Consider the following 85,014-nt stretch of genomic DNA (forward strand, 5'->3'; position numbering starts at 1 on the left):
ACCGTAATTTTAAACATTTTTATCTAGAATATATTTGGAAATATCACCACAACGATTTTCCCACCTTGCTCAGCTATCCTCGTTTTGTCAGTATGGCCCCTTCCGTTTTGGCGCCACTATGCAGCTATCTGACTCAATTAAAAGGGAAACCAACAGGCATTGCTTTTATTGATTCCACCCGTTTGAGTGTCTGCCATAACATTCGCATTCCTCGACATAAGGTCTTTGCCGGGATAGCAAAGCGCGGAAAAAATTCAATGGGAGGGTTTTACGGTTTCAAATTACACCTGGTTGTCAATCACCAGGGTGAAATTCTGGCGCTTAAAGTCACTGCCGGTAATGTAGATGATCGGGAACCTGTTCGCGAATTAACAACAGCATTAACGGGCTCGCTTTACGGCGATAAAGGTTATCTCAGTCAGGAACAGGCAGACGATTTAGGCAAAACCGGTGTCACTTTCGTCACCCAAAAGCGCCGAAATATGAAAGCACGCTTGCTGGCTGAGTGGGATAAAATAATGTTATCAAGGCGTTTTATCATCGAAACGATTAATGGGCAATTAAAAACCCTTTCTCAAATAGAGCATTCTCGCCACCGAAGTATAAAAGGATTTATGTTGACCGTTTTAGGCGGTTTGATTGCTTATTGTCTTAAATGGAAGAAGCCATCACTGAAAGTTTTCTATTCGGAAGACGATTTTTCAGTGACGGCTTAAACAGAATTCGGGTTATTTAGTACGCATCCTCTGTTTCGTGATACTCGATAATCTGACTTTGCCACTATTGCTGTGCTCTTTAAGAACCAACCTTAGATAACTGGCAAAATGGCGACCATTCTTAAATCCTGTACTGTCGCCTCATGCTAACAGCAGGCTAAAGCCCTAGCAGTCCTACACTTAGAGTGTCTGTAGTCGGCACATATTCTCCTGTTGAAAACTCAGATGCTCAAAGCGTTTATCCAGCTCTTTCAAATGCAGCCGTTGCTTTTTGTGCTCAAACAAAAGTTCCTGAAATCGCTAACGGCTCAATGCAGCCAATTTATTTTCGGCATTTTCTAGATGTTCGGGTAAACATTGTTCTATCTTATGATTGTTTCTTGTTATGGCAATACCATATTCTAACCTCAAGCTGCATATCTAATTGATCAGTGTAGTTCTATTTTTCACTCAACGCTGGTAAACCCGATGTAGGTATTAAATATCCTGCTGTTCCAGTGTCTTTTCTAGCACATAACGCATACATGGGAGACTATCCGTCACCACAATGGCAACAGTGTCATTTTTATTATTCTTGCTACTCATCCTAAATTGCGCCACATACTGGAGACTGATTTGTTTCACTCACCTTATGACCTAATCGTTTGAATTGACGGACCCAGTAGTTTGCACTGCCATAAGTTTTTTTCTGTTGGTTAATAGTATTCGTATGGATATATGGATAGAAGAGTATTAAAGTAATTCTTTAGTTTCATAGATGGTGTTAATATAAAGAATAACTTTCATAATCCTTTATATTTTACCTGATATTTTGTTACAGTATTAAATAGTTATACTTTAATAAATAATAACATGAAATTAATTAATTTTTTGATTAAATATTTTTTCTTGACATTTTGTTAACATTATCTATTCTTAATATAGATATTATAGTTATATAAATTGAGTTAAAGATAATTAAATTATTATGAATTATCCTTGATAACTATAAATTATATGTGAGTGATAATGATGCCTATAAATAAACATAATAGCGCTCGAATTTTTAAAGAAATACTTAATAACCATAAAGTTGATTTGATTCTAGAAGCACATAATGGACTTTCTGCTCGTGTGGTGGAAGAAGCTAGCTTTGTTGCTATTTGGGCGTCAAGTTTATCTATTTCTTCTGCTTTAGGATTAAGAGATTGTAATGAGGCGTCTTGGAGTCAAGTTATTGGTATAGCAGAAAATATGTATGATTCAGTATCTATTCCCATCCTTTTTGATGGAGACTCCGGTTATGGAAATTACAATAATGTACAGCATATTGTCAAACGCCTTTCCCATTATGGAATTGCTGGGATCTCACTAGAGGACAAGCTTTTTCCGAAAATGAATTCTTTCATTTCTGGGGAGCATACATTGACACCAATTCAAGAGTTTATTGGGAAAATTAAGGCGGCACATGATGTAAAGAAAAATGAAGATTTTGTAGTAATCGCACGTACTGAGGCATTAATTGCTGGTTTAGATATTGATATTGCTTTGGAAAGAGCAGAAGCTTACTGTCAAGCTGGTGCCGATGCAATATTCATTCACTCAAAAAAATCAGATGGAAAAGATATTTTGGAATTTGCTAAGCGATGGAATCATCGTTGTCCACTAGTTGTCGCACCTACAACATATACTAGTCTACCTCTGTCTGTATTAGAAGATGTGGGAATATCAATTTATATTTGTGCTAATCATCTGATGCGAGCAGCTCTAGCGCATATGAGAAATGTGGCCTATCAGATTAAGATAGATAATAGTATTAATAAAATTAACTGCGTAATTTCACCACTTTCAGATGTATTTAAACTGTTGAACTACGACGAACTCAAAACTGCCGAAAGTAAATACTCATCATGAGATATTCATGTATGATTGTTGATTTTATTATAAATGCACTCTATGCGTCGAACAGGATTATGATAGAGGGTGGAGTAAATCTCTATTATCATTCAATATGGTGTGGTACCCAAGCAATAAATGATAAGAGGTCTGAGGCACTGATTATTGCAGCTTTGTTACATGATTTTGGTCACTACTTGATTGATGTCGACGAAAGTAATTATCAGAGAGATCGAATGCATGCTGAAATTTCAGCGTCGTGGCTCAATAGATGGTTTCCTGATGATGTTTGTAGACCAATAGCTTTGCATACTGAAGCAAAACGCTATTTATGCCGAATAGATGAACAATATTATCAACGATTGCCAAAAGGATCTCAACTAAGTCTGAGAAATCAAGGACTAGCAATGAATGAAAATGAAGCGTATCTTTTTAAGTGTGATAGGTATTTTGTAGATAGTTTGATTATACGTCATTACGACGACGAGCCTTATCGTGAACAAACTCTTTTTGATTTGCAATATTTCAGAGAAATATTAATAACGATTCTGAGGTGATAATGGACACATTACATATCGACACTCATGTGCATTTGTTGGTGAGTAAAAAACAAATAGAACCAGATTGGCGTAATATCAGCCATATGCTGCATATTGCATGTATAAGTGGGCTAGATGCTATTTGTGTAACAGAACATATTGAGGCGGTTGGTTATGCTCGTCTCATGCGTGAGATTTTTGTAGAAAATAAACTGAACGGTGAATTGTATGATGGATGTGTAGTTACACCAGGAGGTTTAACGTTGTACCCTGGTGCAGAAATTCAACTAAGGAATGGTACAAATATTGGAGTTCATACTGATCTGGATACATTATTTCTTTTAGATCACAGAGCTGGGGCTTACTCATTAGCAGAACTTCATCGGGAACTGACATTGCGTGGTACTTGGTTTATTTTAGTGGCACATCATATTTTTTGGCCAGGAAAGACTTATCCCGATCATGCTGAACTGGCGAGTTATGTCAGAGCAATAGAAGTGCCAGCCAAAGATTTAAAGAATGTTAATAAATATATTGAACTTGCCGAACGTTATAATCTTGCGACTACTGGTGGCTCAGATGCACATACCTTTATCCAAATTGGAGCTTGTTATGGTGTATTAAGTCAGAGTATACAGGCTTCTCACCCACTTTTAATTTCATTAGACCAACCGCAGAAAAATCATGTTTATAGTGAATTTAGTAAAAGGTTGGTTGAAATGTCAAAACTGTATCGTGAGTCCTTGTTTAATTGAGAGGTAGTAAAATGATTGATTCAGAAATTTCTTTACCAAAAGCACATGTTCTCTCGTTACTGGCCGGTAGAAAAATGACTGAGAGAGATCTGGAAAATAATGCAACGATAAAAGATGATTGTGTTATCTTTCCAAGCTTTTCACAGCTTCAAGTTATAGCAGATCGTATGGCTGTCCCAATTGGATATTTCTTCTCTTATCAGAAAGGGAATGATTTGGATGATGGAGTAAAAATTTCTCGCCGTGATGAGACATATAAGCGTGATGAATATCGTGATGGCTCTCACTATTATACTTATCATCATTTGGTCACCACTCGGGCTGATCCGGGTTTAATGGCTTTGCGCTTAGATTTGCATAGTGATGAATCTCAACCTTTGAAATTGAATGAAGGACATGGTTCAAAAGAAGTGGTGTATGTTACGAAAGGAAAAGTTCGGGTACAGTGGTTGGATGGGAATAACTCACTGAGAGAAGATGTTATGAATGAAGGAGATTCAATATTTATCTTACCAAATGTATCTCATAGTTTCTCTAATTATGAGAAGGATATTAAATCAGAAATTATTGCCATAAATTACCGATGATAAAGATTGATTTTAGATGTTTCACTCAGAAGATTTTTTTTATTTAAATTATATTTCTATAATTGAAATTGGTGGTATGAATTGCCACCAATAATAATCGACCTTGGAAGATGTATTAATAAAATTATGGAAAAATAGTATTTTTATTTATTATTGGAAATTTATTCTACATGAGGATTCTCAATAATATTGTATGTAATTATGTAAATTAAAATTTCATTTCTCGTCGTTTTTATAATTTATTATATAAACGCATATTCTTATGTATTTATAGATATGATGGCTAAAATAGAAAAATGATTTTTATTCTTTTATAAAAACAGGTTGTGAAAATTAACAATTTAGTGGTGTAAATTAAATTTTAGATAGGATTAATTATGATAAGGATAAATAAAACATTTTATCGTTATTAAAATTATAAAGAGTTATTAATATGAATAATATTGGTTTTATTGGATTGGGGCGGTTGGGAAAGGCAATCTGCTCTAAGCTGTTAAAAGAAAATGTTGAATTATATATACACAACAGAAATTCTAATAAAGCTACTGAACTTATACAGCATGGAGCTATATGGTGTGAAAATATTTCAGAGCTGGCTAGAAATTGCCGTGTGATTTTTATCTGTACAGCAGGAGAAACAGCCATTGAAAAATATCTTATGAATGAAGTAACCGGGCTGATAGCTTTTCTAGAAAAAGGTAGTATTATTATTGATTTAAGTACAATTTCACCTGCTAAGGCAATCCAGATTCATAATAAGTTAAGTTGTCATTCATTAAGCTATATTGAATGTCCGGTGTCTGGTGGTAGTGAAGGGGCATTAAATGGTTCATTGTCAGCTATTGTAGCAGGAGATGAGGTAGTTTGGGATATGATCCAACCTTTACTATATTACTTCTGTAAAGAGATTACCTATACGAATAAGTTGGGTGAAGCTCAGCAGCTTAAAATCTTAAACAATATAGCAGAAAGTATAAATTTAGCTGGGGCTTTGGAGGTTATTAAGCTGGGTTTATTGCAGGAAATTGATATTGGGCTTATGCAAAAGGTATTCACAAGTTGTCGAGGATGTTCGGCTTATATGAATGTTGCCCTGAAATATATCATTTCGGGAGAGAAAACTAGTGATGTTAGCTTGGCAATACGTTGTAAAGATTTGCATTTGGCTGAGTCACTTTATCAGAATTTCAATGCGTTTCAGATGATCGATAAAGTGAAATCTTTATTTTTATATACGAAGGAAATCTACGGTGAAGAAAGTGATCAATGTGATTATTTTTCTTTAATTTCAAAAAAACTAAGTGAGATAATTTAATATGGCTTTCTGTGATGACATTATTCTTGAAGATACTACTTTACGAGATGGTGAACAGGCACCTAGTATGGCATTCAATCGTGAGACAAAATTAAAAATTCTGGATGCTTTAATTTATTGTGGTGTTAAATGGATTGAGGCTGGAATTAACGCTATGGGTGGAAGTGAATCTAGTACACTCAGGGAAATGCTTGAGCGTGTACAAGGTCAGGATATTCATCTTATTGCTTGGAATAGGGGAATAAAGCAGGATATTTCTGATTCACTGGATCTTGGTTTTACTCATGTTCATATTGGCTTGCCTACCTCCGAGATTCACTTAGTTAACAGTATTAAAAAAAGTAAATCATGGTTGATCAAACAGGCTTGTGATCTTGTTGATTATGCTAAACAGCGAGGAGCATTTGTATCTATTAGTGCTGAGGATGTAGGGCGGTCTGATCTGAATTTTGTTGTTGATTATGCAGGTGAAGTTTATGAGGCTGGGGCTAATAGATTAAGATTATCCGACACAGTCGGTTTACTGACTCCGCAACAATATTATAACGTTGTAAATACAATATCTTCTGCTATACCAATTGATACTCAATGTCATACTCATAATGATTTTGGTTATGCAGTAAGCAATACTATTGAAGGATTACGTGCAGGTGCACGTTATTTCCATACTACAGTTAATGGCATTGGTGAAAGAGCTGGTATGCCTGATATGGCTCAAACAGTGCTTTCACTGAAATTACATTATAATATTGATATAGGGATTAAAACTGAAGCATTAAAAGGTCTCTGTGAGTGTGTATCGAAAGCAACCAAAATACCTCTTTATCCTTGGCAGCCTATTGTTGGTGATAACGTTTTTTCACATGAATCTGGGATTCATGCTAATGGAACACTAAAAAATAGTGCTTCTTTTGAGCCGTTTTCTCCCGATCTTGTTGCAGGTATTCGAAAAATTATAGTGGGCAAGCACTCAGGTAAAGCATCAATTAAATATGCCCTTGAGAAACTGGATATTAGTTATAAAGAGCATGAATTAGCTCCTTTACTTGCGATGGTACGGGAAGTAGCAATAATTAAATCTTCAGGTCTATCCTTTCAGGATGTTGCGGATCTCCATTCTATACTACGTAAAATATGAGCCATGAAAAATCATCTATTTGTTTTCAATCAAGGTGCAATTTCCGCATTATTGAATAGCTACAAGAAGTCTCTGGACGATATACCATTTCTTAATCTTACTCTTAAAGGCAAAATATTTTTCAATGATTTCAATAGTGTCAAGGCTTTTGCAAGTTCCATTAGTTTGCCAGTGCAAGATATTTTGTCTTTGCTGGATAATTATCCTTATGATCTGGAATCTGGAGTAAAAATTAGTCGTGAAGGAACTCAATTTGAGAGAATAAAAACAAGTGAGGCTGGTGATCTTTATCATTACCGTCACGTAATGAAAACGCTTGCTGACCCTGAGTTAATGGTGCTTAAAACTACCCCACTTTGCAATGATTTGTATAAGATGAAATTGAATACTGGTCATAAGGTCAAAGAAGTTGTTTATGTTCTTCAAGGAGAAGTTGGTGTTTTATGGCTGAATAAGCAAAGAGAACTCCGTAGGGATAGCCTTAAGCAAGGGGATTCCATTTACATTGACTCTTGGGTTCCTCATGCTTTCTACTCAATAGTTAAGGATTCCCATATACTTGCCATTGATTATTTTTAATTTATCGGGCTGGTTTATCCAGCTCGTATGAGTTATCTCCAGTATTATGGACATCCTTTATCGTTATAGTTAATCTCAGTTTTGTTTAAGGATAGCTATTTCAAAATTACATAAATTTAAGCTCGGTTTTTTCGGCTGAAAAGTGCAGGCAATTAATCCTGACATGACTTCCAGTAGAATACAATGTCTTAAGTGTTCTATCTGAGAAATATTTTTCAACTGAAACGGTCTCTATCACAAAATGCTTTCTTAACATCAGTTTATTCCATAGTGATAAAGCGTTGGCTTTCATATTCTTGCGTACATTTGTCACCAATGTTATTCCTTCCTCTGTTAGCTCTTCACACAGTGCTTGTGAAAGATAACCTTTCTCCATATACATACCCATTTAACCCTTTCACTAACTGTTTGACCGGTTGGCAATTATCTGTATTAACCGGGGTCAACTTGACCGCTAAAAGCTCCCCACAATCATTAATAAGCAGGTGAAGTTTAAAGCCATAAAACCAGCCTGTACTGCTTTTTCCTCGACGTGAGAAATGCACACAGGGGGATGAGTGCTCTTTTTTTTCAGTGTGAACATTCGGGTATAACTGACTAATTTAGGGAATTCTTTATGAAAATAAAGTGTCACATGCTCAAAATAAAAGGATTTAAAATCTCGATAATGACTTATGTGAAATAAGATAAGGATCATCATCATTTCACCGAGAGAGAGAAGACGGACGATTACGTAGACGTAATCCACGTTCTTAACTTATTGGCTGCTATTCAGCTGCCGAAATGAGTATTGCTTTACCAAATGATTTGTGACGAATGATAACCGGCTCACCGCTAACCGAAGTTTTGTGAATATCGGACAGTTTTGCCCTAGCATCTGTGAAGTTGATAATTTTCATAGCATCCCCTGTACAGTTGAAATGTACATACTATAGAACAAAAAAATAAACTGGATGTACTCAACGAACGGGAAATTCAATAGCATACTCAAGAACAATCTATTCTATTGCTTCATCAATACCTTAAGTATGCTATTTACTTTTATACCCTTCATCTTTCAAGCTGCTGCTTTGTTGGCTGCTTTCACTTACCCCAGTCACATAGTTATCTATGCTTCTGGGGATGCGTTCACTTGCCACCGCGCTGCAATTTGAAATCTATTGGGTATATTAGGGGCTGTTTACCTTTCGGGTACATAATTTATTCAGCCCACATAGGCAACCAGAATGATAAAACCCAGAGCCAGTATACTGGCGTAATTACGTTCCAACTTATCGTATCTTGTTGCTATTGCGCGAAAATGTTTAATTCTGGCAAACACATTCTCCATCAAGTGGTGGTAACGATATAAACATGTATCAACATGCTTATCGGCTTTTCGACGGTTTTTCTTGTAGGGAATGACCGGTGTTGTGCCTTGTTGTCTCATGATAAGCCTGAAGGCTTCGCTATCGTAACCTTTATCCGCAATCACAAAATCCGATGGCGGTGACTGAGACACCAGACTTTCAGCATGAACGATGTCGTGTGTTTGACCACCGGAAAGCTCAAAATGCACAGGTAAACCGTAACTGTCCACGGCCAAATGGATCTTGGTTGACCATCCACCCCGACTTTTTCCTATCGGTTCATTTTCTTTAGAAGCCGCGCCTGCACTGTGTTGATGAGCCTGCACAATACTCCCATCAATGAACAGCCACTCTGTATCAGAATATTCAGATAACAATTTAAATATTAAATTAAAAATATCTTTCTTTGCCCATTCATTAAAACGTCGAAAGACGGTATTCCATTTCCCAAATTCAGGCGGTAAATCCCGCCAGGGACAACCGGTTCTCATGCGGTAAAGGCTCCCTTCAAAGGTCAGGTGATATTCTTCTTTGTGATAAATAAGCCCATTATGTTGCATGAATACAGCTAGCGTATGCCATAGGGGTTTTGATAACCTGATTCTCGGCATGATTGGTTTTTGGCGAAAGCAATTATACCCAATCATCATGCTGTTCAATAAGCTCTCTCAAAACGTCAACAGCCCCTAGTCTTCCCATTTAATATTCAGGGGTTAAATATGGACGACGATACGTTTTCCATCAGGAAGTCGAACATCAAGGTTTAACTCTCCACCTAACGCTGCGACATAGCGTTTCAATGTTGAGAGTTTAGGGTCATTACTAGGCTGTTCCATTTTCGCAATAGTAGGCTGTTTGACACCAAGCGCTGCTGCTAGCTCAGTTTGTGAAACATTAAGAGCCTCGCGGATCTGGCAAAGTCCTATTTCCCGTTTCATTTCATCAACTTTTTTAGCAATTCTGCGGCGGCTTTCAGGACTGCATTTTTCAAGCAATTCATTAAGTGTGGCCATATTCATCTCTCCAGTTCTGTGAGATGCTTCTTAAACTCAGCATCAGCAAGTTTGATCATATCTTTATAGAACCGTTTTTCATGTAGTCCGGTTTTATCACCAGCGCAAAGAACAATAGCATTTCGACAGGGGTCAAAAGCGAAGAATGCCCGTACAGGATTTCTGGTATGCTGGATACGCAACTCTTTCATGTTAGGAAATTCAGAGCTATGCAGCGTATTAGCGTAAGGTCTGCCTAATTGCGGACCATACTCTCTCAGAATTTCCAGAGCGGCCAGAATGTCATCCTGTAACTCCTCATTCTGTTCGTTATACCAAGCATCAAACACCTCTGTCGCTATGACTTCCCACATATTCATTTCTCATAGCTTATAAACTATAAAATCAGCATATAGCCTACTAGCTATGATTGAAAACCCTTCCTCGAATTTAATAGTAAAACCCTCATTGAGCCTACTTCGTGTCGTTTAAACGCTGCGCGTGCTGTAGAGAAGACAATATTTTTTGGGCTGCGGTGAGTACATGATCAATTTCGTCTGTCAGTTCCAACAATTCAGGTTCTATATCCATTAATTGAACGCCTTGTTGTAATTGTTGTTCAATTAATTGGCAGAGGGCTTTAAGTTGTGGCACACCACTATAACAGCAGCTACCGTGTAGTTTATGGATCTGCTGCTGATAATTTTCCACTGCTTCCCCTGACAAAACTTTTTCTGTGATTGTTTTAATTGTTGGTAGTAAATCTACCAACATTTGCAGCATATCTATAGCTAACTGTTCTTTTCCAATGGCCTGTTGTAATGCTAATGACCAGTTAATATGTTGTGATTTTGGTATTTTGACATAGCGATTTAATACCGATCTCAGGCTATCTTCGTCAAGAGGTTTAGTCAGGAAATCTTCAAATGGAGATTGATCTGTATCGCTCTTTGGTCGGCAGGTATAAGCTGTAACCGCAATGATCGGTGTACTGCGGTGTTGTCGTAGCTGGTGGATGCGGTCGGAAGTACAGATGCCATCCATACCTGGCATATGAATATCCATCAGAATGATATCAAAATGGTGAGAGGTTGCTGACTGCAAAGCTTCTTCTCCACTGCTACATAGCACGGTTTTTTCCACGATTTCTTCCAGTAATGAACCTATGAGTTTGAGGTTAGCTGGATTGTCGTCAACGGCCATAACTGTCATTGGTAAACGTGGGGGATGAGTAAGCGCTTTTTGTGGTACAACTGAGTCGGTTAGAATGAAATCATCTTTTCCTAGCCATAAATCAAAACGGAAAACAGAACCTTTTTTCGGCTCACTGGTAAAACTGATATTTCCGCCCATTTCTTGGATCAGTTTCCGTGTAATGACTAGACCGAGGCCGGTGCCGCCATAACGGCGGGAAATGCTGGCATTTGCTTGATGGAAAGCCTGAAATAGATGAGGTTGCTGTTCAGGGCTGATACCAATACCGGTATCGCTGACCGTAATCTCTAAATTAATTTTGTGGTGCTTCTGTTGTAGCAAGTTGATCTTTATCTCCACAGAACCCTGTTCAGTGAATTTAATTGCGTTACCGATGATATTGGTGAATATTTGCTGGAGGCGCGTAGGATCGCCTACGACCAGATTCGGTATTTGGGGATCAACATGGTGAGTTAGCTGAATATTCTTACTTTTGGCACTCAGTGTCAGTAACACCATGACCTCATCAATTGTATCCTGTAAAAGGAATGGAACGTTTTCCAATACCAATTTATCCGCTTCAAGCCGTGAAAAATCCAATATATCATTAATAATATTCAGTAAATGATTTGCGGAACGCTCGATAATATACAGGTATTCAGTTTGCTGTATTGTTAAAGGTGTTTTCAGTGTTTGGCGGGTAAAGCCAATTACGCCATTAAGTGGTGTGCGTAATTCATGAGACATATTTGCCAGAAATTCCGTTTTTATTCTGGCCGCTTCTTGAGCGCGTTTTTTCGCTATCGCCAGTTCAACGTTCTGAATTTCGAATTGCTCCATTGTTTCCCGCAGATCCGACGTTGCTTGATCAATATCGTTTTTCATCTCTTCTTTATAGCTGGAAAGCGATTTGGCCATCGCATTAATGCCATTTTTCAGCGTGTCTAATTCACCAAAATATTTCCCGTTGACACGGCTATTCAATTGTCCTTGGCGAATTCTATCGACAGTACTGACCATATCGCTGATAGGCTTTGTGATCTTACGAACCAAATGGTAGGCGAACAGGGATGCCCAACCAAGGCAAATGAGTAATAGCAATATAAAGATAATGATCTCTTTATATTGTTGTAAGTGAGCTGACCGTAAATCAAGATCAATGGCGATGTAACCAATCGGACGTAAAGATGGGATGTCAGAATGTTGCTGATTCTGAGACAAGTGGTGTTCTGAAATAATGGGTATGCGTAAGATAATACTGTTTTTAACCTCCATTTTTGTCAGGGTGGTTGGCAGAGGCATATTTGGCGAGATCTGTAGTTGAGCTGAATTGTATTTATAGTTTGATATATCAAATAGTTCATTATCGTCATTAAAAATGGCAATCGCCCGAACTATCTCAGAATTTCTGCGATGAAGCCGGGTTATCAATGAATTGACACGTTCACGGTTATGCAGGTTTATGCCAATTTCACTGGCAATAGAAAGGGGTTCGATAATACTGATCCCAGATCGAACAATCTGGTTTTTCAGTTCACGATGGTGATAACAGAGGAATGAGATACTGAAAAACATGCCAACCAGTAAAATTGGCACTAGGATCAGGCTCATCATGCGGATGCGTAAGCTATATTTGGTCATAATCGTCCATTATGGGAAAATAGGAACTTAATAATTCATAGTCCGTAAGAATCATGGTGCAATTTTATTCCCCCAATCGCCGAACAGTAAATCGACATATCATCACAGTCACTGCTGATAATCTGGATGCCCACGGGCAGGGCGTAGCTCGCCATCAGGGTAAAACTATTTTTGTCGCCGGATTATTGCCCGGTGAACAAGCACAGGTACAACTAACGGAAGAGAAGCGTCAGTTTGCAAAAGCAAAGTTGGTTAAGCGTCTATCTGATAGTCCATATCGTGTAAATCCTCGTTGCCCGCATTTTGGAGTATGTGGCGGTTGTCAGCAACAACATGTTGCATCTGATTTACAACGTGAGAGTAAAGCCAGCGTCCTCGAACATCTGATTAGACGGGAAACCGGTGTAACGGTTTCTGCCAAGCCGGTGATTCTTGGTCCCGAATATGGTTATCGGCGCCGGGCAAGGCTTGGTTTACATTATCAAGTAAAACAGCGCCAACTGGTGATGGGATTTCGTCAAAATCAATCCAATGAATTAGTTGCTATAAAAGAGTGCCCTGTTTTGCGGCCTGAATTGGAACAGTTATTGCAGCCATTATCTCAGTGTCTGAATAACTTGAAAGCAGTGAAACGGTTAGGGCATGTGGAATTGGTGCTAGCAGATAATGGTCCATTGATAGTGTTGCGCCATCTTGATCCCTTGAAACGGGAAGATAAAGAGAAGCTATGCACGTTTTCTGTGCAACATAACGTTGCTGTTTACTTGGCGGCGGATGAAACCTCACTTGAACCACTGAATGAACCGCCGGAACCTTGGTATCAGGTTGGTGGCTTAAAATTGGTTTTTAGTCCAAGAGATTTTATTCAGGTTAACGATCAGGTGAATCAACAAATGGTTGCTCAGGCGATAGAGTGGCTTGATTTACAATCGAATGACCGGGTGCTCGATCTGTTCTGTGGAATGGGGAATTTTACCTTACCTATTGGTCGCGTAGTGCAATCTGTGGTCGGAGTTGAAGGGGTTGCCACGCTGGTGGCTAATGGGCAATATAATGCCAGATTAAATAATTTGGATAACATATCTTTCTGCCATGAGAACCTGGAAGCTGACATACATCATCAACCCTGGGCGAAACTGGGGTTTAACAAGGTTTTATTAGATCCGGCGCGTGCTGGTGCGGCAGGCGTCATGTCACACATTGTTGAGTTAGCCCCGGAAAAAGTGGTCTACGTCTCTTGTAATCCAACAACATTGGCGAGAGACAGTAAGATTCTGCTTGAGGCTGGCTATCGAATTATCAGTGTGCGGATGCTGGATATGTTTCCGCATACAGGTCATCTGGAGTCAATGGCGCTATTTAGTCGTTAGATTGTGGTTGGGTAGAAGCTATGAAGTAGTCGGGAGAGATTATGGTTGCGGTAAGAAGTGCTCATTTAACCCCTGCGGGAGAGTTTGCAGTAAACAGGTGGATCGCTAGTTTAAATGTAGCGAATCTTCAATTGGGTGAAAAATTAGCCGAAACCTGGCGTTATTGTCATGAAAAAGCGCAAAATCATCCTGATGCAGAACTTCTGTTATGGCGTGGCGTAGAGATGGTTGAGATCCTCTCCACGTTAAGTATGGATAGTGACAGTATGCGTGCCGCGCTACTGTTCCCGTTGGTGGATGCGAAATTACTCGACGATCAAACCGTCACCGAGGCATTTGGTAGTGTAATTACCAATCTGGTGAAAGGCGTTATGGAAATGGATGCTATTCGCCAGTTAAAAGCCACTCATCACGATTCAATCTGCTCTGTACAGGTTGATAATGTCCGCCGGATGCTACTGGCAATGGTGGAAGATTTTCGTTGTGTCATTATCAAATTGGCAGAGCGGATTGCCCATTTGCGGGAAGTTAAAGAGGCGACTGAAGATGAGCGCGTACTGGCTGCGAAAGAGTGTTCCAATATTTATGCGCCGCTCGCTAACCGACTAGGCATTGGTCAACTGAAATGGGAACTTGAGGATTATTGCTTCCGTTATCTCCATCCTGATGAATATAAAAAAATTGCGAAATTACTGCATGAGCGCCGCATTGATCGTGAGCAGTATATTGATCACTTTGTCAATACATTACGTAAGCATATGCTCAAGGAGGGCGTCGTTACTGAAATATACGGGCGGCCTAAACATATCTACAGCATCTGGCGCAAAATGCAGAAAAAATCACTGGCATTTGATGAGCTGTTTGATGTTCGGGCTGTGCGGATTGTGGTTGAACGTTTGCAGGATTGTTACGCGGCACTGGGGATAGTACATACTCACTATCGTCATTTGCCGGATGAATTTGATGATTACGTGGCTAACCCGAAGCCGAATGGCTATCAATCCATTCATACCGTCGTGCTTGGGCCGAGTGGTAAGACATTGGAAATTCAGATCCGTACCCGTCAGATGCATGAAGATGCAGAATTGGGCATAGCCGCCCACTGGAAATATAAAGAGGGGGCAGTGGCGGGCAGTCGTGCTGGATATGAAGGACGCATTGCATGGCTGCGTAAACTGATCGCATGGCAGGAAGAGATGGCTGATTCTGGTGAGATGCTGGATGAAGTTCGCAGCCAAGTGTTTGATGATCGGGTATATGTATTTACACCGAAAGGTGATGTTATTGATCTACCTACCGGTTCTACGCCGCTGGATTTTGCCTACCATATTCACAGTGATGTGGGGCATCGTTGTATTGGGGCGAAAATCAGTGGCCGCATTGTGCCATTCAGCTACCAATTGCAAATGGGCGATCAGATTGAAATCATCACACAGAAACACCCGAATCCAAGTCGTGATTGGTTAAATCCAAACTTGGGCTATGTCACTACAAGCCGCGGTCGGGCGAAAATCCATAACTGGTTCCGCAAACAGGATCGGGATAAAAACATTATCGCTGGTCGTCAGATGCTGGATAACGAACTGGAACACTTGGATATCAGCCTAAAAGAGGCGGAAAAGTTACTCATTGCGCGTTATAACGTCCATACACTTGATGAAGTACTGGCGGGAATTGGGGTTGGTGATATCCGTATTAACCAGTTGGTCAATTTCTTACAAAGTAAACTCAAAAAAACCACCGCAGAGGATGCAGATCGGGAAGCGCTTCGCAATTTAGAGAGTAAATCACATCCACAGCGTAGTTCTACTAAAGACGATGGGCGGATTGTGGTAGAAGGTGTGGGTAATTTAATGCATCACATTGCTCGTTGCTGCCAACCAATTCCTGGCGATGAGATTGTCGGCTTTATTACGCGTGGCCGAGGGATCTCTATCCACTGGGTTGATTGTGAACAGTTGGCGGAGTTGCAGGCAAGTGCGCCTGAAAGGGTGGTGGATGCGGTTTGGGGTGAAAGCTATTCCAGCGGTTACTCACTGATTGTGCGTGTGGTTGCGAATGATCGCAGTGGATTACTGCGAGATATCACCACGATTCTGGCGAATGAAAAGGTGAATGTACTTGGGGTGAGTAGCCGCAGTGATGTCAAACAGCAGATTGCTACCATCGATATGAATATTGAGATTTATAACCTGCAAGTACTGGGGCGGATTTTGGCGAAAACCAATCAGTTGCCGGATGTTATTGAAGCCAAACGTCTTCATGGCAACTGACTGTAGCCAACAAAGAGGCAACTTGAAAGATGACGGGTATAAAACGGTTATTAGAGATTATGGCGCAATTGCGCCATCCTCAACAGGGATGTCCTTGGGACAAACAACAGACATTCAAAACCATCGCACCTTATACATTGGAAGAGACTTATGAAGTCATTGATGCCATTGAACGGGGCGATTTTTCTGATCTAAAAGAAGAATTGGGCGATCTGTTATTTCAGGTGGTGTTTTATGCTGAAATGGGCAAAGAGCAACAGTTGTTTGATTTTGATGATATCTGTCATGCGATTAGCGATAAGCTGGAGCGCCGCCATCCACATATTTTCGGTCAGCAGCAGGATATCAACAGTGATGTAGCTATCAATGGTTGGGAAAAACATAAGGCGCAGGAAAGAGCGCAAAAAGATCTACATTCGGTCCTTGATGACATTCCGGCAAGTCTGCCGGCATTGATGAAAGCGTATAAAATACAGAAGCGCTGTGCAGCGGTTGGTTTTGACTGGGATACTTTGGGTCCAGTGCTGGACAAAGTTTACGAAGAGATCGACGAAGTGATGGATGAGGCTCATCAGGCGGTTGTTGATGAACAGCACCTGGAAGAGGAGATTGGCGATTTATTGTTTGCCGTTGTGAACTTATCCCGCCATCTCGGATACAAACCGGAAATTGCATTGCAAAAAGCATGCAATAAGTTTGAGAACCGATTTAGAGAAGTAGAAAAGCTGATCCTGAACCAAGGCCACACCTTGGAAGCGGCGACATTGGAAGAAATGGAACAAATGTGGCAACAGGTTAAGAAGCAGTAACCGGAAAGAATGGCCGGGAAGCTGAAATTTTCCTTCCAGAATGCTAATTGAGAGCAGAGCGAACTTTTGGTATTAAGGAGGGAAAGGGATGGCAAACAGCCCAAGAGGGCTGTTATCAACGCGAGAAAAGCGGAAACAGAAAGCGGCGCTAATTCACGAAAAGATATCAAAGGAATGATGAAGAATAGAAAATTATCTCGTTGCCGTTAAACCTCAGTAATTAATGGCAGTAATCCCAGATTTACCAACTGAATTTCAACATCATTGGCTTTATCAATATCGTCCTGATTTTCGCCGTCAAAAATGCCTTTTTTGGTGATGATTAATGTCCCCAATTGCTCTTTATCATTGGCAATAGGCAAGATTTCATCTGCCATTGGTAACAATGAGGGGTCTATAACGAAGGGTAAATAAATCATCCAACCTGCACTTAACCTGTCGGGAAATACCTGATTTCGTTTCAAGGTATAGCCGTTAGTTTCCACCATAATGTAGGGGGAATTACGGCTGAAAACCAAAAAGGTAATAAAATCAATCAACCGTGAAAACTGAAACTCCTTTTCGTCAATATTAAGATCTATTGTTATTTCAGTTTGTCCTAACCTGTCACTACGATAGTTCTCATAGAATAGGGAACAGGCAAGCTCATCATCTTCACCATCCCAAATACTTTTTCCTATAAAAGGAAAATTTTTTTTGTAATTTTTTTCAAACACTTGAAACGCTTTTTCTGTCGGGAGGTTCTCTTCAAAAACAAGGTGTTCTAATGCTTCTTTACGAGTATGACCAGTCAAATACCAAGTCTTATGACGGCTAAAAAAGTGATCGATTTGTTGAGTAATTCGATATAAATCAGCTAATACTATTTGTGGAGTCAAGGGTTCTTGCCGGTCAAAATATAGCTTTATTTCTGGTGATAAAATAGCCATGTATTACCTCAGATTATCTAAATAAGGGAGTATGAAATTCCTACCTGATAAGGGTAGCGACTAAACCTCAGTAATTAATGGTAGTAATCCCAGATTTAACAACTGAATTTCAACATCATTGGCTTTATCAATATCGTCCTGATTTTCGCCGTCAAAAATGCCTTTTTTGGTGATGATTAATGTCCCCAATTGCTCTTTATCATTGGCAATAGGCAAGATTTCATCTGCCATTGGTAACAATGAGGGGTCTATAACGAAGGGTAAATAAATCATCCAACCTGCACTTAACCTGTCGGGAAATACCTGATTTCGTTTCAAGGTATAGCCGTTAGTTTCCACCATAATGTAGGGGGAATTACGGCTGAAAACCAAAAAGGTAATAAAATCAATCAACCGTGAAAATTGAAACTCCTTTTCGTCAATATTGAGATCCATTCTTACCTTAATTTGCCCTAACCTGTCTCTACGATAGTTTTCATAAAATAGGGAACAGGCAAGATCATCATCTTCGCCATCCCAGATTTTTTTTCCTATAAAAGGGAAATCTTCTTTGTAACTTTTTTCAAACAATCGAAACGCTTTTTCCGTCGGGTGGTTCTCTTCAAAAACACGGTGTTCCAATGCTTCTTTATGAGTATGACCTGTTAAATACCAAGTTTTATGACGCCCGAAGAATAGGTCAATCCGCTGTGTTATTTTATATAAATCAGCAAGTACTGCTTGGGGAGTCAAGGGTTCTTGCCGGTCAAAATATAGCTTTATTTCTGGTGATAAAATAGTCATATGTTGTCTCGCATTATCTGAGTAAGGGGGTGTGAAATACTTTAATATTGAAATATTCAGCAAATTCCTGTGAGTAGTAAGCGGCGCTTACAGGCTCCATAAAATGCCAGTGAGAACGTGGAATATCACTCAATGAGGCGCACACGTCTTGTTGTCGCCTACCTTGCTTTTTCATGGATTCATCACCTGTCCACCATATCACTGGCTTTCCCTTCCTAAAAAACTGATCATACTTAGCTTTGGATTCTAGAAACAGGCACCATTCTGGGCGCCAGCCATCAAAACTCACGCCTAAGCATTCCCAAACTTGTATAAGTTTGGCGTCAGGTTTGTAAATGGTTTTAGCTATTTGGAGTTGATAATCAAGGGTAATCTGCGAATATGGACTGGTACTCTCCCAGCTAGAACTTACTTTCTCAGTCGCTGGACACACCTTGCATTCTTCCCTTGCTGTACTGATTTCATCTGTTTGGGCTAGCGATTCCTCTTTTTCATCCTCTTTTGTCATCTCCTCAACACCGAGGCCAACCCCAACGCCGACTAATATGCCCGCAAGGGCTGATGCCGCATATTCGGCAGCAGTCAGGGCTACCGGAACTAACAGAGGTAAAGGCATGTTAATTTCTCCTTTTCAATAAGTTATCTGTTATCCTCAGAATATCTTTGTATTGTTGTTCCGGGTTTTCTCCTGTTTCAAGGGCATTTTTGATTTCTGGCGCATCATGGAAATTAAGATTGAAGGCGGTTAAATAAAGGTATGATTTAATAAGCTTTTTATTTCTAAATCCTAGGTCGTCGATTAGATATCGATATGCCTCTCTCAGTCGCTTATGCAAATTTTTCTCATCCTCATGCACAACCAAGTCGGCATGTTTTGACAAAATGCATTGCTTGATTTTTTCAATATAAACATTGTCCCCTGCATCAATAATTTTATCGAATTGTTCCTGAGTCAGTATAATCATGGTATCGCTCCTTAACTCATAAGCTACTATTACCTATATTGGGCCTTTTATCTGAGTGCAATTTAGCTGAAATGATTGTATTGCGAACAATCATACTGTTTTTTAATCAATTAAGGCAATAAATTCATTCGAAATTGAGAAGAGGCAATAACGATTGGCTTCATGAAAAATGAAGTTTGTGTCTGTACACATGTCTACATTGAAAATGCTGTGGAGGGGAAAAATACCTTATTTTCGTGCAGATTATTTGTAGCGAATTTAAGGTTCGGGTATACTGCTTTCCCGTCCTGTTATATCCATCATCTTTTAAACCTAAACTTTCAGGTTCAGCATGAAAACTAATTATATTTTTGTGACCGGCGGGGTCGTATCCTCTCTGGGTAAAGGCATTGCCGCAGCCTCTTTGGCGGCTATACTCGAAGCCCGCGGACTCAATGTCACTATTATGAAACTGGACCCGTACATCAATGTCGATCCAGGTACGATGAGCCCAATTCAACACGGGGAGGTTTTCGTTACCGAAGACGGTGCTGAAACTGATCTCGATTTAGGTCATTATGAGCGTTTCATCCGTACTAAAATGACTCGCCGCAATAACTTTACGACGGGGCGGGTTTATTCCGAAGTGCTGCGCAAAGAGCGCCGTGGCGACTATTTGGGGGCGACCGTTCAAGTTATTCCTCACATCACCAATGAAATTAAAGATCGCATCATCAGCGGTGGTGAAGGTCATGATGTGGTGTTGGTGGAAGTTGGCGGTACTGTCGGTGATATCGAATCGTTGCCATTCCTTGAAGCTATTCGTCAAATGGCAGTAGAAGTTGGTCGTGAACACACGTTATATCTGCACCTGACGCTGGTGCCTTATCTGGCAGCGGCTGGCGAAGTCAAAACTAAACCGACTCAACATTCGGTAAAAGAACTGCTTTCTATCGGTATTCAACCAGATATTCTGATTTGTCGTTCAGATCGCGTCATCCCTGCTAATGAACGTGCAAAAATTGCTCTTTTCTGTAATGTGCCGGAAAAAGCGGTTATCTCCCTAAAAGACGTTGATTCCATTTATAAAATCCCAGGGCTATTGAAATCTCAAGGCTTAGATGATTATATTTGTAAACGATTCAGCCTTGATTGCCCGGAAGCAAACTTGTCCGAATGGGAACAGGTCATTTACGAAGAAGCTAATCCTTCCGGTGAAATCACGATTGGGATGGTGGGTAAATACGTTGAATTGCCTGATGCGTACAAATCCGTGATTGAGGCATTGAAGCACGGTGGATTGAAAAATCGTCTGACGGTGAATATCAAGCTGATTGATTCCCAAGATGTTGAAACTCGTGGCGTTGAATTATTGAAGGGACTGGATGCGATTCTGGTTCCTGGTGGTTTCGGTGGTCGTGGTGTGGAAGGCAAAATCACGACAGCCCGTTATGCTCGTGAGAATAAAATCCCTTATCTGGGGATCTGTCTCGGCATGCAGGTAGCATTGATTGAGTTTTCTCGTCATGTTGCGGGCTTGGAAAAAGCCAGCTCAACAGAATTTGAACCTGATTGCCGGTTCCCGGTTGTTGGGCTGATCACCGAATGGCGTGATGAAGACGGTAATTTAGAAGTGCGTAGCGAAGAGAGTGATCTTGGTGGAACGATGCGTGTAGGTGGTCAGCCATGCCACCTGACAAAAGATAGCTTGGTGCGCGCCTTGTATGGGACGGATACGATTGTTGAGCGTCATCGTCATCGCTATGAAGTGAATAATTTACTGTTGAAACGTATTGAAAATGCTGGTCTGCGGGTAGCGGGTCGTTCAGTAGACCATAAATTAGTAGAAATTATTGAGATCCCAGACCATCCTTGGTTCGTGGCTTGTCAGTTCCACCCAGAATTTACTTCCACTCCTCGTGATGGTCATCCATTGTTTACTGGTTTTGTTAAAGCTGCCGGTAAATATCAGAAAGGCCAGCTCAAATAAGATGTGCAGTGAGTGACGGTATGAACTATTCCGTCACTTACCTGAAATGTAACTTGTACTGAGGAAAACCTAATGTCCAAAATCGTTAAAGTGATCGGTCGTGAAATCATTGACTCCCGTGGTAATCCAACCGTAGAGGCAGAAGTGCATCTGGAAGGGGGATTTGTGGGTTTAGCGGCTGCGCCCTCTGGCGCATCTACCGGTTCTCGCGAAGCGTTGGAACTGCGTGACGGTGACAAATCCCGTTTTATGGGTAAAGGTGTATTGAAAGCTGTTGATGCAGTAAATGGCCCGATTGCACAGGCAGTTATCGGTCAGGATGCTAAAGATCAGGCTAACATCGACAAAATCATGATCGACCTGGATGGTACTGAAAATAAATCCCAATTCGGTGCTAACGCGATTCTGGCGGTTTCTCTGGCTAACGCTAAAGCAGCAGCAGCAGCGAAAGGCATGCCGTTGTACGAGCACATTGCTGAATTGAATGGCACTCCGGGTAAATTCTCTATGCCGTTGCCGATGATGAACATCATCAATGGTGGTGAGCATGCGGATAACAACGTTGATATTCAGGAGTTTATGATTCAGCCGGTTGGTGCAAAAACGCTGAAAGAGGCGGTTCGTATTGGCTCTGAAGTTTTCCATAGCTTGGCTAAGGTTCTGAAAGCGAAAGGCATGAGCACTGCGGTTGGTGACGAAGGGGGCTATGCGCCTAACTTGGAATCTAACGCGGCTGCACTGGCTGCTATCAAAGAAGCGATAGAACAAGCCGGTTATGTTTTGGGCAAAGATGTCACTTTGGCTATGGATTGTGCCGCTTCTGAATTCTACAACTCAGAAACGGGTAACTACGAGCTGAAAGGCGAAGGTAAAACTTTCACCTCTCAAGAGTTCACTCACTACCTGGAAGATTTGACCAGAAAGTACCCGATTGTTTCTATCGAAGATGGATTGAATGAATCTGACTGGGAAGGCTTTGCTTACCAGACAAAAGTATTGGGCGAGAAAATCCAATTGGTTGGCGACGACCTGTTTGTTACCAATACTAAGATCCTGAAAGAAGGTATTGAGAAAGGCATTGCTAACTCCATTCTGATTAAATTCAACCAGATTGGTTCTCTGACGGAAACACTGGCCGCGATTAAAATGGCAAAAGACGCAGGTTACACGGCGGTAATCTCTCATCGTTCTGGTGAAACTGAAGATGCGACTATTGCTGATCTGGCCGTAGGTACTGCCGCAGGGCAAATCAAAACCGGTTCTATGAGCCGTTCTGATCGCGTTGCTAAATATAACCAGTTGATCCGGATTGAAGAAGCTTTGGGTAACCGCGCTCCTTTTTATGGCCTGAAAGAAGTAAAAGGTCAGGCTTAATAGGTAATTAAGTATTAATATTAAATCGGAGGGGTAAAACCCTCCTTAATGCCTTAATAAATATATTTGTTAAGGCATTATAGATTATTGATAATTTTTCATAAGGGTAATAACCCGATAATTTCTATAACGTCAATTATCTCAGCCGAATCTCCCTCCTCCTTTGCACTGAGAAGATTTACCTTGATATAACGGATTTTAGTTAGCTGTCTCAACAACAGTTCGGACATATCCATACTTGGCGACTGGATTTTGTATTAGTGTGACAGATATTACCCGGTAAATTGAGAGCGGGATGATGTCCGATAGCTGAGACTCAGAGCTACGGCTGCAAGGTCAAAAAGAAAAAATGTTTAAACAAAGACGAAGATCTATTTTTTAATAAAAAAGACACGTTAACCTTTACCCAGTACCCAGCTTTTTTATGGCAATTATACCTTTGCCTAATATCAGACATACTTATTTCATAACCGGGCTTGCAAGAGAAAAAGGTATTTAGTGTATGTGAAATGATAAAGATCGACTTATTTTCTATGCGTTATATCAACCACTCTTTAAGAACGCCCCCGATCCAAAAATTAATGGATTCTGGAGGTCCATTCTTATACGTACGATCCATTTTGGAAAAGGATATTGATGAAAATGAATCAGCGAGAAACTAACGTAAGCATACTAGCAGGGAATTCTCGAGTTTATCTTAATAAGGATAGCGAGATAGTTGTTGAGGCTCAGTTGAAAGCCTTTGAGGCTGCTTTGATGTTTGCCAAGCGAAGCCAAGATGAATGTGGTCAATTACCGAGGATATCCGTGGCATTCGATCATCATGGGATATTCCGCCTCCAGTTCCTGATAGAGAACCTCACCAATTCTCAAAAACGGAACCCCCGTTTGAGTCATCTCCACGCCTCGATCAGGAATATCTTCTCGCCCGTAACAGAAAAATATCAGATTCCGCTCAGCGAAATACGTGTTATTCACGAAGATTCAGCCAGGCAGCACCTTGTCCACATCTTAGACTCTGGAGAAATACCCGAAATCATCACACGGAGGATGGTGTCCAAAAACCTCGCTGACGGCAAACCGCTGACATCAGATGCTTCTTACGAAGAGCCGACTCAGAAACTCACCTGTGCGGCAATTACGAAGGAATATTTTGAGAAAGCCGCAGGTGATCACAAAGGTTCAGACGCTATTCTGGAGGTGTTCTTTGAGGATTGCGCTTGGTCGAGAGCTTTGGCATATGTGCGTGGGCTACAACTCAGCCATATGCTCGGTGTTTCAACTGCCATTCGTCTTAATCTGGTTAATGAAGAAGGGGAGGTGAGTAAAGGCGATGTAGTTACTGCCTAGCAGATAATAGTCAAGATAATAAAAAAATAATTTCATCTTTGTTTGTTAAGGGGGAAAATTATGTACAACTTAACTCGGCCGATATATTTGGATAACAATGCTACAACGCCATTAGATCCCGATGTGCTTCAAACTATGATGCCCTATTTTACCTGCGCTTATGGAAATGCTGCCAGTAATAACCATGTATTTGGGTGGAAAGCGATGGAAGCTGTTGATAATGCAAGAAAAGTGATATCAACATCGATAAATGCGATGAGTCATTCCGATATTATATTCACGTCTGGCTCCACCGAGTCGAACAATCTTGCAATCATGGGCCTTCAACATCGGGGCAAAAAAGGGCATGTCATCACATCGACAATTGAGCATAAGGCGGTTCTTGATTGTTGTAGTAAGCTCGAATCAATGGGAACCGAGGTAACCTATTTACCGCCGCAAAGCGACGGCATCGTATCCCCAGACTTAATATCTCGAGCAATAAGAGATGATACCTATCTCGTTTCGATTATGGCCGCTAACAACGAGATTGGTTCAATACAAAAAATTGAAGAGATAGGCGCGATCTGTAAAGAACGTGATATTCCTTTTCATACAGATGCCACGCAAGCGCTCGGCAAAATAAAATTTGATGTACAACGCATGAATATAAGCCTTGCCTCATTTTCAGCGCACAAAATATATGGACCAAAGGGGATCGGCGCACTTTATATTGATTCACGCAATAAGAATATAACACTCGCTCCTCTTATTGTTGGAGGGGGACATGAGCGAGGCTTACGCTCTGGAACTCTTAACGTCCCGGGGATAGTAGGCTTCGGGCGTGCCGTCGAACTGTCTGTTAAAAACTTGCCTGATGAGTCGATGAGGTTACGTTATTTACGGGATTTGCTTCGATTGTATATTATCGAGAATGTAGCTGATGTTCGGATAAACGGCCATCTTACCGAATGCCTTCCCGGTCTGTTAAATGTCTCCTTTAACGGTTTGGATGCTGACTCGCTTTTGCTGGAGCTTTCCGAGGTTGCGTTGTCTTCTGGGTCTGCATGCACATCCGCTAACAGAGCTCCATCACATGTACTGAAGGCAATAGGGCTCAGTGATGCTCAGGCTCAAGCCAGTGTGCGCTTCGGACTGGGCAGATTTAATAATGAGGACGAGATACGGTATGTTTGTCTCCGTCTACAAAAAGCGGTGAATAAACTGAGGTCGATGGCGCCAAAGCCATTCGGCGTCTTGTAATAATTAAGATGGAGTTTGACTCATGCGAACAATGTCGGCACTTTTTCTCCTGTTCGGAACCCTATTCACTGCGGGGGGATATGGCGCCACCTTTCTTATTTCCGCGTATTTTCGGTCACAAGGGGGGAGTGACATTGATACTGGGACGACCCTTAGCGTGGCCTTGGTCGGTACCCTGATTGGCGTTCCTTTGGTGGGATGGTTTGCCGGGCAACTGGAAGCGTCACGCCTTGCAGCCCTCGCGGCATTGGCGATGTCTTGTGGTTATCTTCTTTTAGGCGGTTTCAGTGGTGAACTGAGTTACATCCCGCGTATCGCGGCGTTCTTGATTGGACTCGGTTGGGGAATGTTCTATATCAGTGGGCCTATGGCATTGTCGGAACGTGTCACTGACGCTGACAGGGGGCACTGGTTTACTCGTTTCAGCGCGTTTCAAATGGCTGGGATTTGCGGCAGTCCCATCCTCCTCGCCGCCGCGGTTGAACAAGCAGGAGTGCCCATCCGCATAACATTTCTCTTTGTTGGTGTTATTGGCATCTTCGCCTCACTACTTCTGGCGACCTTTGGGATCAAGGAACCGCATGGTCAACGGGAGTTATCACTGAGACCTTGGGTGAAAAAAATAACCAAGATTGCTGCCAGTAGTGCGATCCGTCCCATTGTGATGGTGGGCTTGGGGGGCTGCGTATTCTCTGGAATGATGTCGTTTCAGAGTTCGCTGGTCGAAGGGACTCGAGCAAATGCAAGTACATTCTTTGCTGTACATGCAGCGACCGTGGTTGTAGCGCGGCTTTTGTTGGCCCGCCATTTATCGACGATGCCCCGTATCCCGTTAGTCACCGCGCTGATGTTATTCTTAATCATGGGTATTCTGGCCCTGTTAGGCATACCCGTTAATCCTATGTTCCAGATTGCGGCGGCCATGTTAACGGGGATAGGGTATGGATTGGTGTATCCCGTTATTCAAACATGGGCAGTAAACGACTCTGCGCTTGAGAATCGTCATGCTGCCCTCACTTGGTTTGTTGTCGCCTATTTTGTGGGGATATTTGGATTTCCAGCGATAGGCGGATGGATATTAGTTGGCGCCGGTAAGACCTTGTTTATTCTAACTCTAGCTGCAATAGCATCTCTTGAACTTGTGGTGGCGTTGTTGGGAGGGCGGTGGTTTTATCGTATTAAGGACCGGCTAACGGCACAGAATGAAGCACGTTAACGGTCATTCAGCCAGTCGATAATTATCGACTGGCTGATTTGCTGTTGCGTAAGCAATTTTTCGATGGCTATTAAAGTATTTAATTGGCGTCATTCCTCATAATTGAAGCGCTTTTTTAGGACATTCGCTAATGTATTTAATGCGGCTTCCAACATTTCCCAAAACAACTAAACTTTTTAAATATTCTAGTATCCAGAAAAGAACATTGCTTAACAATTAAAGCTCATTTATGACTCTTTAATCGTTAGGCATGACATGTTCCTATTCGGAGAATATTTGGCTGTACTTATTGTCTATTAAGATAGGCAATTAGCCGGGTTTAACATCTTAGAGTGCCTATTTTTTAATATTCCGCACCAGTGCGGACTCAGGGAAAAAGTTGTAACAATATAAAAATATTAATTTGAAGAGAGTATGAATATAGCACCTTGAATAACTAAGCTGAAAGGAGAGGAAGGAATGATTGTAAAAAACGACTGGCACCCGGCTGATATTATTGCAGGGCTTAAAAAACGGGGAACGTCGTTATCTGCTATTTCAAGAGGCGCGGGGCTTGCATCATCCACTTTATCAAATGCTTTGCACCGTCCGTGGCCTAAGGGTGAGCAGCTCATTGCTACTGCTTTAGAATGTGAGCCTTTCGAAATATGGCCAAGTAGATATTCTAAATAAATTAAAATAAACTTCTCGAAAAAAATTGATGAGAAGAGATTAAATGCCTGAAGCTTTTTTTGTGTCTTGTGAAAAGCTTCAGGTATGATCATAGGATTAAAATAGCGTTATTAATGTCACTCCTTGATGTTTGTCATAATTAATTTTTTTGTATCAATTATTTAATCTTTTGTACTATGCTGACACTTCTCTCTCTATTTCTGTTGATTTCACAGATCGCCAGATAGGAGTAGTATTCAAAAATCGGGTAAACCAAAACTTTTTGGGAGGCGAATAGGGTTCTGCCAGGCAGAACCTTAATGGAATAGTGACAATAACGGTATGGCTCATCATTATGACAGAGTTATATAGGGATTAGGATTAATAAATCGGGTCGGGGCGTAGTTATAATACCCCTTACTCTTGCAATATTCTTTTAACTGGCTTAATGAATTTATCCCTATTTTCTGATAAATGATATGTAGCCTGCTTTGTACCGTTCTATATGTGATACCTAATTTTTTAGCTATATCTTTAGCACTGAATGATTGCAACGCAAAAAATACTATATCGAACTCTCTGTCGGTAAATAAATCAGTTGGTTTGCCAAAAGTTAATGACTCTGGATGAATGTTGTTTTCAAAATGATACATGGAATAAATTTCAAGTTTTCTACCGTGTCCTACAACCCCAATACATTTTCCATCCTTCATTAGAGGAGTAACATTGACCAGAAATGGTTGGATTATTTTTTCTCTCCCACCATAAGTTAAAGTGTTTAATACCGGAATGGTTTTTTGACTAATCCTTACATTTTTTTCATTAGCTTGTATAATATCTTCAAACTCAGCCCACGGTGCGGGACATTCACCATCAAGCCTCCCTTCTATATTAAAACCCTTAGGAAGTCCGCTGTAATAAATCATAATATCATTTGCATAGACGAATCGAGATTCGTTGTCTTTTATAGCCCAAAAATCGTTGCTATTTTCCATGTATGATACGAAAGCATCAAAGTTTTCTGAATGAATATCCAGATCTTTATTTACAGAGAAATTCATACTTTTATCTTTCATAATTTCACCTATCATAATTGAACAGTAAAACTGTGATATCTTTCATGTGAAGTATCTCACAAAACCGCCCTTCACGCTGTTAAGCGGGTTTTGGTCGGATCATTAAGGTTCTGTTAGACAGAACCCTAATTGCATAGTGACGACAGCAATGTTGTGCATTATTATACCAGAGGTATATAGGGATTAAGGTTAATAAATCGGGTAGGCGCGTAATTATCGTACCCCTTACCCCGGCAATATTCTTTTAACTGGCTTAATGAATTTATCCCTATTTTCTGATAAATGATATGTAGCCTGCTTTGTACTGTTCTATATGTGATACCTAATTTTCTCGCTATATCTTTAGCACTTAATGATTGCAACGCAAAAAATACTATATCGAACTCTCTATCTGTAAAAATCTCAGTTGGGTTGCCAAATGATAATGATTCAGGAGGTTTATTAGTTTCCATATGATACATTGAAAAAACTTCTAGCTTTCTAGCTCTGCCTACTACGCCAATCGACTCTCCGTTTTTCATTAAAGGCGTGACATCCGCCATAAATGGTTGAATAATTTTATCCCTGCCACCATACATAAATGTAATTAAAGTAGGAATGACTTTTTTTTCCTCCATTACTCTACGATCATTAGATTGAATGATATCAGCAACCTCAGACCAATAAACCGGACACTCACTATCCAGTTTACCTTCAACATTAAACCCTTTGGGTAGTCCGCTATGATGAAGTCCATAATCATTCATATAGATAAATCTCGATTCTTTATCTTTTATATACCAGAACTCATTACAATTCTCCATATATGATATGAAGGCATCAAAACTTTTTGAATGAATATCCAGATCTTTATTTATAGAGAAACTCATGCTTTTATCTTTCATAATTTCACCTATCATAGTTGAACTGTAATAACCTCCATGTGAAGCTCATCATTATGCCAGAGTTATATAGGGATTAGGGTTAATAAATCGGGTAGGCGCATAATTATCGTACCCCTTACCCCTGCAATATTCTCTTAGCTGGCTTAATGAATTTATTCCTATTTTTTGGTAAATAAATTGTAACTTGCTTTGTACCGTTCTATATGAAATACCTAATTTTCTCGCTATATCTTTAGCGTTTAGCGATTGCAAAGCAAAAAATACTATATCGAACTCTCTATCTGTAAAAATCTCAGTTGGGTTGCCAAATGATAATGATTCAGGATACCTGTTGTTTTCAAAATGATACATGGAATAAATTTGAAGTTTTTTACCGTGCCCCACAACCCCAATACATTCTCCATCCTTCATTAGTGGTGTAACATTGACCAAAAATGGTTGGATTATTTTTTCTCTCCCGCCGTAAGTGAAAGTGTTTAGTACCGGAACGGTCTTTTGACTCGTCATTACATTGCCATCATTAGCATGTACAATATCTTCAAGTTCAGACCACGGAGCTGGACACTCACTAACAAGCCTCCCTTCGATATTAAAACCCTTAGGAAGACCGCTGTAATAAATCATAATATCATTGGCATAGACGAATCGATGTTGGTTGTCTTTTATAGCCCAAAAATCGTTGCTGCTTTCCATATATGATATGAAAGCATCAAAGCTTTTTGAATGAACATCCAGATCTTTATTTACAGAGAAACTCATCGTGTTGTCTTTCATAGTCTCACCTATCATGATTGAACTGTAAAACTGTGATAACCTCCATGTGAGGTATCTCACAAAACTGCTTTTCGCGTTGTTAAGCGAGTTTTAGTTGGAGCATAGGGTTCTGTTAGACAGAACCCTAATGGCATAGTGACGACAGCAATGTTGTGCATTGTTATGCCAGAGGTATATAGGGATTAGGGTTAATAAATCGGGTAGGCGCATAATTATCGTACCCCTTACCCCGGCAATATTCTTTTAACTGGTTTAATGAATTTATCCCTATTTTTTGGTAAATAAGTTGTAACCTGCTTTGTACTGTTCTATATGTGATACCTAATTTTTTAGCTATGTCTTTAGCGCTTAATGATTGTAAAGCAAAAAATACTATATCGAATTCTCTGTCAGTAAATAAATCAGTTGGTGTGCCAAGAGTTAATGAGTCAGGATGTCTGTTGTTTTCAAAGTGGTACATGGAATAAATTTGAAGTTTTTTACCGTGCAACACAATCCCAATGCATTTTCCATCCTTCATTAGCGGTGTAACATTGACCAAAAATGGTTGGATTATTTTTTCTTTCCCACCGTAAGTGAAGGTGTTTAGTACCGGAACGGTCTTTTGATTCGTCATTACATTGTTATCGTTAGCTTGTATAATATCTTCAAGCTCAGACCACGGAGCTGGACACTCACCAACAAGCCTTCCTTCTATGCTAAAACCCTTAGGGAGACCGCTATAATAAATCATAATATCATTGGCATAGACGAATCGATGTTCGTTGTCTTTTATAGCCCAAAAATCGTTGCTATTTTCCATATATGATACGAAAGCATCAAAGTTTTCTGAATGAATATCCAGATCTTTATTTACAGAGAAATTCATGCTTTTATCTTTCATAATTTCACCTATCATAATTGAACAGTAAAACTGTGATATCTTTCATGTGAAGTATCTCACAAAACCGCCCTTCACGCTGTTAAGCGGGTTTTGGTCGGATCATTAAGGTTCTGTTAGACAGAACCCTAATTGCATAGTGACGACAGCAATGTTGTGCATTATTATGCCAGAGGTATATAGGGATTAAGGTTAATAAATCGGGTAGGAGCATAGTTATTATATCCCTTACCCCGGCAATATTCTTTTAACTGGCTTAATGAATTTATCCCTATTTTCTGGTAAATGACATGTAGCTTGCTCTGTACAGTTCTATATGTGATACCTAATTTTCTAGCTATGTCTTTGGCGCTTAGCGATTGCAACGCAAAAAATACTATATCGAACTCTCTGTCGGTAAATAAATCAGTTGGTGTGCCAAAAGTTAATGACTCTGGATGAATGTTGTTTTCAAAATGATACATAGAATAAATCTCAAGTTTTTTACCGTGCCCCACAACCCCAATGCATTTTCCATCCTTCATTAGCGGTGTAATGTCAACTAGAAACGGTTGGATTATTTTTTCTTTCCCGCCATAAGTGAAGGTATTTAATACCGGAATGGTTTTTTGACTTGTCCTTACGTTTTTATCATTAGCTTGTATAATATCCTCAAACTCAGACCACGGTGCTGGACACTCACCATCAAGCCTCCCTTCTATATTAAAACCCTTAGGAAGACCGCTGTAATAAATCATAGTATCATTGGCATAGACGAATCGAGATTCGTTGTCTTTTATAACCCAAAAATCATTGCTATTTTCCATATATGATATGAAAGCGTCAAAACTTTTTGAATGAACATCCAGATCTTTATTTACAGAGAAACTCATCGTGTTATCTTTCATAATTTCACCCATTATGATTGAACTGTAAAACCGCGATAACCTCCATGTTAGGTATCCCACAAAACTGCTTTTCGCGTTGTTAAGCGAGTTTTGGTTGGAGCATAAGGTTCTGTTAGGCAGAACCTTAATGGCATAGTGACGACAGAAATGTTGTGCATTGTTATGCCAGAGGTATATAGGGATTAGGGTTAATAAATCGGGTAGGAGCATAATTATCGTACCCCTTACCCCGGCAATATTCTTTTAACTGGCTTAATGAGTTTATCCCTATTTTCTGATAAATGATATGCAGCCTGCTTTGTACCGTTCTATATGTGATACCTAATTTTTTAGCTATATCTTTAGCGCTTAGCGATTGCAAAGCAAAAAATACTATATCGAACTCTCTGTCGGTAAATAAATCAGTTGGTTTGCCAAAAGTTAATGAATCAGGATGTCTGTTGTTCTCAAAGTGGTACATGGAATAAATTTCAAGTTTTCTACCGTGTCCCACAACTCCAATGCATTTTCCATCCTTCATTAGCGGTGTAAGCTCGGCTAAAAATGGCTGGATCATTTTCTCTCTCCCGCCATAGATGAAAGTGTTTAGTACTGGAATGGTCTTTTGACTCATCATTACGTTTCTATCATTGGCTTGTATAATATCTGCAAACTCAGCCCACGGTGCTGGACATTCACTATCAAGTCTGCCTTCTATGTTAAAACCTTTAGGAAGGTCGCTGTAATAAAGAGCAACATCATTCGCATAGACGAATCGAGATTCGTTGTCTTTTATAATCCAAAGATCATTGCTGTTCTCCATGTATGATATGAAAGCATCAAAGCTTTTTGAATGAACATCCAGATCTTTATTTACAGAGAAACTCATCGTGTTATCTTTCATAATTTCATCCATCATGATTAAACTGTAAAGATTTCCATATAAAGCTATCACTTTTACGACATAATGGATAATTATATTTATGAGTTTTGGGGCACCTATTTGGTGCGGATGATTCTACAAAGGGTGAATATCTTCAATATGCTAATATTTTATATTGTGTAAAATTTTCCTTGTTGATTATATTATTTATGAAATATTTCAATATGAAATACGCTGGATGGAGTGTGAGAGAATTTATGCCGTAAGACCTGACTCGTTCAGGTTAGATCATGTGAACTATCGTTTCTCGTACTATCTGAAAGCAAATGACTATATAAACTTTCATTGATTCAAGTAATAAAACTTTCTCTTCATAAAGTTCTCAGTGAAAGATGAGAAAAAATTGGTTTGTCGGTAGTTCGGGAAGGAGAGAATTCATCTATTTTTTATGTCCGAAAACTTACATAAAACGTAGCGCTTTTCTATACCTATAAAGATGTAATAATTTGATATAACAACGAAAATTTGTATAAAATACCGTCTGTTATGATTTAATTGGCTAGTTCTCGCGCTTTAGATCCCAAAATTCAAAAAACAGCATTTGCTTCTTGGAGAAGACTCCTTATATTCACACGCCTTGTATTTTTTAACAATTGTAGCAATGGTGGATCAGATATCACCGGCGCTAATGGAGTCACCATGGATGTTTCTGAATCTTTAACCGCAGCTATAAGGCCAAATTTTTCGAATAAAAAAGGCTTAATTATTCTGGTTGCTGATGTTGTATTACTATTTATTCTACTTAATGCATTACCGTTTGGTGAAAAGGCTAATGCGGGTTTAGCCCTAATGGTATTTGTTGGTGTGTTGTGGCTTACCGAAGCTATCCACGTCACTATTACTGCGTTATGTATTCCAATACTGGCAGTTGGTATGGGATTGATGAATACGGGAGATGCGCTGAAATCTTTTGCTAACCCCATCATCTTTCTGTTTTTTGGTGGTTTTGCTCTGGCAACTGCACTTCACATCCAAGGATTGGACAGACTGATTGCTAACCGTCTGCTGATGATTGCCCGTGGACGTTTGTCTGTAGCGGTGGTGTTGTTGTTTGGTGTGACGGCTGGCCTTTCCATGTGGATAAGTAACACTGCGACTGCCGCGATGATGTTGCCATTAGTCTTGGGTATTTTGTCCAATTTGGATGTGCGTTCTGAGCGTCATACGTTTGTATTTGTGCTGCTGGGGGTGGCTTATAGTGCAAGTATCGGTGGCTTAGGTACTTTGGTGGGAAGCCCGCCAAACGCGATTGCAGCGGCTCAACTGGGTATTGATTTCTTCAATTGGATGAAATTTGGTATTCCTCTGGTTGTTATTTTGATGCCAATGATGATGGGTGTTATGTATCTGATGCTGCGCCCGAATTTGAATCATAAATTCGACATGAAGCTGGAAAAACAGGATTGGACTGGCAAACGTCTGATGACCATGCTGATCTTTCTGTTAACCGTATTTTGCTGGATCTTTAGCACGGTTATCAGTTCTGCCTTAGGGGGCGTGAAAGATCTGGATACCATTATTGCTATCAGTGCTGCTGTTCTGATTGGTATAACGGGGGTGGCGAGTTGGTCTCAGATTCAAAATAATACCGAGTGGGGTGTGTTGATACTGTTTGGCGGTGGTTTGACTTTAAGCGCTATTTTGAAAAACTCAGGCGCTAGTGAAATCATGGCTAATGGTATGGCCGCTACTTTTGGCGCAAGCCACTGGTTTGTGATTATTGTTGCGGTTGCTGCGTTTATTATCTTCCTGACTGAATTTACCAGTAATACAGCTAGCGCAGCTTTGCTGGTACCAATATTCGCAACCGTTGCGGAAGCATTGGGGATGCCAATAATGACGTTGACACTCATTATCGGTTTCGGGGCATCCTGTGCCTTTATGTTGCCGGTTGCTACACCACCTAATGCAATTGTTTTCAGCTCCGGTCATATTAAACAGACTGAAATGGTCAGAGTAGGTATGGTTCTGAATATTGCCAGCATCGCGATCATCTCTCTATTTGCTTGGTTATTCTGGCTGTAACTGAAAATTTACTCATGTCCCTCTGGACACAATAATTATTCAATATCTCCATCGAATATACGATGGGGATATTGTGCCGATGATCCTATCATGCATTCCTACTGATTTTGAGTAGCCTAAAGTCTTACGATTTAGTCGCTTCAATCTAAGGTGAGGTCTGCTGATAAAATAGGTATTTCACGTCAACTTTGATCATCAAGAATTCTCTAATAAATGACAGAATTTTATATGATGATCACCGCATTGAATATATGATCGAAAAAATAATAACAGTAAATTCAAATGATTACGTCAAATAAACCTATTGGAAAGCATATCAAGCTTGATACAATTTTTATCACAAAAATCAACAAATAATTTACTATTTTTCAATGAGTTATATTTTTAGTTGTGATGGAATTCACAAATATATTAACTATTATATAGCTGAAATAATAAAAACTGTTAATATTACAAAGCTGGATTAAATTTTAACCCGGTATATTTGTTAAAAAAAATCCTATAGGAGGATAAGATGAGTGTGATAACAGAACAAGTATTTAGACTGCTAACTAATAATGAAACATTAAATTATGATAATGGTTGATGGGTTCATCTCATAATTTTATTTTGGTACAAATCGCGAATATATAGAGTATCATTTTCCCTAAAAATATTAGGGGCACTTTTATCGTCAGATTATGCAATTTATGTAGGCAGATTATTTGATGTAAAAAAGACAATAGTATATTTAGTTTGTAGCAGGATTAGAACCTTTAAATGATTTAGTACAAGGTATGGAATTTTTTTCAAAAAATGGCATAGTTCCAGCAGTAGCAGTATTTCATCCCGATCATGGTTCTGAATATCAAAATCACCCTAGACCTATTTTTGAAGATATTTATAAAACATATGCTGAGATGCATAAGTTATATCAAAAATATGGATTTAAACCATTTATTATCGGTAGTGGTAGAAATTCACTTGATACTGAAGCGTACTATGGGGAAAAAAGAAATGATTAAGCGTGGTTTATTTATAGCTTTTGAAGGAAATGATGGTGCAGGTAAATCAACAATTTCACGGGAAGTTTATGATATTTTATCTTTAGATTATAAGAATATTGTTTTTTTAGATAAGAATTATCCTTTATTACCATCTGGCTATAGTATGTATCACATGGGAAAAATACGAGATGTGCTTTGGGATTATGACATTTCAGCTCCATTGGGTGAACTGGGTGACCGGCATTGGATTCTATTGATAGCATCATGGTTTGCTGTTTTGGATAGTTTAATTATTCAACCTTATTTATTGCAAGGTAAAATTATTATATGTGATAGTTGGTATTATAAATATTTAGCAAGGTTCTTACTTAAATCCACGGAATTAGCAGAATTAAGTGATTCGGTTCTATCTATAAATACAAAGCCGGACATGGTTATATATCTTGATGTTCCTCCAGGCATTGCTGAAAAAAGGAAAAAAATATTAAAGCCTAGTGAGTCTGGAAAATTAGAGATAAATGAAAAATATGATTTTATAGAGTATCAAAAACACGTTCTTAATCAATACCAGACATTTTATGATGACACTTGGAAGATTATTGATACTGACACCTTAACTAAAGATGCAGTCATTAAATTAACCGTGGATATTATTCAAGGGGAAATACTAAGAAAGATGTAATTACTGTAAGCACTATATTTATTAAGTTTATTTTAGTTGGAGAAAAATAATGGATAAAGAATTTCGCAAATTAATATTAGCCTCATCAGGAAATTCTTTCACCTTGTATCTGGAGATGATAATATCATTCACACTAATCACATATCATTGGAATGGTGGAGCGATATACTCATCTTTATATACAATTTCATATGCTGCATCATTACTATTTCTAACTCCCTATGTTTCGTCATTTGTAGATGAAAATATAAAACCAAAAAAATGTATTATTATCATTTCGTTACTTTGCGGTGTTATTACCACATTTCAATACAACATTGATGACGTTAATATATATATTCTTTATTCTTTTATTAAAAACATCCTTCGTTTATTTCTAGGACCTTCTAATTTTATAATATTAAAAAACATATCAACCAACCAATTTGAAAGAAGATTTAGTTATTGGCAGGTTTTATTTCAAATATACAAAATGGCGGCTCCGTTATTTTTAGGTTTTATTCTTATCTATTACTCAATAAAACAGACTCTTATTTTAATATCAATACTTTATTTTATTTCAGCAGTCTTATATATTTTTGTTTCAGAACCATTGATTAATGCTAACCGTAAGAAAAACAAGATATCACTCATTAATTACTTCAATATAATGAAAGATAATAAAATATTGTTTCCATTTATTGTTATTTCTACTTTAACTTGTTTTGGCTATCTATCAGATAGCTTAATAGCTCTTAGCTTTATGGAACAGGGACTAAATGGAAGCCATTATAGTTTTGCCGTGTGCCTTTCAGGTGTTTCAGGTGTTTTAATTGGTTTAGTATTTGGAAAGTATAAGATTAACATATCTTTAAATATTATATTATTTTCATTCTTTTTGTGGGGAATGGGGTATCTTTTAATAGGAGTAACAAATCAATTTAACGATTTATCTCCTGATAAAATCAATTTATTTTTTATATTTTTAGCAATGACAATAATAGGAGTAGGATCGTCTATGAATAATATTATTGTTACCATTTATATGCAGAAATTTGCAACTAATGATAACTCGGCTAAAATATTTGGCTTAACGTCAATTTCTGTTGGTCTTTCCATGTTTATTGGCCCTTTGATAGGTTCCACAATATCCTATTTTTTTTCCATAAGCATCGTTTTTTTTACAACATTTATCGGTATTTTTTTAACCATAATTGTGGTTATTTTAATAAATCGTAAATCCACGTCATGATACGGTTTTATCCTTTTACAATTGTGGTAACCCAGTAAATAAAAACACAATTTTAGAAAATTTAATTCCGGCAATAGCAATTATTATTAAATTCTTTCGAGTAAATGTAGGTTCTCAAACTCCATTGACCTCTTCTTTTTCGGCAAGATTGTTTTTATGGCAGTCACACGGTATTGCAGATTGAATACCATTATTCGATCGAGATGCATTTGGTTAAGTTTGTATTTTGCAAGAATGGCTATACAGTAAAAATGTATATCTAAAGGGGGTAATATCATGCAAGTAGCAAAATGGGGTAATAGTCTTGCTATAAGTCTGCCAGCTAGCTTAGTTGAAATTCTGGCATTGCGTGAAGGTGATGATATTGAGATTGTCGTGGATGATCCGCGTACCTTCGCGGTATGTGAGAAGCCTAGATCTGAGGTGTTGCTGGAGCGTCTTCGGATATTCCGCGGTAAGTTGCCGGCAGCTAAGTTTTGCGGTTTCATCGACAGCAGTGTGGTGCTGTACCTGCTGTCGCAGATTTGGCTAAGGCCGATGGTGCTGAGGCGTCATTACACCAAATTTATCATTCAGAAAATATCTACAAAGCGTCATTATCGTCATCGTATGTCCGATTCATTTCTTGAATAGTAAATTCTTTGACGGATTGAATTTTGAGTGGGCCGTTGGGACCATATTTGTAGATATTTCCAGCCAGATTGCTGACTAAAAATATAACATATGACATTCTATCGCGTTGCCGATTGCGTTCTGTACGAACAACGCCATGCACATTGGCTCGAACATTTGGCATTAAATTTTCTGTCAGCACTTCAAGCGAACTACCAAAGTTAATGATCAGGTATCCCGGAATAGGATCAATAGCCAAAAGCTCATCATTTATGTAAGCCAATAAGCCACGTTCAGTTGATCTTAGGACGGTTACCCATCCTGAATCCCGATGAAATTTAGAACCTCGGGTGGCTTTCTCTGATCGGAAATGGTTAAACGATAACATCTGGTTTTCTAACCCTTCGGAAATACCATTGGTGACGAGTTCCCAATCACGACGAGGAATACCAACATAAGCTAACACAGAACGTAGTATACATATGCCGACATGTGCCATATGGTGACCCAGTGTCGCGACCTCTGATGGCATAAGGTTCCAGTGTTTCCGTTCGAGGCGGAAATGTTCCCATTGATCATGTTCTCTATCGAAATAACCTTCGTAACCATTGGAAAAAGTGCATGATTTGAATCCCGTATAGGGTCGAAGGTCGCCTTCTGCGGCGGGTTCAAAGAAGTGGTGTGCAAATCGATCGCCGTGTTCAAAATCCATATATGGTGGTGCTTTCAGGAGGAAAAAACCATCCTGGAGTGCTCGGTCAAAACCATCGTTGTCAGTAAAAATGAGATTATCGCCCTCTAGATAGGAGCGCGCCATATCTGCTGATTTATATGTTTTTGAGACTTCGCTTTCCGATGGCATTGGTGGTAGTTTCACCGGAGTTCGCATTGTTGATGAGTTTTTCATAGTCGTAGTCCTTAGGTATAGTGATAGAGTTTTTATTTTCTTCGTGAATATCTTTGATTTTTTGATGAAATTTGCTAGCCATTCATAATGGTATACAATTTTCTATTCTTATTAGTTCGAAATAAAAGAAGTTTGGAAATTGAACCCGATAAGTTGTTTTCAACATAATGTATCTTCATCTTGTTTACTATTATAGTGTATTAATTCTTTTTTTCGTTATACTTATATATAAATAATTGTGTTTTATATATTTTTTATCAATTTATAAATATAATCATTTGTATTTTTACAGTTGTTATTAATTTTATTGTAATTATCTATGTTGGAAAAAGTATATGAGGTTAATCTGATGGTAACTTATAACAAAGAGTTTGTATAGCTTATGTTTGTATTTGAAATTATGTTTTTTCAGAGTAATTAAGTATTAAAATAATCTTTTTGTTGATGACAGATATATTTATTATTTTAGAACTTATTCTTATGGGAGTTTATTCCAGACAATGAATCCATATACCGGGTGAAATCCATTGGGTATATATCAATAAGTTTGACTACCGGCCATTTTGTCGCTTTTTTTATGTCGGCTTGCTTGGCCATAATTTCTCGTATTCTTTATCAAGCCTGTGATATATACGCTGAAAATCAGAGTATTATATAGGGGTACACTGTGTCAATTCATATGACTCTAGATGTAATGCTGGCAAAGAGGAAGGTTAAATCTAAAGATCTCGCATTATTAATAGGAATTACCGAACAGAATCTGTCTTTATTAAAGAAAGGAAAGATTAAGGGAATTAGATTTTCTACTTTAAATGCTATATGTCAATATTTGGAGTGTCAACCTGGAGATATACTGGAGTTTAAAGAAGATTAGTTGGTTAGTGTTAGTTAGTATTGTTAATTGTTATGTCAATTTAGTGAATAAGGAAAAGAGATGAAATTCCTATCATATGCTTTATTGCTTGGTTTGGCTTATATTCCGTTTTCTTTTGCAGAAACATCAGTAAATGATGTTAATAATGAAATTCATGCCAACGAAAAAGGTGCCTTGAGTAAATGTACGGATTTACTTCCCAAAGGGCATTCATACACAATTAGTGTTGTTGGAAAGTCAGATAAGAAAACGGCGAATGTAGATGGAAAATTTAAAGGAAGGTTTGATGTTTCCGATGAAACAAAAAAGCCTTTAGATAAGAAAAGAAGTGAAGAGGTAAAACCTTTTATTCAATGTGTAAAAGACACTGTACTGTGATTTAAGATTTGTTTAATAATAAAGTGCTTGGGGTATTATCAGAGTTTTTGCTGAGGCTTGTTGTTTGATCCTCAGGCACAGTTAATTTAAAATATTTTTCCCGTGATGTCTCCCTCTATTTTATGCCAGTAATAATGAGCATTAATCATGCCGAAAAAATGATATCTAATTGAAATAGTGATATCTCTGAAGTGGCTATTTTTAAGAAAAGTCATAAAGAGCCTATTGTGCTTAATAGGCTCTTGTTATTGTCATCCTTAAACCACCTCTTGGGGAGGTGGTGGTTATTTCAACAGTCAAATACCATCTGGAAAAAGTTTTAAGCTTCATCAGAAAATTCATTGATATAAAGCGTTAACTCAATTCCTGGTTTTATATCTGTTGTTTTTATGCCATCGTTCCAGTTCATTAAATCCTTAATGTTGATACCGTGACGTTTAGCAATACTGGCAATTGAATCGCCTTGGCGTACACGGTAAATAATGGCATTGTCACTATTTACCCTTAATATTTGTCCAATTTTCAATAATCTGGCAGTTCTCAGATTATTCATGCGCTGTAATTCACGGATGGAAATATTAAACCGCTTTGCAATAGCGGATAATGTATCGCCTGAACGAACTTTATATTGGCTTTGTTTACTCAATCGGCGGTTGTTTTTAGCAACTTCTTGACGAATATTGCTCAGAACTGTTTTATTTGCCAGCGAGTTTTTAAACTGGTCAACTTTTGCCTTTGGCAGCATGATGTAATGTGGACCGTTAGGTGATGTCATTCCTCGCTTATAGCCAGGGTTATAGGCTTTAATCGAAGTTAGAGACATCCCCGCCAATTCTGCGGCTTGAGACAGCGTGATTTGTTGACCGACATCAACTTGAGCAAGTGCTCGCTGGTTATTAGATTTTGGCAGCGTAATGCCATATTTATCGCTGTTACGGATGACATCACTGAGCGCCAGAACTTTAGGCACATAGAGCGTAGTCTCCCGTGGTAGTGATAATGACCAGAAATCGGTTGGCTTACCTTTTATCTGGTTTTCTTTTATTGCGCGCATAACACGGCCTTCTCCGCTGTTATAAGCAGCAATAGTCAATAACCAGTCACCATTGAACATTTTATTCAGGCGTTGTAACAGATTCAGGGCAGCCGTTGTTGATGCGGCAACATCTCGGCGTGCGTCGTACCATTTATCCTGAGTAAGACCGTAATTGCGCCCTGTATCCGGGACAATTTGCCACAGCCCGGCCGCCTTAGCGCGTGAGGTAGCATGCGGGTTAAAAGCACTCTCCACTATGGGTACCAGTACCAGTTCCATCGGCATATCGCGTTGCTTGATCTGCCTGACTATCCAGTACATATACGGTTCAGCCCGTAAAGTTACATCGTGGAGATAGCTCTTGTTTTTTAGGTAATAATTTCGTTGTTCACGAACCCTGTAATTATCAGGGATTTTCATCTTCAACTCATCACGGATGTATCCCCACAGCTCACGCTGAGCGCCAGAATCACCCTCTCCCCAGTAGGCAGCAAACTGATTGCTATCATCAGTTGCTGCTATCTTGCCTGTCTTTAGACTCGTTGAAGACGAATTCTGTACCCGTTGTCCGGCTGTCGTCGACCAATCAGGCCCGGATTGACAGCCAACCAGCAAGACAGATGCGAACAGAATCGCTTTTGTCTTCATAATTAATTTTTATGGTTGCTTAAAAGACGACCAATAATACTTATCTTGGCTTGATATAGCAACTCTCTAAATCAGAATTGATCTTTTTGTCTTCTTAGTTGACGGAAAACGGCGGAAAGCGGTTGAGAGTTGGGGGTAATTCCAATATTCCTTTGTAAATCAATGTCATCACATTTTAAGAAAATATTAATTTTTTTCTCGGTTTGTAATGTGGTTGGTACTGTTGGTTGATTGTTTTCCCTCATTTTGGTTACTTTTTGCTGATATTCGCTGATAGCATGATTGGGCAAAACAGCATGAGCAAATTTCATATTAGAAACGGTATATTCATGGGCGCAACAGATCAGTGTGTCATCGGGCAGTTCAGCTATTTTGCTTAGAGATGAGTACATCTGTTCAGCGGTTCCTTCAAATAGGCGCCCGCAACCACCAGAGAACAAAGTATCCCCACAAAAGAGGTAAGGTGCTTGATAAAAAGCAATATGCCCCAGAGTATGGCCTGGAACGTCGATGATCTGGAAAGAAAAATGACCGAAATGGATGCTATCGCCGCCACGTACTATCATCGTCGCACCTTTGCTCTGGGTTTCTTTTGGGCCGTATACTGGTAGCTTAGGGAATCGATCAATAATTCCAGGAACGCCGCCAACATGATCGTGATGATGATGGGTAAGTAAAATTGCATCGGGTATCCAGCCGCGGGATTTTAAGGTATCAAGAACGGGTTGTGATTCTGTCGGATCAACGATTACAACATGTCTATTTTCGTCACAAAGTAACCAAATGTAATTATCCGAAAGGGCAGGAATGCTGATAAGCTCCATTGTATACCTCTTATTAACAGCGGGTTATAAGGAAAAGAAGCCATGAAATCTGCACATACAATACAGAACATAAATCCCCCGGCTTCTTGGGCTGATTTACCTTGGGGGGAGTATTACCGTGCCGCTTTGGAGCGTCAATTACAACCCTGGTGGCCGAAAATATTTGGTTTCCATCTGTTGAAAGTCGGTAATTTGAGCGCTGAAATTGATAGCAAGGAGTGTCCGATTTTTAATCAAATTAATGTGGGTAAGGAAGGCAAGAATATGCATGTGATTACTGATCCTTACCATTTACCGTTTGAAGAAAAGTCCGTCGATGCTTGTTTGCTAAGTCATATGCTGGCTTACAGCGCTGATCCCCATCGCCTGTTACGGGAAGTTGACCGGGTGATGATTGATGATGGTTGGCTCATTATTAGTGGTTTTAATTCATTAAGTCTGCTTGGTTTGGGAAAATTAGTACCGGGATTATGGCGTCATCAACCCTATTGCAGCCGGATGTTTTCTCTGATGCGCCAACTTGATTGGTTGAGTTTGCTTAATTATGAAGTGGTGTACCGTGACAGTTTTCAAATATTGCCTTGGCGAAATGAAACGGGTTTTGTTAATCGGCACTTGTCTGTATTAGGTTGCGTCAGTCTGATTATTGCCCGCAAACGTACATTGCCACTAACACTAAATCAGATAAAAGTGACATTATTAAAACCTAAATTGGGCAGTGCCGTTGGCGTAACAAAATGTTACCGAAAGCGCAGTTAATCTCTATTTTCGAGATATCCAGCGTCGGTTTCTGTTGGTGAGTTTGCTGCGGTACGGGCCAATTCATCACAACGCTCATTTTCATCATGTCCGGCGTGGCCTTTGACCCATTGCCAATCAATGTCATGGCGGTTAATGGCTTGCTCAAGCCGTTGCCATAAATCGACATTACTGACAGGAGATTTATCTGCTTTACGCCAGCCGCGTTTTTTCCAGTTATGAATCCATTGTGTAATGCCTTGACGTACATACTGACTGTCGGTGGTCAAGACAATTTTGCAAGGGCGAGTTAGTGTTTCCAGGCCAATAATTGCCGCCATGAGTTCCATTCTGTTGTTTGTTGTACGATAAAAACCTTCGCTAAGGGTTTTTTCATGTTGTTGATAACGTAATAACACACCGTAACCACCAGGTCCCGGATTGCCGAGACAAGATCCATCGGTGAAAATTTCTACCTGCTTGCTCATATCTGGTAGACTCTTCTTATTCAATTCAAAACTCTAAGTCTGACATAAAAAGGCATTATGAGCACGGCAATTACACGACAAGTTGTTCTTGATACCGAAACTACCGGTATGAATAAATTAGGTGTTCACTATGAAGGGCACGAAATTATTGAAATTGGCGCTGTGGAGGTTATTAACCGTCGTTTAACTGGACGCAATTTTCATGTCTATATTCAGCCGGGTAGGTTGGTCGATCCTGAGGCATTTGAAGTGCATGGGATCAGTGATGAATTTTTGCAAGATAAACCGCTGTTTGCTGATATTGCAGATGAGTTTATTGAATTTATTCGCGGCGCTGAATTGATCATCCATAACGCTCCCTTCGATATCGGCTTTATCGATTACGAGTTTGGTAAGCTGAATCGCGATATTCCGCCAACTACGGATTTTTGCAAGGTTACTGATAGCTTACAACTTGCAAGAGCGTTATTTCCGGGGAAAAGAAATAACCTTGATGCGTTATGTGATCGTTATGATATAGACAACTCTAAACGAACCTTACACGGAGCGTTACTCGATGCCGAGATATTGTCTGATGTCTATTTGATAATGACAGGCGGTCAGACTTCTCTTGCTTTTTCAATGGAAGGGGAAATTGCTGGCGGTGCGAATGTTTCTGAAATACAGCGTATTACCCGGCCTCAAACGGCATTAAAAGTTGTTTATGCAACGGATGAAGAACTCGCCGCTCACGAATCCAGATTGGATTTAGTTGAGAAGAAAGGAGGGAGCTGTTTATGGCGTATAAGTTCTGGACAGAGTTAACATAAAATTGCGGATAAATCACCTTTCGGGGTGAAAAGTTGGTCAAACGCGTCACTTTGTTATAAAAGATATTGACGGAATGATCTTGGATTCGTAATATTCACCTCGTTCTCAACCAGAACGCTGCGCGGTGCGGTAGTTCAGTCGGTTAGAATACCGGCCTGTCACGCCGGGGGTCGCGGGTTCGAGTCCCGTCCGCACCGCCAAAGATTCCGAAGCCCTGGGTAGTTGCCCGGGGCTTTTTGTTTGTACTTATACCCGTTATCTTTCAAGTTGCCTCTTTGTTGGCTGCACTCACTCACCCCGGTCACAGAGTTATCTATGCTCCCGCGGATTCGCTCCCTTGCCGTCGCGATGCATCTTGAAATCCATTGGGTATATATCATGTAGTAATCTCTCGATAGACAATATAAATGGTAATGAAATTGCATTGAAATAAGACATAGAGATACTACCAGCTTTCTATACTGCTTGTTTCCTCAACCCTTATTAGAAATTTATTTTCTTTGCCAGGTTTATAGCGTGATGGCCAAATATCCGATGGATGTAAACCTAATTCAGTGGCGATTAATGCTTCTCCCTTTGGCCACGGACGATGTAATGCATTACTCAGCGTCGATGATGCTAAGCCGGCTTTGCGAGAAACGGCTGAAAGATTTGTTCCTTGTTTTCTCAGTGCTGCAATAATATCTGCCGGATGCCAGTCGTGAATATCCATAAATAATCTCCAGGTTTTAATTGTGAGAAAAACATTGATAATAGATAAATTATCAATGTTTTGCTGTTTGGTAGTAATTAGGTGCAGATTATCGATCAAGGTTAATTGAATAGGCTATCGGAGAGAATACTGAATAATATTATCGATTGTTTTATGACAGAATATTCCCTATATATTGGAGGTGTTTTTTCTGAATGTAAAGAACATTATTATTATCCGCGAAAAATATTCTTATCTTAATAGCTTAAATAATTAATAGTTTCTTAATATCACTTTTTTGCTATTTTTTTAGACAATTTATTAACGGTGATGAATATTACATTTACATATAATGCAGAGAAATTCCTTATCTTTTGCAAGCTACGATTCTGGGATTTTATTTCATAATATACCCGTTATCTTTCAAGTTGCCTCTTTGTTGGTTGCACTCGCTCATCCCGGTCACATAGTTAGCTATGCTCCTGGGGATTCTCTCCCTTGCCGTCGCGATGCATCTTGAAATCCATAGGGTATATAATAATTTGAATATAAAGATCAGATTTATAAATAAGGGAATAAAAATCTTTCTGGGATATAAAGGTGAAAGTTATTTATACGACAATAATCCTCAAATTGAGAATCAGAGTTCACTTTTAGTTTCTGATATGTTTTTTCTATCTGGTCTTTGACCGATTGATAAGGAATATTAAGTCTCTCACTGATTTCCTTTCTGCTATGTTTTGCCAGAAATAGGAAAATAATTTCCCATTCTTGTTGAGAAAATTGTTCTGAGGGAGAGCAAAACATAATGGAAGGCGGCAATTTTCCATTGAAAAACTCCTTTAAAGCCGATGCTTCTGCTTCCCGACCATGAAAAATAATGCCAATACATTCATTATCTTCACTATAAAATGGGTATTTCTCGAAGAAATAGGAACAAAGACGTTTTTCTTTGCCAAATCGATGTGTTTCTAACGAGCATATACTTTTTTCTAAACGCATGACTGTTCTGTCATGCCGTTGGAATTGCTCTTCAAAGATGGCCCCTTCCCAGGGTAATTCACAATCGAAACGTCCTTCGATGTCCAAATCAAGCGGGATATCTTGTAGCATAACCATTGCGGTATTCTCATAAATAAAGCGAGTGCTTTTATCTTTAATACCCCAGGGATCATGGCTATGTTTTATGGTGTTTATTATCTGCGCTGATATATTATTCGTTGTTTTCATCTGTTTTATTTACCACATTATATAAACATTTTACTACCGGGTTTTAAAAATCTCTCAGGAACATAGAGATCAAAATCATTAAGGCGGCAATATTCATCTAATTGCTGACCAGAATTAATACCAATTTTCTTGTATATCCGTAGCATATGCGTTTCTACCGTGCGATAAGAAATATTCAGTATTCGCCCGATCTGTTTACTGGTGTATCTCTGTAAAAATAGAAAAATGACATCCCATTCCCGTTGAGTAAATAGCTCAGAAGGGGGTTGGAACATGATAGAAGCCGGGAGCTTACCATAAAAGAAGCGTGTCAGAGAAAAGGCTTCGGCTTTCCAGGCATGGAAAATGACGCCGACACATTGATTATTCTCATTATAAAATGGAAATTTTTCGAAGAAGTAGGAAGAAAGTAATTTTTCTCTACCATATAAATGGGTTTCTAATGAGCATATTCTTTGTTCTGCTTGCATTACCGCTCTGTCATGGATCTGAAATTGTTCTGCAAAAGCGGCGCCTTCCCAAGGCAAATCATTGTCTAGACGCCCTTCTACATTAAAACCACGGGGAAGATCGCGCAACATAGCCATTGCCTTGTTTTCATAGACAAAACGAGAATGTTGATCTTTTATGCCCCAAGGTTCATGACTGCTTTCCATGAGATTAATAATTTGAGGCGATACGGTTAATTTTTTATAGCTCATAACATAATTCCTATTGTTATTGGAAAAATATCTGGGTCTTAGATTTGAATTAATGGGAATTTATAAACTTTGGCTGCCAATAGCGACGAACCTTTCTGGGATATATAGATCAAACTTATTTGCTTTGCAGAAGTCTTCTAATTCTATATGCAGCGGTAGATTAAATTTTTGGTAAATTGACTGAATATGATGAATAGCATCTTCTGTACTTATCATTAATTCTTCGCTGATACTTTCTTCGTCCAGTGAGCGAAGAGCTAAAAAAAGAACTTCCCATTCAGTTTGGGTCAGAATGTCATTAGGGGGGGTAAATTCCAAAGCGGCTGGAGATACTTTTTCATGATAGTAAGCAATAGAAAAATTTTGAGCTTTGGACATATGAAAAGTAATGCCGATGCAGTTCCCATTTTCATCACAAAGTGGGTATTTACTACAGCGATAGGTTTGCTGGATTTTATTTTCACCAAATAGGTGAGTCTCAAGTGAAGTGACTGTATTCATGGTTTGCATCACTTTTTGGTCTTGGCGACAATATTCTTCTGTATACTCTGCAATAGATGAAGGCAATTCCCCTGTTGAAAGCCCCATAATTTCGAAATCTTCGGGCAGATTGAGCAGTTGGTAAAAAGCAGGATTTGCATATATAAATCTTGATTGGCGATCTTTTGCGCCCCAAGGTTCATTACTTTTTTCCCACATGTGAATTAATTGTGGAGTGATATTATTTGGTTCGTTTTTGATATTTGACATGAAAATGCCCTAGTTGTTAATTAAGTAGTCATCTGCGTGTCTATTTTATATGTTCTATTTAAAATAACCTGATTATATAATGGATTGCAATAATTAATTCGCCAAAAGATAATATTTTTTTATTTTATCTATGTCTGTTAATCAAATGGCTTATTATTTTGGGTAAAAATATCATAATATAAGAAAATATAACTATAAGTATTATTTCTCTTTAAACTATTTATTGGGTTATTGATGTCGAAATAACATTGGTTTTTGATTGGTATTTTCTCTATTTATTCACTGTTGATACATCAAATTATTAAGAGATTATTAGCATATAATTAGGATCAATATAAACACTCAATTTAGTTGCTGAAAATTGTCATAAATTGAGAATATGTCTCTGTTTAATTGGTTATTTTATTGCTTGATTTGTAACTAATATACCCAATGGATTTCAAGATGCATCGCGACGGCAAAGGAGCGAATCCCCGTGAGCATAGATAACTCTGTGACCGGGGTGAGTGAGCGCAGCCAACAAAGAGGCGACTTGAAAGATAACGGGTATAGCTGTGTTTAATTCATTTACCCCTTTATATGCTCAATGAGTTTGTTTTATTACTCTGATGAGGCTGAAATTTATATAGAGACATAAGGCAAATCAAAGAATTGCCGTTCAGATGAAATTAAGATAGTTTTCTGGTATTTGGCGTTAAAGATTGCGGTTTGTGCGCTGTGCTGAGAAAATTATCCCCCTAAACGTTTTTATCCCACTTGGAGTAGAAAATGACCACTCGTAAAACCCTTGCTAATGCTATTCGCTTCCTGAGCATGGATGCTGTGCAGAAAGCAAAATCAGGGCACCCTGGCGCGCCTATGGGAATGGCTGATATCGCTGAAGTTTTATGGCGTGATTATTTGAATCATAACCCAACTGATCCACATTGGGTCGATCGTGACCGCTTTGTATTGTCTAACGGTCATGGTTCTATGCTGATTTATAGCCTGTTGCATCTCACCGGTTATGATGTTTCAGTTGATGATCTGAAAAATTTCCGTCAATTACACTCTAAAACCCCAGGCCATCCTGAGTATGGTTATACTCCAGGCGTAGAAACTACGACGGGTCCTTTAGGGCAGGGGATTGCCAACGCAGTAGGTTTTGCGATTGCTGAACGTACTCTGGCCGCGCAATTTAACCGTCCTGGTCATGATATTGTTGACCATAATACTTATGTCTTTATGGGTGATGGCTGCATGATGGAGGGCATTTCTCATGAAGTTTGCTCTCTGGCGGGTACTTTAAAACTAGGCAAGTTGGTTGCTTTCTATGATGATAATGGCATCTCCATTGATGGTCATGTTGAAGGCTGGTTTACCGATGATACCGCAAGCCGTTTTGAAGCTTATGGCTGGCATGTGATTCGCGGTATTGATGGTCATAATGCAGCTTCAGTCAAAGCTGCTATTGAAGAAGCACGTAAAGTTGCTGATAAACCTTCTCTGTTAATGTGCAAAACGATTATCGGTTTCGGCGCGCCAACCAAAGCAGGTACCCATGATTCTCATGGCGCGCCATTGGGTGATGGGGAAATTGCCGCGACTCGCGAAGCGCTGGGTTGGAATTATCCGGCATTTGAAATTCCAGCGGACATCTATTCTGAGTGGGATGCAAAAGAAGCCGGCAATACGAAACAAGCCGCTTGGAATGAAAAATTCGCTGCCTATGAAAAAGCGTATCCTGAATTAGCTGCTGAATTCAAACGTCGTACCGGTGGCGAGTTGCCGGCAAATTGGGAAGCTGAATCAAAAGCGTTTATCGAGCAGTTGCAGAAAAATCCTGCCAATATTGCCAGCCGCAAAGCCTCTCAGAATGCCTTGGAAGCTTTTGGCAAGGTGTTGCCTGAATTTATGGGGGGATCTGCTGATTTGGCGCCAAGTAACCTCACGATGTGGTCAGGTTCTAAGCCATTGAACGAAGATCAAGCAGGTAACTACATTCATTACGGCGTTCGTGAGTTTGGCATGTCTGCCATTATGAACGGTATTGCGTTGCATGGTGGTTTTGTGCCTTATGGCGCAACTTTCTTGATGTTCGTTGAATATGCCCGTAACGCAGTGCGTATGGCGGCATTAATGAAGATTCGCAGCATCTTTGTTTATACCCATGACTCAATCGGTTTGGGTGAAGATGGTCCGACTCATCAGCCAGTCGAACAGATTGCCAGTTTGCGTGTGACGCCAAATCTGAGCACATGGCGTCCATGTGATCAGGTGGAATCTGCGGTGGCGTGGAAATATGCTATCGAACGTAAAACTGGTCCATCAGCGCTGATTTTCTCTCGCCAGAATCTGGCACAGCAAGAACGTACTGCTGAGCAGTTGGCTAATATTGAGAAAGGGGCTTACATCCTGAAAGATTGCCAGGGGCAGCCAGAGCTGATTCTGATCGCAACCGGTTCAGAAATTGAATTGGCAGTGGATGCTTACAATCAATTGACTGAGGAAGGTCGTCAGGTACGCGTCGTCTCCATGCCGTCTACTGATGCTTTTGATAAGCAGGATGCTGCATACCGGGAAGCAGTTCTGCCTGCTGCGGTTTCTGCACGTGTTGCAATCGAAGCGAGTATCGCCGATTACTGGTTTAAATATGTCGGTATGAATGGCGCTATCGTTGGTATGGATACATTTGGTGAATCAGCACCGGCTGATCAACTGTTTAAAGCGTTTGGTTTCACTGTAGAGAATGTGGTCGCTAAGGCTAAAGCTCTGCTGAAATAATGAGTTAATTCATAAATGAGCGCACCTGAGGTAAACATTGAGCGGGTGCGCTCTTATTTTCTGCACGATATCGTTATCGAAGAGGGATCGTGACAGTTTTCCTCAGTTTATGCCACGCAAATTCCAGGGACGGCTACTTTTTGGAATACATGAGGCGAACCGACAATCCCATCAGGATATTTGGCGAGTTTCTCCTTGAATTCAGGATTCGTGAACGCAGCGCGAAAATGCTCCAGACTCTCCCAAACGGCATAGTTCATGAATGTGCCGCTACCAGCGATTCCGCGATGTAATTGTGCGGAAATCAGGCCTACCTTAGACCGGAAATATTCTGCATCTTCTTTCCAAGTCTCTATCAGGGTGTCAGCCATTGAGGGATCAACATGAAATATATTCACCAGTACGATGGAGCCATCGGTGTTCGAAAATAACTGTTCCCGCAGGGTTACGTGGGTGTCCATTTCTTCTAGCTTGACCATTTCTATCTCCTGAAAATTTTATGTTTATATTTATGTTGGTATTGCTATCCTGCCGAAGCGAGTCGCGTGATTTACGCGGCTTTTGACGGCAATATGTCAACGTAGAGACAATGTCAACGTAAAAACAAATGCGTTCCACCAATTACATGCTGTTTCCACGTTGTATTTCATTTAACTGTTTGGTAATTCTTTGTCGTTATTAACAAACGAATCCGTAGCGCTATGTCGTGCTATTTGGCACTGGTGACTCTTCCAGCTTCGTCTCTAAACTGATTAAGGTATTTAATGTCACTTTTAGCTCGTTAGGATCAGAGGATTTCACCAGTGAGTCGACCCATTCAGCTTCCAGTGATATCGCCGCATCAAAAGTACGCCAACCAAGCTCGGTCAGTTGATAGAGTGGTGAACGTTCATGCCGAGGATTAGTGATGGTTTTCACCATCCCTGAGCTCAGCCCGAGATTCAATTGCTTTTGCACGCCTTGACGTGTGATACCCATTGCGGCGGCGATCTGAGGCGCGGTAAGTGGATGTGGCGCGTGCGCAATCGCACCAAGTACTTGCCATCTCGCACTCGTGATTCCCAACGGAGCGACGAGTTGATCCCCTTTAGAGAGCAGTAGGGCATTGAGCCGAAATACCGCCAATGTGATCTCAGTGAATACCTCAAACGCCGAAGTTTTCTCGGTTGACACGATTTACTTCCTTTTCCTTAGTACCTCAAAAAACGACAACCAGTTTCCATTTATTGAAATTGAATGTCAATATTTCAGCAAGTGATATTGATGATCAATGTCGCAGATGTGAGTAAATAACGGTGGGATTGTTTCTTTCTGCTTGCTTACGTTCGACGAATATGAACAACAGTCTTTAATATCCAATGACTATTGCTATCAATTTCCTTTTCCCGTAATCTCGTTATTTATAGCTGAATCGTTTCATTTTATTATCTAAAGCGGTTTTCTGTGCACGGTTTTGATAATTTTGTGATAAGCAATCAGTACATCGGTGATTTAGTCAGTTATTCTAAGCGGTTGCGTGGTAATAACTATATTCAGGGAGTAACATGACAATCAAGGTAGCAATAAACGGTTTTGGCAGAATAGGGCGTAGTATTTTACGTGCTCTTTATGAATCTGGGCGCCGGGCTGAAATTTCGATTATTGCTGTTAATGAGCTGGCAGATGCCGAAGGAATTGCTCACTTGCTGAAATATGACTCTAGTCACGGCCGTTTTGCTTGGGATGTGCGTCTGAATAATGATGTGTTGCAGGTTGGCGATGATAATATTCGCTTGTTTCATCAACCCGATATATCGATGTTGCCTTGGCAAGAATTGGGAATTGATATTGTTCTGGATTGCAGTGGGATTTATGGCAGCAGAGCCGATGGCGAGGCGCATCTTGCCAGTGGCGCCAAAAAAGTGCTGTTTGCTCATCCGGGGGGGAATGATTTAGATGCGACGGTGGTTTATGGTGTGAATCAGCACTTACTGACAGCAGAGGATCGCATTGTGTCCAATGCTTCCTGTACCACTAATTGCATTATTCCCATCATTAAATTATTGGATGATGAGTTTGAAATTGAATCTGGCACAGTGACAACCATTCATGCCTCAATGAATGACCAGCCAGTCATTGATGCTTATCACAAAGACTTACGGCGTACTCGGGCTGCCAGTCAGTCTATTATTCCGGTGGATACCAAGTTGGCCGCAGGGATAACCCGGATTTTTCCAAAGTTCTGTGACCGTTTTGAAGCTATTTCAGTACGCGTACCAACGATTAACGTCACGGCTATCGATTTGAGCGTTACGGTAAAATCTTCAGTAACTGTTAAAAAAATCAACGAATTAATGCAAAAATCAGCAGCTACTTCATTTCGTGGTATAGTTGATTATACCGAATTGCCGTTAGTCTCAACGGATTTTAACCACGATCCCCACAGCGCGATTGTTGATGGCACACAAACGCGAGTCAGTGGGCAACACCTGATTAAGACATTAGTCTGGTGTGATAATGAGTGGGGATTTGCTAACCGAATGTTAGATACAACGTTATCAATGGCTGCTACGGGTTTCAAATGATTTGTTGTTGATAGACGGTCCATAATAGATCCGCACACGGCGCAAGATTAAATAATTTAGAGAATCAATGAGAGGATTCACCATGTCTGTAATTAAGATGACCGATTTAGATCTGGCGGGTAAGCGTGTTTTGATCCGCGCTGACCTGAACGTTCCGGTAAAAGATGGCAAAGTCACCTCTGATGCGCGTATCCGTGCTTCCTTGCCGACCATCGAAGCAGCATTAAAACAGGGCGCCAAAGTGATGATCACTTCTCACCTTGGCCGCCCTACTGAAGGCGAATACAATGAAGAATTCTCGCTGAAACCAGTAGTAGACTATCTAAAAGAGAAGTTATCCTCCCCCGTCCGGCTGGAAAAAGAGTATCTGGAAGGTGTGGATGTTGCGGAAGGTGAACTGGTTGTTCTGGAGAACGTTCGCTTTAATAAAGGTGAGAAGAAAGACGACGAAACCTTAGCTAAAAAATATGCTTCTTTGTGTGATATTTATATCATGGATGCATTCGGTACTGCTCATCGCGCTCAGGCTTCTACTCACGGCGTGGCTAAGTTTGCTCCTGTTGCTTGTGCTGGTCCTTTGCTGTCCGCGGAATTAGAGGCATTAGGTAAAGCGTTGGATAATCCAGCCCGTCCAATGGTGGCTATCGTCGGTGGTTCTAAAGTTTCAACCAAGCTGACCGTTCTGGATACGCTGTCTAAAATTGCCGACCAACTGATTGTCGGTGGTGGTATCGCGAATACGTTTGTTGCCGCGGAAGGCCACAATGTCGGTCGTTCTCTGTATGAAGATGACTTGACCCCAGAAGCGAAAAAGTTACTGATAAGCTGTGATATTCCGGTGCCGACCGATGTTCGTGTGGCGACAGAATTTTCTGAAACGGCCGAAGCAACGTTGAAATCTACCAGCGATATTAAAGATGATGAACAGATCCTCGATCTGGGGGATGAATCCGCTCAACGTCTGGCGGATATCCTGAAAAACGCCAAAACGATTCTGTGGAATGGCCCGGTTGGTGTATTTGAATTCCCTAATTTCCGTCAAGGAACTGAAATTGTCGCACGTGCCATTGCTGATAGTGATGCCTTCTCTATCGCTGGCGGCGGCGATACATTGGCAGCGATCGACCTGTTCGGTATTGCTGACAAAATTTCTTATATTTCTACGGGTGGTGGCGCTTTCCTCGAGTTCGTGGAAGGAAAAAAACTGCCTGCGGTTGTGATGTTGGAAGAACGTGCAAAACAGTAATTAAGTCATGACGGGTAACGGCCGGTTGGCTGGTTGCCCGTTCTCAACAGGACCCACGTAACATGTCTAAAATTTTTGATTTCGTAAAACCGGGTGTCATCACTGGTGATGATGTTCAAAAAGTGTTCGCTATAGCCAAAGAAAACAACTTTGCTTTACCGGCGGTCAACTGTGTAGGTACTGATTCAATCAATGCCGTGTTGGAAACCGCTGCCAAAGTTCGTTCTCCTGTGATCATTCAGTTCTCTAACGGCGGCGCTGCTTTTATTGCCGGTAAAGGTTTGAAAGTTGAAGGTCAACAAGCGGCTATTCTGGGTTCAATTTCTGGTGCTCACCATGTTCATCAGATGGCTGAACATTATGGTGTTCCTGTGATCCTGCATACTGACCACTGTGCGCGTAAATTGCTGCCGTGGATTGATGGCCTGTTAGATGCGGGTGAAAAACATTACGCAGCGACGGGTAAGCCCTTGTTCTCTTCTCACATGATCGATCTGTCAGAAGAATCTTTGGAAGAGAATATTGAGATTTGTAGCCATTATCTGGCGCGTATGGCAAAAATCGATATGACGCTGGAAATCGAGTTGGGCTGTACTGGCGGGGAAGAAGATGGCGTTGATAACAGCCATATGGATAGCTCAGCGCTGTACACTCAACCGGAAGATGTTGCTTATGCTTATGAGAAACTAAATGCTATCAGCCCACGTTTCACTATTGCGGCTTCTTTCGGTAATGTTCATGGTGTTTATAAGCCGGGTAACGTCAAACTGACGCCAAAAATTTTGCGTAACTCTCAAGACTATGTTTCTGAGAAATTCAATCTGCCACATAACAGCTTGGATTTTGTTTTCCACGGCGGCTCTGGTTCTACTGCGGAAGAGATCAAAGAAGCGGTCAGCTATGGCGTCGTTAAAATGAATATCGATACTGACACCCAATGGGCGACTTGGGAAGGTATTCTGAATTACTACAAAAAGAATGAAGGCTATCTGCAAGGCCAATTGGGTAATCCAGAAGGTTCAGATAAACCTAATAAGAAATTCTACGATCCACGGGTATGGCTGCGTGCCGGTCAGGTTTCTATGATTGCCCGTCTGGAACAGGCTTTCAAAGAATTGAACGCGGTTGATGTGTTGTAATTAACGAAAGAGTTCCCTCTGAATTTTCATTCAGAGGGAACGTTAGCCGCATTCAGTAAATGATATTACCTTCTATTTGAAATCCTATTACCAAATTTATGAAGCTCTCCGCATTCCTAAATTCTCAGCGATAGCCGCAGAGCGAATATTAATAGCATCTGTTGATATCCTATTAATCTTCTGCCCTTTCAATGATTTTTTAATTGCTTTCATTGTCAGGAATTTGCCAACGCCTTTGAAATTATATTCTCTATTTATTGCAATATCGGGTTCTGTTTCTTGCAGTCGCGCTCTTTCTTCATTACTAAGTTGCGTATAGGGATGAGCCAATGCATAGTTGACATGTAATTCTGATTGTTTATTTTTTAAATCATGATAGACCTTCACCTCCATTGCGGCATAAATTTTTCTCTCACCGGAATAATCATTTTTTTCGCTTTTATCCATTAAAGCAAAGAAATCTGTTTCTGCGTAAAAATCAGGGTGATTGCTTCTATATTTATGCCCTTCTGCATACTCTGATATCGTATCTTTTATGGTTTTTGCCATATAATCGGATATTTCAGATCCCAAAGAAAGATTGGTCTTTGATTTTTCTGAAAGGGATGGGTTTTCTTCAAGCCGGCTATATATTATTTGACTTTTTTCTATACCCTTTAACAATTCCTCATGACTTAGCAAATAACCCGACGGATCGGAATCCCCGACACGAACCACTTTCAATGATTTATTTTTTGTATAACTGCTTTCTTTCTCGTTCCATTTGACAACATGTGAATTTCTGGCTGCTAATTTAAATTTTAATTCATCAAGAAAATTCACCTCTTTGGTATATTTTCCTCTTTCTGGCGCTAATCCATTTTCATCCTGCAAACTTACTGGATTATTTCTCACCATTCGATATAGATTCAGGCCGTCAATTGTTCCTGCTGGATCTGTGCTTAACCATCTGCCTGACCACGGTTGATAATAGCGGTAACCATAATAATACAGCCCGGTGGCATCCCGTTCCTTGCCTGAATAGCGAATAGTTTTATAATTGGCTTCTATTTGGCTGTTTGCTGCCCACAGCGCTGTCCCGCCGAATGGATAATACTCTTCCTCACTAATAATCTGCCCTTGATTATCCAGTTCAAGCTGGCAGGAACCGATCAGATTATCGTAGCTGTAACGTAGCTGATTGTTGTCGATACCTTCTGGTTTACCATTCTCCCAGTGCAGCACTCGTACTTGCGCGCGACCTGCTTCACCTAGCGTAATAATGTGTAATTCTTCTGTTGTTGTGGCGCTATTCTGAGTTGTGCGTAGTTCCAGCCCCGGCAAATAGATTACCCGCTGTTGCTGCGTAGTATTCTGGGCTTGCTGTTCACTTACTTTCAGTTGTCTCATTCCGTTGCTGCCGTAGCGGTACCATTCATTTCCTGGACCGTTATTGACCTGTTTTAGCTCTCCTCGTGATGTCCAGACCAGCGTCTGACCGGGCAATAAACTGGTTTGATGACCCCCGGCATCAAATAACGTATCCACTTGATTGGGATCTGTTGTCAGCGTACTGAGAACGCCTCGGTTGCTGCGATTCGAGATGGTGATAGCGATAGTGTAGTTATTTTGAGTCGCCGGTGAGCTGTGCCGAATTTGTGTCAGATTACCGCTGCGATCATAGCTGTAGCTGCGAGTATAGTTAGTGTAGGTGTTGTTATCAGAGGGTAGAGCAGGGGAGGGAAGTTGGTTATTTTGCTGACTTATATTGGCCATTTCACGCCCGGAGGCACTGATAAGCTGATACAGGGAATCGTAGGTGTAGGTGTTTTCTGGGACCACTTTCTGATTGCGCCAAAAGCGGGTAGCTTCCGCATCATTGCGTATATTGATGACGTTGCCTACCGGATCATATTGATAGCGTAAGTCTTGTAACACTTTGGAGTCTGACGGACGGCGGGTGGTGATACCAATCAGCCGTTGGGTTTCCGGTTCATAGCTGTATTCGGTGATAACCCCGTTACCGTGCTCTTCGCGTAATTTTTGTCCGGCGGCGGAATAGGTCAGGGATTTGATAATCACTTGTTCGGCTTGACCTTTGAGAGTCAACCAACAGCCTTTTAACTGCCCGGTTACATCATAGGCCAACCGCTGAGTGTTGCCTTTGGCATCGGTTTGGATAAGTAAAGCCCCGGTGGCATCAGTGCTATTTTGAGTGGTATAGACATCACTGCTCAGTTTTTGCTGCCAGAGGCTTTGGTCTTCACCTGTCCAGTCGGCATTTTGGTTATCGACGAGCAGTTGTTGAGATTGTGATAGCACAATGCCCGCAAGGGAAAGGCTGTTGAGTTGAGTGAGTCCTGCGGTATCGTAATATCGGACACACTGACCAGCAAGGTTGTAATCTTTTTCTTGCGGTGTGTTGCCGGCCCAGATAAGACGTTCGGTGGTTTTCTCTTCGGCTTGCACTTGTTCAGTGATGGCAAGCAGACGACCGGGTAGGGTGTTATCTTCGTAGCGATGATTTTGGCGGACACCGATTGCATTGATGGTTAATATTGGGCGACCTTCAATATCATTGAGGGTAATAGACCGACCAGCATCAACACTTTCTTCACGTAGAACCTGACCCGCAAGATTAAAGACGCGAATGAAATTCGGGCCGCTCAGGTTTTTATTCTTACGCGGATCGGTAATTTTTACCTGAAATCCTTGCATATTGAATTCATAGAGAGTGATCAATTCATCACTATTTTCACCAGCTTGAATGCGCAGATATTCTAAAGTACGTACATTTAGCTTCCTGTTATCCAATACATTGATTGATGGTGTTTTTTTGTCAATATCAGAGTGATAGCTGCTCATATTTCAACTCCTTATATGGTATTAATGTTTAAAATAATTTAAGTTTTGGTAACAACCAAACGACCTTATATCACTAAATAGGCAAGGAAAGCGATTTGTCGTTGATGTTATAAATGCAAACGCGTTGGTAATTTTTGAGATTGTATTAATAGAAATTAAGGTATCAGATAGTGGGTATGATCAGCCAACTATGGGGAAAACAAATGGTTAGCCGATTTGATATGCCGATGGAACTTAAATAACGAATCACTTGTATCTCACCGTTAAAGATAAATTTATTAAATAACGGCAGTTACAATACCGATGACATTACGGTATGTCATTGATTGAATCATCAAGATGTTTCTACTCCTAACAGGAAATTAAGTGAAGGTCAGGTTGTTCTATATATTGTGGATTATTCTGCCTGAGAACTGGGTTATTTTTGTAATTTCATCCTTCATTAGATTAACAATAAATTAATTTCTATTGAGTTTGTAACACTTTCTTACAAATTTATATTTTTGTAAATTAAAGAAATAAAAATTTTTTCTTGCTATTTGGTGATGATTTAATAATCATGGCCTAAGTTTCATCGTATTGGACAGTATGAAGGAAATTTCAACTCCTGTTCCCTTATTCAAAGGGATTAATTGATAGGAATACATTTCTGTCTTCCTGTCGTTCAGCTCGCTATTACTCACGGCATAAGTGATGTTGCTTATCTTAGGTAATAGGATTTTTACTGTTTTATTCATTTTTAGATAAATCAATAAGTTGTGGTCATATTGAGGTGTTTGTGCTGATTTCATCAGTATGGATGCTTTTGTGATGATGAAGGTCATTGATGGCCAGACGGGAGAACTCCTGTGGGATTTTTATCCCATGATGTTCGGGCTGCGCCCTTATATATAACGTTAACAGTAAGGAAAGAATATCAATGAGCAAATTAAGCCCACTCGATTGTCTTGATTGTAAAGACATGCTGAAAAACTGGTTGGAATTTCAGTTGGTGGATGAACAGGGGAAACCCTTGGTCAATATGCCTTATCGTTTGAAAATCCGAGGAAATCCTCGGCTAGGACGTAAAGGCGTTACCGATGGCAATGGTTTATTAAGGGAAGAAGATATGCCTCCCCATCCGGTAACCCTGTATATCGGCGCCCAACCACTGGCCGACGAAATGGAACAACGTCCGTTGCGGGAAATACGCGGTGAAGAGGCTTCGGTGGTGAAGCCAAAAGCGGAAGCCGAAGGCTATCAATATCGCTATGTGACCATCGGGCAGATCAGTGATGGGTTGCCGGAGATTAAAGGGTGGGACCACAAAGACATTCCACCCCCTTATCATTTCCCGGACCCGGAACCACAAGGCTATGAGGTCTATCCGATGAATCGACGGTATGTTCTGGAAGTATGCCCGTTTCGGGCCTGGGTTCTGCTGTTGCATCATCAAAAAGAGTATTCCATTGTGAATGCTTATAACCAGAGCTTAATGAGCGTGCTGGCCTATGCCGATGAGGATGTCAACGTAGCAGGCTCGGTTAAACACTTTTTTAACCGGCAAATGGTGGATGTCTCGAAGCTGCCTTATCAGGTGGAAAAAGTGTCAGCGGCCCCTGTGGTTTATAATGTACCGTTTAGTGAACGTTATACTGAGGTGGAATTTATTGATTCACGAGCAGGGAATAATAAACAGGGTGATACCAAACTGTTTTATGCCGCCAGCGAAAAAGACATGATTGTCAGTTGGCGGGGCACGGTTACTCTAGAAAATTACCTGACTGATGCCACCTTCCAACCATTGGTTTTAAATTGCGATGATGATAAAGCGTTATGCAGCGAATTTATTCATCATGGCAAAGTGCATAGGGGGTTCTGGGAAGCTTTTAATCTGATTGGAAAATTAACTGTCCACGATGAGAAAGAAAAAACAGTATTCGGTGAGATCATTGGATTGGCTAAAAGACGGAGATTATTTGTCTGTGGTCACAGCTTGGGCGGTGCGTTGGCATTACTACACAGCGCACAACTGAAAGAACACAATCCTTGTCTCTACAGTTACGGGATGCCGCGAACATTAACTCGTAGTGCAGTAGAGGAATTGTCCTCCATTATCCACTATCGCCATGTTAATGAAGATGATGTAATTCCTTCCGTACCATTTGAGCAGGATATGGATAATGGGTTTTTCAAGTATTGGACGCCGGCAGGGTATGATTGGGAAATAGTGAAACTGGTGTCTCCATCACCGATTGTTAAAGCCATTAAACAAGCGACTATCAGTAAAGAAATCTATTTGCATCATGGTAAAGTTGTGCATTTTTTTAAAGCTAACAGTTGCCCGGAATGGCTTATTTCCGCCAGGAATTTCTCCCCTATAATGGGTGTTGCTGAGGAAATATTGGATAACACCACAAAGCTCTATTTAATTCCTGAATTAAACCAAGAAACAGAAAAAGATTTTTCTCTGGCTGGCGAGCAGCAAAATGCGTTGTTTAATCAGTTAAGTCAACAAGAAAAAGACAAACTGTTTGTTGAAAACAGAAGTACTGATTTAAAAGGGGGATTCGGATTTTCTAATCATAGCTCGTATAAATATGCCGGTTATATTGATAAACGACTCAGGGAGTTATGCGAACCGGATAAGATTACGGTCTATCAGGATAGTCAGCGTCAATTTAAGGCGAAAATGGATAATCATAAGATGCTTATCCCTGACAATATTTACTACCGAAATCTCTATTTTCTGGATATGGATAAGCAGTTAGTAAAATCACTAACCGTGAGCCAGCAGGAAGAACAAGGAACACTGGCCTTACAACATTACTGTGATAAGAAGGAACTGTCTGTATGAAAATATTGAAAACAACGCTGCTCTTATTGTTTCTCTATTTTATTTACTGGGCGTTTGGCGACACCTTTTTCAACTGGCTTTTCCCTTTTACATCTGACGGAAAGGAAAAGATGATCACTGTGGAGGGAGTGGCGCCAAAGTATACGGAACCGTATGTGTATGCGCAGTATATATCAAAAGATTGTCTTGAATATCAGTTTGATGCAGGAATGTCGCCTTATCAAGTGCCGACTTATTATGGATTGGAGTTGAATGTAAAAGCTGATCCACAAACCGGTTATTTTCAGGTGAAATTACCTTTTAATGGCGGGGGCTGGTGCAAATGGAGAATCAATCGGGCCTCTGTGTCAGTAAATTATACCGATGCCACCCATCTGGTGAAAGATGCGAAGCCATATGGGGGAACAGGTTTAACTGCATTTATCAATGATGCGACCCAGACATATCTTAACGAAACAGCAACATTAAATACTATAGATTACCGTCCGGTTATTTACCCTGTTTTAGAAATGATTGACGGGTTCCCCAAAAGAATATCCTTGCTAGGTGAAGGCGAAATGCGTCCATTCAGGTTGATGTTAACTCCGGGAGCGGAATGGAAGATTATCTATAAGCCTAAACTGAATGAAACCAAGATGCCGAAAGTGATTATTCCACCGGGTAAAGAACCTGCGAGGATTGAATACCCGGATGGGAGCATTGATTGGAATAATGATCGAATTGAATACTGGAAAATAAAGTAACATCATTAAGATCATACTGCCAGTTTACCGACGCGCTAACACCAGAAATAAGGGGTTCATGTGAATGATGGATTACATTTTCTCTGCCATGTTATCGATTTTCAGGAAAAAAAGTCTAGGATCTATAGCCATTGTAATACCATAATAAAAAGGAACTCCAATATGAAAATAACGTTGTCCTTATTATTTCTCTATTTTATTTACTGGGCATTTGGCGACACCTTTTTTGACTGGCTTTTTCCTTTTTCACCTGACGAGAAGAAACAATTGATTACGGTGGAAGGTGTCGTGCCGAAATACACAAAACCGTATGTATCTGCACAGTATATCTCAAAAGACTGTCTTAGATATCAGTTTGAGTGATTTGGCAATCGCCAAAAAGAAAATATTAGCCTAACCGGATTGAGTTTGTAACACTTTCTTACAAATTTATATTTTTGTAAATTAAAGAAATAAAAATTTTTTCTTGCTATTTGGTGATGATTTAATAATTATGACCTAAGTTCCATCATATTGGACAGTATGAAGGAAATTTCAACTCCTGTTCCCTTATTCAAAGGGATTAATTGATGGGAATACATTTTTGTCTTCCTGTCGTTCAGCTCGCTATTACTCACGGCATAAGTGATGTTGCTTATCTTAGGTAATAGGATTTTTACCATCTTGTTTCTTTGGTGACGAAATCAATGACCGCTATCCCTGACAGGATATTTATGCTGATGAAGGTGATTGATAGCCGGACGGAGAAATAACGTTATAAAGAAGGAAATAAAACTAATGGGTATATCAGATCCACGCTTGTGTTTTGATTGTAAGCGGTTTTTGAAAAACTGGGTGGAATTTCAGTTGGTGGATGAACAGGGAAAACCCTTGGTCAATATGCCTTATCGCCTGATCAGTCGCGGCACCCCGGATTATGTGAGCCAGGGGGTAACTAATATTGAATACTATAGATTACTGTCCGGTTATTTACCCTGTTTTAGAAACGGCTAACAAATTTCCTAAAAGAATATATTTGTTAGGTGAGAAAGTAATGCGTCCATTTAGGTTAATGTTAACTCCGGGAGCGGAATAGAAGATTATCTATACCCGTCATCTTTCAAGTTGCTTCTTTGTTGGCTGCACTCACTCACCCCGGTCACATAGTTATCTATGCTCCCGGGGATTCGCTCCTTTGCCGTCGCGATGCATCTTGAAATCCATAGGGTATATAAGCCTAAACTGGATGAAACCAAGATGCCGAAAGTGATTATTCCTCCGGGTAAAGAACCTGCAAGGATTGAATACCCGGATGGGAGCATTGATTGGAATAATGATCAAATAGAATACTGGAAAATAAAGTAACATCATTAAGGTCATATCGCCAGTATTTAAATAAAAATCAATGTATTGTTTTCAGTAACTATTTGTATTTGCATTCCAGGACAAAATTTCTTAAAGATTCACCAAGGACATTATTTAGATTTTGGTTTTAGAGGGGTAGTATGAATTTAATAATCGCTGATATCTTGGAATATAAAGGTAGAGTAAAAAATTTGAGTCTGGGAATAAAAATGTCATTATATTCCTTTTTCTTTTATTACTTCCGGCAAAGTTCAATGGTTTCATTGAAGTCTTAATTACTTTATCTTCTAATATTATTATTCCAGATAACCACATAAAGTCATTTTATTTTACTGCCATATCTTTAATAGTATATATGGTGTTTTATTTGATCAATATAAGGTTTTTTCCTACTGCAAAGGAAAATTCAATCATCATTTCTTTGGTAGGTAAAAAAACATTTTTTTGTTGTATCGTTTTTTTATTTATAGTGATTTTCCGATAATTATTTTCTTTGTTATGGTTTTTTTCTTAAAACGTTAATTGTTTACATTACTTTTCATCTATGTTTTTTTGATAGTTTCTTTTGCTGTAATTGGATTTTGCTTATTTGAGTTAACCTGAATTACAACCAATAAAAATATCTATCAACTATAATTTTCCATAAGTAGCCTATTATGATAGGCTATCTTTATCGAACACTGATAACTAACTATTGACCGTTAAATTGTTCGTTTACATTGTTAGATATCTGACCTAACACATATACTAGGGTAGGAACCATTATTTTAGAGGGCTGATTAATTAAATGGCTATTAGATATCGCCCGCGTATCGGTGAAATATTTGATTGTGACTTTGGTTTACCGGCACAACCAGACCATTTTAATGGTCGCATCCCGCCTGAGATGGTAAAAAAAAGAATGGTTGTAATCATGAATGCCCGTTTGTGTAGCAATGGTTATCTCGTTGTTCCCATTTCCTCAACTTTAAACAACGATGGTATTGCTCGCGGTTATCATGTCGAATTAGATCAATCTATTTTTCGAATAACTAATTTTTATGATCGTCGCAGGCGCTGGGCGTTAGTCCATCATATGCAGATAGTAAACACAAACAGACTCTTTAAATTAAGAGATAATGAACAAACATTTCAGCAATATTTGACGCGTGAAGATGTTGAAAAGATACAACGTGCAATAATCAAAATCATCGGCGCATCAAGCCTTATCAGTAAATCTGAAAGTTGACTTTTGGTATTCTATTAACTACAGTATGATTATTCCCCATGAGGGCTTTGTTAAAAATTTCTCCCGCAAAGGGCTTATAACCCCTCATATCTAATATGAGGGGTTTTTGATTTAGTAATCTACATTCGCCTTATGCGATTATGTACCGCTTGATAATTTTCCCATCAAAATAAATTCACCATCAACTGACAATTCGTGTAGTTTACTAGTGACATCAATGAGATAACAACTAAGTGGTAAAAGTAAAAGCTGGGAAGACTGAACAAAATCTTCTTCATCTGGAAAAAGACAGAAAAATATGTCGAATGCTTCAGCGACTTCTATAACTTGCTCGATTAATTCTGCTAGTTCCCGTCCTATGCTTAATAGTCATATAAACACTTCCTCAAAGTGCTGTTTATGTGATCAGAGGACACAACGCTTGTCCACGTTGTGTTCCTCGCCTGCTTTTTATTTATAAGGTGTTTTCCAACTCCTCATATGTAAAAAATTTAATAAAATTCCATGTCTGATCATCAATCATGATAATCTCATATTTTTTCAACTATTGTTTTTCTTTGTTTTTTTATTTCTTGCTCTCTTGTTATTAAATCTTTTTCTGTGATTATATTTTTATCTTATGTTTTTCATATTGTAATTTTGAAATTCTCACTTTGGCTTTAATTTGTTTATTTTTAAGTAGTTATGGTCATTATTTGGCCATAATAACTCTTAGATAAAAATTTGATATATGATAATATCAATCTAATATTTATAAAACAATCCTATAATTAGCAATTAAGGAGTTAAACATGGAAATTGAATTTATTGAAGAATCTGAGCCATCAGTTGAAGTGCGAGTATACCAGAAAGAGAATATAATTTACAAATTGCTATTAACTCTATCTATCCACAATTGGATGAATTAAATGTATATTTAAATGGATACGAAAAGATACCTCAATTTCTGAATAGAGATAAAATTAAAGTTTATATGAGTCATCATTTTGGGGATTTTGGTGATGCATCAAAGTTCTTCCCATTAAAAAATAAATCTGGGTATTTATTTACGCTTGATGATGATCTAATTTATCCACCAAACTATGTTGAAAAACTTGTATTCAAAATATAAAAGTATAAACGGCAGCAATTTATATGTGTTCATGGAAATATTATTGATATAGATTCATTATCATCATATTATAAATATAAAAAAGGAATTCATTTTAGTCGGCCGCTTGATAATGATATTACTGTAAATATTCCGGGCACTGGTACATTGGCTTATCATTCATCGTTGTATTCATTTTTGATGGAATCTTTTCAATTAAAAAATATGTCAGATATTTGGGTTGCCGTTATTGCTAAAAAAAGAAATATAGCGATTATTTCTATTGATAGACCTGATTGTTGGATTAGAACATCTATATCAAAAACTGATCCTAATTCTATTTACAATAATAGAGAATATTTGGATAAAAAAATATGTGAAGTGATAGAAAGAGAGGAATTATACAAGATATGATCAGTGAATATAAAAAAGAATTAAATGCTCAAGGGTATGTTTTAGTACGGGGTTTTTTATGTCATAAGGAGAAAAAATTACTTAGTTCAGCAGTGCAATTTCTTGATGACCGAGAAGATGTTCCCGGGGAAATAATGAAATACTATGAGTCCAGTGTGATTGATAATAATAAAATACTTGATAGAATAGAGAATTTTATTGATACAAAAGAAGCTTTTTTTATAAATAAAATTGAAAAAAAATCTTCTGAATTATTATCTTTAGTTATGGGTGAAGATTATTTTTTATTTAAAGATAAGATTAATTTTAAATTAAGCGGTGGTGGTGGGTTTTCTCCCCATCAAGATTATCCTGCATTCACTAAATTCATTAATAAGGAAATGTTTAATTTAATGATTCCAATTGATGATACGACTATAGATAATGGTTGTTTGTGTATTTCAAACAAGCCATTTGAAAAAAAATTAATTCCTCATAGCAAAGGTAAGGCATTGAAAAATACATATGAGAAATATGATTGGATTCCTATTCAGGCTAATGCTGGAGATCTTTTGATCTTTAGTTCATTTTTATTGCATATGTCAAAAGAAAATCTATCTGGTAATAGGAGAAGGTGTATTTTTTTTACATACAATTGTTGTTCTGAAGGTGATCTTAGAAGTAAATATTTTGACTTTAAAAGAAAGTCTTTTCCTCCATTAGTAGAACGTGATGAGAACCATGATTATTCACAATGGGTAAATAACTTAGCGAGAAAGATTTTATAATATATTTTTTAGCATGGGAATATTGTTTCCTTCCTGAGTATAGGGCGAAGTGTTTATTAAATTACTGATATGGTAAATACGATGTGTATAAAAAGACGTTATTTTTATAGGGATGGGTTGTATAATGAAATTCCTAATTTTAGTATTACTCCAATCAATAATAATTTAAGTTTGATGGAGTTTCCTTATCAGATAAAATTGGACTCAAAAGTTTACTCTGATAATTTAAAAGAAATAAATATATACCCTATGGATTTCAAGATGCATCGCGACGGCAAGGGAGTGAATCCCCGGGAGCATAGATAACTATGTGACTGGGGTGAGCGAGTGCAGCCAACAAAGAGGCAACTTGAAAGATAACGGGTATAAATCGTTATCCTGGCTTTGATGCTAATATAATTAAAGAAAAATTATGTGAAATTAATGGTGTCAATTATGATAAAAATATTTTGCTTGGTAATGGTCTTTTGGAATTGATTCAAACCATTTTGTTATCTTTTTCTACAAAAAAGACTAATCTATTAATCCCAAATCCTTCATTCTTTATGTTTACAAGATTGGCGAATATATGTCGAGTTGACATACATAAAATTCCTCTAAATGATGATTTCAGCCTTAATGTGCAAGCATTTATCCATGCGTCCCAAAAATATGAAAACTCACTAATTATTATTGATAATCCAAACAATCCGACCGGTGTGTTATTTGGGGTAGATGAAATAAAATGTATTGTTGAAAATTGTAAGTGTCCTGTTGTTATTGACGAGGCATATGTGGCTTATTCATCACAAGGTTCAAATATATTAAATCTTATTTCTGAATATGATAACCTCATTGTTCTCCGTAGTTTTTCCAAAATTGGCTTTGCTGGGCTGCGTTTTGGATATCTGTTTTCTAATCCAGATCTTATCTCATATATTAATAAGTTTTCTTTGATGTATTCATTAAGTGATATAAAAATGAAATTAGTTCTGGATATTATAAATGAAGAGAAAATTGACACGAAAAATATATCAAATATAAAAAAATATAGAGATGTTATGATAAATAAAATGTCGAAATTAAATGATATTTTTGTAAGTAAAAGTCAAGCTAACTTTATTTTCTTTTCAGGAGAGGCTGATAGTATTAAATTGTTTAATCATAAAATGGTTAAAAATGGAATAAAAGTCAGTGTCTTTCCATTGGGTTACTCAAAGATTACAGATGATAGTATAAGATTTTCCATTGGAAATAAATCTATAAATGGTATTGTTTTAAATATTATATTAGATAACTTTAATTGAGGTTTATATGTACTATATAATTGGGTACGAAAATGTACTTGAGTTTATTAATAAAACTATTGGTTTACGTGGTACATCTTTTAATTATTACAATGAATTTTTCATAAAATACTCTGTTTTTGATAGAATACCTGATTCTGACATTCCTCTTATAACTTCATATGAAGGCGCTTTACCATATTGTTACGACCATCTGCTTACATTAAAAGATAAATATACGAATAATTCGGCAAAGATTAATTCAATGATTGTAAATAATGTCTTCTATGAATGGTTCTATACATTGTCAAAATATGATAAAATCTATGAATTAATAAATAGAATTATTAAAATTGTTATTATAAATAAGTTATCTTCATATACAAATGGCACGACACAAGAAACAATTGGTCTCGCTTCTATGGATTTTAAAGATGAATTTGATTGCCAGGATTTTATTGAATTGGTTTTTCATCAATTGACTCATATGGTTTTGTTTATTGATGATATCGCTAATATACATATGAATGAAGATACTAAGGGAATTCATGTAGAGGTTGACGGGGTTAAGTCTGTTTTTGGTAATAACATGTTTCCCATATACTTACTTTTCCATAGTTATATAGTCGGTGTGGAGATTCTTTCATTTAGAGCTCAATTGTTTGGATTAAACTCATCTGCAAAATATCATGGTTCTACAGATAGAATTGTGAGATTATGTAAAAAAATGTCATCTGTTATTGAAGAAAATATAAATATGTTTTCAGGGCGTTCAAGAGAGATTTTTAAAGAATCTTTACATTTATTGAATGTATTTGAGCACTATGAGGAAATAAAATGATATATACCTTATGGATTTCAAGATGCATCGCGACGGCAAAGGAGCGAATCCCCGGGAGCATAGATAACTATGTGACCGGGGTGAGTGAGTGCAGCCAACAAAGAAGCAACTTGAAAGATGACGGGTATACAATGACTATCCTTTATTTAGTAACATTAAGAGAATTATTAATTCTGACGATTATAATTTTAGTGAATTACGCGATAATAAAAAAATCAAATATATCCACAAGGATAATGTCGATCTTGGGTTAAGTAAGGAAATTTATGGCAAAGTATTTTCAGGTAGAGAGATATATGTAATTGAATTTCATAATGATCAAAATATTTCTGATATATCATTATGGCTTGAAAGCATATTTGGGACACTTCTCACTTATAAGAATAGAGGCTTTAAAGAATATGAAACTATAAAACCTGTTGATAATCCTAAATGGTTTTTCGAATCAAATCTATCTCAACCGGTGCATACAGATGAAGGACATGAAGAAAAGCAGCCAAATATAGTTGCACTGTATTGTCAAAATCCTTCTTATGAAGGTGGTGATAGTATATTAGTTGATTCAGATGCTGTTTATAACTTTGTTTTTGAAAAATATGGGAAAAAATCTGATATACTATTCCATGATGAATGTCTTGCCCATTTTTCCAATAATAAATTCTTTCAAAAAAGGGTATTTTCAAAAATATCAAATAATATTGGAATATCATTTTCACCATTACTCAATAAATTTAAATGTACCGAAGATGTTTACTCGATGCTTATGGATATTAGTGCTTTTATACACCAAAAGGAAAATCAATATCGATTGCGTTTAAATAAAAATCAATGTATTGTTTTCAGTAACTATTTGTATTTGCATTCCAGGACGAAATTTCCTAAAGATTCACCAAGGACATTATTTAGATTTTGGTTTTAGAGGGGCAGTATGAATTTAATAATCGCTGATGCCTTGGAATATAAAGGCAGGATAAAAAAATTTGCGTCAGGGAATAAAAATGTCATTATATTCCTTTTTCTTTTATTACTCCCGGCAAAATTTAGTGGTGTCTTTGAGGTTTTAATGACTTTATCTTCTAATATTGTTATTCCGGAGAGCTACATAAAATCATTTTATTTTACTGCCATATCTTTAATGGTATATATGGTATTTTATTTGATTAACATAAGGTTTTTTCCTTCTGCAAAGGAGAATTCAATCATCGTTTCTTTGGTAGGTAAAAAAACGTTGTTTTTTTGTCGTATTGTTTTTTTTATTTATAGTGCTTTTCCGATGGTTATTTTCTTTTTTATAGGTTTTTTTTCTGCAAATGTTAATTATTTACATTACCTTTCATCTATGTTTTTTTTGATAGTTTCTTTTGCTGTAATTGGATTTTGTTTATTTGAGTTAAGTTTTTTGCATTTTTTTATTGTTGCTGTGTTCTTTCTTCTGGCGGCATCATTCAGGAATGGAATATTATATGATTTGATTTTTACATTAGTTATTCCATTAGCGGCATTGATATTATATTTGAATTTCACACCATGTTATATAATTAATAGAGATAAAAGATTATTTTCATCAGGTTTTTTTTCATTGCCTTATATAATGAATCTCCGTTCTTATTTTAATAAAAATAAAATGCCTGTGTTTATTATGGTATTGTCTGTTTTGCTTTTATATCTATTATGTGAAAGTGCTTTTTCTCAAATACCAAACAAGGTTGATTATATATTATTAATATATGCCAGTGTTGTTTTATATATATGTATGTTATTATTCTATAATCTTTCATATATTGAAATAAATTATCTTTCATATTTGTCAAATTTTTTATCTGTGCGTAAAATATTCTTTTTTAACTATTGTATTTGTTTGTTTTTTTATTTGCTTTGTTTTTTTATTTTTTGCTCTCTTGTTATTAAATCTTTTTCTGTGATTATATTTTTATCTTATGTTTTTATTTCTATTATTGTTTCTTTTATCTCTCTGTTGAGGACGCAATACACGAAAATTATTATTATTAGTGTTATTTTCTTTTTTACGTTATTTTTAGGGGTTATTTATGCTTGAAGTTATTGGGTTAGAAGCTGTTATTAATGGTAAGACTATTTTTTCAGGAGCCAATTGTGATTTTCGGGTTGGATTAAACCGTATTGCGGGAGTTAATGGGGCGGGTAAAACGACTTTTCTTTCAAGTATTGCTGGTGTAAATAAGGTTAAAAAAGGAGTGGTTAATTTTATAAAAAAGGGAGAGAAACACCTATTTAATTTGCAACGGAATGGATTTTATATATCTGATAATGTTAACTTTTATAATTTCATCACGGGAATGGATGTGATTAATTTAAGTCAGCGTTATAGGAAAAGTAATCTAAGGCATCAATTAGATTACTATTTAAATGGTTTTGGTATATCTAATTATTCTGGTATTGAATATGGAAAAATGTCACTTGGGATAAAAAAGAAATTTTTATTAACATCAGCTTTTATTACCGATGCGGATGTTTATATTTTTGATGAGCCAACAAATGGTCTTGATTCAGATTCTATAACATTTTTAATTGAGTTGCTGATTTCTCTTGCAGAAGAGAAAGTTGTTATTTTTAGTTCTCATGATGACAGGTTTTTACAGGAATTGAACTTTATTACCTATGAAATAAAAGGTAATAAAATATCCTGTTCCTCTATTTAGAACTCACAATACAGTTTCCTATTCGTTATATACCCTATGGATTTCAAGATGCATCGCGACGGCAAGGGAGCGAATCCCCGGGAGCATAGATGACTATGTGACCGGGGTGAGTGAGCGCAGCCAACAAAGAGGCAACTTGAAAGATAACGGGTATATTTGCTCGTTAACATTAAACGAGCGAATATCGATTCAATTACATGATCGCATCAGCGGCCAAATCATTTTCATCCTCACTGACGGTAAACCAAGGAAAATATTGGCTCTGTCGCAGCCAGCCTTTTGCGGTGATAACTAGGATTTCCCGCCCAATCGGATCATAGATATGAGTATCCGCATAAGCCTCTTTTCTGGCGCTGTCATCACTCACATATCGCCAGTCATTGAGGAAATAGGGCTGGTAAGTTCGTATCGTTTGTCCTTTATTATCATATTCAGTGCGTCCCGTAACCGCCCAGCGTGTTTTGGTATCTTCCATTTTTGTCGCCAGAGAACCGTTTTGGTTACGTTGCCAGGCTTTGCCTGCCTCATGCCGTACAGATGCTTGCAGTAAACGACCAAAACCATCACTGAATGCGACTTGTTGACGAATTTGCTGTTCAGAATCGCGGTCATAACGGTCCGTAGTCAGCATGAGGTTATGGGGAGGTAAACCAATGCTGTTGGTTAACATCTTAACCAGTGGTGTGCCGGTTTTTTGACTTTGTAGCCAACGGCGGCGAGCCAGCGCACAAATACGCCAATCTTCCGTGATAATCCGTAAATCACGCAGCGTCTGCTGCTCTTCCGGCGTTAAGGTATTGAAGGTTTCCTGACTGAATAGCGGCATCCAACTGTCCGGTGCATAGACCAGACACTGCGCGACAGGGAGTGGTCCGGTCAGATCAATGGCAGTATTGATATCGGCTGGTGGAGAGAATGGTTTTTCTTCTGGTGAAGAGTAACCTGTTGCTACACCATTTTCGATCCCCCAAAAACGTTGCGTAACAGGGCGTCCTAGCGCATCCAAGGTTATGAGATGCACATTATCATTGATATCAGTCAGTTGCACAGGTGTGAGAAAACGCCAGTCGTAATTGGCTGAGACAGTCAAACCAGCCGCGTCTTGGGTTTGAGTGATAATACAGTAGTGGGTATCCCATTTCAGAGTCGTTTTCCCGGTTAACCGGGTGTTACGTTGTGCGACAGGACGCCAAAATTGCTCTTCCGTACCGTAATCGGTATAGCCTTTACGTGCTACCCAGACTTTGTTTTCTCCGCTGCGTGGGAACAGATAAGGTTCTTGTTGGTATCCTGCTTGTGTCAGAATGCCGGGTAATTCATCTGGCGTAATACCGCCATTAAATGCAGATAATAGAGATTCCGTTAATACCGCCGTTTCGGTAAATGCGATTAAAGCTTGTCGTGTTGGTGTTTTCAGTGGTGCTAAGTTTTTTCCATCGGTTTTCCCATCGGTTTTCCCATCAGTATAGAACGTTCGTTGCTGATTGAGGTATTCGTATGGCTTATCATCGGCAATCAGGCTATTTTCAGCACATAAAGCTTCCAGATTTAAACCATCAACAGGCACATGTTGAGCATCGTAAGTAAAGGCATCGTTGCGTGTACCATCCGGTAGCCCTAACACTCTGAGTTCATTAGCAATTAGATGATGCCAACTGGATTGCTGATAGGTTAACCGCAATAGTTGTTGTTGGTCGTCATAACTGCTGGCAAACAGAGTATCCGGTAGTGTATCGGGATACGGATTGGTTGTTGGTTTATTGCGGCGGGGATATTGCACCGAAACCTGTTTCAGTGATTGCCCGAATAGGTCGCTGGACAGCGTGATATCCTGATTGCACTGAGGATCACTGATAATACGTTCATAGTGATAGCTACGGCTTTCCACGATTGAAGTCCATAGCACCGGGGAAGTTGTTGTGCCATCTTGTAATCGGCGCACTTGTGGGCGGGATTCCGTGACTGTATAGGGGATGGTTTGCTGTGCGCTGCCATCCAGCCCGTAAAGTTCACTACGCAGTGGTTGACCTTTTAGCGCCCGGTTTAACCAGTACAGATTGTGGTCATTTTCCGCGGTCAGTGGAACATCTTTGCCTTCTTGCCAGAGGGTAAAGCGTGGCGTAAAACCGGTGAAGGCTTGTTTATCACCACGCCAATACCCAGCGGATAGCATGTTATCTACCGCAGGCACTCCGGTGGCATACCAGTTTTTGGTGAGTGCCGGTGGTGTACGTTCCGGCGCATTACCTTGAGCCAGTTGGTGGCTGTCTGTCTGCTCAACATAGCCAAAGCCACGAAACTCCCGTTCACGTCCATCCCAAGCGCCGTGAGCATAACGTAAAGTAGTCACTAATTTATTGCCGCTGATTTCATCCTCGGTTTCTGTTTGCCACAGGGTATGGACCGGGAAGGGCAGGTAACAAACCGGTGTTTGTCCGGTCGCTAAGGCTGCGGCTTTTTCATCCAGCCAGAACTGGACGGAGCTACGGTAATGCAGGGTGTGATGGGCCCCCATGTTGTTGTTCATTTCACTGAGTAGCCACGGTTTCGCGTTGGTCAGATCGCAGCGCCAATGATGTGGCGCCATATGCGGTACGCTCAGGATCAAGCTGACAACCCCTAATCCCTGTACATCAGCCACTTGTAGCTGGCAAGTATCATCAAAACGCAGGCCGTCAGGAAAACGAAGTGTGAATGGTTTTGCAAAACCGTTACCACTTTCATTGCTGAAAATATCCAAATGGTCAGCATGAACATAAATCAAATCGGCCGGACCACTGCCGTCCAGATCGGCGAGGTGAACTCGATCAGGATTAAAATTGGCGGCGGATTGGCTAAATCCCGGCAATATGATTGGCTGACCAAAACGGCCGTGTCCCAGATTCGGCCAGCAAGTGACTTTAGTTGCACTAACTTCAACCAAATGTGCTTGGCCTGAACCCAGTACGTCGCTAAATGCCACTAACTTACGCGCATCGGCGCCCGGTAACGGCAGGGTGATATCACCGGATTGCACCACATCCCGCCCTTCGGTAAAACCATCACGGTTATTGGCATACAAACGCACACTTTTGGGACCAATCAGCACTAAATCGGACAATCCGGCTCCCATTAAATCCGCAAGTTGGGCGCGGGGATGAGAATATTCTATAGGTAAGGCGTGCAATGGCGTAAAACGTGTCCAACTGCCATCTGGATGTTGGCTGTGATAACCCCTTAGCCCCGGGCCGGTGATAACCCAATCCAATTGCCCGTCACCATTAATATCCATCAGTGAGGCGTTATCCTGAATAGCGGGCGTGATAGGAAGGAGTTGCATTTTGCCCCAGGTGACCGCATTCATCTCTTCCCTTGTCTGACGTTGAGCAGATCGATACCACCAGCCATTTTTATCCTGATACAGAATACCGGGTATGCCTTCGCCTTGCAGATCAAGCAGTTGCCAGCGTTGAATGGTGTTGAAATTTGCCAGTACATCCATTGGTTGCCAGAGTGCTTTTTGTTCTGGTTCAAAGGGCTGATAAGCCAGTTCCAATGGCGGCAAGGTGACCGCCGTTGCGCCATCTTGCTCATGTCCTACTCGGCGGACAGAAACGAGCGTACTGACCACCGCGTTTTCGTCATAATCCAGTATCAGACGTGAAACTAATGCGGGTTCATCGTTGCCTTTTGCCTGACCAGACAGGGTTTGCAGACGGTGAAACATCAGTATTTGGCGACATAGGCGACGGGTACGCAATTCAAAACCGTATTCATAACGGGAAAAACGGTCTTGGCGGCAAAGCCAGTTATTCGTGGCTTTAAACGTTGGCATTTCAGATAAGCTGTTTTTGCGCTCACCATAATCAAATACTAAACAGAACAACCAGCCAGATTTGAGTGGGTCATCTCCATTGAGAGTAGGAAAAACTTCGCTGGCGGTTAGATTACCGTAATGGACTGCTTGCAGGTAGCGCTGGACGGTCGCGTTCGGGTGAGCTGTGAGCTCGTCAGGTTCGCAACCGGTTTCATCTTCGGCTCGATACTGATAATAAATCTGCTCACCGTGGGATGATATAGAGGCTTCCAATAGCCATTGCGCTGTTTGGCTAATATTTAGTGAATTGCTGATACGAGCCTGAGGATTTTTGCCCAGTAAATGGGCCTGTCCGTCGGGGCTGTATATCAGCCAGAAATCGGTTGTGCCTGTTGTTTGGGGTTGCCAGTATTCCAACCGGCTAAAGTGGCTTTCCAAACGGGAGCGATAACCGGTAACGGTGAAGGTTGTCCCCAAATTGATGCCCTGCAATGAGGATTCACTGCGGATATCAGCTTGACCTCCCTCATTTAATGCTACGACCAACACTTCACCTTCCGGCCCCAGAAAAGTATCGGTTTCATCATAATTCGGCACGCCGGTACTGGTGCGACGACGAATTGTCATGACGTTGCAGTCCCAACCGAGACCGAGCGGGCTGTTACCGGTTCCACTGTTGTAATTCAGTGTGAGCGAGGGTGCATAACCCCGTCCGGCAGAAATGGGTAATGGCAGGGATAGGGCAGCCATACCATCCGGCCCGGCTGGTGTTAATGCCTCACCCATACCGGCAATAGCGCCGCCGCCCTTGGGTAATGACAACTCGGTCACACTGAATGTCTGTGAATTCTGCATAGAAACTCCTTACCAGGCCCCGATTAGGAGCCTGTTTTAATTCTGTGTTGGGATGGTTATTTAATGGTGTAGCGAATATGCAAAATGATATCGTTCAGGGTTTTTAACATAGTGGCTTGTTTACCTTTGGCTGGCATTGATGCATTGGGGAAACTCAGTGTTAACGTACCCTGATCAATGGCGATACCTTCAAACGGCAGGAACTTGCCATCATTGAAATCGAGCTGGAATTGGCCGCTGTCATTCATACCGTGAGAAACTGCTAGTGCTTCGCAGCCGTTAGCTAATCCGGCTTTATCGCCGTAAGACAATATTGCCTGCACATCCTGATAGGGTCCCAGTAGCGCGGGCAAGGTAACGCTAATCTGTTTGATGCGCCGGATTTTGCCAATGGATTCCGGGTAATCTTCACGAATTTTTAAATCAGCTAATGAAATGGATGCCTGTAAAGAGGTTTTAGTATCCGTGCCGGCGCCGAACGCCACATTATTATTACCATTGCCGGCACTGCCTGAACCTTCATTTACTAGCTTCTCAATTTCCTGACTCAGAGAGAAGGAGCCTTTATCTTGCGGTAAACCAGCATAAACTTCGGCCAGCGACACTGTACGTTCAACCTCTAATGCGCGTTTATCGCGTTTCAAATGGGCGTCTTCCATTTGTGCCAAACTTAGCATCAAGGTTTCACCTGCAAGCAGACCGGCATAGGTTCCTTGCCAAGCGCCCGGTTTAATAAAGCGAGCAGCGTCATCATTAATTTCCCAACGGTAAGCCTGTTCTGCCATTAAGCAACGCGCGACAGCTAAGTCGTAGAATTGGAAGTAAATCGCCGCTAATCGGCCACGTAGCCAGTTATACAACGCCTGATTGCTGAACTTACGTTGCAGGAAGGCCAATTGGGCTTGGGTCTGTTCTTGTTGGGTTTTCAGACTGGTTTTTTGCAATACGGCGGCTTCACGGCGTACTGCCAGCGATTTAAGTTGGGCGTCGATTTGCTTCAATTCTGCTTCGGCATTATTACGCTGAATCTCCCACTCTTGACGGCGACGACGGTAGGTTTCAGATTGGCTAATTTTATCCGCTTCGGTGTTCATAACATTAGCGGAGAATTCCATCACATAGCCGGTTGCTTCAGCGATAGCTCCCCAACGGCTACCACCACCGGCGAAGCCGAAGATGTTAGGCACCAGATCAGCCGCTGCGCCAGCCAAGCGGGATGCTTGAACTGCCGTGGTAAGCCCGGCGGCGGACGCTCGTAGCGTCATGGCTTGGTTTTCACCGGCGTTGATGTTTTCATCATACAGTTTGCTGTAGCCATCAAAGCGCGATTGGGCTCCGGCTTTGGATTTTTCCAGCACGGTTTTCTCGGCATCCAGTTCTTCAATGGTTTTGTCCTGAATGCTCAAGTTAGTCAATATCAGCTCTGCGGCCTGATTTTGTAATAATGCATTGAGTGCCTCTGCATCCTGACGTTCGATAATATTTTGTAACGTGGAGCCGAACTGGGTGAGCTGGCTAACCATGCTGCGAGCATTTTCCAGCATGTGCGGGAAACGCCACAGAGACATAAATGACTCCAGCAATTTGCCTCCACCTTGAGAAGTGGCAACGGCGGCGCTAAGTAACGCTTTTGGGTCCGCCGGTGTGGCATAGATTGGCAGATATAGCGGCTGACCGTCGATAGAGAGATTATGACGCAGGTTGTATACTCTCTGAGCTAATGTCTGCCAGTAATTCATCATCACTTCATTGATTTGCGGCAGGAAGAGGTCGGTCAAGGTATTGGCGCTGCGCAACAATAAAGGTGTCGGTGTACTTTGTCGTAAAGCGACTATAGAGCTGGCGTGAGCACTTTGGGTAGTAATATCCGCGGCTTTGTCCAGTCGTGGATCATTCCATGTGGTACTCTGTGGTAGGTAAGGTTTATCACCTAACAGATGCAGCGCCTGCATATACCACATCTTCGCTTCGTTAAGTGTATCGCGTTCCAACTGGCGATAAGCGTGATCGCCGCGTGCGATCAGCAGATCAAGGGTGCGCATAAAGGTTGAAACTTTGTAGTGCATTGGATCGTGCTGTGCTACTGCATCAGGATCGACGGAATCCAAAGGATCACTGTTCCAACTGGTGTCTTCCAATAACGGACGGACGTTCCATTGATAATTCTGAATCTGGCCGTGGACAATATACCCGGATGGGCTCCAGACATATTTCAGCCAGCGGTTCGCTTCATCAAAGTTTTGCTCATGCAACAAACGTTGAGCAACCAGCATCGGGGTATAGTAGAACAGTTCCCAAAAATAGAGGCTGTTAGCGCCGCTGAAATCCATTGGTTCAGTTTTTTTATTTTCTATAAAGATAGGATCACGGTTTTTTTCATTACCTTTGGGGTAATAACCCTGAAAATTCTTACCATTCTTAAACCAAAATTCGCCAATTTTTATTGAATTAGCAGAGTATTTTACAAATAAATAAATCCAGCTATCGTTCCCTTTATTATCCACTGGTTTTGTATTGTTACTACCATTTTTTACGGATATATAAGTTTCAGAGAGATTAATTAATTGATTTTTATCTGTTAGTTCACCCTGATAAATGACATTTTCTTGATCGGGCTGTTTTTCACTGTTTCCTAACATAATTGTGATATTTTTGCTGCTACCATGAAGGTTTGAGTCGTATATTGGCAGTGTTGCAGTAAAATTATCACTCCATAAAACAGGCTCTTGGATATTTTGAGTTTCCATACTCAGAATCGTATCGATTCCGGTGGTAGCGCGTGCAACCAACTGGCGGGCGAATAGAGTATTCAGGCGAGTACGATAAGCCTGCCATTGCATATATTGCGCACCATTTTCATTATGGTGCAGGGTCAGGGCATTATCAGTATTCACCTTGCGGGTAACAGGAATACTGAAACTTTCATAACCCAGTTTACGTCCATTCTCTGCAAATGCGGTAAAGGTAATATCAATACTGGCTGAATTATTATTAAAATTCAGACTTGAGCCATCTATTTCGAGAGCATTAAATTGATAATTCATTTTATCAAAGCTAGGGGATGGCTGAATGGAGACATCTTTATCTGCGGTAAAAGTTTGTTCTTTGCTGCCTGCTTTTACTGTTACCTGAACTTTTGCCGGGGAAATTGCAGTATTGATATCTACTGGTCCTGATACATCAGTAGCAATTCCCATGTGGTCAATCATAAAGATATATTTCTTAAGATCATCCGGTTTATTCAGGGAATCTGTAATATAATCATCACCAATGGCAGCATTGTCTTTTATCAATGAACGACCTGCATCCCGAATCCAGGCTTCTACTTTAGACGAATAATTGGTATCCCGGTGGAATAGCAGTCTTCCTTTATCAAGGCTGCTAGTATTTCCACTGTATTGATAGATGGGATAAAACAATTGTTTCTTTGGCGAGTGATCTGGGTTGATACCCAAATCAGTATAAACAACAAATTTATCACCCAGTTTGCCATATTTTTTTATCAGGCTGCACTGATTACGTGTTCGCTCATCGGCTCCTTCATGGGTAATTCTTAACTTAGGTGAAATATGGATTTTTAAATCACTTGATGAGGCTTGATAACGGATAATTGGGATATCTCCGCCATGAACCATACTGATATTATATTCTCCTCGACCATAACCATTATTGCTATTTACCGATGAAGGAATTTCATAATTCTCTGCATAGCGGTTATTCACTCTTCTGACACTATTGGTATCAAATTGTTGATAACTATTATCCCGATAAACATTGCTCTGTTCTGGGGTCATATCTTTGTATTCCATATCGGCAAAGATATATAGCCCTTGCATTGCAGCGGTTTTATAACTATCGAGAGTATCTTGTTGGTTATAAAACATAACCAGCAACGTATCTTCACCTTGATAACCGGCACAATAGAGCCCAGGCGCTTTATTTTTTGCCAGTTCTAGCTTGGATATTTTTTCATTGACATCAAAGGTGATTGGCGTATTCCAGGTGCCGTCATAACGGATATGCGCCAATTTTAGCTCATAACGATAATCCGTCTCTGTTTGATAGCCATCTTTGCTATTTCCTGTCTGTTTAGTGATCTCCTTTTGTTCCAACCAGAGCAGGTATAGGCGGGATTTATACATCACAGGACGGATAGTGCTTCGGTAAGGATTAATTGGGCAATCAATTTTGTGCCATTCGCTCCAGGCATTAGCCGCGAATTTGCCGTCGCTGAATTTACTGTGATCGACACTGCGCCAATAGTATTCACCGGTGTCAGTTTCACTGAGGCCGATAAAATAGGTCAGTCCTTGATCGTTGTTAATATTATCGTGATACGCGCTAATAACTTTAAGATTAGCCACCTGCTCAAACGATGTCAGGTAAGACATAAAGGCGTCTTCGACGGTATCGGCATTTAATTGGCTTTGGCTGACGGATTGCAGTAATGCGTCCATCATTTTGGTTTGTCCGATGCGCATGGTCGGATCAATATAGTTTTCCGGGTAGTAAACTAATTGAGAAACGCCCGCCCAGGTGCTGTAGCGTTTGTTATATTTGTCCCAGTCGATAAAGAACTGGCGGCTAATAACCCCTGAATGGGCATTTTCTTCTACATTTTCCAGCGTGCGGTTGACGTACAGTTGAATGCTGGCAATGCCTTCGGCAATCCGGGTAGTTTTGATTGCAGCGGAAACCTGATTATCAATCAGTAAATATTGATACAAATCATCACGGCTTTTTATGGCTGCCGCTGGCTTGGCGACTTGACGGATATAGTAGGTGCTTAATGCGGCGCTACGGGATTCATCCAGAAAAGCGTGTAATGTATCCGCTTGTTGTGAATTCAATCCGGCAGTCAATACTCCCGCTGCGTTTTCCCACTTGGCATAGGTTGGTATCTTTTGATTTGATTGAATATAATCCAGCCCGACCAAAGCGGAAACGCCCTGCGGGGCGACATTTAATTGTTGTGCAACATTAATCCATTGCAGGATAGTATCGATAGATGTCCAACAGGAGAAAGCATTTTCTTGTGTCACGGGAGGAAGATGTTGATGGTTTTGTGCTTGAGTACTGGCTTGCAACAGCAAATTAGCATCAAGATTCATGGCGCCAGCCAGTTGTTCTGCTGTTAAGGTCTTAGCTTCAAATGCTGCTAACACGGAAGAGGCTTTTTCGCCTAACGCATTAACCCAATCCGCAAAACGTGTCAGCATAATAAGTGAAAGTGCATCATGCGCAGGTATTGCCTCAGTTGAGGAGCCAAACATCTCTGGTTTTGTCACAAACAGGCGGAAGGCGTTTTCGTTAATGCCGGTGGAATGGTAAACCATTTCCAATTGCGCCAATGCCTGACAATACTGAACAATATGTTCCTGTGTTGCTAATACTTCCGATGAATCTGGCGTATATTGAGTATTCAACCAGTCCCAGAATTTTTCTGCTGTCATTGCGCCGTCGCCGGGCTGTAACTTGTCTGCCCAAAGCAGCACAGAATGGGCGACATTTTCCGACGATAATTGCAAGGTAGCGGCGATATAGGGCGCCATAACATGTAGTAAATCTGCCTTATCTTTATCAAAGCCTTGTAAACCGTGGTAGACGGTATCTAGCAGATTCTTAATTTCAGGCGTTAGCGTTTTATTATAGCTGGTGGAGGTCATAACAAATAACTGGAACACGCTCCACTTCTGTGTCTGTAGCCAACCGGTAATGGTATTGAGTTTTCTGATCAGTGCAGCCAGTTGTTTATCACTGATAGCGGATAAATTAGTTTTCCCTTCACCTACGGCAACCAGCAATAAATCCAATTCATCAATGGTTAATTGATGAATTTCCGCCAGTAATTTCCCGATATATAAGTCGGAAAGATTGTCTAAATTATTTTTAATCTTTCCATCTTGATTATTATGGTTGGTAATTTTAAGCAGACGGTAGAGCGAGACATCATCGATATTAAATGCACGTTTAAGTACCGCCTTGCGCCAATCGCCAGTACTACCTGGATTTAAATCAATTTCTTCATCTTCGGTGGAAAAGTATTGGCCGTTCAGTAATGGCGTATTAAACAGGCGATCAAATTGGCTAGGTTGATTATCATATGAACGTTGTGAAATAAGTGCATTGCATAGTATTAGGGCAGTTTCAGCATTAATAGCATAACGTTGTATATAATATTTAGTCAGAAAAACTTTACCTAATACTTCTGCGTTGATATCCAGTTGCTGATTAACACTACGCACAATGCTTTCCAGAATAGTCGGTGATAATTCTGTCGCACGAGATAGACGAATAGCTTTATTGAGTTTTAACAGGAAAGAGTATTGGTTATATTCTTCAACGGTAAATTTTGCGGCCGCATATGCCCAAGAACCGGAAGGAAGTACTCTTGTTAGGCCAATTTCAAAAGGTTGGCCAATATCAGTTGTACTTAATGTGATATGTTCTGAGTACTCTATGTTAACCTGAGGAGCTCCTTCGGTTCGAACAAGTTCTCTTTTATCATTTAACTTGATGGATAAATAAGAGGCATTCCAAAAATCTTTGAATTTATAATTTAACTGATAATTTTCTCCACCATAGGGAAAGAGTTCTACATCTACTTGATAAGCATTTGTTGTATATTCGCGAGTAATCCGATATACCTTGACTGTGCCATCACTGCTATTGACTACCGGAGTGATAAACTGGTTATTACTATATTCTTGTTGGCCGAAATTGCTGGCTTTACCAATAAACTGGCTAAGTTCTTCATCACTTAAATTGTAATAACGTTTAAGGTATTCCGGCATAGCCAATGAGGCCGGTTCGATATTACCAAAATTTTTCTTATAAAGTTCCTCAGCATTACCTTCGGTAATCTCCTCCGTCAGAATATTAAACAACTCAGGTGAGATTGAAGCGTTAATACCCAATAAGGAAGCTTGATGCATCAGCCCGGCAATGGCTGGTGAAGCATTTAATTGCTCAAGCCCAGGATCTTGTAGCTGGATAACTTTACGTACATTTTCGTAAGCATCGTGATAAGGCGTTGCGCCGGAAGGACGGAAAGTGGAAAGCATTTCCATCACTTTAGCATAATTGTCCAGATTAGACTCAGTTTTAATACTTTCCAATAATAGCTCGTTGGACAAAGAAAGAGTGGAAAGTTCTATATCCATATTTTGTTGACTGAGCGCCATTGATTTGAGATCTGGACGGCGAGTATCCAGATGGTAAATAGAACCGTCTGCATGCAAATTGCGTGCTTCACGATAAAGCTCAGTCAAATAAGCGGCGGGAGAAAACATAGAGGATACGGTACCCGGTGCGACATATTGACTGGCTCTGCCGCTAAATTGGTTGTTATAGCCTATCAGTTCAGCAGTAGGCGCTATGATGGCAAGATGTACAGCATTTTGTAATTGAGGATTAGCGCGTTTGAGAATACGCGCTTCATACAGCCGGTTATCCTTTTGGGCCTGTTGTGCATCATGATATAAGTCGTGTGCTTCGGACCAGGAGAGGTGTTCGGATACTTGGTGGTGAAATTCGTTAAAAGAGCTGTGGCTAATATCTGTCAGACACTGAAAGCCACACTGGGTTTTTAATACATCAGGTATCTCTTTTACAGGCGAATTCATATTTATTCCTTTTAAAATCATAAAGTAAATGAAACATCCATATTGTCTTTACATCATGAATCAATCAGAGAATGATTCCGTTCCATCGGAATAAGAGATGATTAAATACAGGTTTTGAGAAATAGCTGAGACATGCATAGAAATAGTTTGCGCGTAAAGAACAGACATATCTCTCTCAGAGAATCACTATCTCACTGTTTTCTTTAAATAGCTGTTGCAAAAAAAGCAGATGCAAAATTTGCAACTAACTTTTTAATAAGGTTTGGCAGGAAATGGCACGGTGTTGTTCACATGATGTACTGTACGAAAAGAGCGGATTTCAGTGATAATG

Annotated in this window: 70 protein-coding genes, 1 tRNA gene and 3 pseudogenes (1 of these 74 running past the window's edge); 43 read left to right on the forward strand and 31 right to left on the reverse strand. The window is 39.7% G+C overall.

The annotated features are described in order from the left end of the window. Positions 1–716 carry the 3' portion of an IS982 family transposase gene (locus OO184_RS02885; protein WP_265377892.1) on the forward strand. Its footprint begins 169 nt before the window's first position, so the window shows 716 of its 885 coding nt (coding positions 170–885); its start codon lies off the left edge, out of view; the stop codon is at positions 714–716. Between the two features lie 12 nt (positions 717–728). Here OO184_RS02885 and OO184_RS25030 read toward each other — a convergent pair whose 3' ends face one another. Beyond that, entirely contained in the window at positions 729–806 is a 78-nt protein-coding gene (locus OO184_RS25030) for a hypothetical protein (RefSeq protein WP_312023679.1), read from the reverse strand. A gap of 918 nt (positions 807–1,724) precedes the next feature. Here OO184_RS25030 and aepX point away from each other — a divergent pair. From aepX to OO184_RS02920, 7 genes are all read left to right on the forward strand, one after another. Beyond that, on the forward strand, positions 1,725–2,609 hold the full coding sequence (gene aepX, locus OO184_RS02890) for a phosphoenolpyruvate mutase (RefSeq protein ID WP_265377893.1): 885 nt from the start codon (positions 1,725–1,727) through the stop codon (positions 2,607–2,609). Between the two features lie 11 nt (positions 2,610–2,620). Next, positions 2,621–3,148, forward strand: a complete 528-nt coding sequence (locus tag OO184_RS02895) for an HD domain-containing protein (RefSeq protein WP_265377894.1) — start codon at positions 2,621–2,623, stop codon at positions 3,146–3,148. Between the two features lie 2 nt (positions 3,149–3,150). After that, positions 3,151–3,885 (forward strand): PHP domain-containing protein, encoded by a 735-nt coding sequence (locus OO184_RS02900; RefSeq protein WP_265377895.1) that lies wholly within the window; start codon positions 3,151–3,153, stop codon positions 3,883–3,885. Between the two features lie 11 nt (positions 3,886–3,896). Continuing rightward, positions 3,897–4,472 (forward strand): cupin domain-containing protein, encoded by a 576-nt coding sequence (locus OO184_RS02905; protein ID WP_265377896.1) that lies wholly within the window; start codon positions 3,897–3,899, stop codon positions 4,470–4,472. A 433-nt stretch (positions 4,473–4,905) separates the two neighbouring features. Then, positions 4,906–5,787: an NAD(P)-dependent oxidoreductase gene (locus tag OO184_RS02910; RefSeq protein WP_265377897.1), complete on the forward strand. Its 882-nt coding sequence runs from the start codon at positions 4,906–4,908 to the stop codon at positions 5,785–5,787. 1 nt (position 5,788) lies between these two features. Then, a complete protein-coding gene (locus OO184_RS02915) occupies positions 5,789–6,925 on the forward strand; it encodes a hydroxymethylglutaryl-CoA lyase-like TIM-barrel protein (RefSeq protein WP_265377898.1) in 1,137 nt (378 codons plus the stop codon). Positions 6,926–6,928: 3 nt separating this feature from the next. Beyond that, on the forward strand, positions 6,929–7,504 hold the full coding sequence (locus tag OO184_RS02920; protein ID WP_265377899.1) for a cupin domain-containing protein: 576 nt from the start codon (positions 6,929–6,931) through the stop codon (positions 7,502–7,504). A gap of 75 nt (positions 7,505–7,579) precedes the next feature. On the opposite strand, the pseudogene OO184_RS25160 reads toward OO184_RS02920, so the two are convergent. The 6 genes and pseudogenes from OO184_RS25160 to OO184_RS02955 form a co-directional block, all read right to left on the reverse strand. Then, positions 7,580–8,222 (reverse strand): annotated as a pseudogene (locus OO184_RS25160) (transposase); the annotation flags it as partial. Positions 8,223–8,271: 49 nt separating this feature from the next. Continuing rightward, complete coding sequence (locus OO184_RS02935; protein WP_265377902.1) at positions 8,272–8,403, reverse strand: type II toxin-antitoxin system Phd/YefM family antitoxin; 132 nt, start codon at positions 8,401–8,403, stop codon at positions 8,272–8,274. A gap of 301 nt (positions 8,404–8,704) precedes the next feature. Further along, positions 8,705–9,464 (reverse strand): IS5 family transposase gene (locus OO184_RS02940; RefSeq protein WP_265377903.1). Its coding sequence is split into 2 segments (ribosomal slippage): positions 8,705–8,729 and positions 8,728–9,464, totalling 762 coding nucleotides; the frame shifts between segments, so codons are not numbered across the junction. 102 nt (positions 9,465–9,566) lie between these two features. Further along, positions 9,567–9,866, reverse strand: a complete 300-nt coding sequence (locus OO184_RS02945; RefSeq protein WP_265377904.1) for a helix-turn-helix domain-containing protein — start codon at positions 9,864–9,866, stop codon at positions 9,567–9,569. 2 nt (positions 9,867–9,868) lie between these two features. Continuing rightward, positions 9,869–10,219, reverse strand: a complete 351-nt coding sequence (locus OO184_RS02950) for a type II toxin-antitoxin system RelE/ParE family toxin (protein ID WP_265377905.1) — start codon at positions 10,217–10,219, stop codon at positions 9,869–9,871. Positions 10,220–10,319: 100 nt separating this feature from the next. Then, positions 10,320–12,680, reverse strand: coding sequence for an ATP-binding protein (locus tag OO184_RS02955; RefSeq protein WP_265377906.1), 2,361 nt, complete (start codon positions 12,678–12,680; stop codon positions 10,320–10,322). A gap of 53 nt (positions 12,681–12,733) precedes the next feature. On the opposite strand from OO184_RS02955, the gene rlmD reads away from it, so the two are divergent. From rlmD to mazG, 3 genes are read left to right on the forward strand one after another with little or no spacing between them, the layout of a single operon-like run. Further along, positions 12,734–14,050 carry a 23S rRNA (uracil(1939)-C(5))-methyltransferase RlmD gene (gene rlmD, locus OO184_RS02960; RefSeq protein WP_265377907.1) on the forward strand — a complete coding sequence of 439 codons (1,317 nt, stop codon included), beginning with the start codon at positions 12,734–12,736 and terminating at the stop codon, positions 14,048–14,050. A 41-nt stretch (positions 14,051–14,091) separates the two neighbouring features. Continuing rightward, positions 14,092–16,323 (forward strand): GTP diphosphokinase, encoded by a 2,232-nt coding sequence (gene relA, locus OO184_RS02965; RefSeq protein WP_265377908.1) that lies wholly within the window; start codon positions 14,092–14,094, stop codon positions 16,321–16,323. A 29-nt stretch (positions 16,324–16,352) separates the two neighbouring features. Then, the gene (mazG, locus tag OO184_RS02970; RefSeq protein WP_265377909.1) at positions 16,353–17,132 is read left to right on the forward strand and encodes a nucleoside triphosphate pyrophosphohydrolase; all 780 of its coding nucleotides are present in this window, start codon (positions 16,353–16,355) and stop codon (positions 17,130–17,132) included. Between the two features lie 206 nt (positions 17,133–17,338). On the opposite strand, the gene OO184_RS02975 is transcribed toward mazG, so the two are convergent. The 4 genes from OO184_RS02975 to OO184_RS02990 are packed head-to-tail and all read right to left on the reverse strand — an operon-like array spanning position 17,339 to position 19,809. Further along, on the reverse strand, positions 17,339–18,061 hold the full coding sequence (locus OO184_RS02975; protein WP_265377910.1) for an Imm52 family immunity protein: 723 nt from the start codon (positions 18,059–18,061) through the stop codon (positions 17,339–17,341). Positions 18,062–18,121: 60 nt separating this feature from the next. Further along, on the reverse strand, positions 18,122–18,844 hold the full coding sequence (locus tag OO184_RS02980) for an Imm52 family immunity protein (RefSeq protein ID WP_265377911.1): 723 nt from the start codon (positions 18,842–18,844) through the stop codon (positions 18,122–18,124). Between the two features lie 13 nt (positions 18,845–18,857). Continuing rightward, positions 18,858–19,460 (reverse strand): restriction endonuclease fold toxin 5 domain-containing protein, encoded by a 603-nt coding sequence (locus tag OO184_RS02985; RefSeq protein ID WP_265377912.1) that lies wholly within the window; start codon positions 19,458–19,460, stop codon positions 18,858–18,860. 1 nt (position 19,461) lies between these two features. After that, complete coding sequence (locus OO184_RS02990) at positions 19,462–19,809, reverse strand: hypothetical protein (protein ID WP_049583255.1); 348 nt, start codon at positions 19,807–19,809, stop codon at positions 19,462–19,464. Between the two features lie 331 nt (positions 19,810–20,140). On the opposite strand from OO184_RS02990, the gene pyrG reads away from it, so the two are divergent. From pyrG to OO184_RS03020, 6 genes are all read left to right on the forward strand, one after another. Further along, positions 20,141–21,778 (forward strand): glutamine hydrolyzing CTP synthase, encoded by a 1,638-nt coding sequence (pyrG, locus tag OO184_RS02995; RefSeq protein ID WP_265377913.1) that lies wholly within the window; start codon positions 20,141–20,143, stop codon positions 21,776–21,778. Between the two features lie 72 nt (positions 21,779–21,850). After that, positions 21,851–23,152 (forward strand): phosphopyruvate hydratase, encoded by a 1,302-nt coding sequence (gene eno, locus OO184_RS03000; RefSeq protein WP_265377914.1) that lies wholly within the window; start codon positions 21,851–21,853, stop codon positions 23,150–23,152. A 642-nt stretch (positions 23,153–23,794) separates the two neighbouring features. Then, entirely contained in the window at positions 23,795–24,502 is a 708-nt protein-coding gene (locus OO184_RS03005) for a hypothetical protein (protein ID WP_265377915.1), read from the forward strand. Positions 24,503–24,562: 60 nt separating this feature from the next. Next, positions 24,563–25,744 carry a cysteine desulfurase family protein gene (locus OO184_RS03010; protein WP_265377916.1) on the forward strand — a complete coding sequence of 394 codons (1,182 nt, stop codon included), beginning with the start codon at positions 24,563–24,565 and terminating at the stop codon, positions 25,742–25,744. A gap of 22 nt (positions 25,745–25,766) precedes the next feature. Continuing rightward, on the forward strand, positions 25,767–26,960 hold the full coding sequence (locus OO184_RS03015; protein ID WP_265377917.1) for an MFS transporter: 1,194 nt from the start codon (positions 25,767–25,769) through the stop codon (positions 26,958–26,960). 462 nt (positions 26,961–27,422) lie between these two features. Then, entirely contained in the window at positions 27,423–27,632 is a 210-nt protein-coding gene (locus OO184_RS03020) for a helix-turn-helix domain-containing protein (protein WP_139654790.1), read from the forward strand. A 332-nt stretch (positions 27,633–27,964) separates the two neighbouring features. On the opposite strand, the gene OO184_RS03025 is transcribed toward OO184_RS03020, so the two are convergent. From OO184_RS03025 to OO184_RS03050, 6 genes are all read right to left on the reverse strand, one after another. Further along, positions 27,965–28,687, reverse strand: coding sequence for a helix-turn-helix transcriptional regulator (locus tag OO184_RS03025; RefSeq protein ID WP_265377918.1), 723 nt, complete (start codon positions 28,685–28,687; stop codon positions 27,965–27,967). Positions 28,688–28,848: 161 nt separating this feature from the next. Next, complete coding sequence (locus OO184_RS03030; RefSeq protein WP_265377919.1) at positions 28,849–29,571, reverse strand: helix-turn-helix transcriptional regulator; 723 nt, start codon at positions 29,569–29,571, stop codon at positions 28,849–28,851. 51 nt (positions 29,572–29,622) lie between these two features. After that, positions 29,623–30,345 (reverse strand): helix-turn-helix transcriptional regulator, encoded by a 723-nt coding sequence (locus OO184_RS03035; protein WP_265377920.1) that lies wholly within the window; start codon positions 30,343–30,345, stop codon positions 29,623–29,625. A gap of 160 nt (positions 30,346–30,505) precedes the next feature. Then, on the reverse strand, positions 30,506–31,228 hold the full coding sequence (locus OO184_RS03040) for a helix-turn-helix transcriptional regulator (RefSeq protein ID WP_265377921.1): 723 nt from the start codon (positions 31,226–31,228) through the stop codon (positions 30,506–30,508). A 161-nt stretch (positions 31,229–31,389) separates the two neighbouring features. Then, positions 31,390–32,112, reverse strand: a complete 723-nt coding sequence (locus OO184_RS03045) for a helix-turn-helix transcriptional regulator (protein ID WP_265377922.1) — start codon at positions 32,110–32,112, stop codon at positions 31,390–31,392. Between the two features lie 160 nt (positions 32,113–32,272). Next, complete coding sequence (locus tag OO184_RS03050) at positions 32,273–32,995, reverse strand: helix-turn-helix transcriptional regulator (RefSeq protein ID WP_265377923.1); 723 nt, start codon at positions 32,993–32,995, stop codon at positions 32,273–32,275. Positions 32,996–33,673: 678 nt separating this feature from the next. Between OO184_RS03050 and OO184_RS03055 the strand changes: the two genes are divergently transcribed. After that, positions 33,674–35,059, forward strand: a complete 1,386-nt coding sequence (locus OO184_RS03055; protein ID WP_265377924.1) for a DASS family sodium-coupled anion symporter — start codon at positions 33,674–33,676, stop codon at positions 35,057–35,059. Positions 35,060–35,098: 39 nt separating this feature from the next. Here OO184_RS03055 and OO184_RS03060 read toward each other — a convergent pair. Next, a pseudogene (locus OO184_RS03060) lies at positions 35,099–35,206 on the reverse strand (IS1 family transposase); the annotation flags it as partial. A gap of 629 nt (positions 35,207–35,835) precedes the next feature. Between OO184_RS03060 and OO184_RS03065 the strand changes: the two are divergent. The 4 genes from OO184_RS03065 (at position 35,836) to OO184_RS03080 (ending at position 38,591) form a co-directional block, all read left to right on the forward strand. Then, positions 35,836–36,063 (forward strand): hypothetical protein, encoded by a 228-nt coding sequence (locus tag OO184_RS03065; protein WP_232832529.1) that lies wholly within the window; start codon positions 35,836–35,838, stop codon positions 36,061–36,063. Further along, complete coding sequence (locus tag OO184_RS03070; protein ID WP_265377925.1) at positions 36,041–36,727, forward strand: dTMP kinase; 687 nt, start codon at positions 36,041–36,043, stop codon at positions 36,725–36,727. Before OO184_RS03065 ends, OO184_RS03070 begins: the two co-directional genes overlap by 23 nt. A 49-nt stretch (positions 36,728–36,776) precedes the next feature. Then, entirely contained in the window at positions 36,777–37,958 is a 1,182-nt protein-coding gene (locus tag OO184_RS03075; RefSeq protein WP_265377926.1) for an MFS transporter, read from the forward strand. A gap of 276 nt (positions 37,959–38,234) precedes the next feature. After that, a complete protein-coding gene (locus OO184_RS03080; protein ID WP_265377927.1) occupies positions 38,235–38,591 on the forward strand; it encodes an AbrB/MazE/SpoVT family DNA-binding domain-containing protein in 357 nt (118 codons plus the stop codon). On the opposite strand, the gene OO184_RS03085 is transcribed toward OO184_RS03080, so the two are convergent. Next, positions 38,542–39,459, reverse strand: a complete 918-nt coding sequence (locus tag OO184_RS03085) for a 2OG-Fe(II) oxygenase family protein (RefSeq protein WP_265377928.1) — start codon at positions 39,457–39,459, stop codon at positions 38,542–38,544. The two genes, OO184_RS03080 and OO184_RS03085, sit on opposite strands and share 50 nt — an antisense overlap. Positions 39,460–40,144: 685 nt before the next feature. On the opposite strand from OO184_RS03085, the gene OO184_RS03090 reads away from it, so the two are divergent. After that, complete coding sequence (locus OO184_RS03090; protein ID WP_265377929.1) at positions 40,145–40,351, forward strand: helix-turn-helix domain-containing protein; 207 nt, start codon at positions 40,145–40,147, stop codon at positions 40,349–40,351. A gap of 60 nt (positions 40,352–40,411) precedes the next feature. Next, on the forward strand, positions 40,412–40,729 hold the full coding sequence (locus OO184_RS03095; protein WP_176692771.1) for a hypothetical protein: 318 nt from the start codon (positions 40,412–40,414) through the stop codon (positions 40,727–40,729). A 319-nt stretch (positions 40,730–41,048) separates the two neighbouring features. On the opposite strand, the gene mltD is transcribed toward OO184_RS03095, so the two are convergent. Continuing rightward, the gene (gene mltD / locus OO184_RS03100) at positions 41,049–42,413 is read right to left on the reverse strand and encodes a murein transglycosylase D (RefSeq protein ID WP_265377930.1); all 1,365 of its coding nucleotides are present in this window, start codon (positions 42,411–42,413) and stop codon (positions 41,049–41,051) included. Between the two features lie 71 nt (positions 42,414–42,484). After that, a complete protein-coding gene (gene gloB, locus OO184_RS03105) occupies positions 42,485–43,237 on the reverse strand; it encodes a hydroxyacylglutathione hydrolase (protein WP_265377931.1) in 753 nt (250 codons plus the stop codon). Between the two features lie 42 nt (positions 43,238–43,279). On the opposite strand from gloB, the gene OO184_RS03110 reads away from it, so the two are divergent. Beyond that, on the forward strand, positions 43,280–43,996 hold the full coding sequence (locus tag OO184_RS03110) for a class I SAM-dependent methyltransferase (protein WP_265377932.1): 717 nt from the start codon (positions 43,280–43,282) through the stop codon (positions 43,994–43,996). On the opposite strand, the gene rnhA is transcribed toward OO184_RS03110, so the two are convergent. Beyond that, positions 43,993–44,463 (reverse strand): ribonuclease HI, encoded by a 471-nt coding sequence (rnhA, locus tag OO184_RS03115; protein ID WP_049583238.1) that lies wholly within the window; start codon positions 44,461–44,463, stop codon positions 43,993–43,995. The two genes, OO184_RS03110 and rnhA, sit on opposite strands and share 4 nt — an antisense overlap. A gap of 57 nt (positions 44,464–44,520) precedes the next feature. On the opposite strand from rnhA, the gene dnaQ reads away from it, so the two are divergent. Both dnaQ and OO184_RS03125 read left to right on the forward strand, forming a co-directional pair. Then, positions 44,521–45,267 carry a DNA polymerase III subunit epsilon gene (gene dnaQ, locus OO184_RS03120; RefSeq protein WP_265377933.1) on the forward strand — a complete coding sequence of 249 codons (747 nt, stop codon included), beginning with the start codon at positions 44,521–44,523 and terminating at the stop codon, positions 45,265–45,267. Positions 45,268–45,396: 129 nt separating this feature from the next. Then, positions 45,397–45,473 (forward strand) — tRNA-Asp (locus OO184_RS03125). 245 nt (positions 45,474–45,718) lie between these two features. Here the strand turns inward: OO184_RS03125 and OO184_RS03130 are convergent. The 4 genes from OO184_RS03130 to OO184_RS03145 form a co-directional block, all read right to left on the reverse strand. Then, on the reverse strand, positions 45,719–45,985 hold the full coding sequence (locus OO184_RS03130; protein ID WP_088373513.1) for a helix-turn-helix domain-containing protein: 267 nt from the start codon (positions 45,983–45,985) through the stop codon (positions 45,719–45,721). Between the two features lie 540 nt (positions 45,986–46,525). After that, positions 46,526–47,194: a helix-turn-helix transcriptional regulator gene (locus OO184_RS03135; protein ID WP_265377934.1), complete on the reverse strand. Its 669-nt coding sequence runs from the start codon at positions 47,192–47,194 to the stop codon at positions 46,526–46,528. 17 nt (positions 47,195–47,211) lie between these two features. After that, entirely contained in the window at positions 47,212–47,895 is a 684-nt protein-coding gene (locus OO184_RS03140) for a helix-turn-helix transcriptional regulator (RefSeq protein WP_265377935.1), read from the reverse strand. 60 nt (positions 47,896–47,955) lie between these two features. After that, positions 47,956–48,645, reverse strand: coding sequence for a PAS domain-containing protein (locus tag OO184_RS03145; RefSeq protein ID WP_265377936.1), 690 nt, complete (start codon positions 48,643–48,645; stop codon positions 47,956–47,958). A 768-nt stretch (positions 48,646–49,413) separates the two neighbouring features. Here OO184_RS03145 and tkt point away from each other — a divergent pair. Beyond that, the gene (gene tkt / locus OO184_RS03150; protein ID WP_265377937.1) at positions 49,414–51,408 is read left to right on the forward strand and encodes a transketolase; all 1,995 of its coding nucleotides are present in this window, start codon (positions 49,414–49,416) and stop codon (positions 51,406–51,408) included. A 107-nt stretch (positions 51,409–51,515) separates the two neighbouring features. Here the strand turns inward: tkt and OO184_RS03155 are convergent, their stop codons facing one another. Further along, positions 51,516–51,887 (reverse strand): antibiotic biosynthesis monooxygenase family protein, encoded by a 372-nt coding sequence (locus tag OO184_RS03155; RefSeq protein WP_036808094.1) that lies wholly within the window; start codon positions 51,885–51,887, stop codon positions 51,516–51,518. Between the two features lie 220 nt (positions 51,888–52,107). Next, positions 52,108–52,581, reverse strand: coding sequence for a MarR family winged helix-turn-helix transcriptional regulator (locus tag OO184_RS03160; protein WP_265377938.1), 474 nt, complete (start codon positions 52,579–52,581; stop codon positions 52,108–52,110). Between the two features lie 371 nt (positions 52,582–52,952). On the opposite strand from OO184_RS03160, the gene epd reads away from it, so the two are divergent. From epd to fbaA, 3 genes are all read left to right on the forward strand, one after another. Next, positions 52,953–53,972, forward strand: coding sequence for an erythrose-4-phosphate dehydrogenase (epd, locus tag OO184_RS03165; RefSeq protein WP_265377939.1), 1,020 nt, complete (start codon positions 52,953–52,955; stop codon positions 53,970–53,972). 82 nt (positions 53,973–54,054) lie between these two features. Then, complete coding sequence (gene pgk / locus OO184_RS03170; RefSeq protein ID WP_265377940.1) at positions 54,055–55,218, forward strand: phosphoglycerate kinase; 1,164 nt, start codon at positions 54,055–54,057, stop codon at positions 55,216–55,218. Positions 55,219–55,280: 62 nt separating this feature from the next. Next, a complete protein-coding gene (gene fbaA / locus OO184_RS03175) occupies positions 55,281–56,357 on the forward strand; it encodes a class II fructose-bisphosphate aldolase (protein WP_265377941.1) in 1,077 nt (358 codons plus the stop codon). A gap of 96 nt (positions 56,358–56,453) precedes the next feature. On the opposite strand, the gene OO184_RS03180 is transcribed toward fbaA, so the two are convergent. Next, entirely contained in the window at positions 56,454–59,201 is a 2,748-nt protein-coding gene (locus OO184_RS03180) for an RHS repeat protein (RefSeq protein ID WP_283256196.1), read from the reverse strand. A gap of 919 nt (positions 59,202–60,120) precedes the next feature. On the opposite strand from OO184_RS03180, the gene OO184_RS03185 reads away from it, so the two are divergent. From OO184_RS03185 to OO184_RS03240, 12 genes and pseudogenes are all read left to right on the forward strand, one after another. Then, positions 60,121–62,037, forward strand: coding sequence for a Tle2 family T6SS lipase effector (locus OO184_RS03185; RefSeq protein WP_265377942.1), 1,917 nt, complete (start codon positions 60,121–60,123; stop codon positions 62,035–62,037). Further along, complete coding sequence (locus OO184_RS03190; protein ID WP_265377943.1) at positions 62,034–62,780, forward strand: hypothetical protein; 747 nt, start codon at positions 62,034–62,036, stop codon at positions 62,778–62,780. Before OO184_RS03185 ends, OO184_RS03190 begins: the two co-directional genes overlap by 4 nt. 162 nt (positions 62,781–62,942) lie before the next feature. After that, positions 62,943–63,137: pseudogene (locus OO184_RS03195) on the forward strand (hypothetical protein); the annotation flags it as partial. Positions 63,138–63,557: 420 nt separating this feature from the next. Beyond that, positions 63,558–63,773, forward strand: coding sequence for a hypothetical protein (locus tag OO184_RS03200; protein WP_265377954.1), 216 nt, complete (start codon positions 63,558–63,560; stop codon positions 63,771–63,773). A 1,138-nt stretch (positions 63,774–64,911) separates the two neighbouring features. Further along, a complete protein-coding gene (locus OO184_RS03205; protein WP_225816325.1) occupies positions 64,912–65,352 on the forward strand; it encodes a type II toxin-antitoxin system PemK/MazF family toxin in 441 nt (146 codons plus the stop codon). 1,258 nt (positions 65,353–66,610) lie between these two features. Next, positions 66,611–66,856: a hypothetical protein gene (locus tag OO184_RS03210; RefSeq protein WP_265377944.1), complete on the forward strand. Its 246-nt coding sequence runs from the start codon at positions 66,611–66,613 to the stop codon at positions 66,854–66,856. Continuing rightward, positions 66,853–67,623, forward strand: a complete 771-nt coding sequence (locus tag OO184_RS03215; RefSeq protein ID WP_265377945.1) for a phytanoyl-CoA dioxygenase family protein — start codon at positions 66,853–66,855, stop codon at positions 67,621–67,623. Before OO184_RS03210 ends, OO184_RS03215 begins: the two co-directional genes overlap by 4 nt. A 365-nt stretch (positions 67,624–67,988) precedes the next feature. Next, positions 67,989–68,909, forward strand: coding sequence for a pyridoxal phosphate-dependent aminotransferase (locus OO184_RS03220; RefSeq protein WP_265377952.1), 921 nt, complete (start codon positions 67,989–67,991; stop codon positions 68,907–68,909). Positions 68,910–68,916: 7 nt separating this feature from the next. Then, entirely contained in the window at positions 68,917–69,729 is an 813-nt protein-coding gene (locus OO184_RS03225) for a hypothetical protein (RefSeq protein ID WP_265377946.1), read from the forward strand. Between the two features lie 463 nt (positions 69,730–70,192). After that, positions 70,193–70,648, forward strand: a complete 456-nt coding sequence (locus OO184_RS03230) for a TauD/TfdA family dioxygenase (RefSeq protein WP_503692433.1) — start codon at positions 70,193–70,195, stop codon at positions 70,646–70,648. A gap of 9 nt (positions 70,649–70,657) precedes the next feature. Continuing rightward, positions 70,658–71,785 carry a hypothetical protein gene (locus tag OO184_RS03235; RefSeq protein WP_265377947.1) on the forward strand — a complete coding sequence of 376 codons (1,128 nt, stop codon included), beginning with the start codon at positions 70,658–70,660 and terminating at the stop codon, positions 71,783–71,785. Beyond that, complete coding sequence (locus tag OO184_RS03240; protein ID WP_265377948.1) at positions 71,778–72,407, forward strand: ATP-binding cassette domain-containing protein; 630 nt, start codon at positions 71,778–71,780, stop codon at positions 72,405–72,407. The genes OO184_RS03235 and OO184_RS03240 overlap by 8 nt, the downstream gene beginning before the upstream one ends. Before the next feature lie 193 nt (positions 72,408–72,600). On the opposite strand, the gene OO184_RS03245 is transcribed toward OO184_RS03240, so the two are convergent. Continuing rightward, complete coding sequence (locus OO184_RS03245) at positions 72,601–77,058, reverse strand: SpvB/TcaC N-terminal domain-containing protein (RefSeq protein ID WP_265377949.1); 4,458 nt, start codon at positions 77,056–77,058, stop codon at positions 72,601–72,603. Positions 77,059–77,114: 56 nt separating this feature from the next. Further along, positions 77,115–84,683 (reverse strand): Tc toxin subunit A-related protein, encoded by a 7,569-nt coding sequence (locus OO184_RS03250; protein ID WP_265377950.1) that lies wholly within the window; start codon positions 84,681–84,683, stop codon positions 77,115–77,117. Positions 84,684–85,014 lie beyond the last annotated feature (331 nt).

It is taken from the genome of Photorhabdus aballayi (assembly GCF_026153155.1).
Taxonomy (GTDB): domain Bacteria; phylum Pseudomonadota; class Gammaproteobacteria; order Enterobacterales; family Enterobacteriaceae; genus Photorhabdus; species Photorhabdus luminescens.

Excerpts from the sequence above, each read along its gene's own strand:
- OO184_RS03070 (WP_265377925.1), top strand. The coding sequence starts at position 36,041 with ATGGGGAAAAAAGAAATGATTAAGCGTGGTTTATTTATAGCTTTTGAA.
- OO184_RS03010 (WP_265377916.1), top strand. The coding sequence starts at position 24,563 with ATGTACAACTTAACTCGGCCGATATATTTGGATAACAATGCTACAACG.
- OO184_RS03225 (WP_265377946.1), top strand. The coding sequence starts at position 68,917 with ATGTACTATATAATTGGGTACGAAAATGTACTTGAGTTTATTAATAAA.
- OO184_RS03235 (WP_265377947.1), top strand. The coding sequence starts at position 70,658 with ATGAATTTAATAATCGCTGATGCCTTGGAATATAAAGGCAGGATAAAA.
- OO184_RS03065 (WP_232832529.1), top strand. The coding sequence starts at position 35,836 with ATGGAATTTTTTTCAAAAAATGGCATAGTTCCAGCAGTAGCAGTATTT.
- OO184_RS03250 (WP_265377950.1), bottom strand. The coding sequence starts at position 84,683 with ATGAATTCGCCTGTAAAAGAGATACCTGATGTATTAAAAACCCAGTGT.
- OO184_RS02955 (WP_265377906.1), bottom strand. The coding sequence starts at position 12,680 with ATGACCAAATATAGCTTACGCATCCGCATGATGAGCCTGATCCTAGTG.
- OO184_RS03075 (WP_265377926.1), top strand. The coding sequence starts at position 36,777 with ATGGATAAAGAATTTCGCAAATTAATATTAGCCTCATCAGGAAATTCT.
- OO184_RS02990 (WP_049583255.1), bottom strand. The coding sequence starts at position 19,809 with ATGATTATACTGACTCAGGAACAATTCGATAAAATTATTGATGCAGGG.
- OO184_RS03055 (WP_265377924.1), top strand. The coding sequence starts at position 33,674 with ATGGATGTTTCTGAATCTTTAACCGCAGCTATAAGGCCAAATTTTTCG.
- OO184_RS03215 (WP_265377945.1), top strand. The coding sequence starts at position 66,853 with ATGATCAGTGAATATAAAAAAGAATTAAATGCTCAAGGGTATGTTTTA.
- mltD (WP_265377930.1), bottom strand. The coding sequence starts at position 42,413 with ATGAAGACAAAAGCGATTCTGTTCGCATCTGTCTTGCTGGTTGGCTGT.
- OO184_RS03155 (WP_036808094.1), bottom strand. The coding sequence starts at position 51,887 with ATGGTCAAGCTAGAAGAAATGGACACCCACGTAACCCTGCGGGAACAG.
- OO184_RS03040 (WP_265377921.1), bottom strand. The coding sequence starts at position 31,228 with ATGAAAGATAAAAGCATGAATTTCTCTGTAAATAAAGATCTGGATATT.
- OO184_RS02895 (WP_265377894.1), top strand. The coding sequence starts at position 2,621 with ATGATTGTTGATTTTATTATAAATGCACTCTATGCGTCGAACAGGATT.
- OO184_RS03110 (WP_265377932.1), top strand. The coding sequence starts at position 43,280 with ATGAAATCTGCACATACAATACAGAACATAAATCCCCCGGCTTCTTGG.
- OO184_RS02935 (WP_265377902.1), bottom strand. The coding sequence starts at position 8,403 with ATGAAAATTATCAACTTCACAGATGCTAGGGCAAAACTGTCCGATATT.
- rlmD (WP_265377907.1), top strand. The coding sequence starts at position 12,734 with ATGGTGCAATTTTATTCCCCCAATCGCCGAACAGTAAATCGACATATC.
- OO184_RS02920 (WP_265377899.1), top strand. The coding sequence starts at position 6,929 with ATGAAAAATCATCTATTTGTTTTCAATCAAGGTGCAATTTCCGCATTA.
- OO184_RS03025 (WP_265377918.1), bottom strand. The coding sequence starts at position 28,687 with ATGAAAGATAAAAGTATGAATTTCTCTGTAAATAAAGATCTGGATATT.
- aepX (WP_265377893.1), top strand. The coding sequence starts at position 1,725 with ATGATGCCTATAAATAAACATAATAGCGCTCGAATTTTTAAAGAAATA.
- eno (WP_265377914.1), top strand. The coding sequence starts at position 21,851 with ATGTCCAAAATCGTTAAAGTGATCGGTCGTGAAATCATTGACTCCCGT.
- OO184_RS02980 (WP_265377911.1), bottom strand. The coding sequence starts at position 18,844 with ATGACTATTTTATCACCAGAAATAAAGCTATATTTTGACCGGCAAGAA.
- epd (WP_265377939.1), top strand. The coding sequence starts at position 52,953 with ATGACAATCAAGGTAGCAATAAACGGTTTTGGCAGAATAGGGCGTAGT.
- OO184_RS03015 (WP_265377917.1), top strand. The coding sequence starts at position 25,767 with ATGCGAACAATGTCGGCACTTTTTCTCCTGTTCGGAACCCTATTCACT.
- OO184_RS03205 (WP_225816325.1), top strand. The coding sequence starts at position 64,912 with ATGGCTATTAGATATCGCCCGCGTATCGGTGAAATATTTGATTGTGAC.
- OO184_RS02945 (WP_265377904.1), bottom strand. The coding sequence starts at position 9,866 with ATGGCCACACTTAATGAATTGCTTGAAAAATGCAGTCCTGAAAGCCGC.
- OO184_RS03135 (WP_265377934.1), bottom strand. The coding sequence starts at position 47,194 with ATGAAAACAACGAATAATATATCAGCGCAGATAATAAACACCATAAAA.
- relA (WP_265377908.1), top strand. The coding sequence starts at position 14,092 with ATGGTTGCGGTAAGAAGTGCTCATTTAACCCCTGCGGGAGAGTTTGCA.
- OO184_RS03045 (WP_265377922.1), bottom strand. The coding sequence starts at position 32,112 with ATGAAAGATAACACGATGAGTTTCTCTGTAAATAAAGATCTGGATGTT.
- OO184_RS03140 (WP_265377935.1), bottom strand. The coding sequence starts at position 47,895 with ATGAGCTATAAAAAATTAACCGTATCGCCTCAAATTATTAATCTCATG.
- OO184_RS03005 (WP_265377915.1), top strand. The coding sequence starts at position 23,795 with ATGAATCAGCGAGAAACTAACGTAAGCATACTAGCAGGGAATTCTCGA.
- OO184_RS03035 (WP_265377920.1), bottom strand. The coding sequence starts at position 30,345 with ATGAAAGACAACACGATGAGTTTCTCTGTAAATAAAGATCTGGATGTT.
- gloB (WP_265377931.1), bottom strand. The coding sequence starts at position 43,237 with ATGGAGCTTATCAGCATTCCTGCCCTTTCGGATAATTACATTTGGTTA.
- OO184_RS03050 (WP_265377923.1), bottom strand. The coding sequence starts at position 32,995 with ATGAAAGATAACACGATGAGTTTCTCTGTAAATAAAGATCTGGATGTT.
- pyrG (WP_265377913.1), top strand. The coding sequence starts at position 20,141 with ATGAAAACTAATTATATTTTTGTGACCGGCGGGGTCGTATCCTCTCTG.
- mazG (WP_265377909.1), top strand. The coding sequence starts at position 16,353 with ATGACGGGTATAAAACGGTTATTAGAGATTATGGCGCAATTGCGCCAT.
- OO184_RS02905 (WP_265377896.1), top strand. The coding sequence starts at position 3,897 with ATGATTGATTCAGAAATTTCTTTACCAAAAGCACATGTTCTCTCGTTA.
- OO184_RS03130 (WP_088373513.1), bottom strand. The coding sequence starts at position 45,985 with ATGGATATTCACGACTGGCATCCGGCAGATATTATTGCAGCACTGAGA.
- OO184_RS02900 (WP_265377895.1), top strand. The coding sequence starts at position 3,151 with ATGGACACATTACATATCGACACTCATGTGCATTTGTTGGTGAGTAAA.
- OO184_RS02985 (WP_265377912.1), bottom strand. The coding sequence starts at position 19,460 with ATGCCTTTACCTCTGTTAGTTCCGGTAGCCCTGACTGCTGCCGAATAT.
- OO184_RS03240 (WP_265377948.1), top strand. The coding sequence starts at position 71,778 with ATGCTTGAAGTTATTGGGTTAGAAGCTGTTATTAATGGTAAGACTATT.
- OO184_RS02915 (WP_265377898.1), top strand. The coding sequence starts at position 5,789 with ATGGCTTTCTGTGATGACATTATTCTTGAAGATACTACTTTACGAGAT.
- OO184_RS02950 (WP_265377905.1), bottom strand. The coding sequence starts at position 10,219 with ATGTGGGAAGTCATAGCGACAGAGGTGTTTGATGCTTGGTATAACGAA.
- OO184_RS03085 (WP_265377928.1), bottom strand. The coding sequence starts at position 39,459 with ATGCGAACTCCGGTGAAACTACCACCAATGCCATCGGAAAGCGAAGTC.
- tkt (WP_265377937.1), top strand. The coding sequence starts at position 49,414 with ATGACCACTCGTAAAACCCTTGCTAATGCTATTCGCTTCCTGAGCATG.
- fbaA (WP_265377941.1), top strand. The coding sequence starts at position 55,281 with ATGTCTAAAATTTTTGATTTCGTAAAACCGGGTGTCATCACTGGTGAT.
- dnaQ (WP_265377933.1), top strand. The coding sequence starts at position 44,521 with ATGAGCACGGCAATTACACGACAAGTTGTTCTTGATACCGAAACTACC.
- OO184_RS03190 (WP_265377943.1), top strand. The coding sequence starts at position 62,034 with ATGAAAATATTGAAAACAACGCTGCTCTTATTGTTTCTCTATTTTATT.
- OO184_RS03080 (WP_265377927.1), top strand. The coding sequence starts at position 38,235 with ATGCAAGTAGCAAAATGGGGTAATAGTCTTGCTATAAGTCTGCCAGCT.
- OO184_RS03180 (WP_283256196.1), bottom strand. The coding sequence starts at position 59,201 with ATGAGCAGCTATCACTCTGATATTGACAAAAAAACACCATCAATCAAT.
- OO184_RS02975 (WP_265377910.1), bottom strand. The coding sequence starts at position 18,061 with ATGGCTATTTTATCACCAGAAATAAAGCTATATTTTGACCGGCAAGAA.
- OO184_RS03200 (WP_265377954.1), top strand. The coding sequence starts at position 63,558 with ATGGGTATATCAGATCCACGCTTGTGTTTTGATTGTAAGCGGTTTTTG.
- OO184_RS03030 (WP_265377919.1), bottom strand. The coding sequence starts at position 29,571 with ATGAAAGATAAAAGCATGAGTTTCTCTATAAATAAAGATCTGGATATT.
- OO184_RS03095 (WP_176692771.1), top strand. The coding sequence starts at position 40,412 with ATGAAATTCCTATCATATGCTTTATTGCTTGGTTTGGCTTATATTCCG.
- OO184_RS03185 (WP_265377942.1), top strand. The coding sequence starts at position 60,121 with ATGAGCAAATTAAGCCCACTCGATTGTCTTGATTGTAAAGACATGCTG.
- rnhA (WP_049583238.1), bottom strand. The coding sequence starts at position 44,463 with ATGAGCAAGCAGGTAGAAATTTTCACCGATGGATCTTGTCTCGGCAAT.
- pgk (WP_265377940.1), top strand. The coding sequence starts at position 54,055 with ATGTCTGTAATTAAGATGACCGATTTAGATCTGGCGGGTAAGCGTGTT.
- OO184_RS03245 (WP_265377949.1), bottom strand. The coding sequence starts at position 77,058 with ATGCAGAATTCACAGACATTCAGTGTGACCGAGTTGTCATTACCCAAG.
- OO184_RS02910 (WP_265377897.1), top strand. The coding sequence starts at position 4,906 with ATGAATAATATTGGTTTTATTGGATTGGGGCGGTTGGGAAAGGCAATC.
- OO184_RS03145 (WP_265377936.1), bottom strand. The coding sequence starts at position 48,645 with ATGTCAAATATCAAAAACGAACCAAATAATATCACTCCACAATTAATT.